Source organism: Aquabacter sp. DMC10 (assembly GCF_056314145.1).
In genome coordinates, this window is the sequence record NZ_JBQUYX010000003.1 from 282631 (window position 1) to 396411 (window position 113781).

Genomic DNA, 113781 nt, shown 5'->3' on the forward strand with positions numbered 1-113781 from the left:
CCTCGGCACCTGGCCCATTCCCAGCGGCATGGGCGGAGCGGTGGGCGATCTCTTTCCGCGCCTGCTGGGCGTGGTGCGCGGCGGCCTGCCGTCCTTGTTCGACATCTTCCTGGTGGGTGTGGCGGGCGGCTCGGCGGCCCTCATGGGCCTTTATCTCGCCTGCGGCCGCTGCACGCCGCGCGCCGAGGACGAGCTTGGCCCCGAGGAGGAGGATGACGGCGAGCCGCCGGACCAGCGGGCCATCTCGCTCGGCGCCTTCACCCACACCCTGCTGTCCTTGCGCGCCCGCCTGTTCGCCCGCCGCAAGGCGCCGCGTGTGGCGGCGTTGGGCGGCTTTGCCCGCGAGGTGTTCGCCTCCGAGACCCGCGCCGTGGAGACGGGCGGGCGGGTGGAGCCCCGCCTCGGCGGCGCCCCCGGTCGCGATGCCGCCCCCCGGGATGCCCATGACGAGGAGGACGCGGCCCCGCCCGCGCCCTCCAGCCGCAAGGCGGTCCCGGCCCGGCGTGAGGCGCCCCCCGTGCCCCGCCGCCCCGGCTTCTACCAGATGCCGGACCTGAAGCTCCTCACCGCGCCGCCGCCCTCCAAGGGCCCGGCCATGAGCCCGGAAGCCCTCCAGGAGACGGCGCGCCTGCTGGAGAGCACGCTGGAGGATTTCGGCGTGCGCGGCGAGATCGTGCAGGTGCGCCCCGGCCCGGTGGTGACGCTCTACGAGTTGGAGCCGGCGCCGGGCATCAAGTCGTCCCGCGTCATCGGCCTTGCCGACGACATCGCCCGCTCCATGAGCGCCATTTCCGCCCGCGTGGCCGTGGTGCCCGGTCGCAATGCCATCGGCATTGAACTGCCCAACGCCAAGCGCGAGAAGGTGCTGCTGCGCGAACTGCTCGCCACCAAGGACTTCTCCGACAGTGGCCATAAGCTTGCCATCGCGCTCGGCAAGACCATCGGCGGCGAGCCGGTGATCGCGGATCTCGCCCGCATGCCCCACCTGCTGGTGGCCGGCACCACCGGCTCGGGCAAGTCGGTGGCCATCAACACCATGATCCTGTCGCTGCTCTACCGGCTGAAGCCGGAGCAGTGCCGCCTCATCATGGTGGACCCCAAGATGCTGGAGCTGTCGGCCTATGACGGCATCCCCCATCTGCTCGCTCCCGTGGTCACCGACCCCAAGAAGGCGGTGGTGGCCCTGCGCTGGGCGGTGCGGGAGATGGAGGACCGCTACAAGAAGATGTCGAAACTGGGCGTGCGCAACATCGACGGCTTCAACGCCCGCGTCGCCGACGCGGAGAAGCGCGGCGAGAGCATCGCTCGCACGGTTCAGACCGGCTTCGATCACGAGACCGGCGAAGCCATCTATGAGCGCGAGGAGATGGAGCTGGGGCCGCTGCCCTATATCGTCGTGATCGTCGACGAGATGGCGGACCTCATGCTGGTGGCTGGCAAGGAGATCGAGGGCGCCATCCAGCGCCTCGCCCAGATGGCCCGCGCCGCCGGCATTCACCTGGTGATGGCCACCCAGCGCCCCTCGGTGGACGTCATCACCGGCACCATCAAGGCCAATTTCCCCACCCGGATTTCCTTCCAGGTGACCTCCAAGATCGACAGCCGCACCATTCTCGGCGAGATGGGCGCCGAGCAGCTGCTCGGCCAGGGCGACATGCTCTATATGGCCGGCGGCGGGCGCATCAATCGCGTGCACGGGCCGTTCGTGTCGGATGAAGAGGTGGAGGACGTGGTCCGCCACCTCCGCGCCCAGGGCGCGCCCTCCTATGTGGACGCCGTCACCGCCGACCCGGACGGGGACGAGGAGGAGGACGGCGCCGTGTTCGACAAGGGCGCCTTCGGGGACGAGGGACAGGACCTTTATTCCCAGGCCGTGGCCGTGGTGCTGCGGGACAAGAAGTGCTCCACCTCCTACATCCAGCGCCGGCTGCAGATCGGCTATAATCGCGCCGCTTCCCTGGTGGAGCGGATGGAGAAGGAAGGCGTCGTCGGGGCGCCCAACCATGCGGGCAAGCGGGAAATCCTGCTGTCGGACGAGGCCGCCGAATAGGCGGCGCACCTGACGCAGGGCCACAGCTTCGCCATGAGGGCGGTTTAGGAGAGGGACGTGAAGTTGACGCAGCCGCACCCGCACGCCCCGTTCCGAAACGCCCTCGGCCCTTCTGCCCTTCAGGTCGCCATGACGCCTCGCCTTGTCCTGCCGGTTCTCTGCGCGCTGCTCCTGGCGGTGGCCGCGCCCGCGCGGGCCCAGGGCGTGCTGCTGCCGCCGGGCGAGGTGCTGCGGCCCACCGGCTCCATTCCCGGCGCCGCCCAGCCCACCCAGTCCCAATTGTTCGGAGCGCAGACGGCGCTGCCGCTGGCGTCCACCACGTCCACTGCGTCCGCCACGCCAGCCGCGCCCACCGCCCCGGCCAATGCCCAGGCGGTGAACCCGGCCTCGGCCAATCCGCCGCCGAACGTGGCCTCCGCGCCGCCGCCCATCCCCGTGCCCCGGCCCGCCAGCGCCAATGAGGCCCCCGCCCAGGCTGCTGCTGCGGGGGCGCCTACCCAGATCGCGCCCACCGCCACCGCATCCAACGTCGCGAGCGGCAAGGTGAGCGGCACCGGCAAGCCCGGCGCGCCGTTCCAGCCGCGCGCGGTGGCGCCCGTGCAGGGCGACCAGGATCGGGCGCCCGACGTCATCATCGACAAGGTGAGCACCTATTGGAACGGCGTGCAGGTGCTCTCCGGCAATTTCGTGCAGGTGGACCCGGACGGCTCGCGCAAGACCGGCGACTTCTACATGCAGAAACCCGGCCGGGTGCGGTTTGAATATGATTCCCCCGCCACCCTGGAGCTGATCTCCAACGGCCAGTCGGTTGCGGTGCGCGACCGGCGGCTGAACACTCAGGACATCACGCCCCTGTCGCAGACCCCGCTGCGCTTCCTGTTGGCGCAGACCATCGACCTGGCGCGCGACCCCCATGTGGTGGGGGTCTACCAGGACAATCTCTACGTGACGGTGGTGATGGAGGAGAAGGTGCCTATGCTCGGCACCTACAAGCTGCTGCTCCTGTTCGACGCCAAGGACTATCAGCTCAAGCAGTGGATCGTGACCGATCCGCAGGGCTACGACACCTCGGTGGCGATCCGGAACCTGGACTACACCCGCCGACCCGATCCCAAGCTGTTTGTCATCAATTTCGATCGGATGCTGCAATAGGTTCGGCAGCGCTATGATCGGAGGTAGTATATAGCCCTCGTTGAGGACCTGTTTAGAAATCTTTCGAATTCTTTCTGCTGCATCGCGAAAGCTTCATTCCCCCTGCGCTAGATGAGCGAACGGCCAAGGCCGCGCTTTGCTCCGCCATTCCGGCGGATCCAGCTGGGGGCTGACATGAAGGGTGCATATCTTCTCGTATCGATGGCGGCGATCTGACTGGCGACGCCGGTTCTGGCCGCAGATCTTGCCCGCTCCTATCCCGTCAAGGCCGTGCCTGTGGTGGAGCCGGTGTTTTCCTGGACCGGATTTTACGCCGGCGTGAACGGCAGCTATGCCGGCGGCACCGCGCAGATCGACCAGTCCGGCGCCAATCCTTACAATTGGGGCATTAATGCCTCCGGCTACGCCCTGGGCGGCCAGGTGGGCTACAATTACCAGTTCGCCAACAATGTGGTTCTCGGCGCCGAGGCGGACCTGCAATGGGCCGACATTACCGGCCAGACCGTCACCACCGCGCTCGGCAGCGTCCAGGGCACGTTCGGCGGCAGCATCGACTATTTCGGCACCCTGCGTGCCCGCGCCGGCTATGCGTTCGGCCGCGTCCTGCCTTATGTCACGGGCGGCGCTGCCTATGGCAAGACCAGCTACACCTTCACCAGCGTGAACCTGGCCACCCCCGCCAATTCCTACGACCTGTCCCAGTCCGGCACTCAGTGGGGCTGGATGCTGGGCGCGGGCCTCGAAGTGGCGCTGACTGACCATTGGACGGTGAAGGCCGAGTATCTCTATGTGGATCTCGGCACGCTGAACGTGAACACCTCGTCCTCCCCGCGCACCCTCGACCTGCCCTTCAACGACCTGAAGGTGGCGGTGAACTACAAGTTCTGATGTCTCAGGCCGGGCGGCCTTGCCGCCCGGCCCTGCGGGGCGCCGTCAGGCGCATAAGTCCCGGGCGGGATGGAAGCGGGACTTGAAGTCCGCATAGGCGGCCTCCAGGCCCTCCGCCAGCGGGGTACGGGCGGTCCAGCCGAGACCGGTGAGGCGGGAGACATCCAGGAGCTTGCGCGGCGTGCCGTCGGGCTTGGAGGTGTCGAAGACAATCTCGCCGCGATAGCCGGTCACCGCCGCGATCTGATGGGCGAATTCGGCGATGGTCATGTCCCGCCCGCAGCCGATGTTCAGCGGCTCCGCATCCGAATAGGTGCGCAGCACGTGCAGGCAGGCATCGGCCAGATCGTCCACGAACAGGAATTCCCGCCGCGGCGTGCCGGTGCCCCACACCGTCACGCTCGGCGCGCCCGCAAGCTTCGCCTCGTGCATGCGGCGGATCAGGGCGGCGGGCACGTGGGAATGCTCGGGGTGGTAATTGTCGCCGGGGCCATAGAGATTGGTCGGCATGACGCTCACATAGTCCGCCCCATACTGGCGGCGGAACGCCTGGGCCAGCTTGATGCCGGCGATCTTGGCGATGGCGTACCACTCGTTGGTGGGCTCCAGCGGCCCGGTCAGCAGGCTGTCCTCATGGATGGGCTGGGGCGCGAGCTTGGGATAGACGCAGGACGAGCCGAGAAACACCAGCTTGCGCACGCCCGACTCATGGGCGGCGCTGACGGTGGCGATCTCCACTTCGAGATTCTCGCGCAGGAAATCCACCGGGAAGGCGTCATTGGCATAGATGCCGCCCACCTTGGCGGCGGCCATGAACACGAAGTCAGGGCGCTCGCGCTTCATATAGGCGGTGACATCGGCCCGGGAGGCCAGATCCAGCTCCGCGCGGGGGGCGGTCAGGATCTCCACCTTCTCGCGGGCGAGACGACGCACCAGGGCGGACCCCACCATGCCCCGATGGCCGGCGACGAAGATGCGGGCGCCTTCGATCTCACACAGATGCGTGCTCATTTCGACCTCGATCGGGGCGGACGGGCCTGCCGGCACGGCCGCATCGGTTCCAGGATGCGCCCCACATCCGTGACCTGCTTTCCAATTCTCTCCCGACCGAGATGTCAACACTGGCGCAGGGGGAGGCGTGATGATTTTACCGTGCGAGCCGGGGCGGGGCGACCTGCCTCTTGACCCGGGACGCCGGAGCGCGGCTCATGCGGCGCACATTCCCGCTTGAGGCGGGTCGCCCTCCTGCCAATCGGAACCTGCCCGTGGCCCGTTCGCTGACCGTCTGCACCTGGAACATCAATTCCGTCCGCATCCGCCTTGATCTGGTGCAGGAGGCGGTCGCCCGCCTGAAGCCGGACGTGCTCTGCCTCCAGGAAACCAAGTGCCAGGACGACAAGTTCCCCTCGAAGGCCATCAAGGACATGGGGTTCGCCCATATCGCCCTGAACGGCCAGAAGGGATGGCATGGGGTCGCCACCTTCTCCAAGCTGCCCTTCGAGGCTGTGGAACGGCAGGAATTCTGCGCCAAGGGCGATGCCCGGCACGTGGCGGTGACGCTGGCGCAGGGTCTCTCCGCGCCGCTCACCATCCACAATTTCTATGTGCCGGCCGGCGGCGACATTCCCGATCCCGACTTGAACCCCAAGTTCGCCCACAAGCTTGCCTTCCTGGACGAGGCCACCGCCTGGCCCCGCCTTGCCGAACAGGCCAATGACCCCGCCGGCCACGCCATGCTGGTGGGCGACCTCAACATCGCGCCGCTGGAAAGCGACGTGTGGGGCCACAAGCAGCTTCTCAACGTGGTCAGCCACACCCCGGTGGAGGTGGAGCGCATGGCCCGCTGGCAGGCCTCCGGCCCTTGGGTGGACGTGATGCGCCAGTTCGTCAGCCCGCCGGAAAAGCTCTTCACCTGGTGGAGCTATCGTTCCCCCGACTGGACCGTCAATGATCGCGGCCGCCGCCTCGACCATGTGTGGACCAGCCGTTCCCTCGCCCCGCTCGCCCGCGACATGACCGTGCTGCGGGACGCGCGGAGCTGGGAAAAGCCCTCCGACCATGTGCCGGTGGCGGTGACGTTCGAGATTTAAGGGGGGAGGGGCGCCGTCTTGCCTCTCGCTCGCGCCCGTGCCACCGTCCGCCTCCCGCATCCTCGCCTCAGGCGCCCCCCATGTCTTCCTCCGACCTTCCCGATCTCGGCCCCTGGCCGGCGCTTGGCTATGTGGACAGCCCGCTCGACCGCGCCGCCCATTTGCGCGGCGAGGCGGACAGCCTGCTCGCCCGGCGCGATGCCCGCATCTATCTGATGGGGGGCGAGCTGGTGGCGGCGCGCAAGCTGGGCGAGTGGCTGGAGCCCTTGTTCGAGCGCGAGCATGCCGAAGGCCTTGGCGGCATCCGCCCCATCTTCCTTGGCCTCAGGGATGGCGCGCCGCGCTTTGCCATGCGCTTTGATCCCGGCCGGCGCGAGGAGATGGAGGGGGGCGGCCTGTTCGTCTCCGACCTCAGGTCCATCGCGGTTGGCGGGCTGTTGCCGCCCGGGGACCTTTCCGCCATCGCCTGCGGCAAGGCCATGCTGGCCTGGCATGGCCGGCACGGCTTCTGCTCCAATTGCGGCTCTGCGTCGCGCATTGTCGAGGGCGGCTGGCGGCGGGACTGCCCGTCCTGCGGCGCCCAGCATTTTCCGCGCACGGACCCGGTGGTCATCATGCTCGCCCATCGCGGCGACCTGTGCCTGATGGGGCGCCAGCCCCATTTCGCGCCGGGCATGTGGAGCTGCCTTGCCGGCTTCGTGGAGCCCGGCGAGACCGCCGAGGAGGCGGTGCGGCGCGAGGTGCTGGAGGAGGCGGGCATCGCGACAGGGCGCGTCACCTATCATTCCTGCCAGCCCTGGCCCTTCCCCATGTCGCTCATGATCGGCTGCCTGGCCGAGGCGACCTCGGACGAGATCGTCATGGATGCCAAGGAGCTGGAGGGCGCCCGCTGGTTCACCCGGCGCGAAACCGCCCTTATGCTCACGCGCACCCATCCCGATGGCCTGTTCGTGCCGCCGCCGGTGGCCATTGCCCATCACCTCATCCGGGCCTTCGTTGAGGGCGCCTAAGGGACGTGCCGGGCCGGCCCCTGCTGCCCGGGAGGGCGGCGAGAGCCGTTAGGTGACGATTGAGTTTGGCGGTCTCCCCGGTCCACCATGGGGCAAGGTGCGGACGCGAGCTGATTCGGGCTGAAGCGGGTGAAGCAGTGGAGCAGCACACCGGGGCGGCCCATGGGGGCCAGGGGTGGCGGATGGTCAAGGCGGTGCGGCATTGGCTGGCGCCGCCGCGCGGTTCGGCGCGTCCCACGCGCCGGCCATCGACCCTGGTCTATGGCCTGGGTGACAAGGTCCCCCTTTCCACCCTGATCCCGCTCTCGGTCCAGCATGCCATGCTGGCCCTCACCTTCCTGATCTATCCCCTGGTGGCCGCCAGCGAAGCGCATCTGGGCGCTCACGAGATGCAGGCTGTGATGACCGCCTGCACCATGTGCATGGGTCTTGCCACCATTCTCCAGAGCGCGCGCACCCGCTTCGGCAGCGGCTATCTGGGCGTGCACATTCCTTCCCCCAGCGGCCTGCCCCTGGCGGTGCAGGCGCTCACCTTGGGCGGGCCGCCCCTGATGGCGGCCACCACCCTCCTGGTGGGCGTGTGCCAGGTGTTCATGGCGCGCCTCGCCCGGCCCATGCGCATTCTCGCCCCGCCGGAGGTCTGCGGCGTGGCGGTGTTGATGCTCGGCATGTCGCTGGCGGGGCCGGCGCTCCGGCGGGCGCTCGGCATCGACGGGGGAAGCGCGCTCGTCCGACCCGGATCGCTCACCGTCTCCATGGCGACGCTCGCCCTTATCGTCGGCATCACCGTGTTTGCGCCCCGCCGCTTCAAGCTGTTCGCCGTGGTCACCGGGGCCGCCCTGGGCTGGGTCCTGGCGGTGCCCTTCGGGGTTCTGCAGCCGGATATGGCCCGGACCCTGGCCGAGGTGGCGTTCGTGGATCTGCCGGCCCTGGCGCTTCCCGGCCTCACCCTGGCGCCCAGCCTGTTCCCGCTTCTGGCGCTGGTGGTGATGATGAGCTTCATGGATGTGCTCTCCACCACCGTCTCGCTGGAAAAGATGAACGACGCCGACTGGCGGCGGGCCGACATGGCGGCCGCCGGGCGTGCCATTTCCACGGTGGGCATCGGCAACATGCTCAACGGCCTGACCACTGGCTTCCAGTGCGGCCTGTCCTCCTCGGCGGTGGGCCTGGCCTTTGCCACCGGCGCCACCGCGCGCATCATCGGCATCTGCGCGGGGGCGGTGATCTTCATCACCGCTTTCTTCCCAAAGGCCATCGTGGCCCTCACCCTCATCCCCTCGCCGGTGATCGGCGGCATCCTGCTTTACACCTCCGCCTATCTGCTGGTGGCGGGCATGGACCTCATCCTGTCCCGCCGCCTGTCGGAGCGTCGGGTGTTTCTGGTGGGGCTCTCCATCCTGGCGGGCATGTCGGTGGCGCTGCTGCCCTTGAAGGAGCAGCTCCACACCGCCATCCAGCCGCTGTTCTCCAACCCGCTGACGGTGGCCATCTGCGCCGCCATGCTGCTCAACCTCATCATGCGCATCGGCATTTCCAAGGAGAGCGCCCAGCCCGTGGAGGCAGGGGCCAATGCCTTCCTGACCGTGCGCGCCTTCCTGGAGCACCAGGGCGACCTGTGGGGCGCGCGGCGGGACGTCATCGCCGCCGCCATTCCGGTGGCCGCCCAGGCGCTGGAGGTGGTGGGGGACACGGGCATTGCCGAGGGGCCGGTGGAACTGCGCGCCCGCTTCGACGAGACCCATCTCGACGTGTTCGTCATCTATGACGGGCAGGTGCTGGAAGTGCCCAAGGAGCGCCCCTCGCCGGAGGCGCTGCTGGGGGATGCCCAGGAGGTGGCGGGCTTTGCCGCCTACCTCCTCCACGGCCTGAGCGACCGGGTCACCTTCGGCCGCGCCGGCGGCAAGGCCCGCATCATCCTGCGCTTCGACCACTGAAGGTCTGCCAACCCACTCACCCGTGCCCGTTCAGGCCCTGGCGGTAGGAATGGGCGGGATAGACGCCCAGGATGCGCAGCTCGCGGGAGAAGAAGGCCAGTTCCTCCAGGGCGAACTTCAGGCCCTGGTCGTCGGGATGGCCGTCCACGTCGGCATAGAACTGGGTGGCCGTGAACTGGCCGTCCATCTGGTAGGATTCCAGCTTGGTCATGTTGACGCCATTGGTGGCAAAGCCGCCCAGCGCCTTGTAGAGCGCGGCGGGCACGTTGCGCACGCGGAAGACGAAGGAGGTCACCACCGGCCCCTCGGCCGGGCTCGCCCAGTCCCCGTCCTTGGACAGGATGACGAAGCGGGTGGTGTTGTGGGCCTCGTCCTCGATGTTTTCCGCAAGAATATCAAGGCCGTAGAGCTCGGCGGCCAGGCGCGAGGCGATGGCGGCGCGGCTGATGTCCTGGGCCTCGGCGATCTCGCGGGCCGAGCCGGCGGTATCGGCGCCGATGATGGGGGTCAGGCTCAAGGTGCGCAGCGCCTTGCGGCATTGGCCGAGGGCCATGACATGGCTCTGCGCGCTCTTCAGGGTGGCAAGGCTGGCACCCTTCACCGCCATGAGCTGGTGGGAGAGGGGCAGGAAATATTCCCCGATGATGTTGAGGCTCGCCCGCGGCAGGAGATGGTGGATGTCCGCCACCCGGCCGGCCACCGAATTCTCGATGGGAATCATGGCAAGGTCGGCCGTGCCGCCTTCCACCGCCGCGAAGGCGTCCTCGAAGGTGGGGCAGGGCACCGCCTCATGGTCGGGATAGGTGTCGCGGCACGCAATGTGCGAGTTCGCGCCCGGCTCTCCCTGGAACACGATGCGGCGGCTCATGGCATTCTCCTCGTCTGGTCCGGCGGCGGTCAGGCCCGGCCGGACGTCTCTTCCATCGCAGGCCAGCCTCGGCGGCCCCGGCCGCGCGTCGTGATGGCGCGGCGGGCGGATATTCACCGCCGCGCGGCCCGTGTCCATCGCCAATTGAAAGCCGCCGGCGGGCGGCGGCAGGACGGGCCGGGGGCGCGGCTGGATGCGACGGGTCGCCGCGTGGCGGCCGCTGCGTCACCGGCGCGCAGCGCCAGCACGCCGCCGCCGGGCCGCGCAGGGCCTTGGAACGCGCGCCGGCACCGGCTTCAAAGGCGCGCCGGGCAAGGCCGAACGTGCCATTTGGGCGCGCCCCCTGCGGGTTGCGCGGCGCGAACCAACATGATTAGTGTCCGAACGGCAGCACCCTTAAGGGCGCGCCGGCTAATTGTGCGCGCGGAACTGGCTAGAATCTTGGGGCTCCGAGGAGCGAAGCGCCGATGGATAGTTTCGAATTAAACAAAATCGCGGGCGCGGTGCTGGGAACTCTGACGCTCACGCTCGGTCTCGGTATCGTCTCGCAGATCATTTTCACGCCCGAGGCCCCGGCCAAGCCCGGCTATGAGATCGCCGTGCCGGAGGGCCCGTCGGAAGCCGTGGCCACCAAGCCCGCGGAAGTGCCGATCGAGCAGCTGTTTGCCACCGCCTCTCCCGAGAAGGGCGCCAACGTCGCCAAGAAGTGCGTGGCCTGCCACAACTTCCAGGAAGGCGCCGGCGCGAAGGTCGGCCCGGACCTCTATGGCATCGTCGGCCGGGCGAAGGGCAGCGTGGCGGGCTTTGCCTATTCCACCGCCATGAAGGACAAGGGCGGCGACTGGACGCCCCAGGACCTCAACGCCTTCCTGACCAATCCGAAGGCCTATGTTCCGGGCACCGCCATGGCCTTCGCCGGCCTTGGCAAGGAGACCGAGCGGGCGGACCTGATCGCCTATCTCAACACGCTCTCCCACGATCCCAAGCCCCTGCCCACCGCCTCCGCCGCGCCGGCCAAGGCGGAACCGGCCAAGGCCGAGACCCCGTCCGCGCCCGCGCCGGCCGGTGCTGCGCCTGGCGGGGCCACCCCGTCTGCGCCTGCGCCGTCCGAGGCCAAGCCCCAGTGATCTGGAGCGCCCGGTAGCACGGGCCTCCGTCCGGCGATGCGAGGGGGGAAGCCCCTCTCGCCCGAGACCCATCCGTCAAGGGCCGCCCCTCGGGGCGGCCTTTTTCGTTCCGGCGGCCGCGCCGGACCGGGCGAGCGGCGACGCGTGCCGGTCACGCTCGCTTGAACGGAACCGGGAGGGCCGGGCGCGCCATCTTTCTGCCGTCGCGCCAGGGGTCATTATCGGCTATGCCTGTGACTTCCCCCGCATCGCAGACCCGGAGTTCCCCATGAAGCTGATGGTCCGCCGCCTCGCCCTTGCCGTGGCGCTCCTCGCCTGTGCCGGGCCGGCGTTGGCGCAGGAGGGCAATCCGCCCTTCCGTGCCGCGACCTCGCTCATGGGGGTTCCCAAATATGCACCGGATTTCAAGCATTTCGACTATGTGAACCCCAATGCCCCCAAGGGCGGGGTGCTCCGCCTGTCCGAAAGCGGCACGTTCGACAGCTTCAATTCGGTGATTCCGCGCGGCGCCGCCGCCGCCGGGCTCGGCCTCATCTATGACACGCTGACCACCCAGTCCTTCGACGAGGTGGCCACGGCCTATGGCCTGCTGGCCGAGGGGCTGCGCTATCCCTCCGACTTTTCCTCGGTGACCTATCGCCTGCGTCCCGAGGCGCGCTGGCACGACGGCACGCCGATCACGCCGGACGACGTGGTGTGGTCGTTTGATGTCATCACCAAGAACAGCCCCGGGCAGGCCTTCTACTACCGCCACGTGAAGTCGGTGGAGAAGACCGGCGAGCGGAACGTGACCTTCACCTTCGACCAGGGCGGCAATCGCGAATTGCCGCAGATCGTCGGCGAAATGCTGATCCTGCCCAAGCATTGGTGGACCGGCACCGACGGCGCCGGCCGGCCGCGCGACATCACCCAGGGCACGCTGGAGCCGCCGCTCGGCTCCGGCGCCTATAAGATCAAGTTCTTCGTTCCCGGCCGCACCATCGTCTATGAGCGGGTGAAGGACTATTGGGGCGCCAAGCTGCCCGTGAACGTCGGCACCAACAATTTCGACGAGATCCGCTACGAATATTACCGCGACGATACGGTGGAGCTGGAAGCCTTCAAGGCCGACCAGTACGATTTCCGCGTGGAGACCTCGGCCAAGAACTGGGCCACCGCCTATGATTTCCCGGCCCGGACCGACGGCAAGGTGGTGCTGGAAATGTTCGAGAACCGGGCCTCGGGCGTCATGCAGGCCTTCGTGCCCAATCTGCGCCGGGCCAAGTTCCAGGACCCGCGGGTGCGCCGGGCGCTCAATTATGCGCTCGACTTCGAGGGCATGAACCACACCCTCTTCTTCGACCAATATACCCGCATCTCCAGCTATTTCGCCGGCACCGAGCTGGCCTCCGGCGGCATCCCGGCGGGCCAGGAGCTGGACATCCTCCAGGGCGTCAAGGACAAGGTGCCGCCGGCCCTGTTCAATACCCCCTACAAGAATCCCGTCGCCGGCTCGGAAGAGGCCCGCCGCGCCAATCTGCGCAAGGCGGCCGATCTCCTGAAGGAGGCCGGCTACCAGGTGAAGGGCCGCCAGCTGGTGGATGCCAAGGGCGAGCCCTTCTCCATCGAGATCCTGGTGGACCGGCCGAGCTTCGAGCGCGTCGCATTGTTCTACAAGCCCGCTTTGGAGCGGCTCGGCATCACCGTCTCGGTGCGGGTGGTGGACAATGCCCAATATATCAACCGCGTCCGCTCCCGCGACTTCGACATGATCATCGCCGCCTGGGGCCAGTCGCTCTCGCCGGGCAATGAGCAGCGCGACTTCTGGGGTTCCGAATCGGCCAAGCGCGACGGCTCGCGCAATTATGCCGGCATCGCGGACCCGGCCGTGGATGCCCTGATCGAGAAGGTCATCTATGCCACCGATCGCGAGGAGCTGGTGGCCGCCGCCCATGCACTCGACCGGGTGCTGCTGTGGAATGACTATGTGATCCCCGCCTGGTCGCTGAAATTCACCCGCACCGCCCGTTGGGACCGGTTCGCCCATCCCGCCGAATTGCCGCGCTATTCCTTCGGCTTCCCGAACATCTGGTGGTGGGACGCCGCCAAGGCCGGCAAGGTGGGGGCGCCCAAGCCATGAGCGGGATGGACCGGCGTTCCGTCCTGAAACTCACCGCGGCCGCCGGCGCCGGCCTCCTGGTCCCGCCGGGCGCGGCGATGCTGGGAGGCGTCGGCGCCGCCCAGGCGGCCGAGGGGGTGGAGCGCCACGGCCTCTCGGCCTTCGGCGACCTGAAATATCCGGCGGACTTTCCCCATTTCGCCTATGTGAATCCGCAGGCCCCCAAGGGCGGCGCCTTCTCGCTGATCGGTCCCACCGCCGCCTATAACCAGTCGTTCCAGACCTTCAATTCGCTCAACGGCTATATTCTGCGTGGCGATGGCGCCCAAGGCCTCGCCTTGGTGTTCGACAGCCTGATGACGCGCGCCGAGGACGAGCCGGACGGCCTGTATGGGCTCGTGGCGTCCAGCGTCTCCATCGCCGAGGAGGGGCGGCTTTATCGCTTCACGCTGCGCCCACAGGCCCGCTTCCACGACGGCACGCCGCTCACCGCCGAGGACGTGGTGTTCTCGCTGGAGACGCTGAAGCGCCAGGGCCATCCGCTCATCCGCCAGGCGCTGCAGGAGTTTTCCGGCGCCGAGGCGGAGGGGCCGGGGGTCGTGCTGCTGCGCTTCAGTGCGCAGCGCGCGCGTGACGTGCCCCTTTACGCCGCCAGCCTGCCCATCTTCTCCAGGGCCTATTACAGCGCGCGCAAGTTCGACGAGACCACGCTCGATCCCCCCCTCGGCTCGGGCCCCTACAAGGTGGGGCGCTTCGAGGTGGGGCGGTTCGTGGAATATGAGCGGGTGCGGGACTATTGGGCCGCCGATCTGCCGGTGAACCGCGGGCGGTTCAACTTCGATACGGTGCGCTACGAATATTTCCGCGACCGGGAGGTGGGCTTCGAGGCCTTCAAGGCCCGCGCCTATCTCTATCGTCAGGAATTCACCTCCCGCGCCTGGGCGACCCAGTATGACTTTCCCGCCGTCAAGGACGGGCGGGTGAAGCGCGAGGTGCTGCCGGACAACACGCCGTCGGGCGCGCAGGGCTGGTTCTTCAACACCCGCCGGCCGAAATTCTACGACCGCACGGTGCGCGAGGCAGTGGCGCTCGCCTTCGATTTCGAGTGGACCAACAAGAATCTCATGTTCGGCCAATATGACCGGACCGTCTCCTTCTTCCAGAATTCCGACCTGATGGCGCAGGGCAAGCCCTCGCCCGCCGAGGAGAAGCTGCTCGCTCCCTATCGCGAGCGGCTGCCGGAGGAAGTGTTCGGCGAGCCCTATGTACCCCCCGTCACGGACGGCTCCGGGCAGGACCGCGCTCAACTGCGCCGCGCCGCCGCGCTGCTCAAGGAGGCGGGCTATGTGGTGCAGCAGGGCCGGCTGGTGGATGGCAAGGGCCAGCCGCTCACCGTCGAGTTCCTGGATGATGACGGCGCCTTCGAGCGCCACACCTCCCGCTTCATCGGCAATCTGAAGGTGCTGGGCATCGAGGCCACGTTCCGCATCGTCGATCCCGCCCAATACCAGGCCCGGCTGAAGGATTTCGACTTCGACATGGTGGTTCGCCGCTATTCGGTGTCGCTCAATCCGGGCGAGGAATTGCGCGCCTATTTCGGCAGCGAGGCGGCCCGCACGCGCGGGTCGAACAATATTTCAGGCATTTCGGACAGCGCGGTGGACGGGCTCATCACGGTGGCGCTCGCCGCCCAGACGCGCCCCGAACTGGTCACCGCCTGCCGCGCCCTCGACCGGGTGCTGCGGGCGGGCCGCTACTGGGTGCCCCAATGGTACAAGCCGTCCCACTGGCTGGCCTATTGGGATGTGTTCGGCCGTCCGCCGACGCCGCCCAAATACGACACCGGGGTGCTCGACACCTGGTGGCACACGCCCGCCTGAGCGGTTGACGCCGCGCCGGCCTGACCGCACGGTGACGCGAAAAGCGGAGACACGATGCTCGCCTATATCGTCCGACGCCTGGCCCTGATGATCCCGACCATCCTCGGCATCATGCTGGTGTCCTTCGTGGTCATCCAGTTCGCCCCCGGCGGGCCGGTGGAGCGGGTGATCGCCCAGCTCACCGGCGACGACGTCTCGGCCACCGCCCGCGTCTCCGGCCAGGGCGGTGACTTCTCCGGCGGCGCGCGGGCGCCCGGCGCGGGCGGGGTCGATGCTTCGTCCAAATACCGCGGCGCCCAGGGGCTCGATCCGAAATTCATCGCCGAGCTGGAAAAGCAGTTCGGCTTCGACAAGCCCGCGCACGAGCGCTTCCTGAAGATGATCTGGAACTATGTGCGCTTCGATTTCGGGCGCTCCTATTTCCGCGACATCGGCGTGCTCGACCTGATCGCGGAGAAGCTGCCGGTCTCCATCTCGCTCGGGCTGTGGATGACCTTGCTGACCTACGCCATCTCCATTCCGCTCGGCATCGCCAAGGCCATGCGGGACGGCTCGCGCTTCGATGTGTGGACCTCGGCCGTCATCATCGTCGGCTATGCCATCCCGTCCTTCCTGTTCGCCATCCTGCTCATCATCCTGTTCGCCGGCGGGTCGTTCCTGGACTGGTTCCCGCTTCGGGGACTGACCTCGGACAATTGGGTGCAGATGTCCTGGCCGGAGCGCATCGCCGACTATGCCTGGCACCTGGTGCTGCCGCTCACCTCCATGGTGCTCGGCGCCTTCGCCACCATGACGCTGCTGACCAAGAACTCGTTCCTGGAAGAGATCCGCAAGCAATATGTCACCACCGCCCGCATGAAGGGCCTGCCCGAGCGGCGGGTGCTTTATGGGCATGTGTTCCGCAATGCCATGCTGATCGTCATTGCCGGCTTCCCGTCCGCCTTCATCTCCGCCTTCTTCACCGGCTCGCTACTGATCGAGACCATCTTCTCGCTGGATGGGCTCGGCCTGTTGGGCTTCGAGAGCGTGCTCAACCGCGACTATCCGGTGGTGTTCGGCACCCTCTACATCTTCTCGCTGGCGGGTTTGCTGGTAGGGCTCCTGTCCGACCTCACCTACATGCTGGTGGACCCGCGCATCGATTTCGAGACCCGGGAGGTGTGAGGCATGGACACGCTCGCTCCCGTCCCCTCCGCCCCGCCGACCGTGGCGCCCAAGCCCCCGGCGCCGCTCGGCCAGAGCCGCTGGCTCTCGCCGCTCAACCAGCGTCGGGTGCGGAACTTCCGCGCCAACCGGCGCGGCTGGTGGTCGTTCGTCCTCTTCACCATCCTGTTCGTGGTCAGCCTGTTCGCCGAGTTCATCGCCAATGACCGGCCGATCCTGGTGCGCTATGACGGCGCCTATTATTTCCCGGTGGTGAAGGCCTATCCCGAGACCACCTTTGGCGGCGACTTCGAGACCACGGCCGATTATCGCGATCCCTATCTGCGAAAGCTGATCGCGGAGAAAGGCGGCTGGATGATCTGGCCGCCCGTGCACTTCTCCTATTCCACCCACAATCTCGATTTGCCCACGCCCGCCCCTTCGCCGCCCACCTGGATGCTCACCGAGGAGCAGTGCAAGGCGGCGGCCGAGCGCAAGGGTGTCGAGGGCTGCGCGGGCCTGGAGATGAACTGGCTCGGCACCGATGACCAGGGCCGCGACGTGCTCGCACGCCTCATCTACGGCTTCCGCATCTCCGTGCTGTTCGGCCTGACCCTGACCATCATCTCCTCCATCATCGGGGTGGCGGCGGGCGCGGTGCAGGGCTATTTCGGCGGCTGGGTGGACCTTCTGTTCCAGCGCTTCATCGAGATCTGGACCGCCATCCCCTCCCTCTATCTGCTGCTCATCATCTCCTCGGTGCTGGTGCCCGGCTTCTGGGTGCTGCTGGGCATTCTGCTGCTCTTTTCCTGGGTGGCGCTGGTGGGGATGGTGCGCGCCGAATTCCTGCGCGCGCGCAATTTTGAATATGTGCAGGCGGCGCGGGCGCTGGGGGTGGGCAATTTCACCCTTATTGTGCGCCACATCCTGCCCAATGCCATGGTGGCCACCCTCACTTTGCTGCCGTTCATCCTGTCCTCCTCGGTGATGACGTTGACCGCCCTGGACTTCCTCGGCTTCGGCCTGCCCCCCGGCTCGCCCTCGCTGGGCGAGCTCCTGTCCCAGGGCAAGGCCAACATCCAGGCCCCCTGGCTGGGCCTGACTGGCTTCTTCACCGTGGGGCTGATGCTGACCTTGCTCATCTTCATCGGCGAAGCCGTCCGCGACGCCTTCGACCCGCGCAAGACCTTCGGGTGAGTGTGGTAGGATGGCGGCGGAGATGACCCCATGACCAGGATCGTGCGCGAACACTACCCGGTGGAGAAGCTGCCGGAGGATTTGCGGCCGTCACTGAATGCCGCTTCGCATGCGCGCGTGGTCGTGGAAAGCGAACCGTCCTCCATTCCGGCGGAGGGGGTGGGGCATTTCTCGCGGTGGCGTCATGTGAAGCGCTCCCGCTTCCGCGATGCCGAGGAGATCGTCGCCCATATTCGCGCCTTGCGCGACGAGTGGGACCGGCGATGACCCCCCGCGTCTATCTGGATTCGAACGTGTTCATCGCCGCCTACGAGACGCACGGTGCCCATAGCGACCATGCCTGGTGGCTGCTGGATGCGATCGAGCAGGGGACTGTCAGCGCGTTTACGAGCGAGCTCACCTTGTCTGAACTCCTGGTGAAACCCATCGAGCGGGACGAGATGGATCTCGCGCATGCCTACGAAGACATGATCTCTGGCGAGGGCCAGTTCGAGGTGCTTGCGGTGAGCCGCGATGTCCTCATCCGGGCGGCGCATCTGCGAGCGTCGCGGCGCGGCCTGCGACTTCCGGATGCGATCCATCTGGCCTCGGCGCAAATTGCCGGCTGCACGCACTTCATCACTGAGGACGAGCGCCTTGCCATGCCCGAGGGCATGGTGCGCGTGGGCGTCACGCCCTTCACGGTCGAAGATATTGGGACGGGATCATGATCGAAGCCGCCGCGCCCCTCCTGTCCGTCGAGAACCTGTCCGTCGCCTTCCGACGGGATGGGACGGACGCCGTGGCGGTGAAGGGGGTGTCCTTCGACGTGACGGCGGGAGAGACCGTGGCGCTGGTGGGGGAATCGGGCTCCGGCAAGTCGGTGACCGCCCTCTCCATCCTCAAGCTCCTGCCCTATCCGGCCGCGAGCCACCCCACGGGCCGCATCCTGTTCAAGGGACATGACCTGCTCACCTTGCCCGAGCGGGAGCTGCGCGGGGTGCGGGGCAATGACGTGACCATGGTGTTCCAGGAGCCCATGAGCTCCTTGAACCCGCTTCACACCATCGAGCGGCAGGTGGGGGAGATGCTTATCCTCCATCGCGGCCTGTCGACGGCGGCAGCCCGCAAGCGGACGCTGGAGCTGCTGCACGAGGTGGGCCTGCCCGATCCCGAGAGCCGGCTGTCCGCCTATCCCCATCAATTGTCCGGCGGCCAGCGCCAGCGCGTCATGATCGCCATGGCGCTCGCCAACGAGCCGGACCTGCTGATCGCCGACGAGCCCACCACCGCGCTCGACGTCACCGTCCAGGCGCAGATCCTCAAGCTCCTGAAGGAGCTGCAAGGTCGCCTGGGCATGGCCATGCTGTTCATCACCCATGATCTGGGCATCGTGCGCAAGATCGCCGACCGGGTCTGCGTCATGCGGCACGGGGAGATCGTGGAGCAGGGCAGCGCGGAAGACACTTTCCAGCGTCCCCGTCACCCCTACACGCAGGCCCTCCTCCATGCCGAGCCCAAGCCCGACCCGGCCCCCGCCGCGCCGGACGCGCCGGTGGTGGTGGCCACCGAGGACCTGAAGGTCCATTTCCCCATCAAGCGCGGCATCCTCCGGCGGACCATCGGCCATGTGAAGGCGGTGGATGGGGTGACGGTGTCCGTCCACCAGGGCGAGACGCTGGGCGTGGTGGGGGAATCCGGCTCCGGCAAGACCACCTTGGGGCTGGCCATGCTGCGCCTCATTTCCTCGGCCGGGCCCATCGCCTATCTCGGCCGCCGCATCGACGGCCTGCGCTTTGCGCAGATGCGGCCGCTGCGCAAGGACATGCAGATCGTCTTCCAGGACCCCTATGGCGCGCTTTCGCCCCGCATGGCGGTGGGCGACATCGTGGGGGAGGGGCTGGAGGTGCACCAGCCCGGCCTGTCGTCGCAAGCCCGGGAGGAGCGGGTGATCGCGGCGCTGGAGGATGTGGGTCTCGATCCCGAGATGCGCCATCGCTATCCGCACGAATTTTCCGGTGGCCAGCGCCAGCGCATTTCCATCGCCCGGGCCATGGCGCTCGAACCCTCCTTCGTGGTGCTGGACGAGCCCACCTCGGCCCTCGACATGCTGGTGCAGGCGCAGATTGTGGACCTGCTGCGCTCCCTCCAGCGTCGGCGCAACCTCACCTACATGTTCATCTCCCACGATCTGCGGGTGGTCTCAGCGCTCGCAAGCCGCATCCTGGTGATGAAGGGCGGCAAGGTGGTGGAGGAGGGCCCGGCGCGGCAGGTGTTCGAGGCGCCGCGTGAGGCCTATACCAAGGCCCTGTTCGCGGCGGCCTTCAATTTGGAGACCGCCCAGGCCGGAGTGGTGGCGCAATGAGTGGAAGCGAGACCGGCGGTCTTCTCGGCGATGCGATTGCGGATATCGACCTGTCCGCACCTGAGACCCTGGCGAAGTCCTATCTCACCTATGAGCAGTATGGCGTCACGCTGCGCCATCCCGACGGCACGGTGGACCAGCTCTCGCGGGACGTGATCCGGGTGGGGCGGGTGGCCGGGGTGCTGTGCGTTGATCCCGCGCGCAATGTCCTGGTGCTGATCCGCCAGTTCCGCCTCTCGGCGCATCTGGCAACGGGCCGGGGCGAACTGGTGGAGATCGTCGCCGGCCGGGTGGAGCGAGGCGAGGATTGCGCCGAGGCGGCGCGGCGGGAATGCCTGGAGGAGATCGGGCTCGAGCCCTATCACCTGGAGCCGCTCTTCACCTTCCTGCCCACGCCGGGCGTGACGGACGAAAGCTGCGACCTGTTCCTCGGCCTCGTGGATGCCTCCCGCGTCCCAGCGCAGGCGGGTGCGGCCGGCGAGCAGGAGGTGACGCGGCCCTTCACCGTGCCGGTGGACGATGCGCTCTCGCTGCTTGAGCCCGGCCGCTCCTGCAACGGCTATTTGCTGCTCGCCCTGCAATGGCTGGCGCTAAATCGCCAGCGCCTGCCCGAACTGATGGCGCGCGGGCAGGCCGGCGCGCCATAGGGTTCTGCCGGCTCAAGCCGGAAGGAAGCCCAGCAGCAGGCGGGCGAGGGCCTCGGGCTGTTCCACGCAGGGAATGTGCGAGGCGTCCGCGATCATCTCCAGCCGCGCGCCGGCGATGCCCTGCGCCAGAGCCTCGGCGGCTGCGGGCGGGGTGGAGGGGTCCTTGTCGCCCACGATGACGAGCACCGGCGCGGTGATCTTGGCGCCTGCGTCCCGCAGGTCCGCATCGCGGACCGCCATGGCGCAGCCGAGATAGCCGTCCAGCGTGGTGCGGGCCACCATGTTCACATAGCCGCGGATGAGATCAGGGCGGGCGGCGCGGAAGCCATCCGTGAACCAGCGGGCCATGACGCCGGGCGCGATGGCGGGCAGGCCGTCGCGGCGGATGCCGACGATGCGGTCGTTCCACACCGAGGCCGGGCCGATGACGGCGGCCGTGTCGCACAGCACCACATGGTCCACGCGCTCCGGCGCATAGGCCGCCAGGTGTTGGGCCACCATTCCTCCGATGGACAGGCCCACCACATGGGCCTTCTCAATGCCCAGCGCATCCAGGAGCGCCAGGGCGTCCCCCGCCAGCTCTGCGATGGAATAGCCCTGCGTCTCGCCCGGCAGCGGGGCGGCATCGGTCAGGCCATGGCCGCGCATGTCATAGCGCAGCACCCGGTAGCGGGTGGTCAGCGCCGGGACGATGGCGTCCCACACGTGGAAGCTGGTGCCCAGCGAATTGGCGAGCAACAAAACGGGCGCGCCCTCCGGGCCGGCGAGGTCGTAATGGGTGACGAGGGGGCCGGTGAGGATGAAGGGCATGTGAGGCTCCGGGAGAGACGACGGACGGATATAGGCCCCTCGCATGACCGATGCGAGAAGCGGACCCTCTTGAAGAGGAGACGTCAGACGGTGGCGATGGGGGTCACCGGCGACCCCACCGCGCCGGGCAGGCGCAAGGGCGGGGCGGTGAGCAGGAAGCGGCTGCGGCCGCTGGCCTTCAGATGGGCGGCCAGCGCCGAGAGCCACCACAATTCGCCGAGCGGCACGCCCAGCTTGAACAGGCAATGATGGTGCAGAGGCATGGAGGCCTGGGAATTGGCGGCGAGCTTGCGGGCTGGCAATTGCTCCACCGCGTAATTGTCGGCCACCAAAGCGGCGATGCGGCTCTGCGCGATCCAGTCGAGAAGCTGGGTGTCGCGCCCATCCAGAACCGCGCAGGCGCGTGCGAGGCGGTCGGGATCGGGGGCGCCGTCCATGGCCATGATGAGGTCGGTGAAGCCGGTATAGAGGCAGAGGATGTCGCCCTCTTCCACCACCACCTTCTGGGCCTCCATGACGCGCATCAGATCGTCATAACCCACCAGGTGGCGGGCTTCGCCGAAGGGCGAGAGCAGGTCCACCAGCACGCCGCGCCCCTGCACGCCATGGGCGGCGGCATTCTGGATGCCCAGGCGCCGCGCGCCAGAGGGGATGCCGCGCTCGGCGGCGTCCTTGGGTCCGACAATGTCGATGCCGGCGCGGAAGCCGTTATAATAAACGGGCTCCGGCCGCCCGGTGCCGCTCACGTCGAACAGGGCGCCCACATGGGCGAAGCTGTCCCACTGGGTGGAATATTGCAGGCAGATTTCCACCTTGTCGTCGCTGACCACGTCCACGAAGCTGGCATCGTCATGGCACAGCAAGGCGTTGTAGCGGGGCGCCTCGGCGGGGCCGGTGGGCACCAGGACCGGGGGAAAGCGGCGGGCGTTCACCACATTGCCACCGGGCCGGTCCAGCGGAAGGGAGAGGCAGAAGGTGCGGCCTTCGCGCACCTCGGCGACGGCGGCGCGCACCTTCTCCGGCGTGATGAGGTTGAGGCGGCCCAGTTCATCGTCCGGCCCGAAATCGCCCCAGGTGGAGCCTTCGGGACGGCGGGTCCAGCGCGGGTTGGACATGTGATGCGTCTTTCTTTCGCGGAGCCTAGTGCGGCGCCTCAGACCACGCCCTTGCCCACCGTCATGCCGCCGCACACCGGAAGCGTCTGGCCGGTCACGAAGCCGGCGGCATCGCCCAGGAAGAAGCAGATGGCATCCGCCACGTCCTCCGGCGTGCCCATGCGGCCGACCGGAATGGCCTCGATGATGGCACGGGTGCGGGGCGCGTCCGGCGGGTTGGCGGCGGTGAAGAGGGGGGTGGCGATGGGGCCGGGGGCCACCGCATTCACGGTGATGCCGTCACGGCCCAGTTCCAGCGCCCAGGTGCGCGTCAGGCCGAGCAGCCCGGCCTTGCTGGCGGCATAGGCGCTGCGCAGGTCCTTGCCGTAGGCGGCCCGGCTCGAGACGTTCACGATGCGCCCGAAGCCCGCCGCCCGCATGCCGGGCAGCAAAGCCTGCGTGCACTGGAGCGTGGCGCCCACATTGAGGCGCATGACCGCTTCGAGGTCGTCGAGCGTGGTGTCGTCGATGGTGGCCGGCCGCACCAGGCCCACATTGTTGACGAGCCGGGTGACCGGGCCATCCGCCAGCACGGCTTTCAGCGCCGCGTCGGTGGCCGCCGCATCCATCATGTCGACGGCGATGAAGCCCGCCGCCACGTCGCCGGGGGGCGGGGCGCGGTCGAGCACCACCACCGCGCGGCCCGCGGCGATCTCCCGCCGGACCACCGCAAGGCCAATGCCGCTGGACCCGCCGGTGACGAGGGTGCGCCCTGCGCCGGCCGGGCTCACTTCTGCGCTCCCGGGAGGTAGGAGACACCGTCCACATAGGCCTTGCGCCAGCGCTGGATCACCACGCGCTCGAACAGGCCGACGGTGGTGAAGGGATCGGCGGCGATGAAGGCTTCCGCCTCCGCCCGCGTCTCCACGTCCACCACATAAAGCCCGCCGCCGGCGGCGTTGCCGTCTTCGTCCAGCTTGGCGCCGCAGGCGAGCAGCAGGTGCTTGTGGGCATCCAGGAAGGCGAGGTGCACATCGCGGGTGGCGGTGCGCAGGTCTGCCGAGCCGGGCTTGTCGAAGGTCTCGATCATGTAGGGCATGGGTGTCTTCCGGCTATGGCACGCCAGCGCTTCCGAAAGACGCCGGCATGCCTCGTCCCGTTTTGTCAGGCCATCTCTACGCGAAACGGTGCCGCTTGGCGCGGAAATGCGTCACGCCGCGCGGATTTCCAGGCCGGTGCGCGCCTTCAACTCGTCGAGGGTCAGGCCCGGCGCCAGTTCGCGCAGGACGAAGCCGTCGGCGTCGATGTCCAGCACCGCATGGTCGGTATAGACCCGGTTGACGCAGCCAAGCCCGGTGAGCGGATAGGTGCAGCGGTGTACCAGCTTGGATTCGCCCTTCTTGGTGAGCAGTTCCATCATGACGAACACGTTGGAGGCGCCCACTGCCAGGTCCATGGCGCCGCCGACGGCGGGGATGGCATTGGCGTCATTGGTGGCCCAATTGGCGAGGTCGCCATTCTCCGCCACCTGGAAGGCGCCGAGGACGGCGATGTCCAAGTGCCCGCCCCGCATCATGGAGAAGGAGATCATGTGATCGAAGAAGGCGCCGCCTTCCAGAAGCGTTACGGGCTCCTTGCCGGCATTGATGAGGTCCATGTCGACCGCATTGTCGCCGGGCTTGGGACCCATGCCGAGAATGCCGTTCTCCGCATGGAGCAGGATTTCCCGGTCGGCGGGCAGGTGGTCGGCCACCAGGCCGGGCATGCCGATGCCGATATTGACCACCGCGCCTTCGGGAATGTCCCGGGCGATGAGCTTGGCCATCTCGACGCGGGTCCAAGGGACGAATGTCGTGCTGACGAAAGTGCTGGTGCTCATGCCGAGGCTCCCGTTCCGACCGCGACCAAACGGTCCACGAATATGCCGGGGGTGACGATGGATTCGGGGTCGAGCGATCCGAGCGGCACGATCTCCTCCACCTGGGCCACCGTCACCTTGGCGGCGGTGGACATGACCGGGCCGAAATTGCGGGCGGTCTTGCGGTAGATGAGGTTGCCCCAGCGATCGCCCTTGAACGCCTTGATGAGCGCGAAGTCCGCCTTGATGGGATATTCGAGCACATAGCCGCGCCCGTCGATGATGCGCGTCTCCTTGCCCTCGGCGAGCGGCGTGCCGTAGCCCGTGGGCGTGAAGAAGGCGCCGATGCCGGCCCCGGCGGCGCGGATGCGCTCCACCAGATTGCCCTGGGGCACCAGTTCCAGCTCCAGCTTGCCTTCGCGGTAGAGCTTGTCGAAGACGAAGGAATCCACCTGCCGGGGGAAGGAGCACACCACCTTGCGCACGAGGCCCGCATTGAGCAGGGCGGCAAGGCCGGTGGTGCCGTTGCCGGCATTGTTGGAGACGATCGTCAGATCCTTGGGCGCGCGGTCAATGAGCGCGTCGATGAGCTGGTGGGGCATGCCCGCCCCGCCGAAGCCACCCACCAGGATGGTCGCGCCGTCCGGGATGTCGGCGACGGTGCTCGCCGTATCGGGTCTCGTCTTGTCGATCATGAGTGGCCGCTTTCTTCTTGTTCAGCCGATCGCCGAGGGATGGCGCGCCAGGGGCGTCACCACGATGTCCATGAAGGGGAAGAGAGGCAAGGAGGACAACAGGGTGTGCAATTCGTCGACGCTCTCCACGTCGAAGATGGAGACGTTGGCATAGCGGCCGGCGATGCGCCACAGATGCACCCACTTGCCCTGGCGCTGGAGGTCCTGCGCATAGGCCTTCTCCGCCGCCTTGATGGCGTCCGCCTTCTCGGCCGGGAAGTCGTGGGGGATGTTCACGTTCATCTGCACATGGAACAGCATCGAACCGGCTCCTCGGCCGCTCGTCCTGCGGCCGCGCGTTGGTGGAAGGGGAGCCGGCGGGGTCTGCACACCCCACCGGCGCGGGCTCACTTCTTGGCGACCAGCGGGCAGGTGCTCTCGGAGAGCGGCTGGAAGGCCTCGTCGCCCGGGATCACGCGGGTGATCTCATAGAAGTCCCATGGGCCCTTGGAATCCTTGGGGGCCTTCACCTTGGCCAGATACATGTCGTGCACCATGCGGCCGTCTTCGCGGATCTTCGCATTGCGGGCGAACATGTCGTCGATGGGCATTTCGCGCATCTTGGCGATGACCTTGACGCCCTCGTCGGTGCCGGCGGCGTCGGCCGCCTTCAGATAGTTGAGGACCGAGGAATAGACGCCCGCATGCACCATGGTGGGCATCTTGCCGCCCATGCGCTCGGCAAAGCGCTTGGACCAGGCGCGGGTCTTGTCGTCATAGTCCCAGTAAAAGCCGGTGGTCAGCACCATGCCCTGGGAGGCGTCGAGGCCCACCGACTTGATGTCGGTGAGGAAGAGCAGCAGCGCGGCGAGCGTCTGGCCGCCCTGGGTGATGCCGAATTCGCGGGCCTGCTTGATGGTGTTGATGGTGTCGGCACCGGCATTGGCCATGCCGATGATCTGCGCGCCCGAGGCCTGGGCCTGGAGCAGGTAGGAGGAGAAGTCCGCATTGTTGAACGGTGCGCGCACCGCGCCCTTCACCGTGCCGCCCTTCTCCTTGACGATCTTGGCCACCTGGTTCTCCAGGTCGTGGCCGAAGGTGTAGTCGGCGGTGATGAAGAACCAGGACTTGCCGCCGCCGCTGGTCACCGCATTGCCGGTGCCGGCCGCCAGCGAATAGACGTCATAGGTCCAGTGCAGGCCGGTGGGCGAGCAGGCCTTGTTGGTCAGCGCCATGGAGGCGGCGCCGGAATTGATGTCGACCTTGCCCTTCTCCTTGGCCACGTCGCGCACCGCGAGCGCCGCCACCGAGCCGTTGATGTCGAAGATGGCGTCCACGTCCTGGGTGTCATACCAGGCGCGGGCGGTGGAGGAGGCGATGTCGGCCTTGTTCTGGTGGTCGGCGGAGACCAGTTCCACCGGCTTGCCGTTGATGGGCTTGCCGAAATCCTCGATGGCGAGGCGCGCGGCCTCCACCGAGCCCTTGCCGGCGAGGTCCGAATAGGCGCCCGACATGTCGGTGAGCACGCCGATCTTGACGCCGCCGCCGGCATATTGGGCCAGCGCCGGGCTCGAAAGGAGCAGACCGGCCATGAGGCCGGCAGAGAGAACCTTGGTCTTCATCTGTCCTCGCAGACTGGGATGGTCAGTGGGGGGCTTCACTGAGAACTCGGGGGACGGGTCGTCGGGAGCGGGGGATCAGATCCGCTCGATCACGGTAGCGATGCCCTGGCCGACGCCGATGCACATGGTGCACAGGCCGTAGCGGCCGCCGGTGCGGGCAAGCTGATACATGGCGGTGCCCACCAGGCGCGCGCCGGACATGCCGAGCGGATGGCCGAGCGCGATGGCGCCGCCATTGGGATTGACGTGGGCGGCATCGTCGGGAAGGCCGAGATCGGTGAGCACCGCGCAGGCCTGGGCGGCAAACGCCTCGTTCAGCTCGATCACATCCATCTGGTCAAGCGTCAGGCCAAGGCGCGCCAGCACCTTCCGGGTGGCCGGGGCGGGACCCATGCCCATGATGCGCGGGGGCACGCCGGCGGTGGCCATGCCGAGCACCCGGGCGCGCGGGGTGAGGCCGTAGCGCTTCACCGCCGCCTCGGACGCGATGAGGAGGGCGGCGGCCCCGTCATTGACGCCCGAGGCATTGCCGGCGGTCACGGTGCCGGTGGGCTTCACCACGCCCTTGAGGCGGGTGAGATCTTCCAGCTTGGTGTCAGGGCGCATGTGCTCGTCACGGTCGAAGAGCTTGGGGTCGCCCTTCTTCTGCGGCACAGGCACGGGGATGATCTCGTCGGCAAAGCGCCCGGCGGCCCAGGCGGCGGCGGCGCGGCGCTGGCTCTCCAAAGCGAAGGCATCCTGCCGCTCGCGGGAGATGGCAAAGTCCTCGGCCACGTTCTCGGCGGTCTCGGGCATGGAATCGGTGCCGTGCAACGCCTTCATCTGCGCATTGACGAACCGCCAGCCGATGGTGGTGTCCTCGATCTTGGCCGTGCGGGAGAAGGCACTGTCGGCCTTGCCCATGACGAAGGGCGCGCGGCTCATGCTTTCCACGCCGCCGGCGATCATCAGCTCGGCTTCGCCGGCCTTGATGGCGCGGGCGGCGGTTCCCACTGCGTCCATGCCCGAGCCGCACAGGCGGTTCAGGGTGGAGCCGGGCACGTCGATGGGCAGGCCGGAGAGCAGGCCGGCCATGCGCGCCACGTTGCGATTGTCCTCGCCGGCCTGGTTGGCGCAGCCCAGAATGATGTCGTCGATGGCCTTGGCGTCGACGCCGGGCACGCGGTCCATGAGCCCCTTGATGGCGAGGGCGGCGAGGTCGTCGGGACGGACGGAGGAGAGCGTGCCGGCATAGCGGCCGATGGGGGTGCGGACGGCGTCGCAGATGAAAGCGTGGGTCATGGGCTCCCCAAATCTCATGTTCGTAATGCGAACAAATTTCGCTCGTGTGTGAGCCGTTGGTCGCAGCGCGTCAATGAGATTCGATGCTGCAACTGCACATGAAATCAGAGCACTCGCGGGAAACGACTGAAATAGAACCCGAATTTTGATGCTTTGGCTTGGCTTCAATGTGCAGCCTTGACAGGCCCCGTGGGATGCTTTTCTGTGCGCATCGCGAACATTTAGTACGGCAGTCGCACAAGGAGGCGCGCATGGCTCATCTGGACGGGCGCTCGGTGGCCCTGGTGGGGGCGGGCAGCATGGGGCTTGGCTGGGCCATCGTCTTTGCCCGCGCGGGGGCGCGCGTGCGGCTCTATGATGTCAGCGCCGAGGTGCTGGCCGCAGCCCCCGCCGGCATCGCCCGCCGCCTGGACGCGCTGCGCGCCCACGGCCTCCTCCACGAGGCGCCCGCCGCCGTGCTGGCGCGCGTCACGGTAACTTCGGACCTCGACGCGGCGCTGGACGACGTCGTCCATGTGCAGGAAAGCGTTCTGGAAAAGCGCGACCTCAAGCGCGACCTGTTCGCCGAGCTCGATCGCCGCGCGCCCGCCGATGCGGTGCTCGCCAGTTCCACCTCCTCCTTCCCCGCCTCCGATTTCACCGACCATCTGCCGGGCCGCCATCGCTGCCTCGTGGCCCATCCGGCCAACCCGGTCTATCTCCTGCCCATCGTCGAGCTGGTGCCCGCCCCCTGGACCGACCCGGCTGCCGTTTCCGCAACCCGGGCGCTCATGGCCGGCGCCGGCCAGCGGCCGGTGGAGCTGAAGCGGGAGGTGAACGGCTTCATCTACAATCGCCTCCAGGGCGCGGTGCTGCGCGAGGCCTATTGGATGGTGAAGGAGGGCATCGCCGACGTGGATGACATCGACCGGGTGATGACCGGTGGCCTCGGCCTGCGCTGGTCGCTCATCGGGCCGTTCGAGACCGCGGACCTCAATTATCGCGGCGGCCTGGCCGAGCACGCCCAGCGCATGGGTGCACGCTACGCGCAGATGGGCGCCGAGCGCGGCCAGCCGGACATCTGGGACGAGGACCTCGTCGCCCGCGCCGCCGCCCAGCGCCGCGCGCTTCTGCCGCTGGAGGACTGGGAGGCCCGCGTCGCCTGGCGCGATGACCGGCTGATGGCGGCGCTCGCCGCTGCACGGACCCTCGAGGATGGCTATGATGACGCAGCGGCCGAGCCGGCCGCTGGCGGCGGGAGTGCGGAATGAGCGGGCGGGCAAGCGGGGAGGGCGCAGGGGAGGACAAGGACTATATCCAGTCCCTGGTGCGCGGCCTCGAGGTGATCCGCACCTTCACCCGCTACAAGCCGCGCATGACCTTGAGCGAGGTTGCCCAGCATACCGGCCTGTCCCGCGCGGCGGCGCGGCGCTTCCTTTTGACCCTGGTGCGGGAAAACTATGCCGAGACCGACGGCAAATATTTCTCGCTGCGCCCCAAGGTGCTGGATCTCGGCTTCTCCTATCTGTCCTCCCTGCCCATGTGGGAGGTGGCCCAGCCCCTCATGCGCGACGTGGTGAACGAGCTTCAGGAATCCTGCTCGCTCTCGGTGCTGGACGGCCTCGACATCGTCTATGTCGCCCGCGTGCCCACCGAGCGGGTGATGACCATCGGCCTGTCCATCGGCAGCCGCCTGCCGGCCTTCTGCACCTCCATGGGCCGGACCTTGCTGGCCGGCCTGCCGCCGGCGGAACTGGCGGTGTTCTACGACCGAGTGAAGCTGGAGCCGCGCACCGAGCGCACCGTGGCCAACATGGTGGCGCTCAAGGACGCGGTGGAGGCCTCCCGCCGCCAGGGCTGGACCCTGGTGGACCAGGAACTGGAGATGGGCCTGCGCTCCATCGCCGTCCCCGTGCGCAACCGGCGTTCGGAGGTGCTGGCGGCGCTGAACGTCTCCACCCATGCGGGCCGCAATTCCGCCGATACGCTGAAGTCGCGCTTCCTGCCCGTCCTGCTGGATGCCGCCCAGAAGATTTCCGCCTCCCTGTCGCAATGAAGCGCCGTGTCGGGGCCACGCCCTGGCCCGCCGCCGGCGAAAAACAGTCCCCGTCACACAAAGCGCAACATTGAGTTGATCCAATCCCTTCGCCGGCCGTAACAAAGGGTTCGAGCCATGCGATGCTGCGGCCAGGGTCTCTTGAATGTTCTCAGCCGTTGATACGGATCGCTCTCTCCTCCACGAGGGAGATCAGATTTCGCGCAGCTTCTTGCGGACGGTGCTCATCCTCTCCCTGTGCTGGAGCCTCTCCTTCATCGTGGGCGGCTTGTCGGGCCTGTTGCCGGTGGAACCGTTGCACCTGGTGAACAGCATGGCCTTTGCCGGCGTCACGGGTGTCCTGCTGGTGGCGCTCTGGCGATCCTGGACGCACCATCGGTGGATTGCGGCCGGCTATTTCATTTCCGTCTATCTCTATGTGGCCGCCGCGCAATTCCTGATGCCCACCGACCAGCTGCGTGCCCTCCTGTTCTTCCCGGCGCTCGGGGCGGTGCTGTTCGTGCTCGGGTATCGGGCCGCATTCTTCGCCCTCCTCCTGTCTTATGCGCTGTTCGGCGCCTCGGTCCTCACCGGACACGCGGTGGCAAGTCCCGTGGCGGTCACGACCTTCGTCGCCACCCTCGGCTTTACCGGGCTGTTCTTCCACATCTTCCACCAGCAGGCGACGCAGGCCCTGCGGCTGGTGGCGCAGCAGAATGCCGTGCTGGACGCGGCCGCCCGCCTTGATCCGCTCACCGGCCTGCTCAATCTGCGCGCCTTCCAGGAGATCATGAGCGGCGAGATGGCCCGCCCCGGCGCCGCGCGGCCGGTGGCGGCGCTGTTCGTGGACGTGGACCATTTCAAGCCGGTCAATGACCGCTTCGGCCATGCGGTGGGCGATGCGGTGCTTAAGGCGCTGGCCACCGTGTTGAAGCGCGCGGTGCGCCAGGACGACCATGTGGCCCGGATCGGAGGGGAGGAGTTCGCCATTTTCCTGCCCGGCGCCGGTGCGGAGGTTGCCGCCCAAGTGGCCGAGCGGGTGCGCGAGGAGGCGGAGCGGATGACCGTGCAGATGGGCGGACACACCATCGCGGTGACGCTCTCCGTGGGCGTTGCGGTCTCCCATCCGCCCCATCCCTCGCCAGACGCGCTGGTGCGGGCCGCGGACCTTGCCATGTACGCGGCCAAGGACCAGGGGCGCAACCGCGTGGTGACGGCCTTGAGCTGAGGCGGGCGGCGGCAGGCTTGGCATTTTCCCTCCGGGGCGACACTGTGCGCCGGTCATCGCGTCGGGTGGGAAGGGGGCCATGAGCGAATTTGAGGTGGTCTCGCGGCTGTTCACGCTGCTTCTGGGGCTGGCCATTGCCGAGGTGCTGAAGGGGTTCGCGCGCGTTGTCCGCATTCGGCTGAAGGCGGAGGATGTGCGTCCCGGCGCGGTGCGGATCGGCTGGCTGGTGCCGCTGCTCGGCACCATGATGGTGCTGGACCAGATGACCTTCTGGATCAATTTCCAGCATTTCGGCCCGCTTCTGCCCGCCACCTATCCCAGCCTCGTCTCCATGATGGTGCTGATCGGCGGCTATTTCGCCCTGTCGACCCTCATCTTTCCCGCCGAGCCCAAGCAGTGGGCCGACTATGATGACTATTACCTGGTGGTGCGCCGCACGGTCCTGGGCGGCATCCTGGGCGTGAACCTTCTCACCATCTGCGCCATCCTGGGCCTGGAATTCTACCGCCAGAGCGGGGTGTTCGACGCCATGGGCGGTGGCGACGACACCTTTGGCAGCCTGCTGGAGCTCCTGACCATTCCCGTCCTGGTGGCGCTGCTGTTCGTGCGGGGGAAGCGGTGGAACCTGGGCATGCTGGCCGCGGTCAATCTGATGATGATGGCCGAGGTGCTGCCTTTCTAGAGCGCGATCCGATCAGATTGAATCCATCCGATCCGTGAACCGCCCTTGCACGCCTTGATCGAGGCTGCGCCGATGGACCACCCTCTGACGTCCTGAAGGGGCGCGACCGATCCCTGATGCTCCCCGTCAAAGAGCGCGGGCCCGGGCCTGGGGATCTGCATCGCCGCCGTGCCGCCCGCCGCGCAGGATTTCCGACACCAGCATCCCCACCCGCGCGCTCCAGGTGAGGCGGCGCGCTTCCGCGCGCTCGAAGCCGGAAAAGGCGGCGTCGAGCTTGCGCATCTCAGCCGTCCGCTCCGGCTCGGGCAGGAAGGCCGAGCGGATGGCAGTACGGGCGAAGGTCTTCAGCGCCCGATAATCAAAGCCATGGTCGCGGGCCGCGCGCACGAATTCCTGGGTCAGGTCGGAGCGGGCGACGCCGGCATCGTCCGTGGCCAACACCACCGGCACGCCTGCCGCCACATAGGTGGTGATGGGCTGGGCGCGGCCGCGCACGCCCAGGATGAGGTCGGAGGAGGTCAGGGCGATCTCCACCGTCACGCCCCGGCGTGCCATTTCCGCCAGGAGGCCGGGCATGTCGCGCTCGAACCCGATGGCGGTGCCGTGGCCGATGCGGCGGGCGCCCGCCACCTCCACCGCCGCGCGGATGTGGAAATCGAGATCGGAGGGCGGCACGAGGCCGAGCCACAGCTCGCCCGCATGCAGCGTCACCGGAACGTCGGGCGGGGCGAGGGCGGCCACATAGGCCATGTGGGTGAGATAGTCCCGCCGCGCGGTGCGCTCATCCTCCGGCCCCACCAGGTTGAGCCCCACCACCGCGCGCGGCGCGGCGCGCACCAGTGCGGCCGCCACCGCGATCTGGGCGAACACCTCGGCGGGCGGGGCATTGCGGTTCACCTGGGCGATGAAGCGATAATTCACGGCGCAGCCCGGCCGGTCCGGTGCGGCGGCACAGCCCAGCAGCCCGGTGATGCGGGTGGTGAGCCCCTCCATCTCCTCGGCCTGCTTGCGCACCATCTCCTTCAGCCCGGCCCCCTGGAGCGCCGCCAGCATGGCCTTGGGATCGCTCTCGCCGCCGATGGCGTCCGCCAGGCGCCGGCGCTCGCCGCTCTCCAGGAAGGTGGCCATGAATTCCACATATTGCACCGAGGCGGCGTCGTAGGCGCGCAACTGGTCCGCCGCCATTTCGGCTAGCCGGTCGAGGCGGGCGGCAGCATCAGCCCCGCGGGTGGCCGCACCGAACTTGCCGAACGTGCTGAAGAACTGGTCGTGGCCCGACGGCACTTGCGGCGTCGGCACGAAGGCGCGCATGGAATAGGCATCCACCAGCAGGTCATACATCCTTTGGCCGCCTGCTCCGCTGATGGCCTCCGCCAAGGGAACCAGCCCGGGATCGGCGCCGCATGGCGCATCCGGCCGCGCATCGGCCGGGCGTGGCACCAGCACCAGCTCCGGCCGGCTCAGGCACAGCCCGTCCTGCATTGCCCAGCCGATGAGGCGTTCCGCATAGACCGCGCCCGACAGATGGGTGTGAAGGTCCGCCCCCTTCGGCATGCGCTGGAGGAAAGCCCGCATCTGCGCCGCGTCGTCGCGGCTCGCCTCGAAGACCCCCGCCGTCACCGCCTCCGACAGATTTACCAAAAGGAAGCCGGCCCGCCCGACCAGCGTGCCGGCGCCCAGCAGAAGCGCAAGAAGGACAAGGGCGGCGACGAGGCGGCGGGACACGCGCGACTCCGAGGCAAGGGAACCTGGGGCAGGCTCCGGGACGGCAGGACTCACCCTAGCCAAAGTCTTACGGGGTGAAAACATACCGCAGGGCGATGCACCTCAGGAATGGTCCCACTCCCCCCGCTTCGAGAAGTCGTCTAGAAGGCGGTCATGGCGCTGCTCGATCTGGCAAATCCCACCCGCTTCCTGGCCCTGTCCGGCCGGCTCCTGCCGTGGACCGCGGGCCTTTCCGTCCTGTTCCTGGCCGCCGGCCTCGCCCTGGCCTTCGCCGCACCGGCGGATTACCAGCAGGGCGAGACGGTGCGGATCATGTACATCCATGTGCCCTTCGCCTGGCTTGCCATGTTCGGCTATTCGCTGATGGCCGCCTCGGCGCTGGGCATCCTGGTCTGGCGGCATCCTCTGGCCGATGTCTCCCACAAGGCGGCGGCGCCCATCGGCGCCACCTTCACCTTCCTGTGCCTTGTCACCGGCGCGCTGTGGGGACGGCCCATGTGGGGCACCTATTGGGTGTGGGATGCGCGCCTGACCTCCGTGCTGGTGCTGTTCCTGCTCTATCTCGGCCTGATGGCCCTGCGCGCCGCCATCGACGATCCGAGCCGCGCCGGGCGCGCGGCGGCGGTGCTGACCCTGGTGGGCTTCGTCAACGTGCCCATTGTCAAGTTCTCGGTGGATTGGTGGAACACCCTCCACCAGCCCGCATCGGTCTTCCGCATGGACGGGCCGACCATTGACGGCTCCCTGCTGCGCCCGCTGCTGGTGTGCGCGCTGGGCTTCACCTTCCTGTTCATCTCGCTCCATCTCCTGGCCATGCGCACGGAAATCCTGCGCCGCCGGGTGCAGGCGCTGGAAGCGCGGGCCGCCGCGGAGGCCGCCGGCGCATGAGCCATGCCTTCTTCATCCTGGCCGCCTATGGCGTGGCGGGGCTGGGCCTCATGGTGCTGACCGTCCTGCTCTGGATCGATTATCGCGGCCAGCAGCGCGCCATGGCGGAGCTTGAGGCGCGGGGGCTGCGCCGCCGGTCCGATCGGAGGGGCGCATGAGCGCGGCCTCGCCCTCCCGCCGCCGGCTCATCATGCTGCTGCCGGTGCTGGTGTTCGCGGCGCTGGCCGGGCTGTTCTTCATCCGCCTTTATGCGGGCGATCCCTCGCGCATTCCCTCCGCCTTGGTGGGGCGTCCCGCGCCGAAGCTGGAGCTGGCCCCGCTGCCGGGTCTCCTGCGGGATGGGCAGCCGGTGCCGGGCCTCAGCCCCGCAGACCTTGCCGGCCGCGTCACGCTCATGAATGTCTGGGCGTCCTGGTGCGCGCCGTGCCGGGAGGAACACCCCATCCTCATGGCCCTGTCGCGCGATCCGCGCCTGCGCCTCGTGGGGCTCAATTACAAGGATGCGCCGGACAATGCTCGTCGCTTCCTTGGCCAATATGGCCTGCCTTATGCGGCTGTTGGCGTCGACCCCAACGGGCGCGCGGCCATCGAATGGGGCGTCTATGGCGTGCCTGAGACCTTCGTGCTTGCCCCAGACGGCACCATCGCCCACAAGTTCGTCGGCCCGCTGAGCGAGGCTGCCGTGCGCGACACGCTGATGCCGCTGGTCGAGCGGCTGTCCTCCACCGTCAGCGCGTCTCCGCCGAAGTAGCGGCCTCCGGCGCCTTCAGCTCATAGCGCGCCATGAGGGGCGCTTGGGCGAAGGCGAAGAGGAAGGTGAGGGGCAGATAGCCGAAGGTCTTGAAGCTGACCCATGTGTCGGTGGAGAACGACCGCCAGACGATCTCGTTCACCACCGCCATGACCAGGAAGAACACGCCCCAGCGGATGGTCAGGATGCGCCAGCCCTCTTCCGTGAGGCGCACCATGCCGTCGAACACATAGGGCAGCAGGGGCTTCTTGAAGACGAGGCCTCCCAGCAGGGCCGCCGCAAATAGGGCATTCACCAAGGTGGGCTTCAGCTTGATGAAGTGGTCGTCCTGCAGGACGATGGTCAGCGTGCCGAAGATCATCACCACGACGGCGGAGATGAGCGGCATCACCGCGATGCGCCGCGCCAGGATCCACATGGCCGCCAGCGCCGCGAGGGTTGCCGCCATGAACAGGCCCGTGGCCACATAGATGCCGCCATAAGCATTGCCGGCGAAGAACAGCACCAGCGGACCCAGCTCCAGCCCGATCTTCAGTCCGGGATTGAGGGTGCGGCGGGGGGCGGCGTCGGAGGTCATGCGGGTCCTTTCCGGTCTTGCCTTCTTGTGACCGGCGCTCGGGGCGGGATCAAGGCGTTTCGAGAGGGCGCTTGGCCTCCTCAAGGGTCAGCGGGCAAGGCCGAGGCAATCCACGATTTCCGGCCCCTCCTGCACGGTGCGGGTCTCCAGCCGCGCCGCAAGCCGGCGCACGCCCGGTCCCGGCCGTCCCGCATCGCGCCGGTGCGGGTTGGGCAGCATGACCGCCAGCAGGGCCGACTGGCGCGCGTCCAGGTCCGCCGGCCCTTCCTTGAAAGCGCGCTGCGAACCCGCCGCCACGCCGAATTCCCCGTCCGGCCCCCATTCGGCGATGTTGAGATAGATCTCCAGCAGCCGGCGCTTGGTGAGCACCAGGTCCAGCCACACGGCCAGCGGCAGTTCCAGGCCCTTGCGGATGAAAGAACGGCCCGGCCACAAAAACAGGTTCTTGGCCACCTGCATGGGAATGGTGGAGGCGCCGCGGGCGTCTTCCACCTCGCCGTCGGCGCGGTCGATGGCGGCGCGGATTTCGGTGGGGTCGACGCCCCAGTGCCGGCAATAGCGGGCATCCTCCGACGCCACCACCGTGCGCACCAGGGTGGGCGACATGTCCGCCATGGGCGTCCAGATCCGCTCCACCCGCTCGCCGGTGAGCCAGCGCCCGAGCATGAGGGTGGAGACCGGATTGATCACCGCATAGGCCAGGGAGAGCAGAAGCGGCACCGCCGCCAGCGCCACCACCACCAGCACGAGGATGCGCAGGAGTTTCATGGCGCCCGTCCCTCTCTCTTTGCGGGTCTAACGGCCGAGCCGAAGCCTCGGTTCCCGCCTTGACCGCGCCGTCTGGTTGGGGCACCCCGGACCGCGCGTCAACCTTGCCCGGTGAGCCCCGTGACTGCTGCTGCCCCCTCTGCACCCGCATCTGCCTTCGCCGCGCACATGGAGGCGGCGGCCGATCGTGTGGAGGCCCGGCTCGTCGCGGCCCTTTCCGATGCGCCCGCCCTGGGCGAGCGCCTGCGGCCGGAGCGGCTGATGGCCGCCATGCGCCATGGCAGCCTTGATGGCGGCAAGCGCCTGCGGCCCTTTCTGGTGATGGAGGCGGCGGCCCTCTTCGGCGTGACGCCAGAGGTCTCCGTCACCGCCGCCACCGCCATCGAGTGCGTGCACTGCTATTCCCTCATCCATGACGACTTGCCCGCCATGGACAATGACCTCCTGCGCCGTGGCCGGCCCACCGTTCACGCGGCGTTCGGCGAGGCGACCGCCATCCTGGCGGGCGATGCCCTTCTCACTCTCGCCTTCGATCTCCTGGCCGGCGCCGATGCGCACCCCGATCCGGCGGTGCGCATCGCCCTCGTCCAGGTGCTGGCCCGCGCCTCGGGCATGGGCGGCATGGTGGGTGGGCAGATGCTGGATCTGGCCGCCGAGGGCCGCTTCGGGGACGGCACGCCGCTTGCCTTGCCGCTCGACGCCATCCGCGACCTCCAGGCCATGAAGACCGGCGCGCTCCTGGCCGCCGCCGTGGAGATGGGCGCGCGGCTCGGCGGCGCCACGGACGTGGAGCGCGAGGCGCTGGCCGATTATGGCCGGGCGCTGGGCGCCGCCTTCCAGATCGCCGATGACATTCTGGACCTGGAAGGTTCTGCCGAGGAAGTGGGCAAGGCGGTCGGCAAGGATGCCGCCGCCGGCAAGGCCACCATCGTTTCCGCCTTGGGGCGGGAAGCGGCGGGCGCGCTGCTGGCGGACCTCGTGGAGAGCGCCAAGGGCGCGTTGGCCCCGTTCGGCGTGCGTGCGGACCTCCTGAAGGCGACCGCCGTTTTCGTCGCCGCGCGGCGCAAGTGAGCCGGTGCCTCTGCCTGGTCGCGCCTCTTCACCTGACATGCTAGCGTGCCGCCCATCGTGATGCGCCGCTTATCCCCCTTCTCTCCCTCCCGCCGCGCGGTGCTTGCCGGCGCAGCGTCCCTTGCGCTTGCCCCCATGGGCGCGGCGCGGGCATTGGGGCAGGTGCCGTCCTCCGGCGCGGTGGATGTGGTGATCGTGGGCGCGGGCGTCGCTGGCATCGCCGCCGCCCGCCGCATCGCCGCCGCCGGTCGCACCTATGCTCTCCTGGAAGCGGGCAAGCGGGTGGGCGGGCGCGCCGTCACCGACACCTCCATCTTTGGCGTGCCCTTCGATCTGGGCGCCCATTGGCTCCATGGCGGCAATGCCAATCCGCTGGTGGAATGGGGCACCGCCCAGAACCTTGACCTCTATCCCGCGCCCCATGGCGCCCGGCTCTATGTGAATGGCCGGGAAGCCCGGGAGGGCGACTACGAGGATTTCGTCGCCGCCGTGCGCCGGGGCGAGCGGGCCATCGTGGCCGCCGGCGATGCCGGGCGCGACCTGCCCGCCGCCCGGGTGCTGCCGGACCTCGGCGAATGGGGGCCGAGCGCTTCCTTCGTCATGGGGCCGTTCACCTGCGCCAAGGATCTCGACCAGGTGTCCACCGTCGATTTCTCCCGCGCCGATGAGCGGGAGGACGATGTCTTCTGCCGCGCCGGTGTCGGCGCATTGGTGGCCGCGCTTGCCCAACCGTTGTCGGTGCGGCTGGAGACGCCCGTCACCGCCATTGATCTGAGCGGACGCCTCGCCCAGGTGAGCACGCCGCGCGGCACCGTCAATGGGCGCGCCGTGATCCTCGCCATCCCGCCGAGCCTCATTGCCGCCGGCAAGGTGCGGATATCGCCGAGCCTCGCCCCGCGCTATCGTTCGGCGGTGGAGCGCATCACGCTCGGCGCCTACGACCACATCGCCTTCATGCTGCCCGGCAATCCCTTGCGGCTCCAGGCGGACGAGACCGTCCATGTGAAGGCGCAGGATGCCAAGACCTTTGCCCTCGTCGGCCGCATGGGCGGCAGCGACCTGCACATGCTGGAGGTGGGCGGCAAGCTCGCCGCCGACTTGGCCGCCGGCCCGCCCCAGGCGGGTGCCAGCTTCCTGAAGGAGGCGCTGACCCGCACTTTCGGGGCGGATGTGGCGGCCAGGGTGGGCAAGGTGCACCACACCCGCTGGACCCGCGACCCCCTGGCGCTGGGTGCCTTTTCCTGCGCCTTGCCGGGCGCCGGGAACCTGCGCCGGGCCTTCACCGAGACCGTCTCCGGCAAGCTTTTGTTTGCCGGGGAGCATGCCAGCGAGACCCAATGGGGCACCGTCCATGGCGCCTATGCCTCGGGCGAGCGGGCGGCGGGGCAGGCGTTGCGGATCCTTGGGGTTCCAGGCGCCGCCAGCCTCTAAAAAGACTCTGCCGCCAGTCTGTAAAAAACGCGCCGCCAGCCGGCGGCGCGCCTGTCCATTCACGCCGCGCCGGTGATGTCCTCGGTGGGCTTGGCGCGGGTGACGGAGACCGGGTCGGAGGCGGGGAAGGTTTCCTCCAGGGCCTCGTCGAGACGGGGGCTCGCGGCCGCCTGGGCGGCGGCGTCCGCGTGGCGGGCGCGCAAGGCGAGGATCTCGCGCAGGAGGGTGTCCCGCTCGGCGGCGAGGTCGGCGAGGGAGCGACCGTCGGCTTCGGCGATGACGCCTTCCACCAGCTTGCGCTGGAGGGCCTCGTCCACCTTGGGCGTGCCCAGGTCATCCCACCAGGTTTCCACCGCCGGCAACAGGTGGTGCATGAAATGGGCAAGGCCGCCCTGGCCGCCGCCCAGATGGAAGATCATGTGCTGGCCCATGAGCGCCCAGCGCAGGCCCGGCCCCTGGCTGACGGCGGCGTCGATGTCCGCCACCGAGGCGACCCCCTGGTCCACCAGATGGATGGCCTCCCGCCACAGCGCGGCCTGCAGGCGGTTGGCCACGTGGCCGGGCACTTCCTTGTTGAGCAGGATCGGGTGCTTGCCGATGGCCTTGTAGAAGGCCATGGCGGCGTCGACCGCCTCAGGGCTGGCGGTGGGGCCGCCGACCACTTCCACCAGGGGGATGAGGTGGGGCGGATTGAAGGGATGGCCGATGACCACGCGCTCGGGATGGCGGCAGCCTTCGGAGAGGCGGCTCACCAGCAGGCCCGAGGTGCTCGACGCGATCACCACCTCCGACGGCAGGACAGCGTCGATCCTGGGCAGGAGGGCGTTCTTGACCTCGTAGCGCTCGGGCGCGTTCTCCTGGACGAACTGCGCCCCTTCCACCGCCTTCACCGGATCGGCCTCGAACCGCCAGCTCTGCGGATCGATGCCCGCCCCGCCGCCCAGCGCCTGGAGGGTCGGCCAGGCGGCTTCGATGAAGCGGCCGGTGGCGGCCTTGGCGTCGGGCGCCGGGTCGGACACCGTCACCTCCAGCCCGCGCGCGAGGAAATAGGCGGCCCAGCTGGCGCCGATGGTGCCGGCGCCGATGACGGCGACGCGGCTTATGGGGGTCGTCATGCTTCGTCCCTCCAAGGACGCACCGTGACGGCGCGTCCGCCCTTCAAATGCGATCGGCCCGTCGACCGTTCAAGCCGGCGGGCCGATCCTCGGTAGGCCGGGGGATACGCCGCCCCGCGCCCGGTTTCAATGCGGGCGAACCCGCATCTGGGGCGCGTCCTGCTTGTCCTGCGGACAACGGCGCGGGAGCCCGCCTGTTCCCTATTCCGGCAGGGGAATGAACTCGTCCTCGCCGGGCACCTGCGGGAAGCGGCCGGCCTTCCAGGCTTCCTTCGCCTCCTCGATGCGCTCGCGGCGGGAGGAGACGAAGTTCCACCACAAATGCCGCGGGCCTTCCAGCGCCGTGCCGCCCAGGAACATCATCCGGCTCGGCCGGCGGGCGGTGACGGTTATGGCATCGCCCGGGCGGAAGATGAGGAGGCTCGGCCCCTCGAACACGTCGCCGGCAATCTCCACCTCGCCTTCCACCACATAGATGGCGCGCTCCTCCGTATCGGGATCGAGCGGGGCACGCGCGCCCGCCGCCAGCATCACCTCCGCATAGAGCCAGTCGGAGAGCATGCCCACCGGGGCGCGGACCCCGAAGGCGGAGCCGGCGATGACGCGGGCGGTGACGCCCTTGTCCGCCACCACCGGCAGATCGGTGGCGGAGAAATGCTGGAAGGAGGGGTCCACCTCCTCCTTGTCGGCGGGCAAGGCGATCCAGCTCTGGATGCCATACATGGTGCCGGCCGTGGCGCGGGCATCGCCCGGCGTGCGCTCGGAATGGGCGATGCCGCGCCCGGCGGTCATGAGGTTCATGGCGCCGGGGGTGATTTCCAGCGCATTGCCCTCGCTGTCCCGGTGCATCACCCGGCCGTCGAACAGATAGGTGACGGTGGCGAGGCCAATATGGGGATGGGGCCGCACATCGAGCCCCTGGCCGGCCACGAACTGCACCGGGCCCATCTGGTCGAAGAAGATGAAGGGGCCGACCATCTGCCTCTTGCCGTGGGGCAAGGCGCGGCGGACGGAGAAGCCGTCGCCCAAATCCCGCACCCGGGGCACGATGACGAGGTCGAGAGCATCGCAGCTTGGGGCATCGCCCGCGATGGGGTCGACGGAAGGCATCCAGCTCATGGGCGTTCCCTTTTCATCTGGGCGTTCCCTTCTCTTGGGTGTTCCCTTCTCTTGGACGCCTCTCTTGGGGGCGGGCCACCCGGCGCCGGCCGGGGCGAGAAGATCAGGCGATGATGCCACGGGCCGGCGGCCGCGTCCCGTGCGGGGATGCAAAAGGCGATTGCGGGGCGGGGAGGGCGCCAGCACCCATAACCCCGCCATGGGGCAGGGGTGGAGGGAGGCGGGAGCGGCCGGCATGCGGCGGCATGCCAGGGTGTTAAGTGTCGTGGGGGAACCGGATGACGTCCGCTCCCGCGCGGGGATTTGTGGCTTGGAGGATGCGCCGCGTGGGTGATCGGTTCTCCCATCAGCACCGGACGAACCAGGCCCGGATCGGTGCGCCTTCCCCTTCGGCCTCCTTTCTCGCGCGGCGGGAGGCGTTAATCCCCGCCGCGTCGGACACCCGCTGCCCCACACCACCCGTCAGGCCGCTCCGGACGCGCCCCTCCTTGGTGCGAGGTGAGAAGGACTATAGCAGGGGTTGGGGTGTATGGGAAGATAGGCCTAGGAAAATTAGTCCTTCCCAGGTGGTGCACCGCTTGGTTGCGTTTGGGCGCGAGCTCGTCGAAAATGATGGGACATAACGTTGGCTCCATCAGGAGTCTAAAACAAAGTGGAGGGCGAATTGAACATAGAGAAGTTGGTTTTCAAGTCTGGTAGTTCGCCCGGTGCTATGCCTTTAGAATTGAAAATAGGTAAAATAACGATATTTGTCGGGCCAAATAATTCGGGTAAGAGCTCAGCTATTACGGAAATCGTGAGGAAGATATCCGATAATTTTGGTCCAGATAATAGAAATGTCATAAATGATATAGTTTTTTCGCCGCTTTCACGTGAGGAGGCGGAGGCGCAGATAGGTATGCTTAGACTATCACCAAACGTAGGTGGTGTTCAGCTTCCTGGAGTAAGGAGCTATATTTATAAAAATACAGAATTTTTTGCGTCAGAGCGCGGCATGCGTGATGCGTTGATGAATCCAAATGCGATGCCGTTTGAATTTTCACAGTATTATGGCCGATTTAAATTTCTGGTCCTAGGTGGGTCGACCAGAATCGGTCATGTAAACGATCAAGAGGCTGGCGACTTTCTCAATGAATCAAACTCAACTTTTCAAGAATTGTTTAAAAAAGACGATGTCAGAGGCAATCTGAGCGAAATAATTTACCGTGCATTCGGTCTATATCTAACTGTTGATCCATCCCGATCGGGCTATTTACGTTTGCGCCTTTCAGTGGAAAGGCCCTCTCCCGAGAAGGAGAGATCCCTAGATGCGTCCGCGCTCGAATTTCACGCTCGTGCTGTCCCAATTCACTTGGCAAGCGACGGGATTAAAGCCTTTGTGGGGATTATGTGTGAGATACTCGCCGGAGATCCGAGTCTACTACTGATTGATGAACCTGAGGCGTTTCTGCATCCTTCTTTAGCATTTCAATTAGGAAATGAGATAGGAAGCGAAATTTCGAAGTCGAACAAACAAATGTTTGTATCAACTCATAGCCCTCAATTTGTGATGGGCTGCCTTCAGTCAGGCGTTGATGTTAATATCGTGAGACTTACCTATTCTAACGGAGCCGCTACGGCACGACTTCTCCCGAGCAATCAGCTTAGAGGTTTGATGAGAAACCCATTGCTGCGCTCGGTGAATGTTGTGAGCGCGCTTTTTCACGAGGCGGTTATTGTTACCGAGGGCGACGCTGATCGAGCATTTTATCAGGAGATAAATGAGCGTCTGTTGCGTGATGGACGTCTTAAGGGCATACCTGGTGCAATCTTCCTAAATGCTCAGAATAAGCAAACGATTCCAACAATAGTCGCGCCGCTACGGGCGTTGGGAATTCCTGCAGCTGCAATTTACGACATTGATGTTGTTAAGGAGGGGGGTAGAGAATTTTCTAACCTACTCACATCTATAGCTGTCCCTAAGGCGATTTTTGATGGCCTTTCAAGTACACGAAAAAATATTCTCAGATCTCTGGAGGAGATCGGAAGAGATTATAAGCGGGAGGGCGGAGTCGATTTGCTACCGAAGCCAGAGAAGGAAGCTGCGCGCGAATTTTTTGACCAATTAGCAAAATACGGAGCGTTTATAATAGAGGGCGGTGAATTGGAGAGCTGGCTTAAGCAGTTTCAAGTGAGCGGGCATGGTCCAAAGTGGCTGATTAATATGTTTGACCGTTTGGGGGAGGATCCCGCGTCTCCCGAATATGTCCGACCATCCGATGGAGATGTATGGAGTTTCCTAAATAAAATCCGCTCATGGATCGCGAATCCCGATAGGCTTGGCATCCCATAGGTGGGGGATCTGACTTGCATTTTAAGCCTGCAGGCGGTGGGCTAGTTTTCGTTCTGGAGCTGCAGCTCAACCCCCCCTCAACTCTTCAACCGATACCCCGTCTTGAACATCCACCGCACCGTGAAGAGGCACACGGCCAGGAACACCAGCGTCATGGCGAGGCTGATCTCCACGCCCACGTCGGAGATGCCGTAGAAGCTCCAGCGGAAGCCGGAGATGAGATAGACCACGGGGTTGAAGAGGCTCACCGTGCGCCAGGCCGGTGGCAGCATGTCGATGGAATAGAAGCTGCCGCCTAGGAACGTCAAAGGCGTGATGATGAGGAGCGGGATCATCTGCAGCTTCTCGAACCCATCCGCCCACAGGCCGATGATGAAGCCGAACAGCGAGAAGGTGATGCCCGTCAGCAGCAGAAAGGCCACCATCCAGACCGGGTGCAGCACCTGCACCGGCACGAACAAGGTGGAGGTGGCGAGGATGATGAGGCCGATCATCACGGATTTGGTCGCCGCCGCGCCCACATAGCCGGTCACGATCTCGAACGGCGAGACCGGGGCCGAGAGCAGTTCGTAGATGGTGCCCGTGAAGCGCGGGAAATAGATGCCGAACGAGGCATTGGCGATGGATTGGGTGAGCAGGGTCAGCATGATCAGCCCCGGCACGATGAAGGCGCCGAAGCTCACCCCATCGATATGGCCCATCTGCGAGCCGATGGCGGTGCCGAACACCACGAAATAGAGCACGGTGGAAATGACGGGCGAGACCACCGATTGCAGCAGCGTGCGCCCGGTGCGGGCCATCTCGTAATGATAGATGGCGCGGATGGCATGAAGGTTCATCGGGCGCCCTCTCGCACCAGGTCCACGAAAATGTCTTCCAGCGAGCTTTGCCGCGTGGCGAGATCCTTGAAGGCGATGCCGGCGGCGGAAAGGTCCCGCAGCAGATCGGCAATGGCCGTGCCCTCGCCCGCCTCCTCATAGGAATAGGTCAGCTGCAGCCCCGAGGGCGCCAGCACCAGCCCGTGATGGGCGAGCGCCGCCGGCAGGGCGGCGAGCGGGGCGGCCAGATCCAGCGTCAATTGCTTGCGGCCGAACCGGCGCATGAGGGCGGCCTTCTCCTCCACCAGGATGAGTTCGCCCTTGCGCATCACGCCCACCCGGTCGGCCATTTCCTCGGCCTCTTCCAGGTAGTGGGTGGTGAGGATGATGGTGGTGCCATTCTCCCGCAGCCGCTGCACCACGCGCCACATGTCCCGGCGCAGTTCCACGTCGACGCCGGCGGTGGGCTCGTCGAGGAACAGAAGGCGCGGCTCGTGGGCCAGCGCCTTGGCGATGAGAAGACGCCGCTTCATGCCGCCCGACAAGGTGCGGATCATGGCGTCCTTCTTGTCCCAGAGCGAGAGGTCGCGCAGGATCTTCTCCACCAGCGCCGGGTTGCGGCCCTTGCCGAACAGCCCGCGGGAGAAGTTCACGGTCGCCACCACGCTCTCGAACGCCTCGGTGGTCAATTCCTGGGGCACCAGGCCGATGATGGAGCGGGCCGCGCGGTAGTCGGCCGCAATGTCGTGCCCGTCCACGGTGATGGTGCCCGACGTGGCGTTCACCAGCCCGCAAATGATGGAGATGAGCGTGGTCTTGCCGGCCCCGTTGGGGCCGAGCAGGGCGAAGATCTCGCCCTTCTTGACCTCCAGCGACACGTCGCGCAACGCCGTGTGGCCGGAAGCATAGGTCTTGGAAAGGGAGTGAACGCGCAGCATGGCCGTCATGGGGGCTCATATAGCGCGAGTCGGGGCTTTCCCCATCCCCCCGCGGATACCCTTTCTCTCCTTACGATGCGTCAGGCGCCGGGGCGGCGGCGATGCGCTCCGCCTCAAGGTTCAGCGCCTTGGCGGCTTTCAGCGGCTTCACGAAGGGCACGGGCTCGGCCTTGGGCGCGTTGAAATGCAGGAGCCCCATGCCCGCATAGGGCCCGCTCGCCAGTTCAAGCGCAAAGCGCTCCGCGTCGCGGCGGCGGATGTCGGCGATGGTCTCGCCGGCTTCCTCCTCCGACAGGCCGAGATATTCCAGCGCCGCCTGGCCGAACACGAAGGCGGATTCGGAGGTCTCGCGCTGCTGGAAGTCCACCCGCGCGTGCACCAATTCCGCCGCATGCTGGCGGTCATAGGCGCGCACCATGAGCCCGGCATGGGGGAAGGTGCTTTTGACCACGGCGACGATGTGGTTGGCGGCGTGGCGGTCGTTCACGCACACCGCGATCAGCCGGGCGGTGTGGGCGCCGGCCGCGTGCAGCACGTCGAGATTGGTGCCGTCGCCATAATAGACGCGGAAGCCGAACTTGGTGGCGTTGCGGATCATCTCCGGGTCGCGGTCGATGATGGTCACGTCGAGCCCCCGCGCCAGCAGCCCTTGCGAGGCCACCTGTCCGAACCGGCCGAACCCCACCAGCAGCACCGAGCCGGTGAGCCCGTCCGGCACCTCCAGCCCGTCCGTGTCCACCGCCTTCGCCGGCACGAGGCGGCGGGCGGCCAGCACGGTGAGCGGGGTCAGAACCATGGAGAGGATGACGGTGGAGGACATGATGGCGTGGGTCATGGGGTCGAACAGCCCCGCGCCCGCCGCCGCCGCATAAAGCACGAAGGCGAACTCCCCGCCTTGCGCGAACAACGCCGCCCGGTTGATGGCTTCGTGCCTGTCGGCGCCGAACAGCAGGGCCACGGCGCAGATGCCGATGGCCTTCACCACCATGAAGGCAATGACCGCCGCCGCCACCAGCATCCACTGGCTGACGACCACGCCCAGATCCAGCGACATGCCCACGGCCATGAAGAACAGGCCCAGCAGCAGCCCCCGGAACGGCTCGATGTCCGCCTCCAATTGATGGCGGAAGGAGGAGCCCGACAACAGCACCCCGGCGAGGAACGCCCCCATGGCCATGGAGAGGCCGGACACCTGCATGAGAAGCGCCGTGCCCAGCACCACCGTGAGGGCGGCCGCTGTCATGATCTCCCGGGCGCGGGCGGCGGCGAGCAAGGCAAAGAGCGGATTGAGCAGCCAGCGCCCCACCGCCACCACGGCGGCCACGCACCCCACCGCAATGCCAAGCGCCATCCAGCCCGATCCCGCCTCATGCGCGCCGGCCGGCGCGAGAAGCGCTACGCAGGCCAGCAGCGGCACGATGGCCAGGTCCTCCAGCAGCAGGATGGAGACGGCCCGCTGGCCTGCGGGCGTGGAGGTCTCCCCGCTCTCGTCGAGGATCTGCATGATGGCGGCGGTGGAAGAGAGCACGAAGCCCATGGCGGCGATGAAGGCCACCGGCGCGGACAGCCCGGCCAGCACCCCGATTCCGGTCAGAAGCGCCCCGCACGCTAGCACCTGCGCGGCGCCCAGGCCGAAAATCTCGCGCCTGAGGCTCCACAGGCGCGCCGGGCGCATTTCCAGGCCGATGATGAAGAGGAACATCACCACGCCCAGCTCGGCGAAATGCAGGATGGCCTCGGGCTCGCTCACCATCCGCACGCCGAACGGGCCGATCACGAGGCCCGCCGCCAGGTAGCCGAGGACCGAGCCGAAGCCCAGCCGCTTGAACAAGGGCGCACCCACCACGCCCGCCCCCAGCACGGCCACCGCCTGCACCAGGTCGAATCCCGACTGCTCCGCCAAAGGGAAGTCCTCGCCGCTGTTAGGGAACCGCAAGCGGCCCCCACCGCCAGCCGGCCCATTGTGGGCCATCATGCCGCAGCGCGCGACCCATTTCTTGACCCAGCGTAAGACCTTACCGCGCCGCCATGAGCGCTGCCGGTCGCGGTGAAGGGGCGGGTCCGCGGGCCAACGCCCGGCGGGCGGCGCGGTGAGGCCGGGATGTCAACGAATGTCCGCGCCTAAAGGTTGCGCGATCCTTGATCGTGCGCCTTATGGGTGTTAAGCCTAGTCATACATTGCATCTGCGCGCATTGCTTCAATATTTCGGGTCATGCGCTCAACGGTGGGGGCTGCAGTGGCATCAACGATCTATTTTCACGAAGACGCACCGCAATATACATTGGCGCATGACGGTAGCTCATTTATTTATTTTGGCTCGATAAGCTTGAATTATCTTCCATATTCCTTTGATAAACGAAAGCAAATATCGTCCCTCGTCGATAACATGGGGTTCGAGTTTGTTCTCTACGCTTCCGATGGCCTGTACAGGGAAGCGGCCGCCAATGGGGCGCCCTGGGTCTCCAAGGGAACGGTCAACGGCGTGACGCTTTGGAGTCCAGACGATAAGCCCATCATCACAGCTCAAAACATCAGCATGAATCTGACCGATCTCCTTCCGTTTTTCCAAGATCCATGGGTGGGGACGACGTGGTCGGAATGGTTTAATTTCACGTCCATCTTTGATGGTGATAATAATATTTATCTGGGCGGAACCCGCAATCAGTTCGTGAACAGTGGCTCTGGGCGGGATGTCATTTATGGCGGGCCGGGCGATGACATCGTCGCCAGCTGGGGCGTGTCGCGCTTTTTCGGCGGGCAAGGCAATGACGCGGCGCAGATCTCCTTGGATTTTTCGACAACGAGCTTCCAAAACGAGATGGCGCAGGGGCGGCTGACTTTGCTGTCGACGGGCACCCTGACAACCGTCCGCTACAAAATGGAAGGCTTTGACCCGGTTCTCTTTTTCATGTCGGGAGTGGAAAACGTCCAATTCACAACGGGCGTGGAGGTGGTGACCGACTGGAAATATAATGACGGCGATATGGCGGTATACACCGTTCAGAATATTCGCCCTCAATTCTTCATTGGTGATTTCAACGGCGACGGGAAGGCTGACATCCCGTTGCAGAATGATGATAAGCTTGCGGTCTGGCTGATGAGCGGCCTGTCCCTTCAGGGGGGAGGCACCATTGCAGCCTTGGGGGCGGGATGGTTCGGTGTCTCCGCGGGCGACTTCGACGGCGACGGCCGCGACGACCTTCTGCTGCAGAACGGCAACAAGATTGCACAATGGCAACTGAATGGGGCGTCCCTCGGCACGAACGGGATGGTCGCCACCATCAATGACGGCTGGATGATCGCGGGCACGGGCGATTTCAACGGCGATAAGAAGAGCGACATTCTCGTCCAGAATGAGCAGAAGCTGGCGTTGTGGCAGATGGATGGCCTGACGCTCGCCAAGGACCTGTTCATCAACACCCTGGGGGAGGGATGGGGCGTCGCCGGGCTGGCCGACTTCAACGGCGATGGCCGCAGCGACATCCTCCTGCAGGCCGGCCAGAATCTCGCTGTCTGGCTGATGAATGGATCCCAGATCGCCGGGGGCGGAAACATCGCGACCCTGGGGGCTGGATGGCGGGTGGTCGGCACCGGCGATTTCACCCATGACGGCAAGGCCGACATTCTGCTTCAGAAGGATCAACTTCTGGCGCTCTGGCAAATGGATGGAAAGTCCCTCGTGGGGGGCGGGAACATCTACGCCATGGGCAATGGCTGGAACGTCGCCAGCAATGGGGATTTCAATGGCGACGGCTACGACGACGTCCTGCTGCAAAATGGCTCGCAGTTCGCGGAATGGCTGATGCACGGCACCACCATCGTCGGCGGGGGAAATGTGGTCGCGCCCCTGGGCGCCGGCTGGGATATTCTCTGAGCCGGGCTCTGCCAGGGCGTGCACGCCTTCCCCTCTCCCCCTGAACGCGCATAGGGCGCGCGCAGGGGGTGAGGTTTGCGGCGGATGGCTGATGGTGCCCCCTACCGCGCCGCCCGCAGCGCCGCTGCGGCCGCCACCGGGCCCAGCACCAGGGCGAACAAGGCAAGGCCCAGCAGGATCTGGAACGGCGTGCCGAAGGGCACGGGGCCGGAGACCGCCGCCGAGGTGGCCGAGACCGCGAAGATGAGGACGGGGATCGCCAAGGGCAGCACCAGCACCGCGATCAAGAGTCCCCCCCGCCGGAAGGCACCTGCGAAGGCCGCGCCGATGAGGCCGAGGGCGGTGACCGCGGGCGTGCCCACCAGGAGGGTGGCCACCACCGCGCCGATGGCGGTGGGGTCCAGGTTCAGCATCAGGGCGAGGACCGGGGCCGCCACCACCAGAGGCAGGCCGGTGGCGAGCCAGTGGGCGAGGCCCTTGGCGGCGGCCACCAGCTCCAAAGGCAGCACCGCGCCGGCCAGCACGTCGAGCGTGCCGTCCTCCACATCCTGGGCAAACAGGCGCTCCAGGCCGATGAGGGAGGCGAGCAGGGCGCCGATCCACAGGATCGCCGGGCCGATGCGGGCGAGCAGGATCATGTCCGGCCCCACCGCGAAGGGCACGATGGTGACCACCGACAGGAAGAAGACGACGCCCAGCCCCGCGCCGCCGCCGGCTTTGAGGGCCAGCGCGAGGTCGCGGCGCACCAGCGCCAGGAAGGCGGCGATCATGCCGGCCTCCCGATGGGGAGTTCGCGGGCGGTGTCGCCAAGGTCGAGCGGCGCATGGGTGGCGGCGAGGATGAGGCCGCCGGCGGCCAGATGAGCGCGGCCCAGCGCCGCGAATCGGGCCTGGGCGGCGACATCGAGAGCGGTCGTGGGCTCGTCCAGGATCCAGGCCGGGCGGCGGGCCACCAGCAGCCGGGCGATGGCGAGGCGCCGCTTCTGGCCGGCGGAAAGCACGGCCGCCGGCAGGCGCCCGAGGCCGCCGAGGCCCACTTCCTCCAGGGCCTCGTCCACGGGAAGGCCGGGGGACCCCAGCACATCACGCCAGAACGAGAGATTGTCGGCCACCGAGAGGGCGCCCTTCACCGCGTCCTGATGGCCGAGATAATGGACATGTTCGCTTTGCGCCGTCTCTCCGGGCAGGCCCTCCAGCCGCACGCGGCCGGAATTGGCCCCCAGGAGCCCGGCCATGACGCGCAGGAGCGAGGATTTTCCCGCCCCGTTGGGGCCGACGACGATGAGCGCCTCCCCGGAGCGCACGGCAAAGCTAAGGCCCGAGAAGAGCAGGCGAAGTCCTCGCTGCAGGGCGAGATCCTCGGCGCGCAGAACCGCGTCCGACCAGGGCATGGCCTCGGGGCATGGCAGATCCCGCTTTAGATGCATTGCACATTCGCTCGTCTTAGCGCATGACCGCGCTTTGAAATGGCTCTATAAAGCGGCTGAACCGCACCGTCCAAGGTGGCCGGGCACCACTCTCCCGGTTTCCGAAGCGGTTTGCGTCGGTCGATCATCGAACCGGAGACTACCCGCCGTGACTTCCCTCGACAGCTTCCAGTGCCGCACCACCCTCAAGGTGGACGATAAGGAATACGTCTATTACAGCCTTGAAGCGGCCGAGAAAAATGGTCTCACGGGGATTTCCCGCTTGCCCTTCTCCATGAAGGTGCTGCTGGAGAACCTGCTGCGCTTCGAGGATGGCCGCTCGGTCACCAAGGACGACGTGCTCTCCGTGGCCGAATGGCTGGTCTCCCGCGGCAAGGCCGAGCGCGAGATCGCCTATCGCCCGGCGCGCGTGCTGATGCAGGACTTCACCGGTGTCCCGGCGGTGGTGGACCTGGCGGCCATGCGCGACGCGATGGTTAATCTCGGCGGTGATCCCGAGCGCATCAACCCGCTGGTGCCCGTGGATCTGGTCATCGACCACTCGGTGATCGTGAATTATTTCGGCGACAATGCCGCGTTCAAGAAGAACGTGGACGAGGAATACAAGCAGAACCAGGAGCGCTACCGCTTCCTGAAGTGGGGCCAGAACGCGTTCGACAATTTCCGCGTCGTGCCCCCCGGCACCGGCATCTGCCACCAGGTGAACCTGGAATATCTCGCCCAGACCGTGTGGACGCGGAAGGAAGAGATCGACGGCCACAAGGTGACGGTGGCCTATCCCGACACGCTGGTGGGCACCGACAGCCACACCACCATGGTGAACGGCCTCGGCGTGCTCGGCTGGGGCGTGGGCGGCATTGAGGCCGAGGCGGCCATGCTGGGCCAGCCCATCTCCATGCTCATCCCCGAGGTGATCGGCTTCAAGCTGTTCGGCAAGCTCAACGAGGGCATCACCGCCACCGATCTGGTGCTCACCGTCACCCAGATGCTGCGCAAGAAGGGCGTGGTGGGCAAGTTCGTGGAATTCTACGGGCCGGGCCTCGAACACCTCTCCCTCGCCGACCGCGCCACCATCGCCAACATGGCCCCCGAATACGGCGCCACCTGCGGCTTCTTCCCGGTGGACCGCGAGACCATCGACTATCTCGACGAGACCGGCCGCAAGGACAGCCGCGTCGCCCTGGTGGAGGCCTATTCCAAGGCCCAGGGCATGTGGCGCAAGAAGGACACCCCCGATCCGGTGTTCACCGACACGCTGGAGCTGGACCTCGACACCGTGCTGCCCTCCATGGCCGGCCCGAAGCGTCCGCAGGACCGCGTGCTGCTCTCCGAGAGCAAGACCGGCTTCCTCGCCGCCCTGGAAGGCGAGTTCAAGAAGCCCGGCGAGGCCGCCAAGCGCGTGCCCGTCACCGGTGAGGACTTCACGCTCGGCCATGGCGACGTGACCATCGCCGCCATCACCTCCTGCACCAACACCTCCAACCCCTCGGTGCTGATCGCGGCCGGCCTGCTCGCCCGCAACGCGGTGAAGAAGGGCCTGACCCGCAAGCCGTGGGTGAAGACCTCGCTGGCGCCCGGATCCCAGGTGGTGGAAGGCTATCTGAACGCCTCCGGCCTGCAGGAAGACCTGGACAAGGTGGGCTTCAACCTGGTGGGCTTCGGCTGCACCACCTGCATCGGCAATTCCGGCCCGCTGCCGGAAGCCATCTCCGAGGCCATCAACAAGAACGATCTGGTGGCCGGCGCCGTGATCTCCGGCAACCGCAACTTCGAGGGCCGCGTGAACCCCGACGTGAAGGCGAACTACCTCGCCTCCCCGCCGCTGGTGGTGGCCTATGCCATCGCCGGTTCGCTCCAGATCGACCTGACCACCGAGCCCCTCGGCACCGGCAAGGATGGCGAGCCCGTCTATCTCAAGGATATCTGGCCCTCCAACAAGGAGATCGCGGCCTATATCCGTGAGAACATCACCAAGAAGATGTTCAAGGAAAAGTATTCCGACGTCTTCAAGGGCGACGAGAACTGGCAGAAGATCGAGGTGCCCACCGGCCAGACCTATGCCTGGCAGGATAGCTCCACCTATGTGCAGAACCCGCCTTACTTCGTCGGCATGACGAAGGAGCCGGTTCCGGTGAAGGACATCCTGGACGCCCGCATCATGGGCCTGTTCCTGGATTCCATCACCACCGACCACATCTCGCCCGCCGGCTCCATCAAGCAGGCCTCGCCTGCCGGCCAGTATCTGATCGAGCACCAGGTTCGCCCGGTGGACTTCAACCAGTACGGCACCCGCCGCGGCAACCACGAAGTCATGATGCGCGGCACCTTCGCCAACATCCGCATCAAGAACCAGATGGTGCCGGGCGTGGAAGGCGGCGTGACCATCCACTATCCCGATGGCGCGCAGATGCCCATCTATGACGCCGCCATGCTCTACAAGTCCGAGGGCGTGCCACTGGTGGTGTTCGCCGGCAAGGAATACGGCACCGGCTCGTCGCGCGACTGGGCGGCCAAGGGCACCAAGCTGCTGGGCGTGCGCGCCGTGGTGGCCCAGTCCTTCGAGCGTATCCATCGGTCGAACCTGGTGGGCATGGGCATCGTCCCGCTGGTCTTCAAGGACGGCGAGAGCTGGCAGACGCTGGGCCTGAAGGGCGACGAGATCGTCACCCTCAAGGGCATCGAGGGCGACCTCAAGCCCCGCCAGATGCTCACCGCCGAGATCAAGTTCGCCGATGGCCGCGTGGAGAATGTGGAGCTGGTCTGCCGCATCGATACGCTCGACGAGCTGGATTACTTCCGCAATGGCGGCATCCTGCCCTACGTGCTGCGCTCGCTGGCGGCGTGAGCCTGACGGCGGCGCCTCCGGGCGCCGCCTCTCTTAGAAAAGTGCGGGCAGTCCGTCGCGACGCGGTTGCGGCCTTACTTTCCTGGTGCCGCCGTCATGGCCGGGCTTGTCCCGGCCATCCACGGGGGCCAGGAACGGCCCTGTTGCCTTGCGTGAGCGGACGGCGCGTGGATGCCCGGGACAAGCCCGGGCATGACGTTTCAAGGGATGGGCTCGCGTCTGTGCCTGCCGCATGTCGGTGTTACCGGCCGCGCCGCTTCGACGCGGCCTTTTTCGCATCTGGCCGCCCGTGGGTGTGGCTCCCTTGCACCCTCCGGTGAGGCATCGCCGTCTCACCGCGAAGTGAGTAGCCTCGCCCCCGGCGGCGGCCTAAGCCTGAACCTCCCGTTCCTGAAAGGTCGAACCGCCGCAGATGAGCCCGTTCCGCGCCCGTTCCCTCCTTCTGGCCCTCTCGCTGGCCACCGCCCTTCCCGGCGGCGTGGCGCGGGCGGCGGATCAGAAGCCCAAGGCGGTGGTCGAGCTTTTCACCAGCCAGGGCTGCGCCTCCTGTCCGCCCGCCGACACGCTGCTCTCGGAGCTGGCCACCGATCCGCAGGTGATCGCGCTCACCCTGGCGGTGGACTATTGGGACTATGTGGGCTGGAAGGACACGCTGGCCAAGCACGGCCATTCCCTGCGCCAGCGCGCCTATGCGGACCTGCGCGGCGACCGCATGATCTATACGCCGCAAATGGTGGTGGATGGGGTCGTCGCCGCCAAGGGCAGCGATCGCCGGTCGGTTGAGAAGGCCATCACCCGCGCCCGTGCCGACGAGGCCATTTTGTCGGTGCCGGTGAAGCTCTCGCGGGAGAAGGATGCGCTGATTATCGAACTGCCGGCGGCCGAAGGGCATGGCGCCGATCCGGCCAAGGCCGTGCCGGCGCCCGCCGCCGCGCCCGCGCCGGGCCAGACCCCCGCCCCGGCGGGGCAGGCGGACCCGGTCAAGGCCGCAGAGGCAACCGTCGCTTCGCCCCCGGCGGCGGCACCCACGGGCGAGATCTCGCCCACCGGGACCGCCCATGTGCCCGTGGTCTCCGACATTTCCGCCGACGTGTGGGTCTGCCCGGTCATCGCCAGCCAGACGGTCTCCATCGGGCGTGGCGAGAACGCCGGCAAGACGGTGACCTATACCAATATCGTGCGCGGCTGGATCCGGCTGGGACCCTGGACCGGCGGCGCCGCCCGCTATGAGCTGGATCTGAGCCGCATCCAGCAAGAGGGCATCGATCAGGTGGTGGTGATGGTGCAGAGCGGCTCGCCTGGCGCGCCCGGCCCCATCCTGGGCGCCGCCAAGCTCGCGCTCCCCTGAAATCCTGATCTGTCCTGAAAGAGGGGGGACGGCGCGTGCCCCGCGCCGGAGGTCGCCTTGCGCCTGGGCGGGCCATGCAGCGGACAAGAAAAAAGGCCGCCGGAGCGACCTTTTCAGGAGGGGTACCATCTTGAAGTGTGTAGCAGTGGCCGGTCCGCTGCACCGCCCCGGGGGGCTGGGGGGCTGGGATAGACCGGAGCGGCGGCGAACCGGCCCTGCTACGGATATGAAGATCGCCCCCGCCGACGGCGAGGGCATGGCCCAATTGGGACAAGACTGTGATTTCCGTTGACGACCCCGTGATCGGGTTTTCAGCCGGCTTTCCATCGCCCTTGCCAGGCGCGCCCATCGGGCCGATCATGCCGCCGGGGCGGATCAAACGGTCCTCGGCGCCGTTGCTGGGTCAGGATCGGATCACACGTTCCGCCCTCGGACCCGAGCACGGGGCGCCCCGGCGCCGCCATGGTCGCAATTCGTGCGATCGCCAGACGAAGGAGGCCCGATGGGAGACGTTGAACCCATACGCACCGCCGCATCTCCGGCCGCCACCCCACATTCCGGCCCCACCCCGCCCGCGCCCGCCCGCGTGACCTTCGACCGGCGGGAACTGGACCGCATTCTCGACCTCTACGGCCGCATGGTGGCCGCCGGCGAGTGGCGGGACTATGCCATCGACTTCCTGAAGGACAAGGCGGTCTTCTCCATCTTCCGGCGCGCCATGGATGTGCCGCTCTACCGCATCGAGAAAGACCCCAAGCTCGCCCGCAAGCAGGGCGCCTATAGCGTCATCTCCCAGACCGGCCTGATTTTGAAGCGCGGGCCGGAACTGCCCCGCGTGCTGGCCGTGCTGGAAAAGCCCCTGCGCACCATCGGCTGACCCCGGCGGGCGCGGGGAGAGGGACAGCAAGGGTTGTTTGCGGCGGGAGGGTCGGGCATCGTGCGCACCGTTTCGCAGGATGCCCCGATGTCTGTTGCCCCCCGCCCGATCAAGCCCGGCGACCATGTGTTCCTGGTCGATGGCTCGTCCTTTGTGTTTCGGGCCTATTTCCAGTCCATCAATCAGGACCGAAAGTACAATTTCCGCTCGGACCGGCTGCCCACCGGGGCGGTGCGCCTGTTCTGCACCAAGCTGCTGCAATTCATCCGCGAAGGCGCCGTGGGCATCCGGCCGACGCACCTCGCCATCATCTTCGACAAGTCGGAAGATTCCTTCCGCAAGGAAATCTATCCCGACTACAAGGCCAACCGCTCCGATCCCCCGGACGAACTGATTCCCCAATTCCCCCTCATGCGCGAGGCGGTCAAAGCCTTCGGCCTGATCCCAGTGGAAATGGCCCGCTTTGAGGCCGACGACCTCATCGCCACCTATGCGGTCCAGGCGGCCAAGGCGGGCGCCGACGTGCTGGTGGTCTCCGCCGACAAGGATCTCATGCAGATCGTGGGCGAGCGGGTCGCCATGTATGACCCGGCCTCGGGCGAGGCGGGCGGGCGCGGCGCGCGGCCGGAGCGGCGCATCGGCTTGCAGGAGGTGGTGGACTATTTCGGCGTGCCGCCGGAAAAGGTCACGGACGTTCAGGCGCTGGCCGGCGACAGCACGGACAATGTGCCCGGCGTGCCCGGCATCGGCATCAAGACCGCCGCCACCCTGATCCAGGATTATGGCGACCTGGAATCGCTGCTCGCCCGCGCCGGCGAGATCAAGCAGCCCAAGCGCCGCGAATCGCTCCTCGACCCCGCCAACCAGGAGAAGGCCCGCATCTCCAAGCGCCTGGTGACGCTGGACTGCGCCGTCCCCGTGGAAGTGCCGCTGGAGGACCTGGTCCTTGAGGAGCCGGACGCGAGGCGCCTCGTGGCCTTCCTGAAGGCCATGGAATTCACCACCATCACCCGGCGCGTGGCCGAGGCCTATGGGGTGGAGGCGGGGGAGATCGACCCCGATCCGCTGCTCGCCCCCGGCGGCGGCGCCGTGCCCGCTCTGCCAGCCGGCCCCGCCGAGCCGGTGGCCCCCGCCGCTGCTGATGCGCGCCCCGCTGGCGCCGCGCCGGCCCCCTCCGGCCGCCCGCAGCTTCTCTCGCCCTCCGACCTCGTCGCCTCCCGCGCCGCCGAGGCCCGCGCCGAGAAGGTGGACCGCTCCCGCTACGCCATGCTCACCAGTGCGGCGGAGCTGGCCGACTGGTGCGCCCGCGCCCGCGACCAGGGCTATGTGGCGTTTGACACGGAGACCACGGGCATCGACAGCCAGCAGGCGGATCTGGTGGGCGTCTCCCTGGCGCTGGCGCCCAATGTGGCCTGCTACATTCCCCTCGCCCATGTGGGGGCGGGCGATGGCCTCTTCAGCGAGGGCCGGCTGCCCAACCAGATCCCGTTCCAGGATGCCCTGGCGCTCCTGAAGCCCCTGTTCGAGGATGTGGGCACCCTGAAGATCGGCCACAACGTCAAGTATGACGCGGCCATCCTCGCCCGCTATGGCATTGAGGTGGCGCCCATCGACTGCACCATGTGCATGTCCTATGCGCTCGATGCCGGCCGCACCAATCACGGCATGGACGACCTATCGGTGCGCCATCTCGGCCACCAGCCCATCGCCTTCACCGAGGTGGCCGGCAAGGGCAAGGGGCAGATCACCTTCGACAAGGTGCCGCTGGACGCCGCCACCGCCTATGCGGCCGAGGATGCGGACGTGACCTTGCGCCTGTGGCGGGTGTTGAAGCCGCGCCTGCCGGCGGACGGCATGACCACGGTCTATGAGACCCTGGAACGCCCGCTCATCCCGGTGCTCGGCCGCATGGAGGCGCGGGGCGTCTCCATCGACAGGTCTTTGCTCTCGCGCCTCTCCGGCGAGTTCGCCCAGGGCGCGGCGCGCATTGAGGACGAGATCGCCGAGATTGCCGGCGAGCGGCTGAATGTGGGCTCGCCCAAGCAGATCGGCGACATATTGTTCGGCCGCATGGGCCTGCCGGGCGCCACCAAGACCCCCACGGGCGCCTGGTCCACCAAGGCCAATGTGCTGGAGGAACTGGCCGAGGCCGGCCATCCCCTGCCGAAGAAGATCCTGGACTGGCGCCAGCTGGCCAAGCTACGCTCCACCTATACGGATGCGCTGCCCGGCTATGTGAACCCGCGCACGGGGCGGGTGCACACCTCCTATGCGCTTGCGGCCACCACGACGGGGCGCCTGTCCTCCTCCGAGCCCAACCTCCAGAACATCCCCATCCGCACCGAGGAAGGCCGCCGCATCCGCCGCGCCTTCGTGGCGGAGAAGGGCTACAAGCTGGTCTCGGCGGATTATTCGCAGATCGAATTGCGGCTGCTCGCCGAGATCGCCGAGATCCCCTCCTTGCGGCAGGCGTTCAAGGACGGGCTCGACATCCACGCCTTGACCGCCTCGGAGATGTTCGGCGTGCCGGTGGAGGGCATGCCGAGCGAGGTGCGCCGCCGGGCCAAAGCCATCAATTTCGGCATCATCTACGGCATCTCGGCCTTCGGCTTGGCCAACCAGCTGGGCATTCCGCGCGAAGAGGCCGGGCTCTATATCCGCCGCTATTTCGAGCGCTTCCCCGGCATCCGCGCCTATATGGACGAGACCAAGGCCTATTGCCGCGAGCATGGCTATGTGACGACCCTGTTCGGCCGCCGCTGCCATTATCCCGACATCGCCGCCTCGAACCCCTCCGTGCGTGCCTTCAACGAACGCGCCGCCATCAATGCCCGCCTCCAGGGCACCGCCGCCGACATCATCCGCCGCGCCATGATCCGCATGGAAGGGGCGCTGGACGAGGCCGGCCTCTCCGCCCGCATGCTCCTGCAAGTGCATGACGAACTGGTGTTCGAGGTGCCCGAGGCGGAAGTTGAGGCCACGCTGCCTCTGGTGCGCCACGTGATGGAAACCGCCGCGCTGCCGGCCGTGTCGCTGGCCGTGCCGTTGAAGGTGGAGGCGAGCGCGGCGGATAATTGGGACGAGGCGCACTGAGGGCGTCAGGCACTCTGTTTAGAGGCTCGTCGATCCCTCGAAATGTCATGCCCGGGCTTGTCCCGGGCATCCACGCCCATCCTCTCGCGCAAGGCCATAGGCCCGTTCCCGGCCCGACCCGTGGATGGCCGGGACAAGCCCGGCCATGACGGTTCTCTTGATGAGACGCGTTCAGGCTCGTGGGAACGGCGACGGGTCCCCGGCGCAGCGCGGCAAGTGGAACTTGCGAGGCGCCATCAAAACACCCGAACCGCCCCACGTTCCACTTCGCTCTTGAGCGCCGGGTGGAGGCTGTCGCGGGTGGCGAGGTCCACAGGCACGCCCAGCCGATCCTCGATCAAGAGCTTGATTTCAGCCAGGTCCACCAGGCTGAAGCCTGCGGCGCTGTCAAAATCCAGGAACAGGTCGAGATCGCTGTCCGCCCGAGCCTCGCCGCGCGCCGTGGAGCCGAAGAGATAGAGCCCCGTCGCCCCGCTGGCGCGGACGTCATCGGCGCAGGCGCGCAGGTGGGTGAGGGCGAGGGTGCGATCCATTGCGCAATGATAGCGCAGCGATGGGCGGGAGAGAACGCTCCCCACCGCCCCCGCTTGCCGCGCGCGTCATCCCGTCCCACATTGGAGGGGAAGCGCTCCTGACATTCTCTTCGCCACCTTCGGGCTTGCTCCCGGCGCGTGCGCGGTTCATGTGGGGCCGCAACGGAAATGGCCGCCGGGGCACGGGCTCTTGGGCGGCGCAGCGTGCATGGACGACAAGATGGCCCCACCGGCCGACAAGATCCTTCCCCCCCGCGCCCCGCGCCCCACGGCGAGCGGGCGCATGGAGACGCTGGCGCGGCTGCCGGTCTTCTTTGCGCTGGCCGGCAAGCCGGTGGTGGTGGCCGGCGGCGGGCCGCCCGCCGTGTGGAAGGCCGAGCTATTATGTGCCGCCGGCGCGGTGGTGAAGGTCTATGCGGCTCATGCCTGCGACGAGATGGTGACGCTGGCCGCCGAGATGGCGCAGCCGGACGAGGGGCGCGAGGGCGTCATCCACCTCATCGAACGGGCCTGGACAGGGCACGACCTTGAAGGCGCGGCCCTTGCCATTGCCGATGCCGAGGATGACGGGGAGGCGGAGGCCTTCCGCGCCGCCGCTAAAGGAGCAGGCGTCCCGGTCAATGTGATCGACAAGCCGGCCTTCTGCGACTTCGCCTTCGGGGCCATCGTCAACCGTTCGCCCCTCGTGGTGGGCATCTCCACCGATGGCGCCGCCCCGGTCTTCGGGCAGGCGGTGCGGGCGAAGATCGAGGCCATTCTGCCGCTGGGGTTTCGCCGGTGGGCGCAGGCGGCGCAGCGCTGGCGGGGGGCGGTGTCCCAGCTGGGCCTCTCCTTCCATGGCCGCCGGCATTTCTGGGAAGCCTTCACCGCCCGCGCGCTGGCCACCCCCGAGCGGGCGCCCGACGAGCGGGACCGGGCCGAACTGATCGCGCTGGCCGAAACCGAGCGCACCGCGCCCGAGACCGGCTCCGTGGTGCTGGTGGGCGCCGGGCCGGGCGATCCCGAGCTCCTGACGCTGAAGGCCGTGCGGGCGCTGCAATCGGCCGAGGTGGTGCTTTATGACGACCTCGTCTCCGGCGAGGTGCTGGATTTCGCCCGCCGCGAGGCCAAGAAGATGCTGGTGGGCAAGACCGGCTATGGCCCCTCCTGCAAGCAGAGCGACATCAACACGCTGATGGTGTCGCTGGCCAAGGAGGGCCGCCGTGTGGTGCGCCTGAAGGGCGGCGACCCCATGATCTTCGGCCGGGCCGGGGAGGAGATCACCGCCTGCCGTCGCGCCGGCATTCCGGTGGAAGTGGTGCCCGGCATTTCCTCGCCCCAGGGCGCGGCGAGCCGGCTGGTGACTTCGCTGACCCATCGCGACCATGCGAGGCGGCTGCAATTGGTCACCGCCCATGCCCGCAACGGCAAGCTGCCGGAGGATCTGGACTTCAAGGCCCTGTCCGACCCGGCCGCCACCACCGTCGTCTATATGCCCCGCCGCACTCTGGCGGAGCTGGTGAGCCGGCTCACGGACGCCGGCATCGACCCTCAAGTCCCGGCGCTGGCGGTCTTCTCCGTCAGCCGCCCGCAGGAGGTGGTGGTGAGCGCCCCGTTGGGCGGTCTTGCGGAGGCGGTGGACAAGGCGGTGGCGGAGGGGGCGGAAGGCCCGTGCCTCGTGCTCTACGGCTTCGCCCTCGCCGAGGGCCTCGCCGCGCAGGAGAGCGAACGGCGCGCGGCGCCCTGATCCGGCCTTCAAGGCGGGGCTTGTGATGGAGAAGCCCGCGCGCGGCGCGGTGGCTTCAAGAAGGTTTTGGGAACCATGGCGTTTTCACCGGAGGAGATCGAGCGCTACGCCCGGCACATCGTGCTGCGCGACGTGGGCGGGCCGGGCCAGCAGAAGCTGAAGGCGGCGCGCGTGCTGGTGGTGGGCGCCGGCGGGCTCGGCGCGCCCGCTCTGCTCTATCTTGCCGCCGCTGGCGTGGGGCACATCGCGCTGGTGGATGATGACGAGGTGTCCCTCTCCAATCTCCAGCGGCAGGTGATCCACGGTACGCCCGACATCGGCCGGCCCAAGGTGGAGAGCGCCCGCGACCGCGTGGCCGCGCTCAACCCCCATGTGGAGATGACGCTCCACGCCACCCGCCTCACCCCCGCCAATGCCATGGAGCTGATCGCATCTGTGGACGTGGTGCTGGACGGCTCGGACAATTTCGCCACCCGCTATCTGGTGTCGGATGCCTGCGCGCTGGCCGGCCGCACTTTGGTGACCGCCGCGCTCGGCACCTTCGATGCCACCGTCACCACCCTGAAGCCCCATGAGAGGGGGCCGGACGGCACGCTTTATCCCACCTATCGCTGCCTCTTCCCCGAGCCGCCGCCGCCCGGCACGGTGGCGCCCTGCGCGGAAGCGGGGGTGCTGGGGGCTTTGGCGGGGATTGCCGGGTCGCTGGCGGCGCTGGAAGTCATCCGCGCCATTGTCGGCTTCGGCGAGGGGCTGGTGGGCAAGCTCCTGATGATCGACGCGCTCTCCATGCGCTTCGAGACGCTCGAATACGCCTATGACCCCGACAACCCGCTCACCGGCACCGGCGCGCGCATCACCGATCTGTCGGAGCACGCGCTGCGGGCGCACGGCCTTGAGGAGGAGCCGACGGCCTGAGCTTCGGCCTTAAGCGCGCGTTTCCAGCAGCGCTTGGGCGGAGCGGTGCTTTCCCACCACCGCGCCGAGCCAGTTCACCGAGGCCAGCGCCGCCAGCAGCGCGTCGCGGCGGGAGGGCAGGGCGCGCCCCGAGAAATAGCTCACCGGCGTCCAGGCTCCGCCATCCTCGGTGTCGCGGCGGAATTCCTCGAAGCCGCAGGTGCCGTCCGGCCGCTCGAACAGGTCGACGCAGCGGTCATGGTGCTCGTTCTCGAGGCTGATGAAGACCAGCCAGCTCTTGTCGATGCGCCGCGACATGCCTGCCTCTCCCCTTCCGGCCCGCAGGGCGCGGCGGTCCCGCCTCAGGCCGCGCGCATCTCGTCCAGGAAGGCGCGGATGGAGGCGCCGTCCACATCCTTGGCGATGAAGGCGGCGCCGATGCCGCGCACCAGGATGAAGGTCAGCGCCCCCCGGCTCACCTTCTTGTCCTGGGCGATGAGGGCCATGAGGCCGTCCGTGTCCGGCAAGTCGCCCGGCACGTCGGCGATGCGGGTGGGCAGACCCACGGCTTCCAGGTGTCGGGTGGCGCGCACCGCATCCTGGCCGGAGCACAGGCCCATCTTGGCGGAATAGGAGAAAGCCAGCGCCATGCCGATGGCCACCGCCTCGCCATGGAGCAGCCGCTGGGAGAAGCCGGCGCCCGCCTCCAGCGCATGGCCGAAGGTGTGGCCGAGATTGAGGAGGGCGCGGTCGCCGGTCTCCTTCTCGTCGCGGGCGACGATGGCGGCCTTGGCGGCGCAGGAGGCGGCCACCGCCTCCACCCGCGCCGGGCCGCCGGAAATCACGTCGCGGCCATTCTGTTCCAGCCACTCGAAGAAGGGCGCATCGCCAAGCAGGCCGTATTTGGTCACTTCCGCATAGCCGGCGCGCACCTCGCGGGCGGGGAGCGTGTCGAGGGCCGCGGTGTCGGCGATCACCAGCACCGGCTGGTGGAAGGCGCCGATGAGATTCTTGCCCTGGGGGGAATTGATGCCGGTCTTGCCGCCCACGGAGGAATCCACCTGGGAGAGCAAGGTGGTCGGCGCCTGCACCACGTCCACGCCCCGGCGCACCACGGCGGCGGCGAAGCCGGCGAGATCCCCCACCACGCCCCCGCCCAGCGCCAGCACCAGGTCGCGCCGCTCGATGCGGGCGGCGATCAGGCCCTCGGTGACCTGTTCGAGGCCCGCATAGCCCTTGGTCTTCTCGCCCGGCGCCACAAGGATGACGGAGGAGGGGATGCCGGCGGCGGCGAGCGAGGCCTCCACCGTCTTGAGATGATGGTTCGCCACGTTGGTGTCGGTGACGATGGCCACCCGCGCGCCCGGCCGAAGGGCGGCGATGCGCGCGCCGATCTCGGTCAGCAGGCCTGGGCCAATGGCGATCTCATAGGGCCGCCCGGCCAGGTCCACGCGCACCAGGCGCGGTTCGGCGGGCGAGGGGGCGGCGGCGGGCTCAGACATGGGACTTCCTTGAACGAAGGACGGCGTCAGGAGGCGCTGGAATCACCGGTCGGGGCCGTGCTCTGGGTGTGGCGCAGAAGGGCGGTAATCACGTCCTCCACCACGGCTTCATGCACCACGTCGCGGGATTCCACGGTGACATCCGCCAGCGCATAGACCGGCTCGCGCTCGGCCTGGAGGGCGGCGAGGCGCTCACCAGCATCGCCCTGGGCGAGCAAGGGGCGGTCGGTGCGCTTCTTCACCCGGCGCAGCAGCGTGGCATGGTCCGCATGGAGCCACACCGCGATGCCGTAGCGGGAGATGTTGGCGCGGGTGTCGGCATTCATATAGGCCCCGCCGCCAGTGGCCACCACGGTCGGCCCCGCCTGGAGCAGGCGGGAGAGCACGCGCTTCTCGCCCTCGCGGAATTCGGCCTCGCCGCGCTGGGCGAAGATTTCGGGAATGCTCATGCCGGCGGCGCGCACGATTTCCTCGTCCGCGTCCAGGAACGGCAGGTTGAGGCGCTTGCCCAGGCGGCGGCCCACGGAGGACTTGCCGGCGCCCGGCATGCCCACCAGCACGATGCAGCGTCGCCCGAGCCGCGCGAGAAGCGCCTCGGCCGCCGCATCCGGCTTTTCCGTCGCTGTGGGACCCGTCACCACCTGCCTCCTGCTGCGCCGGCTCAGCGGCGCTTCTGGGGCATGGCCGATAGCACCCCCCTTTCGGCGCGGCAATGGCGGTTGAAAGCCACGCCCCACCATGTCACCTGTGAAGCACGCGCTATGTGCGCGATTCGCGGGAAGCAAAGAGGCCGCCTTGCCCAGCCTGATCCGGCTCCTTGTGGTGATCCTGGTCCTCGCCGGAGGCATCTATGGCGGGGCCTATTGGCTCGCCAACAAGGTCCAGCCCATTTCCCGCGACGTGACCTTCACGGTGCCCAACGACCGCTACAGCAAATGAGCGCGGCCGGGCCGCTGGCCCTGTTCCTGGACATGCAGGCCGTGGAACGGGCGGCGAGCCCCCATACGCTGGATGCCTATCGCCGCGACCTCGCCGATCTCGGCCAGTTCCTCGCCACCCGGGGCGTGGCGCTGGATAAAGCCGAAACGGCCGATCTGCGGGCCTATCTGGCCGATCTCTCCCAGCGCGGCATGAAGGCAACCACGGTCGCCCGCCGCCTCTCGGCGGTCCGGCAGTTCCACCGCTTCCTTTATGCGGAAGGCCATCGCGGGGATGATCCGGCGGCGGTGCTGGAAGGCCCCAAGCGCGGCCGCCCGCTGCCCAAGGTGCTCACCGAGGAGGAGGTGACGCGCCTCATCTCCACGGCACATGCCCGCGCGCAGGAGCCCGCGACCCCCGCCGAGCGGCTGCGGCGCCTGCGCACGCTCACCGTGGTGGAACTGCTTTATGCCACGGGCCTGCGCGTTTCCGAGCTGGTGGCCCTGCCGGCCAGCGCCGCCCGCAGCCGGGCCGATGCCATCGTGGTCACTGGCAAGGGCGGCAAGGACCGCCTGGTGCCGCTGGGCGGCGCCGCCAAGGTGGCCATGGCGGAATATCTGGCCGCGCGGGCGGCGGCGGGGCTGGCCGCCACCAAATGGCTGTTTCCCTCCGGCGCGGCCAGCGGCCATGTGACCCGCCAGCAGGCGGGGCGCGAATTGAAGGACCTGGCGGTGGCGGCGGAGGTGGACCCCGCCAAGCTCTCGCCCCATGTGCTGCGCCACGCCTTCGCCAGCCATCTGCTCGCCCATGGGGCGGACCTGCGCATCGTGCAGACGCTGCTGGGGCACGCGGATATTTCCACCACCCAGATCTACACCCATGTGCTCGACGAGCGCCTGAAAGCCATGGTGCGTGACCTGCACCCGCTCTCCGACGGCTCGTCGTCCTAAGGTTTTTCGATACCGCCGGCACAAGCGTCGCGGGGAAAAGCGGGCGCGCCCCTTTCATCAAGAGCCGGCCCCGCCTATATTCATGGGGCCGGCGCAAGCCGGCTATGGCGATAAACGGTTGTCGTAATAAGCCTTTCGGACCCGGGGGCAGTACCCGGCGCCTCCACCAGAGCCCGTGAAGCGCAAGCGCGCGGGCTCCGGCGGGGGCGAACCAGGATCGACGAGGGTGTAAAGGGCTTTCTTTCGCTCGGCATGGTTCCGCCGATATCGGGCCGACCTATAGTTGCGAATGACAACTATGCTCCGGTTGCCGTTGCCGCGTGAGCGGTAAAGGTACCGAAATAAAAGTCCTACCGGGTAGCACTGGCTAGGCGGGGTTCGGAGGCACCTGGCAACAGAAGCCTCCACTTCCTTCCGGGCCCGGCCGGACCTGAAGGAGGGGAATGGGCCGTTCGCCCATTCGCCGGAGGGGCGGAACCACCGGTCCTGCGGGGAATGCGCGGGGGCATCCGGCCGAAGCCCGCGCCCGGAAAGTTCAAACGTCCCCATGTCGTCGGTCGATCATATCCGCTACGATCTCCTTGCCCAGGAAGCCTTGCGCGGCGTTGTCCGCCGGGTGCTCGTGGATGCTGCGCGCGACGGCCTGCCGGGCGACCATCATTTCTATATCTCCTTCGACACCCGCGCCCCCGGCGTGCGGCTCTCCCAGCGCATGCGGGAGAAGTATCCGGAAGAGATGACCATCGTCCTCCAGCACCAGTTCTGGGACCTGAACGTGACCGAGCACGCCTTCGAGGTGGGCCTGTCCTTCGGTGGCGTGCCCGAGCGGCTGCTGGTGCCCTTTTCCGCCCTGAAGGGCTTCTTCGACCCCTCCGTGAAGTTCGGCCTCCAGTTCGAGATCGCCGAGGCCGAGGCCACCGAGGAGCCGGCGCCGGAAGAGGACAATTCCGCCACCGCCCCCACGCCCCTGCCGGGCCCGGCGGCCGTGCGCGCCCTGCGCGGCGCCGCCTCCGAGCCGGCGCTGGCCAGCGCCCGCAAAGCCGATGGCGAGACCGACAAGGCGCCCGCCGCCAAATCCCCGGCCACCAAGGACGAGAGCGCCGAGGACAAGCCCCAGGCCGGGGCCGAGGTGGTGCGGCTCGACGTCTTCCGCAAGAAGTGAGCGCCTGACCGGCCGGCCCGTCCAACCCCTCAGGTGATGCCGTGCAAGACCTTGATGTGGCCGTCATTGGCGCGGGCGCGGCGGGACTTGCCGCCGGCACCGTGCTCCAGGCCTCCGGCGCGCGCTTCGCCGTGTTCGAGGCCGCCGGCCGCATCGGCGGGCGGGCCTTTACCGACGCCACCAGCTTCGGCCAGCCCTGGGACCTGGGCTGCCACTGGCTGCATTCCGCCGAGCGCAATCCCTTCACCGCCATCGCCGATCGGCTGGGCTTCTCCTATCTGAAGCGCGACCGGCCCCTGCTGCGCCATGTGCAAACGGGGACCCATTGGGCGAATGGCGAGGAGGTGGCGCAGGCCGCCTCCCTGCTCGATGGCGCCTTCGACGCCATGATCGCCGCCGGCAAGGCCGGGCGGGACGTGGCGGCCACCGCTGTCATCCCCGAGGCGGGTCCGTGGGCGCCACTGGTGCAGCACTGGCTCTCCCTCATCACGGCGGCTTTTCCCGAGGACATTTCCACCGCCGACTATGCGGCCTATTCGGACTCGGGACACAATTGGCCGGTGCTGGAAGGCTATGGCGCCCTGGTGGCGGCCCATGGCGCCGGCGTGCCGGTGGCGCTGAACTGCCCGGTCACCGCCATCGACCGCTCCGGTCGCGACCTGGTGCTGACCACCGCGCAGGGCACGGTGCGGGCGCGGGCGGTGATCCTCGCCGTGCCCACCAGCGTGCTGGCGCGGGGCGCCATTGCGGTGCGGCCGGGCCTTCCCGCCGAACTGGAGGAAGCGTTCGCCGCCTTGCCGCTCGGCGTGGTGGAAAAGGTGGCTGTTGGCTTCGATCGTGACCTGTTCGGCTTCAACGAGCGCACGGGGGTGAGCACCTTCGACAGCACCACTTCCGAGCGCGCGCCGGTGAATTTCCAGATCCTGCCCGGTGCGGAGCCCGTTGTGGTGGCGCATCTGGCCGGCCCCTCCGCTGCGCGCCTGGTGGCCGAGGGCGAGGCGGCGCTCACGGTGGAGGCGGTGGAGGCGCTGGTGCGGGCTTTCGGTGCCGATGTGCGCCGGCACGTGGTGACCACCCGCGCCACCTCCTGGACCGCCGATCCCCTCATTGGCGGCGGCTATTCCTGCGCGCTGCCGGGCAAGGCCCATCTGCGGGCGCGCTTGTCGGAGCCCTTCGACGCGCGCATCCATTTCGCCGGGGAGGCCGTGTCCCTGCACGATTTCTCCACCTGCCACGGCGCCCATCTCACCGGCCTTGCCGCCGCCAAGGCCGCCCTGGCCGGCCTGGAGACTTCTGCTCATGGCTGAACAGGATCTGCCGCTCGTCCATGTGGTGGCGGTGGGCGAGAATGGCGTGATCGGGCGCGGGCAGGACTTGCCCTGGCGCCTGCCCTCCGACCTCAAGCGCTTCCGCGCCCTCACCTGGGGCAAGCCGCTGCTCATGGGGCGGCGGACCTTCCAGTCCATCGGCCGGCCCTTGCCAGGACGCATCTCCGTGGTGGTGAGCGCCGACCCCGCCTTCACGGCGCCCGAGGGCGTGCGGGTAGGGCGCACGCTGGAGGATGCGCTGGCCTTGGCGCGGGCGGCGGCGGGCGAGATGGGGGCGGACGCCATCATGGTCATTGGCGGCCGGCAGGTCTTCGCCGACACGCTGCCCGGGGCGCGGCGGGTGGAGCTGACCCGCGTGCATCTTTCCCCCGAGGGCGACGTGCATTTGCCGCCCTATGATCCGGCGGTGTGGCGCGAAGTGGCCGTGGAGGGCCCCGTCCAGGCGCCCGGCGACGAGGCGCCGGTGACCTATGTGAGGCTGGAGCGGCGCGACCCCGCTTAAGCCCGTCTTTCCAAGCCCGTCTTTCCAAGCCCGGCGCCCCGTGCAAAGCAAAGGGCATGCGGATCGATTTCCTCGGCCTCCAGGCCTTCCTCGCCATCGCCGAGCGCGGCTCGTTCCTGCGGGCGGCGGCCCATCTCAACCTGTCCCAGACCGCGCTCTCCCACCGCCTGCGCAAGCTGGAGGATGATTTGGGCGTGCGCCTGCTCATCCGCACCACCCGGCAGGTCACGCTCACCCCGGACGGCGAGGCACTCCTTCCCAAGGCCCGCACCGCGCTCTCCGCGCTGCAAGGGGAGATCGAGAGCCTGCGCGAGAAAGCGCGGGGGCATGAGGCGCGCATCGCCATCGGCTGCCTGCCCACCATCGCGGCGAGCCACCTGCCGCATGCGCTCAAGACCTTCGCCGAGCTTCATCCCGGCGTGGCGGTGAAGGTCTATGACAATTCCGCTTCCGAGATTGCCGGCCTGGTGCGGGCGGGGGCGGCGGAATTCGGCATCGGCATCGTCACCGCCGCCGTCTGGGACCTGGACATGACGCCGCTGCGCAAAGAGCAGTTCGTGCTCCTGTGCCCGAAAAGCCATCCCCTGGTGGCGGAGGGCAGCGCCAGCTGGAGCGCGCTCGAAGGCGTGCCGCTCATCCGCATCAGCCCCCAGGCGGGCAACCGCGCTTTGATCGACGATGCCTTGGGCAGCCGGCGGGAGGCGCTGAACTGGCGCTATGAGGTGCAGCACATCCAGACGGCGGTGAGCATGGTGCAGGCGGGCATCGGGCTCACCGTCGTCCCCGATCTGGCGCTGGACCGCAATCGGCTCTCCGGCCTGACCTTGCTGCCCCTGCGCAACCCCTCCATCACCCGCACCTTGGTTGTTTTCACCAAGCGCGGCACGCCCTTGTCCCCCGCCGCCAGCGCCCTTTTGGACCTGGTGCGCGCGCGGCTGAAGGCGCGGCGCAAGGGCAAGGCGGGGGAGGATCGCGATCCGCCAGATGCATGAATTTCATGAATGGCGAAAAAACTGTCATTTGATTCATCTGTGCCGAACCGTCACCTTCCGCCCAACGCGCCTGAGACGCGACGATGGGAGAGGACGGAAAGATGGCCCTGCGGCTGGCGATCATCGGTTATGGCGAAGTGGGCACCCTGTTCGCCCATGACCTCCTGAAGAACGGCCTCGACGCGGTCGCCGTCTATGACATCAAGTTCGCCAACCCCGCCCTCGCGGCCCCCCTCCTGGCGCGGGCGCAGGCCGATGGCGTGCGCGTGGCGCAAAGTGCCGCCGAGGCGGCCGAGGGCGCCGACATCGTCATTTCCGCCGTGACCGCCGACCAGGCGCTCACCGTGGCCCAGGAGGCGGTGGGCTATCTCAAGCCCGGCCAGATCCTCTTCGACATCAATTCCGCCGCCCCCCACACCAAGGTCGCCGCCGCCCGCGCGGTGGAAGCGGTGGGCGCGGACTATGTGGAAGGCGCCGTCATGGCGCCCGTGGGTGCGCCGCGCATCGCCGTACCGATCCTGGGTGGCGGGCCGAAGGCGGAGGCGGTTGCCGCCGCTTTGGTGCCGCTGGGCATGAACATCCGGCCGGTGTCGGACGTGCATGGCCGGGCCTCGGCCATGAAGCTCTGCCGCTCCATCATGGTGAAGGGCATCGAGGCGCTGATCGTGGATTGCGCCCGCGCCGCCAAGGCCTTCGACGTGGAGACCGAGGTCTTCTCCTCCCTCGACGCCAGCTTCCCCGGCATGAACTTCGCAAAGCTCGCGCCCAACATGGCCGAGCGGGTGGCCACCCACGGCGTGCGCCGCGCCGCCGAGATGCGGGAAGCCGCCGACATGCTGGCGGCGCTCAACCTGGTGCCGGATCTCGCCCGCGCGGTGGCCGATGCCCAGCAGCGGGGCGCGGTCAAGAAAGCCTGAAATCTCGCCGCCGGAAGAGCGGACATCTGGGGAGACGAACCATGCCGCATATTTCGCGCCGGACTTGCCTTGCCGGCCTTGCCGCCACCTTGGGCGGGGCGCCCCTTGCGGCCGTGGCGCAGACGGGAGCGAACGCACCGATGATTATGGGCCCTGATCCCAATGTGAAGACCCCCACCTTCAAGGCCCCGGCCGGATCGGTGGACAGCCACACCCATATTTTCGGCCCCAATTCCAAATATCCCTATTGGGCCAAGCGCAGCTACACGCCCCCGGACGCGCCGCTGGAGCTGTTCGAGGAGGTGCATGCCAAGATCGGCGTGGAGCGTGCCGTCCTCGTGAACGCCACCGTCCACGGCCCCGACAACCGGCCCGTCACCGACGCCATCGCGGCCAGCAAGGGCCGCTACAAGGGCGTCGCCAATGTGGACGACACCATCACCGACAAGGAGTTGCAGGCGCTCACCGATGCCGGCGTCGTCGGGTGCCGCTTCACCTTCCTCGCCCGGCTCGGCGGGCGGCCGGACATGACCGGCTTCAACAAGATCGTCGACAAGGTGAAGGCCTATGGCTGGCACGTGGATCTTTATCTCGAGCCGGCCATGATCCCCGAATTCGTGCCGCTCCTGCGCGCCTTGCCGCTCCCCTATGTGATCGACCACATGGGCGCGGTGAAGGCCGCCGGCGGGCTGGAGCAGCCGCCCTTCCAGGCGCTGGTGGAGCTGATGCGCACGGACGAGAAGGGCTGGATCAAGATCACCGGCCCGGAGCGCATGTCCGCCACCGGCGCGCCCTTCACCGACACCGTGCCCTTCGCCCAGGCGCTCATTGCCGCCGCGCCCGACCGCTGTGTCTGGGGCACGGACTGGCCCCATCCCAATGTCCCGGTCATGCCCAATGACGGCGACCTCGTGGACCTCGTTCCCCTCTATGCCCCCGATGCCGGCCAGCGCCACAAGCTCCTGGTGGACAATCCGGTCCGCCTCTTCGGCTTCCCGAGCTGACCTTTCTTTTGCGAGCAGAGCCAGAGACATGACCGCCGCCATCCGCTCCATTCCCGGCCCCGATCCGCACACGCGCACCCCGGCCTTCAAGCTGCCGCCGCTCTCCTGCGACACCCATTGCCACATCTTCGGCCCGGGCAATGTCTACCCTTACGATCCCAAGCGCTCCTACACGCCGCCGGACGCGCCGCTGGAGGCGTTCAAGGCGCTGCACGCCAAGATCGGCGTCGAGCGGGCGGTGATCGTCAACGCCTCCGTCCACGGCACCGACAACCGGGTGGCGCTGGACGCCATCGCCCAGAGCAAGGGGCGCTACCGGGGCGTCGCCAATATCGATGGCAGCATCGACGAGAAGGGCATCGAGGCGCTGCACGCGGGCGGCTTCCGGGGCTGCCGGTTCAATTTCGTGCGCCACCTGGGCGGGGTGCCGGACATGGCGGTGTTCGATCGCATCGTCGCCATGGTCGCCCCCTTCGGCTGGCACATCGACCTGCATTTCGACGCCATCGACCTGCCCACCTATGCGGACATGCTGGCCCGCCTGCCGGTGCCCTACACCATCGACCATATGGGCCGCGTCCAGGCCAATGAGGGCCTCGACCAATTGCCCTTCCGCACCCTCATCGAGCTGATGAAGCGCGACGAGAAGTGCTGGGTGAAGATCTGCGGCGCCGAGCGCGTCTCGACTGCCGGCCCGCCCTTCCATGATGCCGTGCCCTTCGCCCGCACCATCCTGGAGACCGCGCCCGACCGGGTGATCTGGGGCACGGACTGGCCGCATCCCAATGTGAAGGTCATGCCCAATGACGGAGACCTCGTCGACCTCGTGCCCCTGTTCGCGCCGGAGCCCGACTTGCAGCGCAAGGTGCTGGTGGACAATCCCGCCCGCCTCTTCGACTTCCCCGCCGAATGAAAGCCGCCCCGAGCGGCGCGAGGTGATGTCATGAGCGATCAAGTCTCCCTTCCCTGCATGCTGATCCGGGGCGGCACCTCCAAGGGCGCCTATTTCCTCGCCTCGGACCTGCCGGCGGATCAGGCCCGGCGGGATGCCATTCTCCTCGCCGTCATGGGCTCGCCCGATCCGCGCCAGGTGGACGGGGTGGGCGGCGCCCATCCGCTCACCAGCAAGGTGGCGCTCATCTCGCGGTCCGACCTGCCGGATTGCGACATCGACTTCCTGTTCGCCCAGGTGGGGGTGGACAAGGCGATGGTGGATACCACCCCCAATTGCGGCAACATCCTCGCCGGCGTCGCCCCCTTCGCCATCGAGCGCGGGTTGGTGCAGGCCACCGCGCCCCGCACCCGGGTGAAGGTGCGTACGATCAATACCGGCACCATCGCCGAGCTCACGGTGGAAACGCCGGACGGCACGCCCGTCTATGGTGGCGACGCCCGCATTGACGGCGTGCCGGGCACGGCGAGCCCCATCGCGGTGGACTTCCTCGATGCCGCCGGCTCGGTCTGTGGCACGCTGCTGCCCACAGGCCGGGTGGTGGACGAGGTGGCCGGCGTGCGCGCCACCCTCATCGACAATGGCATGCCTTGCGTGGTGCTCACCGCCGCCAGCGTCGGGCGCACCGGCTATGAGCCGCGCGACGTGCTGGACAAGGACACCGCGCTGAAGGCCCGCCTGGAGGAAATCCGCCTCGCCGCCGGTCCCCTGATGAATCTGGGCGATGTGGGTCCCAAGGTGGTGCCCAAGATGATCCTGGTGGCGCCGCCCCGCGCGGGCGGCACCGTCTCCACCCGCAGCTTCATCCCCCATGAATGCCACGCCTCCATCGGCGTGTTCGCGGCGGTGACGGTGGCCACCGCCTGCGCCCTGCCGGGCTCGCCCGCCGCCGAGGTGGCCCAGATGCCCGGCGGGACCGTGCGCACGGTAAGCGTGGAGCATCCCACCGGCGAATTTTCCGTGCGCCTGGAAATGGGCGGCACGGACGCAGCACCCGAAGTGCTGCGCGCCGGCCTCTTGCGCACCGCCCGCCCCCTCTTCGACGGCCGCGTCTTCGTGCGCCCCGGCGTCATCTGAACATCCAAGCTCATCCAGAGGTCATCATGGCTGAAGCCAAATCCGCCCTTGTCATCACCGCCCATCCCGGCGACTTTGTCTGGCGCGCCGGTGGGGCCATCGCGCTCCATGCCCGCAAGGGCTACCGGGTCAAGATCGCCTGCCTCTCCTATGGCGAGCGCGGCGAGAGCCAATGGGCCTGGAAGAAGGCCGGCGTCTCGCTGGAAGAGGTGAAGGCCCAACGCAAGGTGGAGGCCGCCGAGGCCGCCCGGGTCCTCGGCGCCGAGATCGAATTCTTCGATGCCGGCGACTATCCGCTGCGCGCCACGGACGCCATCCTGGACCGGCTGATCGACATCTATCACGAGGTGAAGCCGGCCTTCGTGCTGACCCACTCCCTCAACGATCCCTATAATGTGGACCACCCGGAAGCGACGCGCCTCGCCCAGGAGGCCCGCATCATCGCCCAGGCGGCGGGCCACAAGCCGGACCCCACCCGCGCCTATGCCGCCCCGCCGGTCTTCCTGTTCGAGCCCCATCAGCCCGAGCAGTGCGACTTCAAGCCCAATGTCATCCTCAATATCGACGATGTGTGGGAGACCAAGCGCGCCGCCTTCGAGGTCTTGGCCGCCCAGAAGCACCTCTGGGACTATTACACCCGCGTGGCGCTCAATCGCGGCATGCAGGGCGGGCGCAATTCCGGCCGCGCCATGACCTATGGCGAAGCCTATCAGCGCCTCTTCCCCATGGTGCTGGAGGAACTGGCATGATCGGCGTCGTCGTTCGCAAGGTCGCCCGCGCCGATCAGGTCGTCATCGACCAGCTCGCCGGCTTTGGCTCGGCCACCGTGCACGAGGCCATGGGGCGCATCGGCCTCATGAAGCCCTATCTGCGGCCCATCTATGCCGGCGCCCAGGTGGCGGGGAGTGCCATCACCGTGCTCGCCCAGCCCGGCGACAATTGGATGCTGCATGTGGCCGCCGAGCAGATCCGCCCCGGCGACATCGTCGTGGTGGCCTGCACCACCGACAATACGGACGGCATGTTCGGTGACCTGCTCGCCACTTCCTTCAAGGCGCAGGGCGCGGTGGGCCTCGTCATCGATGCCGGCTGCCGCGACATCCGCACGCTCACGGAAATGGGCTTCCCGGTCTGGCCACGTGCCATCTCGGCCAAGGGCACGGTGAAGGCGACGCTCGGCTCGGTGAACGTGCCCGTGGTGTGCGCCGGCGCCCTGGTCCATCCGGGCGACGTGGTGGTGGCCGATGATGACGGCGTGGTCGTCGTCCCCCGCGCCCGCGCCGCCGAGGTGGCGGAAAAGGCCGCCGCCCGCGAGGCCAATGAAGGCTCAAAGCGCGCCCGCCTCGCCTCCGGCGTGCTGGGCCTCGACATGTATGCCATGCGCGAGCCGCTGGCCGCCGCCGGCCTCGTCTATGTGGACGAACTGCCCCAGGACTGACCCAATCCACGGCGGACCCCGGACTGGAACCGGCGCCGCCCCGCTCTACGGGAGGATGACATGACCCTGTTCGCCAGGATCGCCGCGGGCTGCGCGGTGGTGGCCGCTCTGTGTGCGGGCCTTTCCCCAGCGTCCGCCGACACCGCCTATCCCACCCGCCCGGTGCGGGTGATCGTGCCCTTCGGGCCGGGCGGCATCGCCGACATCACCGCGCGCGTGGTGGCTGAGAAGCTGAGCGAGAAGCTCGGCCAGCAATTCATCATCGACAACCAGCCGGGCGCCGGGGGCATCACCGCCGCCCGCGCCGCGCTCGGCGGTGGCAAGGATGGCTATACTCTGATCCTGCTCACCAATGGTACGGCCATCTCGGTGCCGCTGTTCAAGAAGCTGCCCTTCGACCCGGTGAAGGACTTCGCCCCGGTCTCCATGCTCGGCCAGTTCGACTTCCTGTTCGTCACCGGCGGGGCCTCCAAGCACAAGAGCGTGCAGGAGCTGATCGCCTTCGCCAGGGCCAACAAGGGCGCCATCAATCTGGGCACGGTGAATGTGGGCTCCAGCCAGAACCTCTCGGCGGAGCTGTTCAAGTCCATGGCGGGCGTGGACCTGACCATCGTGCCCTACAAGACCACGCCCGATTTGATGATCGCGGCCACCCGCGGCGACGTGGACGTGGCCATCGACAGCCTGGCCGCCGCCAAAGCCATGATGGCCGACGGCAAGCTGCGCGCCATGGCCACTTCAGGCCTCACCCGCTCCCCCGCGACGCCCGACATCGTCACCGTGGACGAAAGTGGCCTGAAGGGCTTCGAGGTCACCTCCTGGAACGCCATTTTCGCCCCGGCCGGCACGCCGCCGGAGGTGATCGCCACCCTCAACAAGGCGATCGTGGCGGCGGTGGCCAATCCCGATGTGCAGAAGAAGCTGCTGGACCTCGGCATCGAGGCCAAGGCCAGCACGCCCGATGAGCTGGAAGACCGGCTGAAGGCCGACATCGCCAAATGGACGGCGGTCATCGACACCGCCGGCATTCCCAAGCAGTGAGGCGGGGCTCCGGCGCCTGGTCTTGTCAGGCGCCGGGCTCGCGCTCCAGCAGCTCGATGGACATGCCGTCCGGTCCGGCCAGGAAGGAAATCTTCAGACCGGGCCGGGGGGATGTCACGTCCATGGTGAAGATGCCGCCCTTGGCCTTCAGGCCGGCGACCAGCTCTTCGAGGTCGGTCACGCGGAACGCGATGTGATCGAGGCCGCCATGGGGATGGGCCGGCTCGGGGCTGAGGCCGTCGCCCGCCTGCTCGATGAAGATGCGCAGGCCGCCGACGCGCGCCTCATGGCGCACCGGCCCGCGAATGACCTCGGCGCCCAGCATGTCCGCGAACCATTGGGCGGATGTCGCCGCATCCTTCGCCTGGATGTGCACGTGCTCGAAAACAAGGGGGCTGGACGCATCCGACATGGGCGATGATCTCCGGGATAGCGGACGCCGGGACCGGCGCGCGCAGACAGCCATAGACCCGACCGGCGGCGCTGACAAACGGCAGACCGCCTATTCCGGCTCCGCGAGCCGATAGCCGACGCCCGTCTCGGTGCGAATGTAGAGCGGCTTTTCCGGGTTGTCCTCCAGCTTCTGGCGCAGCTGGCGCACATAGACGCGCAGATATTGCAAGTCGTGCACCTCGCCCCACACCTGGGAGAGGAGGTAGTGGTGGGTCAGAACCTTGCCCGCATGCTGCACCAGGATGCGCAATATGTCGTATTCCTTGGGCGAGAGCTTCACTTCCTCGCCCTTGACCTTCACCACCCGCCGCACCAGATCCACCGTGAGGTCGCCCAGCTGGAACAGCGGCTTCTCCCCCTGCTGCTGGAGGCGGTGGCGCAAGGCGAGGCGGATGCGGGCGATCAATTCGTTCATGCCGAAGGGCTTGGTGATGTAGTCGTCCGCCCCCGCATCCAGCGCCTCCACGATGCCCGGCTCGTCGGTGCGGCTGGACAGGATGACCACCGGGCAGGCAAGCCCTTCCGCCCGCCAGCGCTGGAGCAGGTCGCGGCCGGCAATATCGGGCAGACCGAGGTCGAGGATGATGAGGTCCGGCGCCTGCCCTGCCGCGATCCGCAGGGCCTCCGCGCCGGTGGCGGCGCTCAGCACCTCATAGCCCTGGGTGGAGAGGCCCGTGACCAGCAGGCGCCGGATGGCCGGCTCGTCATCCACCACCAGCAGCTTCACCGGCGCGCTCATGGGACCCTTCCTTCCCCTTCCCGCCGCCGCAGCGGCAGGTCGATGGTGAAGACGGCACCGGAGCGGTCGATGCGGTTCGCCGCGGCGATGCTGCCACCCATGGCCTCCACGAAACCGCGGCAAATGGCAAGGCCGAGGCCGGTGCCGGCTCGCACCTGGTCCTCCTTGCGCACCCGATAGAATTTGTCGAACACCCGCTCCAGGTCGCCCGGCGGGATGCCTGGCCCCTCGTCCACCACCTGCACCACCACATGGTCGCCATCCCGCCAGGCCTGGAGGCGCACCGTGGTGCCGGCGGGGGCATATTTGGCTGCATTGTCCAGGAGGTTGAACAGGACCTGCTCGAACAGCACCGGGTCGAGCGGCAGCATGGGCAAATCGGCGGGCAGCTCCACCTCGGTCTGGTGGGCCTTCAGGATGGGCCCGGCCCGCCGAAGCGCGCTGCCCACCACCTCCGCCACATCGTGGGGCGCGGCATTGGGCATGATGGCCCCCGATTCCAGGCGGGTCATGTCCAGGAGGTTGGCGATGAAGCGGTTGAGGCGCTGGGCCTCCTCCTCAATGGTGGCGAGCATCTCGCCGCGCTGGTCGGCAGTGAGGGCGTCCGCATAGCCGCGCAGCATGCCCGCCGCCCCGAGAATGGAGGCGAGCGGGGTCTTCAGGTCGTGGGAAATGGAGGTGAGCAGCGCCGAGCGCAGCCGGTCCGTCTCCGCATCAAGCCGCGCCGCCTCCACGTCCGCCACCAGATGCACCCGCTCCACCGCAAGGGCGGTCTGGTCCGCCAGCGCATCCAAGAGCCGCCTCTGCTCGGGGGAGAGCAGGGCGCCGGGCTTGTCCCGGTCGATGCCGATGACCCCCACCGCGCCCCGTCCCGTCCGCATGGGCAGGAAGAAGCGCTTGGCGCCGGGCAAGGTGTCGGCGCCGCGCCCGGTGGCGCGGTCATTCTCGAACGCCCAGCGAGCGGCCGCGATGTCGGCGGCGTCCATCTGGTCCTCGGGCGGATAGCCGGCCTTCACCGCCAGGCCATCGGCGCCCGGCAGCAGCATCACCACGCGCACCTTCAGCATGGAGGCGATCTGGAAGGCACTGGCCCACAGGAGGTCGTCCAGCGTGCCCGCGCCCGCGAGCTTGCGGGAGAAGAGATAGAGGTCCTCGGTGGTCTTGGCGCGGGCGCGGGCGGCGAGCGCCTGGCCGCGCACCCGGGCCGTCAGATTGCTGGCAATGGCCGCCACCACCAGGAAGAAGAACAGCGCCACCACGTTTTCCGGGTCGGCGATGGTGAAGGTGTAGAGCGGCGGGATGAAGAAGAAATTGAACGCCAGCACGCCCAGCAGCGAAGTGGCGAGCGCCGGCCAGAGGCCGAAGCGCACCGCGCTCACCAGGACTGCCGTGAGATAGACCAGCGCGATGTTCTGGAGCCCCATCACCTGCCGCAGGCCCATCCCGATGAGCGTCGCCGCCGCCACGGCACCGGCGCTCACCGCGTAGGCCGCCACGTCCATGCGCGCCCGCAGCGCCTCGGGCGAGGGCGCTGTCTCCGCCTTGGCGCCCGCCGCCTCGCCGGCGATCACATGCACGGAAATGTTGCCCGCCCGGCGCACCAGGTCATGGACCACCGAGCCGTGCAGGATCTCGAACCAGCGCGAGCGGTCCGACTTGCCGATGACGATATGGGTGGCATTGGCGGCGCGGGCAAAGCCGAGCACATCGTCGGCGATGCGGGTGCTGCCGGGCAGGGTGGTGGCCTCCCCGCCCAGATGCTCCGCGAGGCGCAGGAAATCGGACACCCGGTCCCGCTCCGCCTCGCTCAGTTGGAAGCTGCGCTGGCCTTCCACATAAAGCGCGGTGAAGGGCGCCCGCAGCCGGTCGGCGAGGCGCTTGGCATAGCGGATGAGGCTGGCGCCCCGCTTGTCCTCGGAGATGCAGACGATGACCCGCTCGCCCGCCGCCCACGGACCGGAAATGGCGTGGGCGCGCATATGGCTGACCAGTTGCTCGTCCACCCGCTGGGCGGTGCGGCGCAGGGCCAGTTCCCGCAGGGCGGTCAGGTTGCCGGGCGAGAAGTAATTGTCCACCGCCCGCCGCGCCGTGTCGGGCACATAGACCTTGCCCTCCCGCAGCCGCTGGATGAGATCGGCCGGGGTGAGGTCGATGACCTCCATTTCGTCGGCCCGGTCGATGATGGCGTCCGGCACCGTCTCGCGCACCCGGATGCGGGTGATCTGCGCCACCACGTCATTCAGGCTCTCCACGTGCTGGATGTTGAGCGTGGTGTAGACGTCGATGCCGGCGGCGAGCAGTTCCTCCACATCCATGTAGCGCTTGGCGTGGCGGCTGTCGGGGGCGTTGGTGTGGGCCAGCTCATCCACCAGCACGAGGCCGGGGCGCCGCTTGAGCACGGCGTCCAGGTCCATCTCGTCGAGCGTGCGGCCGCGATAGGAGACGGTGCGCCGGGGGATGGCCTCGAAGCCTTCCACCATGGCCTGGGTCTCCCGCCGGCCATGGGTCTCCACCACGCCGATGACCACGTCCACCCCCTCGCGCAGGCGGGCGCGGCCGGCGGCGAGCATCTCATAGGTCTTGCCGACGCCGGGGGCGGCGCCGAGGAAGATCTTCAATTGCCCGCGGCTTTCCTTCTCCGCCTCCTTCAGGAGGGCGTCGGGGGAGGGCCTGGTGTCGGCATCCCGCTCATCGGGCATGGGCGTCTCGTTTCGCCGTGCGGCGCAGGTTGGATCAGGTTAGGACTGACCGCCGATGCGATCGAGCGCAAGATTGAGCTGAAGCACATTCACGCGCGGTTCGCCGATCACGCCGAAGGCGCGGTCGTCCAGGGTCCGCTCCACCACCTGGCGCACCATGTCCGGGGACAGTCCGCGCGCCTTGGCGATGCGGGGCACCTGGAACAGGGCGGCCTCCGGGCTGATGTCCGGGTCGAGCCCGCTGCCGGAGGTGGTGACCAGATCCACCGGCACCGCCGCGCCGGGATTTTCCGCCTTCAGCACGGCAAGGTCGGCCTTCACCCGGTCCGTCAGGGCCGGATTGGTGGGGCCGAGATTGGAGCCCATGGAGTTGGAGGCATTGTAGGGCGCGGCCACCGTCTTGGTGGCATCCGCCGGGTCCGCCGCCGTGGTGGCGGAGGGCCGGCCGTGGAAATAGCGCTCCGAGGTGAAGGCCTGGCCGATGAGGGCCGAGCCGATCACCGTGCCGTTGCGGGTGACGAGGCTGCCATTGGCCTTGTCCGGGAAGAGCACCTGCGCCACGCCGGTCATGGCCAGCGGGTAGGCAAGGCCGGTGAGGGCTGCAAGCAGCACCACCAGCACCAAAGCGGGACGGATTTCCTTCAACATGATCGTCTCCTGCGACGAAACCGGGATCAGACGAGGTGCAGGGCGGCGACGGCGAGGTCGATGACCTTGATGCCGACGAAGGGCACCACGATGCCGCCGAGGCCGTAGATGAGGACGTTGCGCCGCAACAGCGCGGCCGCCCCGATGGGCCGGAAGCGCACGCCCTTCAGCGCCAGCGGGATCAACGCGATGATGATGAGCGCGTTGAAGATGATGGCCGAGAGGATGGCGCTCTGCGGCGAGGCCAGCCCCATCACGTTCAGCGCCGAGAGCTGCGGGTAGAAGGCCACGAACATGGCGGGGATGATGGCGAAATACTTCGCCACGTCATTGGCGATGGAGAAGGTGGTCAGCGAGCCGCGGGTCATGAGCAGCGCCTTGCCGATCTCCACGATCTCGATGAGCTTGGTGGGGTCGGAATCCAGGTCCACCATGTTGCCGGCCTCGCGGGCGGCCACCGTGCCGGTGTTCATGGCGACTCCCACATCCGCCTGGGCAAGGGCCGGGGCATCATTGGTGCCGTCGCCGCACATGGCCACCAGCTTGCCCTTGGCCTGCTCCTCGCGGATCAGCCGCAGCTTGGCCTCCGGGGTGGCCTGGGCGAGGAAGTCGTCGACGCCGGCTTCGGCGGCGATGGCGGCGGCGGTCAGCGGATTGTCGCCGGTAATCATCACCGTGCGGATGCCCATGCGCCGCAGTTCGGCAAAGCGCTCGCGGATGCCGCCCTTCACGATGTCCTTCAGGTGGATGACGCCGAGGATGCGGCCGTCCTTGACCACGGCGAGGGGCGTGCCGCCGGCCTTGGCGATTTCCTCGGCGATGGCGGTCACGTCCCGCACGCTCTCCGCGCTCGCCTGGGGCCGGGTGGCGGGGGAGGCCTGCACATAGGCCAGGATGGCATCCACCGCGCCCTTGCGCACGCTGGCGCCGTCCACGTCCACGCCGCTCATGCGGGTCTGGGCGGTGAAGGGCACGAACTGGGCGCCCAGCGCCGCCATGTCGCGGCCGCGAATGCCATACTTCTCCTTGGCCAGCACCACGATGGAGCGGCCTTCCGGGGTCTCGTCGGCCAACGAGGCGAGCTGGGCGGCATCCGCCAGATCCTGCTCGCTCACGCCCTTCACCGGCCGGAAGGCGGACGCCTGCCGGTTGCCCAGCGTGATGGTGCCGGTCTTGTCCAGCAGCAGCGTGTCCACGTCTCCCGCCGCTTCCACCGCGCGGCCGGACATGGCCAGCACATTGAAGCGCACCAGGCGGTCCATGCCGGCAATGCCGATGGCCGAAAGCAGGGCGCCGATGGTGGTGGGGATGAGGGTGACGAACAGGGCCACCAGGACCACCACCGAAATGGTGCCCCCCGCATAGGCGGCGAAGCTGGGAATGCTCGCGGTGGCGAAGACGAAGATGAGCGTCATGCCCGCCAGGAGAATGTTGAGGGCGATCTCATTGGGCGTCTTCTGCCGCTCGGCGCCTTCCACCAAAGCGATCATGCGGTCGAGGAAGGTGGAGCCCGCAGCAGCGGTGATGCGCACCTTGATCTGGTCGGAAATGACCGTGGTGCCGCCGGTGACCGCCGAGCGGTCGCCGCCGGATTCGCGGATGACCGGGGCGCTCTCGCCGGTGATGGCGGCCTCGTTCACCGAGGCGACGCCCTCGATCACCTCGCCGTCGGAGGGGATCACGTCGCCCGCCTCCACCAGCACCACGTCGCCCACCTTCAGGGAGGTGCCGGGCACTTCGCGGGTTTCGCTGCCCGTGCCGGTGAGGAGCTTGGCCATGGTCTCGGTGCGGGTGCGCCGCAGGGAATCGGCCTGCGCCTTGCCGCGCCCTTCCGCCACCGCCTCGGCGAAATTGGCGAACAGCACCGTGAACCACAGCCACAGGATGATCTGGAAGGAGAAGCCGAGATCGGCGCCGCCGGTGGCGAGGTCGCGGGCGAACAGCACGGTGGTGAGCGCCGCCACCACCTCCACCACGAACATGACGGGGTTCTTCACCATCAGCCGCGGGTCGAGCTTGCGGAAGGAGGCGCCGATGGCGGGCACGAGGATGGCGGGGTCGAGAAGGCTGGTACGGGGTCGGGTCATGGGAGAGGCTCCCGGATGGGGTCTAGCGGGCCGTCAGGTGCGCCACGAGGGCGACGACGGACTGGATGGCGACCGCCGCCATGAGGCAGGCGATCGCGGCGATGAGGATGAGCTCGGAGGCGAGCGGCCCCCGGCGGCGCGGGTGCGGCCGCCGGGCAGGGGGGTGAGCGTCCATGGCGCGCCTCAGCTTCCCGCCCCGAAGCTCTGGCCGGCGATGGCGGCCAGGTGCTCCACGATGGGGCCGAGCGAGAGGGCCGGGAAGAAGGTGAGCCCGCCCACGATCAGGATCACCGCCACCAGGAGGCCCACGAACAGGCCGCCATGGGTGGGGAAGGTGCCCGCCGAGGCCGGCACGGTCTTCTTGGCCGCCAGCGAACCGGCGATGGCCATGGCCGGCACGATCATGAAGAAGCGTCCCGCGAACATGCCGATGGCCAGCGTCACATTGTAGAACAGCGTGTTCCCCGAAAGCCCGCCGAAGGCCGAGCCGTTATTGGCGGCGGCGGAGGTGAAGGCGTAGAGGATCTCGCTGAAGCCGTGGGGGCCGGGATTGGCGATGGCCGCCACCGCCGAGGGCAGGACCGTGGCGAGCGCCGTGAAGCCCAGCATCATCAGCGGCAGGACGAGAATGGCCAGCATGGCCATCTTGACCTCCTTCGCCTCGATCTTCTTCCCCACATATTCCGGCGTGCGGCCCACCATGAGGCCGGCGACGAACATGGCGATCACCACGAACACCAGCATGCCGTAGAGCCCCGCGCCCACGCCGCCGATGATGATCTCGCCCAGCTCCATATTGATGAGGGGGATCATGCCGCCGAGCGCGGTGAAGCTGTCATGCATGGCATTCACCGCCCCGCACGAGGCGGCGGTGGTGATGACCGCGAACAGGGCCGAGCCGAGGATGCCGAACCGCACCTCCTTGCCCTCCATGTTGCCGCCGTCGAGCCCGAGGGCATGGAGCGCCGGGGTGCCGGCCGCTTCCGCGCCATAGGTGATGGCAACGCCCGCCAGGAAGATGAGGCCCATGGCGGCCAGAATCGCCCAGCCCTGCCGCTCGTCGCCCACCATGCGGCCGAACACATTGGTGAGGGCGGCGCCCAGCGCGAAGATGGCGACCATCTGCACGAAATTGGACAAGGCGGTGGGATTCTCGAACGGATGGGCGGCATTGGCGTTGAAGAAGCCGCCGCCATTGGTGCCGAGCATCTTGATGGCCACCTGCGAGGCCACCGGGCCAACCGCGATGGTCTGCTGCGCGCCTTCCAGCGTGGTGGCATCCACATAGGCACCAAGCGTCTGCGGGATGCCCTGCCACACCAGGAACAGGGTGAAGACGATGCAGGCCGGCAGCAGCACGTAGAGGGTGCAGCGGGTCACATCCACCCAGAAATTGCCCACCGTCTGCGCCGAGGCGCGCGAAAAGCCGCGCACCAGCGCCAGCGACAAGGCGATGCCGGTGGCCGCCGACAGGAAGTTCTGGTGGGTGAGCCCCAGCATCTGGCTGAGATAGGACAGGGTGCTCTCGCCCCCGTAATTCTGCCAGTTGGTGTTGGTGAGGAAGCTCACCGTCGTGTTCAGCGACAGGTCGGCCGGCATGGCGGCCATGGCCTGCGGGTTGAAGGGCAGCACGTCCTGGAGGCGCAGCACCGCATAAAGCAGCGCGAAGCCGCCCACATGGAAGAGCAGCATGGCCAGCGTATAACCAAGCCAGCTCTGCTCGCGCCGGGGATCGACGCCGGCCAGGGCATAAAGGGCGCCTTCCACCGGCTTCAGCACCGGGGAAAGCAAGGTGCGCTCGCCCGCGAACACGCGGGTCATATAGCCGCCGAGCGGCCGGACAAGCGCCAGCACGATCGCGCAGAACAGCGCGATCTGGATCCAGCCATTGAGGGTCAAGGGTGCCTCCCGAAAGCATGTCCGCGCGACGCCGCGTGCGGCTCGCGCCCGGAACATGCCGTGGACAGAGAGTTAGAAACGCTCGGGCTGAACCAGCGCGAACGTGAGGTAGAAGAGGAGGCCCGCGGTGACGAGGCCTCCCAGGACGAAGTCGAAGGTCATGGGGCGCTCCTGCGCGCCGTCCCAAGCTTAGGGCGGCTCGCGCTGCGGTTTAGAGCCGGTTGCAGGCGTAGCTGTAGCCGATGGCCAAGGCAAAGAGCGCCGAGGCCAGGAGGATCATCAGAATGTCGAGCATCGGATCTGGCTCATGAGAAGATGACGCGACGGCGAACACATGTTCCGATCGCGTACAGCGGCGCGTTTTTCTATGGCGGCGCTGTCCTCATAAGGTGTCACTGAGCGCATAAAAAATCGAGACGGCGGACGCAGCGTAAAAATAAAAATCCCATAAAGGTTTTCAGGCCGGCGGCGGGCACAAAAAAACCCCCGGCCTGACGGCCGGGGGTTTGGTTGCGCGCAGAAGTGGGGCTCAGGCTTCGCAGGAGGCCAGGGCCCGCGCCTTGTGGCGTCCGCCCGCCACCACCAGGAGAAGGCCGATCGCGGCCAACAGACCACCGGAAAAGGACACCGCCGCATAGCCAAGGCCGAGGCTGATGACGCCCGCCCCCACCGCCGCGCCCAGCGCATTGCCCAGGTTGAAGGCGCCGATATTGATGGCGGAGGCCAGCCCCGGCGCCTCGGCGGCGGCTTCCATCACCCGCATCTGCACCGGCGGCACCAGGGCGAAGGTGGCCGCGCCCCAGACGAGCAGGCCGATGGCGGCGCCCGCATGGCTTTGCAGCGCGAAGGGCAGCACCAGCATGATGACCACCACCGAGGCCAGAAAGAGACGGGTCGCGCCTTCCAGCGACCAGTCGGCGAGCCGCCCCCCCAGCCAGTTGCCGATGGTAAATCCAAGGCCGATGAGCACGAGGCCCAAAGTCACGAAGTTGCCCGAAGCACCCGTAATGGTGGTCAGGGCCGGCGCCACATAGGTGTAGAGCGCGAACATGGCGGCCGAGCCCATCACCGTGGTGGCCAGCGCCATGAGCACGGCGGGGCGGGTGAGCACCGAGAGTTCCCGCCGCACGTCCGGCGTGCGCCCGGCGGCCCCGCGCGGCAAGGCGAGCCAGAGCGCGGCGATGGCCACAAGGCCGAGCACGGCCGTGCCGGCGAATGCCATCCGCCAGCCCACCTCCTGGCCGATCCAGGTGGCGGCGGGCACGCCGCCGATATTGGCGATGGTGAGCCCCATGAACATGGCCGCCACCGCGCTCGCCTGCCGTTCCTTGGGCACCACGCTCGCCGCCACCACCGCGCCGAGCCCGAAGAAGGCGCCGTGATTGAGGCTGGTGACCACGCGGGACGCAAGCAGGGTGAAATAGCCGGGCGCCAGGGCCGACATGATGTTGCCCACCGTGAAGATGGCCATCAGCAGCATCAGCGCCGTGCGCTTGCCGAAGCGGGAGAAGGCCAAGGTCATGATGGGCGCGCCCACCATGACGCCGATGGCATAGGCGGAAATGAGCAGGCCGGCGGTGGGGATGGAGACATCCACCCCCTGCGCGATCACGGGCAGCAGGCCCATGGGCGAAAACTCGGTGGTGCCGATGCCGAAGGCGCCAATGGCGAGGGCGAAGAGCGCCCAGCCCGCATGGGGGGTCTCGTGGGCCGTCTCGCGCGTGGCCTGCGGGGCGGTGGTGGTCTGGTCCATGAAAGAATCCTCACGCGTCCCAGGCCGGCGCGAGGCCGCGGGGATTGACGAGACGGCCATCGGGCCGGGCGAGCGTGGCGATGGCGGCCATGTCGGCGTCATCCAGCGCGAAGTCGAAAATGGCGATGTTCTCCTTCACCCGCTCCGGGCGGGCGGTCTTGGAGAGGGCCACATGGCCCTGCTGCACCAGCCAGCGCAGCGCCACCTGCGCGGCGCTCTTGCCATGGCGGGCGCCGATGGCCTGGAGCACCGGGTCCTTGGGCACCGCGCCATCGGCCATGCCGTAATAGGCGGTGAGCGCGATGCCCGCCTCCCGCGCGGCGGCGGCGAGCGCCAGCTGGGGCAGGTAGGGATGCAGCTCCACCTGGTTGGTGACGATGGGCGCCTTGGAGAGTTCAGCCGACTGGCGCATCTGCGCGATATTCTGGTTGCTGACCCCGACGAAGCGCGTCTTGCCGGCGGCCTGCACCGCGTTGAGGAGCGCGATCTGCTCGGCGATGGGCACGGCCTCGCCCGGCCAGTGGAGGAGGAGCAGGTCGACCCGGTCGGTCTTCAGGCGCTCCAGGCTTTCCTCCACGGAGGCGGCGAAGGGGCCGGGGACATATTTGTCCACCCACACCTTGGTGGTCAGGAACAGGTCCTCCCGGCGGGCACCGGCCTTTTCCAGGGCGCGGCCGAGGGCCGCCTCGTTGGCATAGATCTGGGCGGTATCGAAATGGCGGAAGCCAGCTTCAAGGGCGGCGGGCACCACCCGCTCCACCTCGGCATCCGACATGCGGAAGACGCCGAAGCCGAGGGCGGGGATGGTCGCGCCGTGCGCGGTGACGGTCTGCATGGAGCCTCTTTCGGGCCGGCGCCCGGCCGGGATCACCGGCGGGGCGCGTGAAGGGATCATGGACGCCAGATAGGCCAGGGGAGGGGGCTTGATAATGCACCGCCATGTCCCATGATCTGTGAACCAGGATCACAGGTGGCGGGGCGCATGGACAATCGCGCGGGCGAGATGCAGGTCTTCCTGCGGGTGGTGGAGGCGGGCAGCTTCTCCGAGGCGGCGCGACTTCTGCGCATGACGCCCTCCACGGTGAGCAAGCTGGTGGCGCGCATCGAGGCGCGGCTCGGCGTGCGGCTGGTGGAGCGCTCCACCCGCCGCCTCTCGCTCACCGCCGAGGGCCAGCTTTATTATGAGCGCAGCCAGGCCCTGCTCCAGGAATTGGACGAGGTGGAGCGGGACCTTGCCCGCGACGGCGCCTGCCCGGAAGGCACGGTGCGGGTGAACATCTCCGTGGCGCTGGGCATCCATGGCCTGGAACCGCTGCTGCCCGCCTTCTGGCAGGCCTTTCCCCACATCGTGCTGGACCTGTCCTTGTCCGACGAACTGGTGGACCTTTATCTGGATCGCACCGACGTGGCCTTCCGGGTCGGCCCGCTGCCGGATTCCGGCGTCACCGCCCGGCGGCTCGGCACCGCCCGCCGCAAGATCGTGGCCGCGCCCGCCTATCTGGAGCGCCACGGCATTCCCCGCACGGTGGAAGACCTCGCGCAGCACCAGTGCCTGGGCTTCAACTTCCGCCGCGCCGTCCCGGTCTGGCCGCTGCGCGAGGGCGGGCGCGTGGCGGAGCGGGCGGTGCGCGGGCCGCTTCTGTCCAACAATGGCGAGACGCTGCGCCAGATGGCGCTGGCCGGCGTGGGGCTCGCGCGCCTTGCCGACTTCCACATGCGGGCGGACGTGGCGGCCGGCCGCCTCGTGGAGGTGCTCACCGACGTGATCGCCCCCGACGAGGAGGGCGTCCACGCGGTCTTCCTCGGCGGCCCCCGCATGCCCCGGCGCGTGCGCGCCTTCCTGGATTTCATGGTGCCCCGCCTCCAGCATTTCCTGGAGGGCAGTGGCACGGCGTGCGCCCGGGCAGAGCTCCCGGCAATGCAGACAATTTGACTTTGTCTGCGGCACGGTCTCTTAGTCTTTCTTCGTTTCCCTCAGGCAGGAGAGGCCCGTGATTGCCGGCCGCACCCCCAGCGAGATTGCCCAGTCCATCCGCGCGGCGGTGGAAGGGGGGCGGCTGGCGCGTGGCGAGGCGTTGCCCACGGTGCGGGGCCTCGCGGAACAGCTGGGCGTCAACCGCAATACGGTGGCGGCCGCCTATCGGCATTTGTCCGACACGGGGCTGGTGGAGGGGCGGGGGCGGCAGGGCAGCCGCATCGCGCCGGCCCTCGGTGCGCCCCTGGCGCGGCGCCCGGCTTCGCGCGACCTGTCCGGCGGCAATCCCGACCCGGCCCTGCTGCCGGACATCAACGCCGCGCTGAAGACGCTGGCCTGGCAGCCGCGCGCCTATGAGGATGCCCCCGACGATCCCCAATTGATGGCCCTGTTCGCCGCCGCCTTCGCCCGCGATCGCCTGCCCGTCGCCGACCTGTGGCTCGCGTCCGGAACCTTCGATGCGGTGGGGCTGATCCTGCGCAAGCTGGTGCCGCCCGGTGCGGCACTGGGGGTGGAGGACCCCTGCTTCATGACCACGCTGGGCTTCGCCCGGCACGCGGGATACCCCCTGCTTCCCATGGCGGTGGACGATGAGGGCGTGACGCCGGACGGCCTTGCGGCCGCGCTCGCGGCCGGCGCGCGGGCGGTGATCCTCACGCCCCGGGCGCAAAATCCCGTGGGCGGCTTCTGGAGCCCGGCGCGCCGGGCGGCCTTGAGCGATGTCCTGCGCGCTTATCCCGACGTGCTGCTGCTGGAGGACGACCATTTCGCCCCCCTTTCTGTGGCCCCTGCCTGCACGCTGGCGGAGGCCGACCGGCCCCATTGGGCCATCATTCGCTCGGTGTCGAAATTCGTGGGGCCGGACCTGCGGCTGGCGGTGGTCAATTCCAGCCGCGAGGTGACCCGCGCCTGCCTGCCCCTTGCCGCCTGTTCCGCCCGCTGGGTCAGTTCCCTCCTCCAGAGCTGCGTGAAGGCGGTGCTCACCGCGCCCGATCATGAGCGGCGGGTGGCGGAGGCGCGGGCGGCCTATGCCCGCCGCCGGGTGGCCGCGCGGGCGGCGCTCGCCGCCGAGGGCATCGCCGCATGGGGCCGCGACGGCATGAATCTGTGGCTCCCCGTGGCCGATGAGGCCCATGTTCTGCGCCGGCTGGCGGAGGCGGGCTGGACCGTGCGGCCGGGGTCCGCCTTCCGCCTCGCCGCCCCGCCGGGGATCCGCATCACCGTGAGCGCGCTGGCCGAACAGGAAGCGGTGGCCTTCGCCCGCACCCTTGCCGCCATCCTGCGGGACGAGGTGGTGGAGCGGGGGGCCTGAGCGGCCCCCCGCGCGCTCACGCCGTGAGGCCCAGCCGATCCGCCACGCGCCGGGCGGTGTCCATGCGCCGCGCGGTGAGGGCCGCGAAGGTCTCCCGCGCGGCCGCCACCACCGCCTGCGGCGCGCGCTCGGGCGTGCCGGCATCGAAGGGCGGCTCGGGCTGGTATTGCATATAGAGCTGGATCTGCTGGGCCGCCGCCTCGCCCCGCAGCAGGGCCGCCAGCTGCAAGGCCCCGTCAATGCCGGAGGTGACGCCGCCGGCGAAGATGGCATTGCCGTCGATCACCACCCGGTCATGCACGGGAATGGCGCCGAGCAAGGGCAGCACGTCCATGGCCGCCCAATGGGTGGTGGCCCGCCGCCCCTTCAGCAGGCCGGCCGCCCCGCACACCAAGGCGCCCGTGCACACGGAGAGCACGAACAGCGCGCCGTCCGCCTGCTTGCGGATGAAGGCCAGCGTCTCGTCGTCCTCCATCAGCGCCTCCTGCCCCGGCCCGCCCGGCACATGCAGCACGTCGAGCTTGGGCACCTCGGCGAAGGTCACGTCCGGCACAAGGGTGAGGCCCCGCGTGTCCTTCACCGGCGCCGTGGTCTTGCCGGCCACATGCAGGGTGGAATTGGGGATGCGGGAGAGCACCTCGAAGGGGCCGGTGAAGTCGATCTGGTCCAGTCCGTCGAACAGGATGGAGCCGATGTGAAGGTGCCGGTCTGCGGGGATCATGGCTGTCGCTCCTTCGGCCCGCCCGGGCGGGCGCGGCGTCGGCATGAGGTGTGCGACGTCGGCGGCGGATGGTCAAGACAAAATGTGACAAAACGTATTTGTCTTATTTTGTCTTATGCGCCTTCGCCCTGATTCATGTCCGCCCCCCGTGGGGCTGCCTCTTCCCCTGCACCCTCTCCGGCCTGAACCAGGGCGTGGAAGCCGGCGCTTACGAAGCGGACGAAGGGCTCGAACATGGCGGGGTCGCCGGCCGTGGCGGTGCCGCCCGACAGGCGCTCGATGCGTTTGTCGGCCACATACATGAGCAGCGCGCCCACCGCATATTCATAGGCCCAGAGCAGGCGCCCGCGCGGTGCGCCGGGCACGGCCATCCCCATGGCATCCAGGAAGGCGTCCACGAGGGGGTCGTAAAAGCGCTCGATGATGGCGGTGGCCTCCGGCCCGGGGTCCCAGGCGGTGCGGGCCACCAGGAGCGAGAAGGAATCCCCGCTCGCCGTGCCATGCAGGCGCACCACGGGCTCGGCCCAGGCGCGCACGATCTCTTCCACTCGCCCCGCTCCCGGCCCCTTGGCCCCCACCGCCCGGATGCGGGCGATGCGCTCGTCCAGATTGACCTTGCGGTGCTCGAAGACGGTGGCGAACAACTCCGGCTTGCGGCCGAAATAATAGCCCACCAGCGCCAGCGGCACGCCCGCGCGGGCGGCGATGTCGCGCACCGAGACCGCCGCATAGCCGCGCTCGGCGAACAGGATTTCCGCGCTTTCCAATATGTCCGCCCGCCGGTCGGGCCGCTGGGCTTCGGCGGGCGGCACGGCCGAGCGCGGGCGCGCCCGTGGCGGCCGGGGTGCGCCCGATGTGGCGGCAGCTTTGGCGGCGGCTTTGCGCGTGGCGCGCGCAGGCGTCCGCTGGCGGCCCGTCTCGGCGGGGGCGGCTGGGGCGTTGTCCTCGGGCGGCGGGGCCTTGGTCTCTGTGGGGTCCATTTTGTCTTTTGGGCCTGGTCCGGTCGCTATATGCGCACTATGGCGGGCCGCGCTGCCGGGCGCAAAATCTCCCCCGCCGATGCCGGGCCGCCGTCGTGCCGGATTGTATGTTGCACAACCGTACAAAAAAATATACGCATGTATAAAAGAAGGCGCCGAAAGCGCGCCGCGCGAAACAAGACGGAAGCGCCCTTGCCACGTTTCATCGATATCTCCATCCCCCTGGAGAATGACGTTCCCGCAGACCCGCCCTTCCAGCGGGTGCGCATCGACTATTCCGCCCATGCGGAGACCGCCGGCGTGCTGGCGGCGGCCTTTCCAGGTTTGAAGCCCGAGCAGCTTCCCGATGGCATGGGCTGGGCGGTGGAGACGGCGCACATCTCCACCCATAACGGCACCCATGTGGATGCCCCCTGGCATTATCACCCCACCATGGATGGCGGCGCCCGGGCCAGCACCATCGACGAGATCCCCCTCGACTGGTGCTTCCGCCCCGGCGTGAAGCTGGACTTCCGCCACCTGCCCGACGGCCATGTGGTGACCCCCGACGAGATCGACGCGGAATTGGCCCGCATCGGCCATCGCCTCCAGCCCCTCGACATCGTCATCGCCAACACCGCCGCCGGCGCTCGCTATGGCCAAGCGGACTATGTGGACAAAGGCTGCGGCTTCGGCCGGGCCGCCACACTTCATCTGGTGGACCAGGGCATTCGCGTGGTGGGTACGGACGGCTGGAGCTGGGATGCGCCCTTCTCCTTCACCGCCCGGCGCTTTGCCGAGACGGGGGACGCCTCCCTCATCTGGGAAGGCCACAAGGCCGGGCGCGAGAAGGGCTATTGCCAGATCGAGAAGCTGCACAATCTGGAGGCGCTGCCGGCCACCGGCTTCACGGTCTCCTGTTTTCCGGTGAAGATCCGCGCGGCCTCCGCCGGCTGGACCCGGGCGGTCGCCATCCTGCCCGACTGATCGGCCGGCGCGGGATTCCCGCGCGGCCCCCTGACATCGAACACGCCTCGGAGACACAACCTTGAGCAAGGTCATCATCACCTGCGCGGTGACGGGCGGCATCCACACGCCCACCATGTCCGACGCATTGCCCATCACGCCCGACCAGATCGCCGAGCAGGCCATCGCGGCGGCGGAAGCCGGCGCGGCCATCCTGCATCTGCATGCCCGCGACCCCAAGGACGGCCGCCCGACCCCCGACCCGGCGGTGTTCATGGAATTCCTGCCGCGCATCAAGCAGGCCACCGATGCGGTCATCAACATCACCACCGGCGGCGGCCTCAACATGACCGTGGAGCAGCGCCTCGCCGCCCCGCTTCAGGCGGCGCCGGAAATGTGCTCGCTGAACATGGGCTCCATGAACTTCGCGCTGCACCCCCTGGCCAAGCGCTATTCCAACTGGAAGCACGACTGGGAGGAGCCCTACCTCACCGGCACCAAGGACTTCATCTTCCGCAACACGTTCGGCGACATCGAGCGGATCTACAAGATGCTGGGCGAGGAGCACGGCACCAAGTTCGAGCATGAATGCTACGATGTGGGCCACCTCTATAACCTCGCCCACTGCCTGGACCAGGGCTGGTTCCGCCCGCCGGTCTTCCTTCAGCTCATCTTCGGCATCTTGGGCGGCATCGGCGCCGACATGGACAACCTCATGTTCATGAAGCGCACGGCCGACAAGCTGTTCGGCAAGGACTATCAATGGTCCGTGCTGGCGGCGGGCCGCCACCAGATGCCGTTCGCCACCCAGGCCGCCATGATGGGCGGGAACGTGCGGGTGGGGCTGGAGGACAGCCTGTTCATCGGCCGCGGGCAGCTTGCCTCCTCCAATGCCGAGCAGGTGGCGAAGATCCGCCGCATCCTGGAGGAACTGGGCCACGAGATCGCCACCCCCGACGAGGCCCGCGCCACGCTCGGCCTCAAGGGCGCCGATCGCGTGAGCTTCTGATGACCGCGCCCAACCCCCTCGACGGCTTCACGGTTGATCCGGCCACCCTCTCCTATGTGGGGGAGGGCCTCCAGCGGCCGGAATGCATCCTGGCCGAGCGGGACGGCTCGCTCTGGAGCGCCGATGCCAGGGGCGGGGTGGTCCATATCCGCCCCGACGGGACGCAGCGTCTGGTCACCCAGACCGAGGCGACGGCCTTTTCCGCCGCCACCGACGAGGAGACGCGTTTTGTCTCCGGCACCTTGCCCAACGGCCTCGCGTTTGCCCGCAACGGCGACATCCTGATCTCCAATTTCGGCACCGACCGGCTGGAGATCATGACCCGGGACGGGACGAGCCGGGTGCTGGCCGACAGCATCGACGGCGCGCCCATCGGCAAGGTGAACTTCGTGCTGCGCGACAGCCGCGACCGCATCTGGCTGACCATTTCCACCCGCATCAAGAATTGGATGCGGGCCATGAGCCCCAATGTGGCGGACGGCTATATCGCCCTCTACGACCAGGGCCGTCTGCGCATCGTCGCCGACGGCTTTCGCTTCACCAACGAGATCCGGCTCGATGCCAGGGAGGAATGGCTCTATGTGGCGGAGACCTGCGGGCGCCACGTCACGCGCCTGCGCGTCCAGCCCGACGGGAGTCTCACCGACCGCGAGGTGTTCGGCCCCTCCGATCATGGCGCCTTCATCGACGGCATCGCCTTCGACACCCACGGCAATCTGTGGGGCACCCATGTGATGACCGACCGCATTTTCGCACTCACCCCCGAGGGCGACCTGCGCATCCTGCTGGACGACGACAAGGACAGCGCCGCCGGCCGCACGCTCATGGACGCCTTCGCGGTGGACGCGGCGACGCCCGAGCTGATGCTGGCCTGCGGCGGCACCATTGCCCCCTGGTTTGCCAGCGTGACCTTTGGTGGGCCGGACCTGCGCACCGTCTATGTGGGCAGCCTCCGGGGCACCCGCATTCCCGCATTCCGTTCGCCGGTGGCGGGCTTGCCCATGGCCCATTGGTGAGCGCGTTCAAGACAAAGAGACATCTGGGAGGATGACCATGTTGAAGACAGTCCGCGCCGCCGCCTTGTCCGGCTGCGCCCTGGCGCTCGCCGGCCTCGCCGCCGGCCCCGCGTTCGCCGAGAATTCCAACGGCACGGTGAAGATCGGCGTGCTCACCGACATGTCGGGCGTCTATTCGGACATCACCGGCAAGGGCTCGCTGATTGCCGCGCAGATGGCCATTGACGACTGCCTGAAGGCCGAGTGCAAGGGCATGAAGATCGAGATGATCTCGGCCGACCACCAGAACAAGGCCGACATCGCCTCCGCCACGGCGCGCAAGTGGATCGACGAGGAAAATGTCGACGTGCTCGCCGACATGTCCAACGCCTCCATTCAGCTGGCCATCGCGCCGCTGGTGAAGGAGAAGAACCGCGTCGCCCTGTTCCCCGGTGGCACGGCGCGCCTCACCGGCGATGCCTGCCAGCCCGGCCATGTGGTGCAGTGGATGTGGGACACCTATGTGCAGGTGGCCGGCATCGCCAACCGCCTCACCCAGCCCGGCACCTCCTGGTATCTGGTGACGGCGGACTATGCGCTCGGCCATCAGCTGGAGGCCGACACCAAGACGGTGGTGAGCGCCAAGGGCGGCAAGTTCCTCGGCTCCGTGCGCCATCCCTTCCCGGCGGTGGACCTGTCCTCGCCGCTCCTGGCCGCGCAAGGATCGGGCGCCGACATCATCGCGCTGGCCAATGCCGGCAATGACACCGTCTCCGGCATCAAGACCGCCCGCGAGTTCGGCATCATGGGCTCCAAGCAGAAGCTGGTGGCCTTCTTCCTGACCGCCCTCGACGTGAAGAGCGTCGGCCTGCCCACCGCCCAGGGCACGCTGCTGTCCGAAGGCTTCTACTGGGACCTGGACGACGGCACCCGCGCCTTCTCCGAGCGCTTCAAGGCCCAGAACGGCAAGATCCCCTCCGCCATCCATGCGGGCGTCTATTCCTCCGTCCTGCACTATCTGAAGGCGGTGGCGGCGGCCAAGACCGACGATGCCGAGACCGTCGTGGCCAAGATGCAGGAACTGCCCATCAAGGACGACGTGGTGCGCAACGCCAAGCTGCGGGAAGACGGCCGCATGGTGCACGATTTCTACGTGTTCCAGGTGAAGTCGCCGGCCGCCTCCAAGGGCGAGTGGGACCTCTATGACCTGGTGGCGACGCTGCCCGGCGACGAGGCCTTCCGCCCGCTCTCCCAGAGCGCCTGCCCGGCCGTCATCGCCAAGCGCGACGGGTCGGCCAAGGCCAAGTAGAACTCAGGTCTCTTGAATGAAGTAAGGCCCGGTGGACTCCTCCGGGCCTTTTTCGTTCAGAAGCGATAGGTGGCGCCGATGACCGGCCCCTGGAGCTGTACGTCATACAGGAACTTGCCGGAGCTATAGTCCACCGACAGATAGCGATAGCCGGCGCGCAGGGCCAATTGCTTGGTCCACTGGTAGTTCACCGTGCCGATGGCCTGGTAGGTCAGGCGCGAGCCCACGTCGAAGCCGCCGATATCGCCGACGACGGTGAGGCTCCAGTCCCCGCCCAGCGGCGTGGTGAAGCGGCCGACGATGAGCGGGTCCACCCAGCCCTCGGTCTCGCTATAGCTGAAGCCGGGCAAGGGCGAGGCAGTGTCGAAGCTCAGGCGGTTGCCGAGCAGCCAATAGCGCAGGCCCGCGCCCACATCGACGCTGGTCCCCGCCGCCTCATAGAGGCGATAGAGCACATCGCCCTGGAGGGTCAGGCTGCGGGAGCGGATCTCCAGATTGCCGGCATAGGGGCCGGGCAGGCTGGCGGAGGGCGACACCTGGAGGAACATGACATCCGCCAGGAAGCCCCAGCGGCCCACCCGCATCTCGCCGGCGCCCATGATGCCGCCGTCGAACTGCTTGAGGATGTCGCCGAAGCTCATGTCCACATTCACCGGCGGCAGAGGCGGCAGCGTGCCGGTCTGCCCGCTCATGGCGCTCGCCCACAGATAGCCGGTGAACAGGAAGGTGGGCGTGTCGGCCGTGGCCACCGGGATCGGGGGCGGGGCCACCTGCGCCTTGGTGGCAAGGTCGGCGGCGCCGGCCGGCGCCGTGGCGGCAAGCGCCAGGGCGGCGCCGAGCGCCGCCTTTCGGGAGAAGGGCGTGGGGCGCATCAATCGTCCTTCAGGCCGAGGTCGTAGAGCGCATCCGTCGGGGTGGACGGCGCATCGGAGAGGGTCGCGCTGAGGGCCGCCTGGTAGAAGAGCGGCGGGGCCATGGTGCGGGCGAGCGCCACCACATGGTCCTGGAGGGCGGCCACCTTGTCCGGGTGCTGGGCCGACAGATCGGTCTTCTCGCCGGGGTCCTGGTCCAGGTTGAAGAGCTCCACCTTGGGCGGCAGGACCGCGTGCCAATAGAGCTTCCAGGCGCCCTCGCGCACGGCGCCCTGGGTGGGCTCCACATTGTAGACGACGCCCGGACGCGGCGAGCCCTTGCCGCTGGCGAGCGAGGTCCAAACATCCATGCCGTCGAGCGGCTTGGAGCGGGCAAGGTCGGCGCCGGCGAGCTTGGCGAGGGTGGGCAGCATGTCCACCACGTGCATCACCCCATCCAGGGTGCCGGGCGCAATGCGGCCGGGCCAGTTGGCCACCGCGGCCACCCGCGTGCCGCCCTCATAGAGCGAGCCCTTGCCATCCCGCAGCGGGGCATTGCTGGCGGGCAGTTCTCCGGCGACCGCCCCTTCGCCCACGAACATCTTGTTGCGGGTGCCGCCATTGTCGGAGTGGAACACGATGAGCGTGTTCTCGCGCATGCCGCGCTTTTCCAGCGCCTCCACCACCTTGCCGATCTGGTCGTCCATGGCGGTGATCATGGCCGCATAGACCCGCCGGGACGGATCCTGGATGTGGGCATAGCGGTCGATATAGGCCTGCGGCGCCTGGAAGGGCGTGTGGGGCGCGGTGAAGGCCAGATAGAGGAAGAGCGGGGTCTTGGGGTCCTGCGCTCCGATGAGGCGCACCGCATCGGCGCCGAACAGCTCGGTGTCGTAGCCCTCTTCATGGACCACGGTGTTGTCGCGATACCAGTCCTCCACCCCATGGGCATCGTGCTTGAAGTGATCGATCTCGCCCACCAGCGCGCCGTAGAAATAATCAAAGCCCCGCTGGCGTGGCCAGTAGTCCCGCTTGCCATGGCCCAGATGCCACTTGCCCACCAGGGCGGTGGAATAGCCCACGCTTTTGAGCGCCTGGGGCAGCAGGAACTCGTCGGTGGCCAGGCCGTAGGTGGCCCCGGAGGGGATGACGCCGGTCTGGAGCCCGTAGCGCAGGGGGTAGCGCCCGGTCATCAGCGCCGCGCGGGTGGGGGTGCACATGGGCTGGGTATAGAACTGGCCGAGCTTGGCGCCGGTGGCCGCCAGCTTGTCGATGTTCGGCGTCTTGATGTCCGAGCCCTGGAAGCCCACGTCGGCAAAGCCGAGATCGTCAGCCAGGATATAGACGATGTGGGGCCGGGGGGCGCCGCCGGCGCCCGACTGGGCGCGGGCGGGCGCGGCGAGGGCGGAAAGGCCCGCAATGGCCGCCATGAAGCCCGCCGTGCCCGCGAGCACGTCGCGCCGGTTGGGTCCCGTGGAGCCGCTTTCAAGGGCGGGAAGCGCCGTGTCAGTCATGGTCAGTCCTGGGTGGTGACGCGCCGGACGCAGCGGAAGCCGATATGTCCGGTCGCGGAATCGATGGTCTGGCCCTGCCGGGCGGCGGGGCGGTAGCGCGCGCAATAGGACGGCGCGCACAGGTGGGAGCCCCCCTTCAGCACCTTGCGGGGCAGGGGTAGGCCGGGATCGTATGGATCGCGGCTGCCCGCCTCCGTCCCGCCCTTGGGATTGCGGGGCAGGCAGCAGGACGGCACGTGCTGGTTCCGGTACCAGTCGCTGGTCCATTCCCACACATTGCCGATCATGTCGTGGAGGCCGAAGCCGTTGGGCGGGAAGGCGTCCACCGGCGAGGTGCCGGCATGGCCGTCCAGGGCCAGGTTCTCCACCGGGAAGCGGCCCTGCCAGGTGTTGGCGCGATGGATGCCGCCCGGCGCCAGGTCCTCGCCCCAGGCATAGGGGGCACCATCGAGCCCGCCACGGGCGGCATATTCCCATTCCGCCTCGGTGGGCAGGTCCTTGCCGGCCCAGCGGGCATAGGCCAGGGCATCCGCATAGGCCACATGCACCACCGGATGGTTCTCGCGGCCGGCGATGTCGCTGCCGGGACCCTCCGGGTGCCGCCAGCTGGCGCCATCCACGAAACGCCACCACTGCGTCCAATCCTCAAGCGTGAGGCAGGCCTCCGGCGCGGTGAAGACCAGGGAGCCCGGCACCAGCAAGGCGGGGTCGGCGGCAGGATATTGGCGGGCGTCGGGCACCTGCTCGGCGAGGGTGACGCGGCCGGTGGCGGTCACGAAGCGGGCGAAATCGGCATTGGTGACGGGGAAGCGGTCGATCCAGAAGCCGTCCAGCGCCACCTCATGGACGGGCGCCTCCTCGGGATAATGGTCGTTCGAGCCCATGCGGAAGGTGCCGCCCGCGAGCCACACCATCTCGGTGCCCGCCGGCGCTGCGTCGTGGGGGAGGGGTGTTGCCCGCCCGGACATCCTGTTGTCCCACATGCCTGTCCTGTACCCAGCCTCCACGCGTGTCGCCCCCCCGGGGCGCGTGAGGGGCTGCTGTAGAGAAGGCGCGGGCCGGTCTCAATTGCCATTTGGCGCCACCCCTGGAGCTGACGCAGCGTTTCGGCGGTTCAGGGCAATTCGCGGCCCGCGCTCCGGCGAAAAGCGAGGGGCGTTGCCCGTTCCCAGCGCCGGAAGGCGCGGATGAAATGGGCGGGGTGGGAATAGCCGAGGGTGGCGGCGATGCCCGCCACCGGCAGGCCGGTCTCGGCCAGATAGCGCTGCGCCTCCACCCGGCGCCAGGCATCCACCAGGCGCTCGAAGGTCAGTCCGAGCGCCGAAAGGCGACGCTGGAGGCTGCGCGGGGAGAAGCCCAGCGTGCGGGCGGCGTCGGCCAGCGACAGGGTGCCGGCGAGCGCGGCGCTCTCGAAGATCAGCGGCAGGCATTGGAGCAGCCGGCCGTCGTCCAGCTCCTCCGAGGCTCCCGCCATCAGGTCCGCCGCCGGCAGGAGGCCGGACAGGGGCGTGGGCATGACGGTCGGGCGGTCGAGCAGCGCGGCGTCGAAGCTGACCGACAGCGTCCCGCCCGCAAAGGTCACGGGCGCCTGCAGGGCGTCCTCATAGTGATGGGGCGCCACGTGCGCCCGATGGGGCAGGCCGACGTGCAGCGCCGCATCGGCGCCGAGGAGCGCGCGGAAGACGCCGGTCATGAAGCCGGCGATCCCCTCATTGAGCACGCGGGCATGGGCGGGGTCGCTGTCCTCCATATGGTGGCGCCAGACCGCCCGGTCGCCCACCCGCTCCAGGCTCAGCTGCACGCCCGCCTGGATGGCGGGCATGGCGCGGGCTTGGCCGGCAAGGCTCTCCCGAACGGTTCGGCCGGAAAACAGGGCGCGCCCCATGGGCCCCAGCGCATCGGGCCGCGCCGCACCCGCCAGGGCGAAGCCGAACAGCGGCACGTCCGCCTGCCGCGCCGCCGACTGCAGCAAGGTGCACATCTGCGCCCGGGCCACAACGGCGCCAGCGTGAATCTCCTGCGCGTCCGCGATGCCGGCGCGGGAGAGGGCCGGTGCCAGGGCGAAGCCCTGTTGCGCGGCAAGATCCGGCAGCATGTGAACGATGGCGAGGCTGACCGGATGCCGATCTCCCATCGCACCGCCTCCTTCTCCCCCGCTTCCTTATGCCTTGTGTGTGCCCGCCTGTCACGCCGGGGCGGGGTGGACCGGGGTGCCCGAGGGTCGTTGGTGTATAATAATACCTTAACTGAAATAGTTCCAGATGACGACGTGTCGCCATCGATAAGGTGTGAAGTTGAGTCGAGAAAGAAAAAGTAACACGATCGCCATTCAGTTGTCATTGTGCCATTAGGACTTGGCCTATATTCGTGGTTCCTTGAGCCGATTGGGGGCGCCCGAGGGCGCGGAGCGGGGATGGCCATGATGGATGCAGTCACGAGCACCGTTCAACCGGGGGTTCTGATCGGGCACAAGGACGCCTCCCTCCTGCGGGATGAGCTGCTGCCGGAGATCTTCGCCGACACGGTCGCCCGCACACCGGACCAGACCGCCATCGTCTTCGGCGCGGAACGCGTGACCTATGCGGAGCTGGACGCGCGGGCGAACCGGGTGGCCCATGCCCTGCGGGCGCGGGGCGCGGGGCCGGGGCAGTTCGTGGGCATCTGGATGTCCCGCTCGCTGGACCTGCATGTGGCCCTGCTCGGCATCCTCAAGAGCGGCGCCGCCTATATCCCCTTCGACATGGACGCCCCACCGGACCGCATCGGCGAATGCCTGGAGGATTGCGCCGCCCGCATCGTCATCATCGACGCGGTGACCGCCGGCAAGCTCAACCGCGACCTGCCCGCCACCCCCGCCCCGCTCCCGGACCTGCTGGCGGAGAGCACGGATGCAAGCCCCCTTGATCTTCGCGCCGATGGGGTGACGCGGAACGATCCGGCCTATGCCATCTACACGTCCGGCTCCACGGGCAAGCCCAAGGGCATCGTCATCGAGCACCGGAACATCTGCCATTATCTGCGCTCGGCGAACCTGGTCTATGGCATGACCGAGGCCGATGTCTCCTTCCAGGGCGCTTCCATCGCTTTCGACCTGTCGCTGGAAGAGATCTTCATTCCCTATCTGGTGGGCGCGACGCTGTGGGTGGCCTCTTCCCGCGTGCTGGGCGAGGTGGAAAAGCTGCCCGCCCTCATGGCCGAAGCCAAGGTCTCCGTGCTGGACACGGTGCCCACTCTGCTCGCCATGATGCCCCAGGACGTGCCCTCGCTGCGCATCATCATCCTCGGCGGCGAGGCCTGCCCGCCCTCGGTGAAGCAGCGCTGGTGCAAGCCCGGCCGCAAGGTGTTCAATTCCTACGGCCCCACCGAGGCCACCGTGGTGGCGACCGTGGACGAGGTGACGGTGGACGGGCCGGTCACCATTGGCGGCCCTATCCCCAACTACACCTGCTATGTGGTGGACGAGCAGCTCCAGCTGGTCGGGCCGGGCATCGAGGGCGAGCTGCTCATCGGCGGTCCCGGCGTGGCGCGGGGCTATCTGAAGCGGCCGGAACTCTCCGCCGAAAAGTTCATCGCCAATCCCTTTGGCGGCGACGGCTCCGACCCCGTGCTCTATCGTTCGGGCGATGCGGTGAGCCTCACCGAGGATGGACGCCTCCTGTTCCACGGCCGCATCGACGACCAGGTGAAGCTGCGCGGCTTCCGCCTGGAGCTGGGCGAGATCGAGGCGCGCATGTCCGGCTTGGCCGGCGTGGCGCAATCCACCGTCGTGCTGCGGCGGGATGACGGCATCGACCGGCTGGTGGCCTTCGTGGTGCCCGAAGCCGGCGTGCCGCTCGACCGGGCCGCGCTCCGGGCGGCGCTGAAGGCGACGCTGCCGCCTTACATGGTGCCGTCCCATTTCGAGGAAATGGCCGTCCTGCCGCGCCTCACCTCCGGCAAGGCGGACCGCAAGGCGCTGAAAGCCGCGCCCCTTTCCGCCCCGGCCGAGGCCGAGCAGCAGGAGGAGCCGGAGACCGAGACCGAAGCCGCCCTGCTCGCCGCCGCCAAGCCGCTTTTCCCCGGCCAGTCCATCGGCTTCGAGGCGGACTTCTTCGCCGATCTCGGCGGCCATTCCTTGCTGGCGGCCACCTTCCTCGCCGCCGTGCGCGACAATCCGGCCTTGCCCGCCATCACGCTGGAAGACCTCTACAGCCTGCGCACCCTGCGGGCGATCGCGGCGCGGCTCGACGAGCGGGCGCTCGCCAATCCCCGCCGCATCCTGGATCTCAGCTTCGAGCCGCCGCCCGTGATGCGCCGCATCCTGTGCGGTCTCGCCCAGGCCTGCTGCGTCCCGCTTCTCTTGTTCGCGCTCACCGGGCCGTGGCTGACCATCTTCGTCATGTATGCGCTCATCATGAGCGACGACGTGATCCATTGGTACGAAGTGCTGGAGCTGATGGGCGTCTATGCGCTGGTCACGCTGGGCATCGCGCTGGTGGGCGTGGTGGGCAAGCGCATCGTCCTGTGGCGGGCGACGCCGGGGCGCTATCCCTTGTGGGGCGTCTATTTCTTCCGCTGGTGGCTGTCCCGCCAATTGGTTGAGTTCACCCATCTGGGGCTCATGCAGGGTTCCCCGCTCGCCGCCGCCACCATGCGCCTGCTGGGCGCCAAGATCGGCAAGCGCGTCACCATTTCCGGCCTGCATGCGGGCGCCATCGACCTCCTGGAGGTCGGAGACGACGTGACCTTGGGCGCCAAGATTTCCATCGGCAATGCGGAGGTGATCGGCAACGAGCTGGTCATCGGCAGCGTGGTGATCGGCAAGGATGCCTATATCGGCACCTCCTGCGCGCTGGCCCATGACACGGTGGTGGAGGAAGGCGCCGAGCTTGCCGACCTCACCGCCCTCCTGCCCGGCACCCACGTGCCCGCCTTCGAGCATTGGGATGGCTCGCCCGGCCGCAAGATCGGCAGGGTGGACCCCTCGACCTGGCCGGCGCCCGCCCCCGAGCCGACGCCCGGCATGCAGAAGCTCATGAACACCTATTACGGCCTCATGGTCCTGTTCATGCCCGCCATCAGCCTCCTGCCCATTTTCCCGGCCTTCTATGTGTTCGAGCATTATGACGACCAGCTCAAAGCCATATTGGGCTTCGAGTGGTATCTGCCGCTCATCACCTGGCCGACCGCCATGCTGCTGATGCTCGGCACCGTGGTGCTGGTGACGGCCATCCGCTGGATCGTCCTGCCCTCGGCGCCGGCGGGCACCTTCTCCATCCATTCCGCCTTCTATGTGCGCAAATGGACGGTGGGACTGGCCGCCGAGGTGATGCTGGAGAGCCTCTCCTCGCTCTTCTCCACCATCTATATGCGCAGCTGGTATCGCCTGATGGGCGCCAAGATCGGCAAGGACACGGAGATCGCCACCAATTTCGCCGGCCGCTACGACACCATCGAGATCGGCGAGAAGTGCTTCGTGGCCGACGAGGTGACCTTGGGCGACGAGGACGTGCGGCGCGGCTGGATGACGCTGAAGAATGTGCGCACCGGCGACAAGGTCTTCATCGGCAACGATTCCGTGCTGCCGCCGGGGGCTGATATTCCCGAGGGCGCGCTCATCGGCATCAAGTCCAAGCCCCCCACCGGCGAGCGCATGCTGCCGGGCGAGACGCGCTTTGGCAGCCCGCCCATCCGCCTGCCGGTGCGCCAGCGCTTCGACAATGCGGATGTCAGCCACACCTTCCGCCCGCCGCTCTGGCGGCGTGTGCTGCGGGCGGTGTTCGAATTGTTCAGCGCCTCCATGCCCACCATGATGTTCATCACGCTGGGCACCCTGGCGGCGGACTATGTGCTGTTCCCGGCGCTGGAGGATGCGGAGGAATGGGCCGAGTTCCTGCCCATCTTCTTCGCCACCTGCATCGCCTGCTCCTTCATCCTGGCCGGCGTGGTGCTGGCGGTGAAATGGGCGGTCATGGGCACCTACCGGCCGGGCAATCACGGCCTGTGGTCCTGGTGGGCGCTGCGCACCGAGGCCATGACCACCCTTTACTGGGGCACGGCCGGCAAGATCCTGCTGGACGCCTTCCGTGGCACGCCCATGCTGCCCTGGGCGCTGCGCCTGTTCGGGGCGAAGATCGGCAAGGGGGTGTTTATGGACACCACCGACATCACCGAGTTCGACTGCGTCACCATCGGCGACTATGCCGCCATCAATGCCACCTCGAACATCCAGACCCATCTGTTCGAGGACCGGGTGATGAAGATCGGCAAGGTGGACATCGGCAAGGGCGCCTCCATCGGCGCCCTCACCACCGTGCTCTACGACACCCGCATCGGCGACTATGCGGAGCTGGGCGTTTTGACCATCGTCATGAAGGGCGAGGCCATTCCCGCCAATACCCGCTGGGCCGGCGCCCCGGCCCAGCCGCTTGCCTGACGGGGGCGGGATTTCCTGACGCCAATGGGAGCGATAGAGTGTGAGCCCGCCGCAGCGCCATGGCCGGCGCCGCGGGGGGCCCCGCATCGCTCCGGGCGGCCGGCCCCTTGCTTGCCGCGTCCACACCGTCCGGCCCGGCCTGTCCCCCTCTCCCGGCTCCCTCGCCATCGCCCCGGAACCCCACGATGACGATGCCTTCCTCCGCCAGCCACAGCGCGACCACCTCCGGTGCCGCCGATGCCGGCCGCGCGCGGGCGGCCGGGGCGCGCCCGGCGGGCCTGTCCCTGGCGGCGCTGGCCTGCCTGGTGGTGGGTTCCATGGTGGGCGGCGGCATCTTCTCCCTGCCCGCCGCCTTCGGCGCCACCACCGGCATTCTCGGCGCGCTGGTGGCCTGGACCATCGCCGGCACGGGCATGCTGATGCTGGCCTTTGTGTTCCAGAGCCTCGCCGAGCGCCGGCCGGACATCGATGCCGGCATCTATGCCTATGCGCTGGAAGGCTTCGGCCCCTATGCCGGCTTCATCGCGGCCCTGAGCTATTGGGCCAGTGCCTTCCTGGGGAACGTGGCCTTCCTGGTCCTGGTCATGTCGACGCTCGGCGCCTTCTTTCCCATCTTTGGCGCGGGGGATACGCCGGCGGCGCTGGCGGGCGCCTCAGCCATCCTTTGGGCCTTCCATGTGATGCTGCTGCGCGGGGTGAAGGAAGCCGCCTCCATCAACACCGTGGTGACCGTGGCCAAGCTTCTGCCGCTGGCCGCCTTCCTGGTGATCGTGGCCGCCGCGGTGCGGTGGGACATGTTCGAGGCCAATTTCATCGGCCTGCAGGCGGTGAGCCTCGAAGGGGTGCTGGAGCAGGTGCGCCAGACCATGCTCATCGTGGTCTTCGTGTTCCTGGGCATCGAGGGCGCCAGCGTCTATTCGCGGCTTGCCCGCCGGCGCGAGGATGTGGGCAAGGCGACGGTGATCGGCTTCCTGGGCGTGCTCGCCCTGTTCGTGCTGGTGACCCTCCTGCCCTATGGCCTCATGCCGAAGGCGCGGCTGGGGGAGTTGCACAATCCCTCGGTGGCAGGGGTGCTGGCGGATGTGATCGGTGAGCCGGGCCTCGCGCTGGTGAGCCTCGGCGTCCTGGTCTCGGTGCTCGGCGCCTTCCTCGCTTGGTCGCTGCTGGCGGCCGAAGTGCTCTCCGCCGCCGCCAAGGGGGGCGTCATGCCCGCCTTTCTCGCCCGCGAGAATGCCCGCGGCGCACCGGCCGCCGCCATCTGGCTGACCACCGGGGCGGCGCAGCTGTTCCTGCTCGTGACGCTCACCGCCGAATCCGCCTTCAATTTCTTCGTCGACCTGACCAGCGTCACCGCGCTGATCCCCTATGTGTTCGTGGGCGCCTTCGGCCTTCAACAGGCCCTGGGCGCGCGGGTCTCGTCGGGCGTGCGGCGGCGGGAACTGGTGTACAGCGCCCTGGCCACGGTGTGTGCCCTCGGCATGCTGGTGACGGCGGGCATGAAGATGCTGCTCCTGTCCGCCATCCTGTTCGCGCCGGGCACCTGGCTCTTCATGCGGGTGCGCAGGGAGCAGGGCGGGCGCATCTTCGCGCGGCCGGAAGCGGCGGTGGCCCTTGCGATCCTGCTCCTGGCGGTGGGCGCGGGCATCGGCCTTGCGGCCGGGCTCATCAGCCTGTGAGCGGGCCGCTCGATCTTTACCTGGCGCCCACCGGAGCGCTGGATGCCGCGCAGCTCGCCGTCCTCGCCGATCTCCTGGAGAGGCGGGAGCGCGCCCGTGCCGCCCGCCTGCCCGAGGGACCCGTGCGGCGGGACTTCATCGCCGCCCATGCCCTGGTGCGCCTGGTCTTGTCCCGTCACCGGCCGGCGCGGTCACCGCGGGCCTGGCGGTTTGAAATCGCCCCCCACGGCAAGCCCTCGCCCGTCGACGCGGCTGGCCTTGCCTTCAACCTCAGCCATGCCGAGGGGCTGGTGGCGGTGGGCGTGGGGGAGGACATGGAGGTGGGGGTGGATGTGGAGCCCCTCGCCGCCGCCGGGAAGATGGAGCGCGCCGCCCCGGTCTTCTGCGCGCCGCAGGAGCGCGTGGCCCTGTCCGGCATGGAGGCGGGGGAGCGGAGCGCGGTCCTGCTGGCGCTTTGGACGATCAAGGAAAGCCTGCTGAAGGCCATGGGGTCGGGCTTCACCCTCTCGCCCCAATCCATCTCCTGCGCCCTCGCGCCGCTCCAGCTGGTCGACGGCCCGTGGGGGGCACCTGCGCCCCACGCCTTCGTGGCGCGCCTCGCGCCCGAGGGCGTTGCCCCGGAGGGGTTTCAGGTGGCGGCGTGCGGCCTTTGCCCCGTCCCGCCGATGCTGCGGGTGCACCTTGCGGAGCGGCTCGGCGGGGAGCTCGGGGTCTCCTGCGCCCCGGCCCTGACCGCCGCCTTCGCTCCGGTGGCACTGGCGCGACCCGGCGAATGAAGGATCAGGGCACAAAGCCCTCGCGGATCTGACGCACCATGTCCGCCGCCAGCGCCCGCCGGTCCGCCTCGGTCTCCCCCTCGCGCGGGCGGTACCAGATGGACATCCAGTTGATGGCGCCGAGCATGGCCTTCACCGCCACGGATGGGGTGCAGGGCCGCGCGCTGCCATCCGCGATGGCAGCTTCCAGCGTTTCCCGGAACAGGCCCTCGAAGCGGCGGCGCATGTCCATGAGGGCATCCAGGGTGCGCCGCTGGCCGGGCGTGGTGGGCGCCATGCGGTGCATGTGCACGCCCTGCACCACCACCGCCATGAAGGCGTGATTGTCCATCATGGCCACCGCATGGGCCTCCAGCATGGTGGCGAGGCGCGCGCCCGCGGGGCCGGAGACCGTGTCCGCCGCCCGCAGCACCGCCACGAACAGACGATCCATGCCTTCCCGGTGCACGTCGAAGAACAGGTCCGTCTTGGAGGCGTAATAGTGGTAGATGCGCCCCTTGGTGGCATTGAGGCGGCGCGCCACGTCGTCGATAGAGGTGGCGGCGAAGCCCTGTTCCATGAAGCAGGCGGCGGCGGCGTCCAATATGTCCACGGGGCCGGCGCCCTCGCTCCGCATCTCCCGCGCCTTGCCGTCCGCCATGAGCCGCACCTGCCACTTGCTTGCCACCGCCCATCGGGGCTCTGGACAAAGGGTTTCCTCCTGCATACTACTGAGTATGTTGTCACCGCAAGCGGCCGCGCGCCTCCCGGCGCAGAGGGCGTCCAACCCTTTCAAGAGCCCGCCGGAACGTCCCGAGACCCCTTCATGCTTCCTCCCATTCCCGATACGGGCGCCCCGCCCCTGGTCAGTCCCTGGATGGATGTGACCCAGTCGCTGGTGGACCTGTTCGCCGACGCCATTTCCGACCACCAATTCATCCATGTGGACCCCGCGCGCGCGGCGAGCGAGGGTCCGTTCGGCGGCACCATCGCCCACGGCTTCTTGGTGCTCTCGCTCTTGTCCAAGTTCGCGGCGTCGGTGATGCAACTGCCCGGCGACGACGAGGTGGGCATCAACTACGGCTTCGACAAGGTGCGCTTCCTTGCCCCCGTGCCCGTGGGCCGGCGCATTCGCGGCCGCTTCGTCGTGGCCGAGCGCACCCCCCGCAATGGCGGCACCCTGGTGCGCTTCGAGGCGACGGTGGAGCTGGAGGGCCATGACCGTCCGGCCGTGTCGGCGGAATGGCTGGTCCTGATTTTCAAGGGAAAGACGCAATGAGCATGTCCTTCGACGGCCGCGTGGCCATCGTCACCGGCGCCGGCGGCGGGCTCGGCCGCGCCCATGCGCTGGAGCTCGCCCGGCGCGGCGCCAAGGTGGTGGTGAATGATTTCGGCGGTGCCCGCGATGGCACCGGCGGCTCCACCGCCGCCGCCAATGCGGTGGTGGAGGAGATCCGCGCGGCCGGCGGCACCGCCCTTGCCGATGGCGGCAACGTCACCCTTCTGGCGGACATGGAGGCCATGGCCGCCCGCGCCCTGGAGGCGTTCGGGCGCATCGACATCCTCATCAACAATGCCGGCATCCTGCGCGACCGCACCTTCGCCAAGATGGACATGGCGGATTTCGCGGCGGTGATCGCGGTCCATCTTCAGGGCTCGGCCAATGCCACCAAGGCGGTGTGGGAGACCATGCGCCAGCAGGGCTATGGCCGGGTGCTGATGACCTCCTCCACCTCCGGCAGCTACGGCAATTTCGGCCAGGCCAATTATGCGGCGGCCAAGGCCGGCCTGCTCGGCCTCATGAACACCCTGCATTTCGAGGGCGAGAAATACGGCATCCGCGTCAATGCCATCGTGCCGACGGCGGCGACCCGCATGACCGGCGACATGATGGACGAAGAGATGCTGGCCCTGCTGGCGCCCGAGCATGTCACCCCCGCCGCGCTCTATCTCGTCAGCGATGACGCGCCCAGCCGCACGGCGCTGCTGGCCGGTGCGGGCACCGTGGCGCGCATGGCCATCGTGGAGACCGAGGGCGTCTATCTGCCGGAGGGCGAACGCACCCCCGAGGCGGTGGCGGCGGCCTTCGAGACCCTCGCCCGCCTTGATGCGCCCATCGAGACGGCGGCCGGCCTTGCCCATGTGGACCGCATCATCGCCCGCGCCAAGGCGGCGAAGGGCTGAGGAGCGGCCCTGCCCGTGCCGTCACGCCCCCCGGGCCAGCCCCATGGGGCGCGAGAGCCAGGCGGGGCGCGGCAGGGGCGCGTGGGCGGCGGCATCGGCGTCCACGCGGGCCTGGATTTCCGGCGGAAACAGCGCCGCGCGCGGCGTGCCCGAGGCGCGGGAGACGTGCATGAGCACCTGCTCGCACAACGCCAGCTCCACCCCCTCCGTGGTGAGGAGGCGCATGAAGGTGTGGATGCGCTTGCGGTCGGCGGCGAGCACCAGCAGGTCCACGGTGAGCAGCGCCCCCTCGTGGCACTCCTTGAGATAGCCGATGCGGCTTTCCAGCGTGTAGATCGTCGCCGCGCTGGCTGCCCGGTAGGCCGCGTCGACGCCGATGCGGTCCATATAAGCAGTCACCCCATCGGAAAAGACGATGCCATAGGCGTAGTCGCCCATATGGCCGTTATAATCCACCCAGGCGACAGGCACACGCACGGCATGGATGGCCAGGCCCTGAAGGCCCGGCGGTGCAGTACGCGCGGTCTCGGCGATGGCGGTCATGGCGCCTCCTTGCGGTTCGCCCCGTGGAAGGGCCAGGAGATCAGCGTCCGGTCTCGTTCACAAGTCGGGCGAGCAGGAACTGGTCGGCCTCGTAGGGCGCGGCCCAATTGGCGTTGAGCTCGGCGTCGATGGCGCGCTTGGTCATGGCCACCGCCAGCGGCGCGCTGCCGGCCATTTCGGCGGCGAAGGCACGGGCGACGGAAAGCGCCTCTCCGCGCGGGGCGGTCTGATCGGCCAGGCCCAGCGCCAAAGCGGCGGCGGGGTCGATGGTCTCGTCCCGGAACAGGATGCGCTTGGCGCGGGCCGGACCCACCAGGGCGCACAGCAGCGACAGGCCGCCCCAGCCCAGCGTCATGCCGAGCCGCACCTCGGGAAAGCGCAGCATGGCACCCTCGCCCATCACCCGGAAATCCGCCGCCAGCGCGAGGATCGCGCCGCCGCCAATGGCCGGCCCCTCCACCGCCGCGATGACGATCTGCGGCAGGCGCCGCCACGCCTCCACCATGCGCCCGCCCGCGCCGAGGATGTGATGGCGCATGGGGAGCGAGGCGTCCGCCGCCCAGAGGCTGGCATCGCCCAGGTCCACGCCGGCGCTGAAGCGGGTGGGCGTGCCGGTGAGGAGAATGGCGGAGAGGTCGCGCTCGCTTTCCAGCGCCTGCGCCGCGCGGGTGAGCTCCGCGATGGCCTCGGCATTGAGCGCATTGGCCTTGGCGCCCCGGTCATAGCGCACCACGGCAAGGGTGCCCTCCCGTTCGATCTCCACCATGGCCATGGGCATCCTCCGCACCTGTTGTGTTTTACATACTACCGGGTATGTTGCATGGCGAAGCGGCCTTGGCAACGGCCGGCACAAGGCGCTGAAGCGCCGACAAGAACGGGACGGAGGAGCGCCATGAGCCAGCGGGAAGCCGCCTTGTCACGGCAGCATGCGGTGCTGCGCGACCTTCTGGAGCGATATGCGGCCGAGCGCCCGGACGCGCCCTTCGTGCAATTCTGGCCGGGTCCCGCCGACGCCTCCAGCTGGACCTATGCGCAGACCCTCGCCCAGGTGCGCCGCCGGGCGGCGACGCTGGCCCGCCATGGCGTGGTGCGCGGCCAGCATGTGCTGTGCTTCATGGGCAATGGGCCGGACCTGCTGGCCACATGGTTCGCCATCAATTATCTCGGCGCGGTCTATGTGCCGCTGAACACCGCTGCCCGTGGCAAGCCGCTGGAGCACATCCTCAACGATGCCGACGCCCCGCTCATGGTGGCCGAGGCTGCGCTGGTGGAGCGGCTGGAGGGCCTCTCCCCCGGCAAGCTGAAGACGGTCCTCACCGTCGACGGCACGGCTGCTCCCTTGCCGGGCCTCGACGTCCAGCCGCTTGCGGACGACCCGGCGGCGCCCGTTCCGTCTGCGCCGGTGCCGCCCATCGAGCCCTGGGACACGCAGGCCATCATGTACACCTCGGGCACCACGGGGAACCCGAAGGGGGTGATGTCCTCCTACACCCAGCTTTATTCCATGGGGCCGGATGCCTTCGCTGTGGCGCCCGATGATCGTTGCCTGATCTGCGGCCCGATCTTCCATTGCGGCTCCACGCTCTATGTCTATGCCCAGCTCGCCCGTGGCCTTTCCATCGGCATGATGCGGGAATTCCGCACCCAGGACTTCTGGCCGGCGGTGCGCGAGACGGGCTCCACTTATGTGCTGCTCCTGGGCGTGATGGCGAGCTTCCTCCTGAAGGCGCCGCCCGCCCCGGGCGAGCGCGAGCACCCCTTGCGCCGCGCCTTCATCACGCCCTTCGGGGAGGACGGCCCGGCCTTTGCCGAGCGCTTCGGCGTTGAGGCCTGGACCATCTACAATATGACGGAGATTTCGAGCCCGCTCCATGCCGGGCCGGGCATCACCGCCAAGGGCATTGCCGGCACGCCGCGCCCCTGGATCGACCTGAAGATCGTCGACGCCAACGATTTGGAGGTGCCGGACGGGGAGACCGGGGAACTGGTCATCCATTCCCGCCGGCCCTGGGCGCTGATGAAGGGCTATTACAACAATCCGGCCGCCACCGCCGAGGCCATGCGCAATGGCTGGTTCCACACCGGCGACGGCTTCCGGCGGGCACCGGACGGCACCTTTTTCTTCGTGGATCGCCTGAAGGATGTCATCCGCCGGCGCGGCGAGAACATCTCCTCCTTCGCCCTGGAGGCGGAGGTGCGCACCCATCCGGCCGTGAAGGAATGCGCGGCGGTGGCGGTGCCCAGCGAATTTTCCGAGGATGAGGTGCTGGTCGTGGTCACCCCCGTCGAGGGCGAGGCTCTTGATCCGGCTGCGCTCATCCGCTTCCTGGCGGACAATGTGCCCCACTACATGGTGCCGCGCTATGTGCGCCAGTTGGAGGCGCTGCCCAAGACCTCCAGCGGCAAGATCCAGAAGCACGAACTGCGCGCGGCGGGCGTCACACCGGACACCTTCGATCGCGAGGCGGCGGGCTTGCGCATCGGCCGGAGCGGGGCCAAGGCCGGCGGCTGAGGCGCGGCCTCCCGGGATGGCTCAGGCGATGGCGGCGGTGGCGACGCGCACCTTGTGCGTGGCGTCTTCCATGCGCCCGGTGGCACTGGCGATTTCCTGCATGTTGAGGCGCACCGTCTCCACTCCCTGGGCGGCCACGTGCATATTCCCGGACACCTCGCGGGTGACGGAGGTCTGCTCCTCCACCGCCGCGGCGATCTGGGCGCTCACCGCATTCAGGTCACCGATGGTCTGCGTGATGGAGGAGAGCGCCTTGGCGGCATCCTCGCTCGCCTTTTGAACCGCGTCCACCTGCGCCGCGATCTCGCTGGTGGCCTTCGAGGTCTGGCCGGCCAGCGTCTTTACCTCGGAGGCGACCACCGAGAAACCCTTGCCGGCATCGCCCGCGCGCGCCGCCTCGATGGTGGCGTTGAGGGCCAGCAGATTGGTCTGGTCTGCGATGGAATTGATGAGGGCCACCACGTCGCCGATCTTCTGCGCCGCGCCGGTGAGGCCCGAGACGATGGCATTGGTGCGCGATCCCTCCACCTCGGCGTGCTTGGCCAAGGCGCTGGACTGGTGGACCTGGCGGCGCAGCTCCTCCGCCGAGGCGGCCAGTTCCTCGGCGCCCGCGGCCACCGACTGCACATTGCTGGCGGCCTGCTCGGTGGCGGCGGCAGCGGAGGTGGCCTGCATGTTGGTCTTGGCCACGTCGCCGGAAATGAGGGTGAGGTCGCCGGCGATCTCCGCCTGGGCCTTGGCCCGACGCATGCGGGCTTGCACCGCCTCGGTGACGTCGGTGGCGAACTTCACCACCTTGAAGGGGGTGCCGGTGTCGTCGACGATGGGCGTGTAGGTGGCCTGGATCCAGACCTCCCGTCCGCCCTTGCCGATACGGCGGAACTCGGCCTGCTGGAAGGTGCCGCGCCGGAGCGCATCCCAGAAGGCCGCATAAGCGGGCGTGCCGCGCTCCTCCGGCGCGACGAACATGGAATGATGGCGGCCCTTGATCTCATTGAGGCCGTAACCCACCGTCTTCAGGAAGGCCTCGTTGGCATCGAGGATGGTTCCGTCCAGCTGGAAATGGATGACCGCCTGCGAGCGCCCGATGGCCTCCACCTGGCACTTGTCCTCCAGGCTGCGCAGCTTGCGTTCGGTGATGTCGGCGGCGAACTTCACCACCTTGAGCACGCGGCCGGAACTGTCGATCACCGGGTAATAATTGGCCTCCAGCCAGATGGCTCTGCCGTCCTTGGCGATGCGCTTGAATTCGCCGGCCTGGAACTGGCCCTTGGCCAGGGTCTGCCAGAAGGTTCGGTAGGCGGGGCTTTCGGCATAGGCGGCGGGCACGAAGATGCGGTGGTGTCTCCCCCGGATCTCGGCGAGGCTGTAGCCCATCACCTTCAGGAAATTCTCGTTGGCCGCAAGGATCTCGCCCTCCGGCGTGAACTCGATCACCGCCATGGCCCGGTGGAGGGCCTTGAGGGCCAGTGCCGCCTCTGAACTCTTGCCAAACATGGGGCGCCTCGCGGGTGGGGTAATGCCGGCCGACCGTGCCGCGCCGGCCTTGCCTTGGGCTTGCATCCCATCCGGGGGGCATGCCGGCCGGATGGGACGCCCTCAGGCGAATGAAGGGGAGAAGAGCGGGTGCGCGCCCGCCGTGTGGCTCAGGCGATGGCCGCCGAGGCGGTGCGCACCTTGCGGGTGGCTTCCTCCACGCGCCCGGTGGCGCCGGCGATTTCCTGCATGTTGAGGCGCACGGTCTCCACCCCCTGGGCGGCCACATGCATGTTGCTGGACACTTCGCGGGTCACTGCGGTCTGTTCCTCCACCGCGGCGGCGATCACCGCGCCCACCGCATTCAGATCGGCAATGGTCTTGGTGATGGAGGACAGGGCCTTGGCGGCGTCCTCGCTGGCCTTCTGCACGGCATCGATCTGGGCCGCGATCTCGCTGGTGGCCTTGGAGGTCTGGCCGGCCAGCGTCTTCACCTCGGAGGCGACCACCGAGAAGCCCTTGCCGGCATCTCCGGCGCGGGCGGCCTCGATGGTGGCGTTGAGGGCCAGCAGATTGGTCTGGTCGGCGATGGAATTGATGAGGGCCACCACGTCGCCGATCTTCTGCGCCGCGCCGGTGAGGCCGGAGACGATGGCATTGGTGCGCGTGCCCTCCACCTCGGCGATCTTGGCGAGCTCACTGGA

General features: G+C 68.2%; 103 protein-coding genes and 1 other RNA gene (2 of these 104 cut by a window edge). 58 read left to right on the forward strand and 46 right to left on the reverse strand.

Features of this window, described 5'->3' with window-relative positions; translation table 11 throughout:
* The 3 genes from ACT54L_RS10020 to ACT54L_RS10030 all read left to right on the forward strand — a co-directional run.
* Positions 1-2050, forward strand: the 3' portion of a protein-coding gene (locus ACT54L_RS10020) for a DNA translocase FtsK (RefSeq protein ID WP_476085435.1). 428 nt of this gene lie to the left of the window's left edge; the window shows 2050 of its 2478 coding nt (coding positions 429-2478); its start codon lies off the left edge, out of view; its stop codon occupies positions 2048-2050.
* A 57-nt stretch (positions 2051-2107) separates the two neighbouring features.
* On the forward strand, positions 2108-3202 hold the full coding sequence (locus ACT54L_RS10025) for an outer-membrane lipoprotein carrier protein LolA (protein ID WP_476085436.1): 1095 nt from the start codon (positions 2108-2110) through the stop codon (positions 3200-3202).
* A gap of 288 nt (positions 3203-3490) precedes the next feature.
* Positions 3491-4090: an outer membrane protein gene (locus ACT54L_RS10030; protein WP_476085437.1), complete on the forward strand. Its 600-nt coding sequence runs from the start codon at positions 3491-3493 to the stop codon at positions 4088-4090.
* A 45-nt stretch (positions 4091-4135) separates the two neighbouring features.
* On the opposite strand, the gene ACT54L_RS10035 is transcribed toward ACT54L_RS10030, so the two are convergent.
* Entirely contained in the window at positions 4136-5101 is a 966-nt protein-coding gene (locus ACT54L_RS10035; protein WP_476085438.1) for a GDP-L-fucose synthase family protein, read from the reverse strand.
* Between the two features lie 254 nt (positions 5102-5355).
* On the opposite strand from ACT54L_RS10035, the gene ACT54L_RS10040 reads away from it, so the two are divergent.
* From ACT54L_RS10040 to ACT54L_RS10050, 3 genes are all read left to right on the forward strand, one after another.
* Positions 5356-6180: an exodeoxyribonuclease III gene (locus ACT54L_RS10040; RefSeq protein WP_476085439.1), complete on the forward strand. Its 825-nt coding sequence runs from the start codon at positions 5356-5358 to the stop codon at positions 6178-6180.
* An 80-nt stretch (positions 6181-6260) separates the two neighbouring features.
* On the forward strand, positions 6261-7190 hold the full coding sequence (gene nudC, locus ACT54L_RS10045; RefSeq protein ID WP_476085440.1) for an NAD(+) diphosphatase: 930 nt from the start codon (positions 6261-6263) through the stop codon (positions 7188-7190).
* A 137-nt stretch (positions 7191-7327) separates the two neighbouring features.
* On the forward strand, positions 7328-9127 hold the full coding sequence (locus tag ACT54L_RS10050; RefSeq protein ID WP_476085441.1) for a uracil-xanthine permease family protein: 1800 nt from the start codon (positions 7328-7330) through the stop codon (positions 9125-9127).
* A 16-nt stretch (positions 9128-9143) separates the two neighbouring features.
* On the opposite strand, the gene ACT54L_RS10055 is transcribed toward ACT54L_RS10050, so the two are convergent.
* Positions 9144-9995: a prephenate dehydratase gene (locus tag ACT54L_RS10055; RefSeq protein WP_476085442.1), complete on the reverse strand. Its 852-nt coding sequence runs from the start codon at positions 9993-9995 to the stop codon at positions 9144-9146.
* A gap of 467 nt (positions 9996-10462) precedes the next feature.
* Between ACT54L_RS10055 and ACT54L_RS10060 the strand changes: the two genes are divergently transcribed.
* From ACT54L_RS10060 to ACT54L_RS10100, 9 genes are all read left to right on the forward strand, one after another.
* Entirely contained in the window at positions 10463-11122 is a 660-nt protein-coding gene (locus tag ACT54L_RS10060; protein WP_476085443.1) for a c-type cytochrome, read from the forward strand.
* Positions 11123-11399: 277 nt separating this feature from the next.
* Positions 11400-13241, forward strand: coding sequence for an extracellular solute-binding protein (locus ACT54L_RS10065; RefSeq protein ID WP_476085768.1), 1842 nt, complete (start codon positions 11400-11402; stop codon positions 13239-13241).
* Positions 13238-15100, forward strand: coding sequence for an extracellular solute-binding protein (locus ACT54L_RS10070; protein WP_476085444.1), 1863 nt, complete (start codon positions 13238-13240; stop codon positions 15098-15100). Before ACT54L_RS10065 ends, ACT54L_RS10070 begins: the two co-directional genes overlap by 4 nt.
* A 54-nt stretch (positions 15101-15154) precedes the next feature.
* On the forward strand, positions 15155-16264 hold the full coding sequence (locus tag ACT54L_RS10075) for a microcin C ABC transporter permease YejB (RefSeq protein ID WP_476085445.1): 1110 nt from the start codon (positions 15155-15157) through the stop codon (positions 16262-16264).
* A 3-nt stretch (positions 16265-16267) separates the two neighbouring features.
* Positions 16268-17440: an ABC transporter permease gene (locus tag ACT54L_RS10080; RefSeq protein WP_476085446.1), complete on the forward strand. Its 1173-nt coding sequence runs from the start codon at positions 16268-16270 to the stop codon at positions 17438-17440.
* 30 nt (positions 17441-17470) lie between these two features.
* Positions 17471-17707, forward strand: coding sequence for a hypothetical protein (locus tag ACT54L_RS10085; RefSeq protein WP_476085447.1), 237 nt, complete (start codon positions 17471-17473; stop codon positions 17705-17707).
* Positions 17704-18150: a type II toxin-antitoxin system VapC family toxin gene (locus ACT54L_RS10090; protein WP_476085448.1), complete on the forward strand. Its 447-nt coding sequence runs from the start codon at positions 17704-17706 to the stop codon at positions 18148-18150. The genes ACT54L_RS10085 and ACT54L_RS10090 overlap by 4 nt, the downstream gene beginning before the upstream one ends.
* Entirely contained in the window at positions 18147-19784 is a 1638-nt protein-coding gene (locus tag ACT54L_RS10095; protein ID WP_476085449.1) for an ABC transporter ATP-binding protein, read from the forward strand. Before ACT54L_RS10090 ends, ACT54L_RS10095 begins: the two co-directional genes overlap by 4 nt.
* Positions 19781-20431, forward strand: a complete 651-nt coding sequence (locus tag ACT54L_RS10100) for an NUDIX domain-containing protein (RefSeq protein ID WP_476085450.1) — start codon at positions 19781-19783, stop codon at positions 20429-20431. Before ACT54L_RS10095 ends, ACT54L_RS10100 begins: the two co-directional genes overlap by 4 nt.
* Before the next feature lie 12 nt (positions 20432-20443).
* Here the strand turns inward: ACT54L_RS10100 and pcaD are convergent, their stop codons facing one another.
* The 9 genes from pcaD to pcaF all read right to left on the reverse strand — a co-directional run bounded on the left by pcaD (position 20444) and on the right by pcaF (position 27770).
* Complete coding sequence (gene pcaD / locus ACT54L_RS10105; protein WP_476085451.1) at positions 20444-21241, reverse strand: 3-oxoadipate enol-lactonase; 798 nt, start codon at positions 21239-21241, stop codon at positions 20444-20446.
* Between the two features lie 83 nt (positions 21242-21324).
* The gene (locus tag ACT54L_RS10110; protein ID WP_476085452.1) at positions 21325-22356 is read right to left on the reverse strand and encodes a cyclase family protein; all 1032 of its coding nucleotides are present in this window, start codon (positions 22354-22356) and stop codon (positions 21325-21327) included.
* 38 nt (positions 22357-22394) lie between these two features.
* Positions 22395-23126, reverse strand: a complete 732-nt coding sequence (locus ACT54L_RS10115) for an SDR family NAD(P)-dependent oxidoreductase (protein ID WP_476085453.1) — start codon at positions 23124-23126, stop codon at positions 22395-22397.
* Positions 23123-23434 carry a YciI family protein gene (locus ACT54L_RS10120; RefSeq protein WP_476085454.1) on the reverse strand — a complete coding sequence of 104 codons (312 nt, stop codon included), beginning with the start codon at positions 23432-23434 and terminating at the stop codon, positions 23123-23125. The genes ACT54L_RS10115 and ACT54L_RS10120 overlap by 4 nt, the downstream gene beginning before the upstream one ends.
* Before the next feature lie 111 nt (positions 23435-23545).
* Positions 23546-24214: a 3-oxoacid CoA-transferase subunit B gene (locus ACT54L_RS10125; RefSeq protein WP_476085455.1), complete on the reverse strand. Its 669-nt coding sequence runs from the start codon at positions 24212-24214 to the stop codon at positions 23546-23548.
* A complete protein-coding gene (locus tag ACT54L_RS10130) occupies positions 24211-24885 on the reverse strand; it encodes a 3-oxoacid CoA-transferase subunit A (protein WP_476085769.1) in 675 nt (224 codons plus the stop codon). Before ACT54L_RS10130 ends, ACT54L_RS10125 begins: the two co-directional genes overlap by 4 nt.
* 24 nt (positions 24886-24909) lie before the next feature.
* Positions 24910-25188 (reverse strand): muconolactone Delta-isomerase, encoded by a 279-nt coding sequence (gene catC / locus ACT54L_RS10135; RefSeq protein WP_209104216.1) that lies wholly within the window; start codon positions 25186-25188, stop codon positions 24910-24912.
* 86 nt (positions 25189-25274) lie between these two features.
* Complete coding sequence (locus tag ACT54L_RS10140; protein WP_476085456.1) at positions 25275-26489, reverse strand: ABC transporter substrate-binding protein; 1215 nt, start codon at positions 26487-26489, stop codon at positions 25275-25277.
* A gap of 75 nt (positions 26490-26564) precedes the next feature.
* Positions 26565-27770: a 3-oxoadipyl-CoA thiolase gene (gene pcaF / locus ACT54L_RS10145; RefSeq protein ID WP_476085457.1), complete on the reverse strand. Its 1206-nt coding sequence runs from the start codon at positions 27768-27770 to the stop codon at positions 26565-26567.
* Between the two features lie 251 nt (positions 27771-28021).
* On the opposite strand from pcaF, the gene ACT54L_RS10150 reads away from it, so the two are divergent.
* The 4 genes from ACT54L_RS10150 to ACT54L_RS10165 all read left to right on the forward strand — a co-directional run bounded on the left by ACT54L_RS10150 (position 28022) and on the right by ACT54L_RS10165 (position 31694).
* Complete coding sequence (locus ACT54L_RS10150; RefSeq protein ID WP_476085458.1) at positions 28022-29020, forward strand: 3-hydroxyacyl-CoA dehydrogenase; 999 nt, start codon at positions 28022-28024, stop codon at positions 29018-29020.
* A complete protein-coding gene (locus ACT54L_RS10155; protein ID WP_476085459.1) occupies positions 29017-29805 on the forward strand; it encodes an IclR family transcriptional regulator domain-containing protein in 789 nt (262 codons plus the stop codon). The genes ACT54L_RS10150 and ACT54L_RS10155 overlap by 4 nt, the downstream gene beginning before the upstream one ends.
* Positions 29806-29950: 145 nt before the next feature.
* Positions 29951-31012, forward strand: coding sequence for a GGDEF domain-containing protein (locus tag ACT54L_RS10160; RefSeq protein WP_476085460.1), 1062 nt, complete (start codon positions 29951-29953; stop codon positions 31010-31012).
* A 79-nt stretch (positions 31013-31091) separates the two neighbouring features.
* Complete coding sequence (locus ACT54L_RS10165) at positions 31092-31694, forward strand: hypothetical protein (RefSeq protein WP_476085461.1); 603 nt, start codon at positions 31092-31094, stop codon at positions 31692-31694.
* 126 nt (positions 31695-31820) lie between these two features.
* On the opposite strand, the gene ACT54L_RS10170 is transcribed toward ACT54L_RS10165, so the two are convergent.
* Positions 31821-33419, reverse strand: a complete 1599-nt coding sequence (locus ACT54L_RS10170) for an adenosine deaminase (RefSeq protein ID WP_476085462.1) — start codon at positions 33417-33419, stop codon at positions 31821-31823.
* Positions 33420-33572: 153 nt separating this feature from the next.
* On the opposite strand from ACT54L_RS10170, the gene ACT54L_RS10175 reads away from it, so the two are divergent.
* Genes ACT54L_RS10175 through ACT54L_RS10185 form a run of 3 tightly spaced genes read left to right on the forward strand, consistent with a single transcriptional unit; the run spans position 33573 to position 35058 of the window.
* Positions 33573-34307 carry a heme ABC transporter permease gene (locus ACT54L_RS10175; RefSeq protein WP_476085463.1) on the forward strand — a complete coding sequence of 245 codons (735 nt, stop codon included), beginning with the start codon at positions 33573-33575 and terminating at the stop codon, positions 34305-34307.
* Positions 34304-34465, forward strand: coding sequence for a heme exporter protein CcmD (gene ccmD / locus ACT54L_RS10180; protein ID WP_476085464.1), 162 nt, complete (start codon positions 34304-34306; stop codon positions 34463-34465). Before ACT54L_RS10175 ends, ccmD begins: the two co-directional genes overlap by 4 nt.
* Entirely contained in the window at positions 34462-35058 is a 597-nt protein-coding gene (locus tag ACT54L_RS10185; protein ID WP_476085465.1) for a DsbE family thiol:disulfide interchange protein, read from the forward strand. The genes ccmD and ACT54L_RS10185 overlap by 4 nt, the downstream gene beginning before the upstream one ends.
* Here the strand turns inward: ACT54L_RS10185 and ACT54L_RS10190 are convergent.
* Both ACT54L_RS10190 and ACT54L_RS10195 read right to left on the reverse strand, forming a co-directional pair.
* On the reverse strand, positions 35036-35635 hold the full coding sequence (locus tag ACT54L_RS10190) for a septation protein A (RefSeq protein WP_476085466.1): 600 nt from the start codon (positions 35633-35635) through the stop codon (positions 35036-35038). The two genes, ACT54L_RS10185 and ACT54L_RS10190, sit on opposite strands and share 23 nt — an antisense overlap.
* A gap of 87 nt (positions 35636-35722) precedes the next feature.
* Positions 35723-36403, reverse strand: coding sequence for a transglycosylase domain-containing protein (locus tag ACT54L_RS10195; RefSeq protein WP_476085467.1), 681 nt, complete (start codon positions 36401-36403; stop codon positions 35723-35725).
* A 168-nt stretch (positions 36404-36571) separates the two neighbouring features.
* Here ACT54L_RS10195 and ACT54L_RS10200 point away from each other — a divergent pair, with 168 nt between their 5' ends.
* Together ACT54L_RS10200 and ACT54L_RS10205 are read left to right on the forward strand one after the other, a co-directional pair.
* Entirely contained in the window at positions 36572-37474 is a 903-nt protein-coding gene (locus tag ACT54L_RS10200; RefSeq protein WP_476085770.1) for a polyprenyl synthetase family protein, read from the forward strand.
* Between the two features lie 45 nt (positions 37475-37519).
* Positions 37520-38905, forward strand: a complete 1386-nt coding sequence (locus ACT54L_RS10205; RefSeq protein WP_476085468.1) for a flavin monoamine oxidase family protein — start codon at positions 37520-37522, stop codon at positions 38903-38905.
* A 59-nt stretch (positions 38906-38964) separates the two neighbouring features.
* Here ACT54L_RS10205 and ACT54L_RS10210 read toward each other — a convergent pair whose 3' ends face one another.
* A complete protein-coding gene (locus ACT54L_RS10210) occupies positions 38965-40020 on the reverse strand; it encodes a 3-hydroxyacyl-CoA dehydrogenase NAD-binding domain-containing protein (protein WP_476085469.1) in 1056 nt (351 codons plus the stop codon).
* Between the two features lie 201 nt (positions 40021-40221).
* Positions 40222-41139 (reverse strand): pirin family protein, encoded by a 918-nt coding sequence (locus tag ACT54L_RS10215; protein WP_476085470.1) that lies wholly within the window; start codon positions 41137-41139, stop codon positions 40222-40224.
* A gap of 652 nt (positions 41140-41791) precedes the next feature.
* Here ACT54L_RS10215 and ACT54L_RS10220 point away from each other — a divergent pair.
* Positions 41792-43471 carry an ATP-dependent nuclease gene (locus ACT54L_RS10220; RefSeq protein WP_476085471.1) on the forward strand — a complete coding sequence of 560 codons (1680 nt, stop codon included), beginning with the start codon at positions 41792-41794 and terminating at the stop codon, positions 43469-43471.
* 77 nt (positions 43472-43548) lie between these two features.
* Here the strand turns inward: ACT54L_RS10220 and ACT54L_RS10225 are convergent, their stop codons facing one another.
* The 3 genes from ACT54L_RS10225 to ACT54L_RS10235 form a co-directional block, all read right to left on the reverse strand.
* The gene (locus ACT54L_RS10225) at positions 43549-44310 is read right to left on the reverse strand and encodes an ABC transporter permease (RefSeq protein WP_476085472.1); all 762 of its coding nucleotides are present in this window, start codon (positions 44308-44310) and stop codon (positions 43549-43551) included.
* Positions 44307-45236 carry an ABC transporter ATP-binding protein gene (locus ACT54L_RS10230; RefSeq protein ID WP_476085473.1) on the reverse strand — a complete coding sequence of 310 codons (930 nt, stop codon included), beginning with the start codon at positions 45234-45236 and terminating at the stop codon, positions 44307-44309. Before ACT54L_RS10230 ends, ACT54L_RS10225 begins: the two co-directional genes overlap by 4 nt.
* A gap of 61 nt (positions 45237-45297) precedes the next feature.
* Positions 45298-47163, reverse strand: a complete 1866-nt coding sequence (locus ACT54L_RS10235) for a monovalent cation:proton antiporter-2 (CPA2) family protein (RefSeq protein WP_476085474.1) — start codon at positions 47161-47163, stop codon at positions 45298-45300.
* 301 nt (positions 47164-47464) lie between these two features.
* Here ACT54L_RS10235 and ACT54L_RS10240 point away from each other — a divergent pair, with 301 nt between their 5' ends.
* The gene (locus ACT54L_RS10240; RefSeq protein WP_476085475.1) at positions 47465-49102 is read left to right on the forward strand and encodes an FG-GAP repeat domain-containing protein; all 1638 of its coding nucleotides are present in this window, start codon (positions 47465-47467) and stop codon (positions 49100-49102) included.
* 101 nt (positions 49103-49203) lie between these two features.
* Here ACT54L_RS10240 and ccmB read toward each other — a convergent pair whose 3' ends face one another.
* Positions 49204-49872, reverse strand: a complete 669-nt coding sequence (gene ccmB / locus ACT54L_RS10245) for a heme exporter protein CcmB (protein WP_476085476.1) — start codon at positions 49870-49872, stop codon at positions 49204-49206.
* Positions 49869-50492 (reverse strand): heme ABC exporter ATP-binding protein CcmA, encoded by a 624-nt coding sequence (ccmA, locus tag ACT54L_RS10250; protein ID WP_476085477.1) that lies wholly within the window; start codon positions 50490-50492, stop codon positions 49869-49871. The genes ccmB and ccmA overlap by 4 nt, the downstream gene beginning before the upstream one ends.
* Before the next feature lie 184 nt (positions 50493-50676).
* On the opposite strand from ccmA, the gene acnA reads away from it, so the two are divergent.
* The 4 genes from acnA (at position 50677) to polA (ending at position 58691) form a co-directional block, all read left to right on the forward strand.
* Entirely contained in the window at positions 50677-53373 is a 2697-nt protein-coding gene (acnA, locus tag ACT54L_RS10255) for an aconitate hydratase AcnA (protein ID WP_476085478.1), read from the forward strand.
* A gap of 412 nt (positions 53374-53785) precedes the next feature.
* Positions 53786-54721, forward strand: coding sequence for a DUF1223 domain-containing protein (locus tag ACT54L_RS10260; RefSeq protein WP_476085479.1), 936 nt, complete (start codon positions 53786-53788; stop codon positions 54719-54721).
* A 502-nt stretch (positions 54722-55223) separates the two neighbouring features.
* Positions 55224-55598, forward strand: coding sequence for a DUF2794 domain-containing protein (locus ACT54L_RS10265; protein ID WP_476085480.1), 375 nt, complete (start codon positions 55224-55226; stop codon positions 55596-55598).
* Between the two features lie 87 nt (positions 55599-55685).
* The gene (polA, locus tag ACT54L_RS10270) at positions 55686-58691 is read left to right on the forward strand and encodes a DNA polymerase I (RefSeq protein WP_476085481.1); all 3006 of its coding nucleotides are present in this window, start codon (positions 55686-55688) and stop codon (positions 58689-58691) included.
* Positions 58692-58927: 236 nt separating this feature from the next.
* Here polA and ACT54L_RS10275 read toward each other — a convergent pair whose 3' ends face one another.
* Complete coding sequence (locus tag ACT54L_RS10275; RefSeq protein ID WP_476085482.1) at positions 58928-59224, reverse strand: nucleotidyltransferase family protein; 297 nt, start codon at positions 59222-59224, stop codon at positions 58928-58930.
* Between the two features lie 220 nt (positions 59225-59444).
* On the opposite strand from ACT54L_RS10275, the gene cysG reads away from it, so the two are divergent.
* On the forward strand, positions 59445-60950 hold the full coding sequence (gene cysG / locus ACT54L_RS10280; RefSeq protein WP_476085483.1) for a siroheme synthase CysG: 1506 nt from the start codon (positions 59445-59447) through the stop codon (positions 60948-60950).
* A 75-nt stretch (positions 60951-61025) separates the two neighbouring features.
* Positions 61026-61865, forward strand: a complete 840-nt coding sequence (locus ACT54L_RS10285) for a HesA/MoeB/ThiF family protein (protein WP_476085484.1) — start codon at positions 61026-61028, stop codon at positions 61863-61865.
* A 9-nt stretch (positions 61866-61874) separates the two neighbouring features.
* Here ACT54L_RS10285 and ACT54L_RS10290 read toward each other — a convergent pair whose 3' ends face one another.
* Genes ACT54L_RS10290 through ACT54L_RS10300 form a run of 3 tightly spaced genes read right to left on the reverse strand, consistent with a single transcriptional unit; the run spans position 61875 to position 63984 of the window.
* Positions 61875-62162: a hypothetical protein gene (locus ACT54L_RS10290; RefSeq protein WP_476085485.1), complete on the reverse strand. Its 288-nt coding sequence runs from the start codon at positions 62160-62162 to the stop codon at positions 61875-61877.
* A 44-nt stretch (positions 62163-62206) separates the two neighbouring features.
* Positions 62207-63346, reverse strand: coding sequence for a 3-dehydroquinate synthase (aroB, locus tag ACT54L_RS10295; protein ID WP_476085486.1), 1140 nt, complete (start codon positions 63344-63346; stop codon positions 62207-62209).
* A 26-nt stretch (positions 63347-63372) separates the two neighbouring features.
* Positions 63373-63984, reverse strand: a complete 612-nt coding sequence (locus ACT54L_RS10300; RefSeq protein WP_476085487.1) for a shikimate kinase — start codon at positions 63982-63984, stop codon at positions 63373-63375.
* A 157-nt stretch (positions 63985-64141) separates the two neighbouring features.
* On the opposite strand from ACT54L_RS10300, the gene ACT54L_RS10305 reads away from it, so the two are divergent.
* From ACT54L_RS10305 to ACT54L_RS10370, 14 genes are all read left to right on the forward strand, one after another.
* Positions 64142-64285: a histidine kinase gene (locus ACT54L_RS10305; RefSeq protein WP_209104164.1), complete on the forward strand. Its 144-nt coding sequence runs from the start codon at positions 64142-64144 to the stop codon at positions 64283-64285.
* Positions 64282-65214, forward strand: a complete 933-nt coding sequence (locus ACT54L_RS10310; protein ID WP_476085488.1) for a site-specific tyrosine recombinase XerD — start codon at positions 64282-64284, stop codon at positions 65212-65214. The genes ACT54L_RS10305 and ACT54L_RS10310 overlap by 4 nt, the downstream gene beginning before the upstream one ends.
* Before the next feature lie 48 nt (positions 65215-65262).
* Positions 65263-65623: a transfer-messenger RNA gene (gene ssrA, locus ACT54L_RS10315) on the forward strand.
* Positions 65624-65761: 138 nt separating this feature from the next.
* Complete coding sequence (locus tag ACT54L_RS10320; protein WP_476085489.1) at positions 65762-66376, forward strand: SspB family protein; 615 nt, start codon at positions 65762-65764, stop codon at positions 66374-66376.
* A gap of 41 nt (positions 66377-66417) precedes the next feature.
* Positions 66418-67683, forward strand: coding sequence for a flavin monoamine oxidase family protein (locus tag ACT54L_RS10325; protein WP_476085490.1), 1266 nt, complete (start codon positions 66418-66420; stop codon positions 67681-67683).
* Positions 67676-68206: a dihydrofolate reductase gene (locus tag ACT54L_RS10330; RefSeq protein ID WP_476085491.1), complete on the forward strand. Its 531-nt coding sequence runs from the start codon at positions 67676-67678 to the stop codon at positions 68204-68206. The genes ACT54L_RS10325 and ACT54L_RS10330 overlap by 8 nt, the downstream gene beginning before the upstream one ends.
* A 56-nt stretch (positions 68207-68262) precedes the next feature.
* Entirely contained in the window at positions 68263-69198 is a 936-nt protein-coding gene (locus ACT54L_RS10335; protein ID WP_476085492.1) for a LysR family transcriptional regulator, read from the forward strand.
* A gap of 101 nt (positions 69199-69299) precedes the next feature.
* Positions 69300-70115: an NAD(P)-dependent oxidoreductase gene (locus ACT54L_RS10340; RefSeq protein ID WP_476085493.1), complete on the forward strand. Its 816-nt coding sequence runs from the start codon at positions 69300-69302 to the stop codon at positions 70113-70115.
* A 41-nt stretch (positions 70116-70156) separates the two neighbouring features.
* Positions 70157-71119, forward strand: coding sequence for an amidohydrolase family protein (locus ACT54L_RS10345; RefSeq protein WP_476085494.1), 963 nt, complete (start codon positions 70157-70159; stop codon positions 71117-71119).
* 28 nt (positions 71120-71147) lie between these two features.
* Positions 71148-72032 carry an amidohydrolase family protein gene (locus ACT54L_RS10350; protein ID WP_476085495.1) on the forward strand — a complete coding sequence of 295 codons (885 nt, stop codon included), beginning with the start codon at positions 71148-71150 and terminating at the stop codon, positions 72030-72032.
* Between the two features lie 30 nt (positions 72033-72062).
* Positions 72063-73148 carry a 4-oxalomesaconate tautomerase gene (locus ACT54L_RS10355; RefSeq protein WP_476085496.1) on the forward strand — a complete coding sequence of 362 codons (1086 nt, stop codon included), beginning with the start codon at positions 72063-72065 and terminating at the stop codon, positions 73146-73148.
* A gap of 26 nt (positions 73149-73174) precedes the next feature.
* The gene (locus ACT54L_RS10360) at positions 73175-73897 is read left to right on the forward strand and encodes a PIG-L deacetylase family protein (RefSeq protein WP_476085497.1); all 723 of its coding nucleotides are present in this window, start codon (positions 73175-73177) and stop codon (positions 73895-73897) included.
* Positions 73894-74586 carry a 4-carboxy-4-hydroxy-2-oxoadipate aldolase/oxaloacetate decarboxylase gene (locus tag ACT54L_RS10365; RefSeq protein ID WP_476085498.1) on the forward strand — a complete coding sequence of 231 codons (693 nt, stop codon included), beginning with the start codon at positions 73894-73896 and terminating at the stop codon, positions 74584-74586. The genes ACT54L_RS10360 and ACT54L_RS10365 overlap by 4 nt, the downstream gene beginning before the upstream one ends.
* A 60-nt stretch (positions 74587-74646) precedes the next feature.
* Positions 74647-75627: a Bug family tripartite tricarboxylate transporter substrate binding protein gene (locus ACT54L_RS10370; protein ID WP_476085499.1), complete on the forward strand. Its 981-nt coding sequence runs from the start codon at positions 74647-74649 to the stop codon at positions 75625-75627.
* A gap of 25 nt (positions 75628-75652) precedes the next feature.
* Here the strand turns inward: ACT54L_RS10370 and ACT54L_RS10375 are convergent, their stop codons facing one another.
* From ACT54L_RS10375 to ACT54L_RS10420, 10 genes are all read right to left on the reverse strand, one after another.
* Entirely contained in the window at positions 75653-76039 is a 387-nt protein-coding gene (locus ACT54L_RS10375) for a VOC family protein (protein ID WP_476085500.1), read from the reverse strand.
* A 90-nt stretch (positions 76040-76129) separates the two neighbouring features.
* Complete coding sequence (locus ACT54L_RS10380; protein WP_476085501.1) at positions 76130-76819, reverse strand: response regulator transcription factor; 690 nt, start codon at positions 76817-76819, stop codon at positions 76130-76132.
* Positions 76816-79518, reverse strand: coding sequence for a DUF4118 domain-containing protein (locus ACT54L_RS10385; RefSeq protein ID WP_476085502.1), 2703 nt, complete (start codon positions 79516-79518; stop codon positions 76816-76818). Before ACT54L_RS10385 ends, ACT54L_RS10380 begins: the two co-directional genes overlap by 4 nt.
* Positions 79519-79557: 39 nt before the next feature.
* Entirely contained in the window at positions 79558-80166 is a 609-nt protein-coding gene (locus ACT54L_RS10390; RefSeq protein ID WP_476085503.1) for a K(+)-transporting ATPase subunit C, read from the reverse strand.
* 26 nt (positions 80167-80192) lie between these two features.
* Positions 80193-82253, reverse strand: a complete 2061-nt coding sequence (gene kdpB, locus ACT54L_RS10395) for a potassium-transporting ATPase subunit KdpB (RefSeq protein ID WP_476085504.1) — start codon at positions 82251-82253, stop codon at positions 80193-80195.
* A 22-nt stretch (positions 82254-82275) separates the two neighbouring features.
* Complete coding sequence (locus ACT54L_RS10400; protein ID WP_476085505.1) at positions 82276-82428, reverse strand: hypothetical protein; 153 nt, start codon at positions 82426-82428, stop codon at positions 82276-82278.
* A gap of 8 nt (positions 82429-82436) precedes the next feature.
* Positions 82437-84152: a potassium-transporting ATPase subunit KdpA gene (gene kdpA / locus ACT54L_RS10405; protein WP_476085506.1), complete on the reverse strand. Its 1716-nt coding sequence runs from the start codon at positions 84150-84152 to the stop codon at positions 82437-82439.
* 72 nt (positions 84153-84224) lie between these two features.
* Positions 84225-84314, reverse strand: coding sequence for a K(+)-transporting ATPase subunit F (locus ACT54L_RS10410; RefSeq protein WP_209104131.1), 90 nt, complete (start codon positions 84312-84314; stop codon positions 84225-84227).
* A 367-nt stretch (positions 84315-84681) separates the two neighbouring features.
* Complete coding sequence (locus ACT54L_RS10415; protein ID WP_476085507.1) at positions 84682-85905, reverse strand: MFS transporter; 1224 nt, start codon at positions 85903-85905, stop codon at positions 84682-84684.
* Positions 85906-85915: 10 nt separating this feature from the next.
* Positions 85916-86740, reverse strand: coding sequence for an aldo/keto reductase (locus ACT54L_RS10420; protein WP_476085508.1), 825 nt, complete (start codon positions 86738-86740; stop codon positions 85916-85918).
* A 147-nt stretch (positions 86741-86887) separates the two neighbouring features.
* Here ACT54L_RS10420 and ACT54L_RS10425 point away from each other — a divergent pair, with 147 nt between their 5' ends.
* Positions 86888-87838, forward strand: coding sequence for a LysR family transcriptional regulator (locus tag ACT54L_RS10425; protein ID WP_476085509.1), 951 nt, complete (start codon positions 86888-86890; stop codon positions 87836-87838).
* A gap of 58 nt (positions 87839-87896) precedes the next feature.
* Positions 87897-89192 (forward strand): aminotransferase class I/II-fold pyridoxal phosphate-dependent enzyme, encoded by a 1296-nt coding sequence (locus ACT54L_RS10430; protein ID WP_476085510.1) that lies wholly within the window; start codon positions 87897-87899, stop codon positions 89190-89192.
* A 16-nt stretch (positions 89193-89208) separates the two neighbouring features.
* Here ACT54L_RS10430 and ACT54L_RS10435 read toward each other — a convergent pair whose 3' ends face one another.
* Positions 89209-89913: a DJ-1/PfpI family protein gene (locus ACT54L_RS10435; protein ID WP_476085511.1), complete on the reverse strand. Its 705-nt coding sequence runs from the start codon at positions 89911-89913 to the stop codon at positions 89209-89211.
* A gap of 113 nt (positions 89914-90026) precedes the next feature.
* Complete coding sequence (locus ACT54L_RS10440; protein WP_476085512.1) at positions 90027-90893, reverse strand: TetR/AcrR family transcriptional regulator; 867 nt, start codon at positions 90891-90893, stop codon at positions 90027-90029.
* 138 nt (positions 90894-91031) lie between these two features.
* Here ACT54L_RS10440 and ACT54L_RS10445 point away from each other — a divergent pair, with 138 nt between their 5' ends.
* The 4 genes from ACT54L_RS10445 to ACT54L_RS10460 all read left to right on the forward strand — a co-directional run bounded on the left by ACT54L_RS10445 (position 91032) and on the right by ACT54L_RS10460 (position 95151).
* A complete protein-coding gene (locus ACT54L_RS10445) occupies positions 91032-91859 on the forward strand; it encodes a cyclase family protein (protein WP_476085513.1) in 828 nt (275 codons plus the stop codon).
* A 61-nt stretch (positions 91860-91920) separates the two neighbouring features.
* A complete protein-coding gene (kce, locus tag ACT54L_RS10450) occupies positions 91921-92847 on the forward strand; it encodes a 3,5-dioxohexanoate:acetyl-CoA acetone transferase (protein WP_476085514.1) in 927 nt (308 codons plus the stop codon).
* Entirely contained in the window at positions 92847-93863 is a 1017-nt protein-coding gene (locus ACT54L_RS10455) for an SMP-30/gluconolactonase/LRE family protein (protein ID WP_476085515.1), read from the forward strand. The genes kce and ACT54L_RS10455 overlap by 1 nt, the downstream gene beginning before the upstream one ends.
* A 37-nt stretch (positions 93864-93900) precedes the next feature.
* Entirely contained in the window at positions 93901-95151 is a 1251-nt protein-coding gene (locus tag ACT54L_RS10460) for an ABC transporter substrate-binding protein (protein WP_476085516.1), read from the forward strand.
* Between the two features lie 56 nt (positions 95152-95207).
* On the opposite strand, the gene ACT54L_RS10465 is transcribed toward ACT54L_RS10460, so the two are convergent.
* The 4 genes from ACT54L_RS10465 to ACT54L_RS10480 form a co-directional block, all read right to left on the reverse strand.
* Positions 95208-96023: a hypothetical protein gene (locus ACT54L_RS10465; RefSeq protein WP_476085517.1), complete on the reverse strand. Its 816-nt coding sequence runs from the start codon at positions 96021-96023 to the stop codon at positions 95208-95210.
* Positions 96023-97516, reverse strand: coding sequence for an arylsulfatase B (locus ACT54L_RS10470; RefSeq protein WP_476085518.1), 1494 nt, complete (start codon positions 97514-97516; stop codon positions 96023-96025). The genes ACT54L_RS10465 and ACT54L_RS10470 overlap by 1 nt, the downstream gene beginning before the upstream one ends.
* A 2-nt stretch (positions 97517-97518) precedes the next feature.
* Positions 97519-98484 carry a formylglycine-generating enzyme family protein gene (locus tag ACT54L_RS10475; RefSeq protein ID WP_476085519.1) on the reverse strand — a complete coding sequence of 322 codons (966 nt, stop codon included), beginning with the start codon at positions 98482-98484 and terminating at the stop codon, positions 97519-97521.
* A 146-nt stretch (positions 98485-98630) separates the two neighbouring features.
* Complete coding sequence (locus tag ACT54L_RS10480; RefSeq protein ID WP_476085520.1) at positions 98631-99650, reverse strand: AraC family transcriptional regulator ligand-binding domain-containing protein; 1020 nt, start codon at positions 99648-99650, stop codon at positions 98631-98633.
* A gap of 285 nt (positions 99651-99935) precedes the next feature.
* Between ACT54L_RS10480 and ACT54L_RS10485 the strand changes: the two genes are divergently transcribed.
* The 3 genes from ACT54L_RS10485 to ACT54L_RS10495 all read left to right on the forward strand — a co-directional run bounded on the left by ACT54L_RS10485 (position 99936) and on the right by ACT54L_RS10495 (position 106383).
* On the forward strand, positions 99936-103931 hold the full coding sequence (locus ACT54L_RS10485; protein WP_476085521.1) for a Pls/PosA family non-ribosomal peptide synthetase: 3996 nt from the start codon (positions 99936-99938) through the stop codon (positions 103929-103931).
* Between the two features lie 185 nt (positions 103932-104116).
* Complete coding sequence (locus ACT54L_RS10490) at positions 104117-105607, forward strand: basic amino acid/polyamine antiporter (RefSeq protein WP_476085522.1); 1491 nt, start codon at positions 104117-104119, stop codon at positions 105605-105607.
* Positions 105604-106383, forward strand: a complete 780-nt coding sequence (locus ACT54L_RS10495) for a 4'-phosphopantetheinyl transferase family protein (protein ID WP_476085523.1) — start codon at positions 105604-105606, stop codon at positions 106381-106383. Before ACT54L_RS10490 ends, ACT54L_RS10495 begins: the two co-directional genes overlap by 4 nt.
* A 4-nt stretch (positions 106384-106387) precedes the next feature.
* On the opposite strand, the gene ACT54L_RS10500 is transcribed toward ACT54L_RS10495, so the two are convergent.
* Positions 106388-107023, reverse strand: a complete 636-nt coding sequence (locus ACT54L_RS10500; protein WP_476085524.1) for a TetR/AcrR family transcriptional regulator — start codon at positions 107021-107023, stop codon at positions 106388-106390.
* A 165-nt stretch (positions 107024-107188) separates the two neighbouring features.
* Here ACT54L_RS10500 and ACT54L_RS10505 point away from each other — a divergent pair, with 165 nt between their 5' ends.
* Complete coding sequence (locus tag ACT54L_RS10505) at positions 107189-107641, forward strand: MaoC family dehydratase (protein WP_476085525.1); 453 nt, start codon at positions 107189-107191, stop codon at positions 107639-107641.
* Positions 107638-108546 carry an SDR family NAD(P)-dependent oxidoreductase gene (locus ACT54L_RS10510; RefSeq protein ID WP_476085526.1) on the forward strand — a complete coding sequence of 303 codons (909 nt, stop codon included), beginning with the start codon at positions 107638-107640 and terminating at the stop codon, positions 108544-108546. Before ACT54L_RS10505 ends, ACT54L_RS10510 begins: the two co-directional genes overlap by 4 nt.
* 21 nt (positions 108547-108567) lie before the next feature.
* Here the strand turns inward: ACT54L_RS10510 and ACT54L_RS10515 are convergent, their stop codons facing one another.
* Both ACT54L_RS10515 and ACT54L_RS10520 read right to left on the reverse strand, forming a co-directional pair.
* Positions 108568-109089 (reverse strand): thioesterase family protein, encoded by a 522-nt coding sequence (locus tag ACT54L_RS10515; protein WP_476085527.1) that lies wholly within the window; start codon positions 109087-109089, stop codon positions 108568-108570.
* Positions 109090-109129: 40 nt separating this feature from the next.
* Positions 109130-109861 (reverse strand): enoyl-CoA hydratase/isomerase family protein, encoded by a 732-nt coding sequence (locus tag ACT54L_RS10520; protein WP_476085528.1) that lies wholly within the window; start codon positions 109859-109861, stop codon positions 109130-109132.
* A gap of 120 nt (positions 109862-109981) precedes the next feature.
* Between ACT54L_RS10520 and ACT54L_RS10525 the strand changes: the two genes are divergently transcribed.
* Positions 109982-111601, forward strand: coding sequence for an AMP-binding protein (locus tag ACT54L_RS10525; RefSeq protein WP_476085529.1), 1620 nt, complete (start codon positions 109982-109984; stop codon positions 111599-111601).
* Positions 111602-111622: 21 nt separating this feature from the next.
* On the opposite strand, the gene ACT54L_RS10530 is transcribed toward ACT54L_RS10525, so the two are convergent.
* Both ACT54L_RS10530 and ACT54L_RS10535 read right to left on the reverse strand, forming a co-directional pair.
* Complete coding sequence (locus ACT54L_RS10530) at positions 111623-113098, reverse strand: methyl-accepting chemotaxis protein (protein ID WP_476085530.1); 1476 nt, start codon at positions 113096-113098, stop codon at positions 111623-111625.
* A 149-nt stretch (positions 113099-113247) separates the two neighbouring features.
* Positions 113248-113781, reverse strand: partial view of a methyl-accepting chemotaxis protein gene (locus ACT54L_RS10535; protein ID WP_476085531.1) — the 3' end only. The gene runs 942 nt beyond the window's last position; 534 of the gene's 1476 nt are visible here — the last part of the coding sequence; its start codon lies off the right edge, out of view; its stop codon occupies positions 113248-113250.

Bases quoted from the DNA above. Each gene is read 5' to 3' on its own strand.
- ACT54L_RS10035 (WP_476085438.1), bottom strand. From the start codon at position 5,101: ATGAGCACGCATCTGTGTGAGATCGAAGGCGCCCGCATCTTCGTCGCC.
- nudC (WP_476085440.1), top strand. From the start codon at position 6,261: ATGTCTTCCTCCGACCTTCCCGATCTCGGCCCCTGGCCGGCGCTTGGC.
- ACT54L_RS10055 (WP_476085442.1), bottom strand. From the start codon at position 9,995: ATGAGCCGCCGCATCGTGTTCCAGGGAGAGCCGGGCGCGAACTCGCAC.
- ACT54L_RS10060 (WP_476085443.1), top strand. From the start codon at position 10,463: ATGGATAGTTTCGAATTAAACAAAATCGCGGGCGCGGTGCTGGGAACT.
- ACT54L_RS10065 (WP_476085768.1), top strand. From the start codon at position 11,400: ATGGTCCGCCGCCTCGCCCTTGCCGTGGCGCTCCTCGCCTGTGCCGGG.
- ACT54L_RS10070 (WP_476085444.1), top strand. From the start codon at position 13,238: ATGAGCGGGATGGACCGGCGTTCCGTCCTGAAACTCACCGCGGCCGCC.
- ACT54L_RS10075 (WP_476085445.1), top strand. From the start codon at position 15,155: ATGCTCGCCTATATCGTCCGACGCCTGGCCCTGATGATCCCGACCATC.
- ACT54L_RS10080 (WP_476085446.1), top strand. From the start codon at position 16,268: ATGGACACGCTCGCTCCCGTCCCCTCCGCCCCGCCGACCGTGGCGCCC.
- ACT54L_RS10085 (WP_476085447.1), top strand. From the start codon at position 17,471: ATGACCAGGATCGTGCGCGAACACTACCCGGTGGAGAAGCTGCCGGAG.
- ACT54L_RS10090 (WP_476085448.1), top strand. From the start codon at position 17,704: ATGACCCCCCGCGTCTATCTGGATTCGAACGTGTTCATCGCCGCCTAC.
- ACT54L_RS10095 (WP_476085449.1), top strand. From the start codon at position 18,147: ATGATCGAAGCCGCCGCGCCCCTCCTGTCCGTCGAGAACCTGTCCGTC.
- ACT54L_RS10100 (WP_476085450.1), top strand. From the start codon at position 19,781: ATGAGTGGAAGCGAGACCGGCGGTCTTCTCGGCGATGCGATTGCGGAT.
- pcaD (WP_476085451.1), bottom strand. From the start codon at position 21,241: ATGCCCTTCATCCTCACCGGCCCCCTCGTCACCCATTACGACCTCGCC.
- ACT54L_RS10110 (WP_476085452.1), bottom strand. From the start codon at position 22,356: ATGTCCAACCCGCGCTGGACCCGCCGTCCCGAAGGCTCCACCTGGGGC.
- ACT54L_RS10120 (WP_476085454.1), bottom strand. From the start codon at position 23,434: ATGCCCTACATGATCGAGACCTTCGACAAGCCCGGCTCGGCAGACCTG.
- ACT54L_RS10125 (WP_476085455.1), bottom strand. From the start codon at position 24,214: ATGAGCACCAGCACTTTCGTCAGCACGACATTCGTCCCTTGGACCCGC.
- catC (WP_209104216.1), bottom strand. From the start codon at position 25,188: ATGCTGTTCCATGTGCAGATGAACGTGAACATCCCCCACGACTTCCCG.
- ACT54L_RS10140 (WP_476085456.1), bottom strand. From the start codon at position 26,489: ATGAAGACCAAGGTTCTCTCTGCCGGCCTCATGGCCGGTCTGCTCCTT.
- pcaF (WP_476085457.1), bottom strand. From the start codon at position 27,770: ATGACCCACGCTTTCATCTGCGACGCCGTCCGCACCCCCATCGGCCGC.
- ACT54L_RS10150 (WP_476085458.1), top strand. From the start codon at position 28,022: ATGGCTCATCTGGACGGGCGCTCGGTGGCCCTGGTGGGGGCGGGCAGC.
- ACT54L_RS10155 (WP_476085459.1), top strand. From the start codon at position 29,017: ATGAGCGGGCGGGCAAGCGGGGAGGGCGCAGGGGAGGACAAGGACTAT.
- ACT54L_RS10160 (WP_476085460.1), top strand. From the start codon at position 29,951: ATGTTCTCAGCCGTTGATACGGATCGCTCTCTCCTCCACGAGGGAGAT.
- ACT54L_RS10165 (WP_476085461.1), top strand. From the start codon at position 31,092: ATGAGCGAATTTGAGGTGGTCTCGCGGCTGTTCACGCTGCTTCTGGGG.
- ACT54L_RS10175 (WP_476085463.1), top strand. From the start codon at position 33,573: ATGGCGCTGCTCGATCTGGCAAATCCCACCCGCTTCCTGGCCCTGTCC.
- ccmD (WP_476085464.1), top strand. From the start codon at position 34,304: ATGAGCCATGCCTTCTTCATCCTGGCCGCCTATGGCGTGGCGGGGCTG.
- ACT54L_RS10185 (WP_476085465.1), top strand. From the start codon at position 34,462: ATGAGCGCGGCCTCGCCCTCCCGCCGCCGGCTCATCATGCTGCTGCCG.
- ACT54L_RS10190 (WP_476085466.1), bottom strand. From the start codon at position 35,635: ATGACCTCCGACGCCGCCCCCCGCCGCACCCTCAATCCCGGACTGAAG.
- ACT54L_RS10195 (WP_476085467.1), bottom strand. From the start codon at position 36,403: ATGAAACTCCTGCGCATCCTCGTGCTGGTGGTGGTGGCGCTGGCGGCG.
- ACT54L_RS10200 (WP_476085770.1), top strand. From the start codon at position 36,572: ATGGAGGCGGCGGCCGATCGTGTGGAGGCCCGGCTCGTCGCGGCCCTT.
- ACT54L_RS10210 (WP_476085469.1), bottom strand. From the start codon at position 40,020: ATGACGACCCCCATAAGCCGCGTCGCCGTCATCGGCGCCGGCACCATC.
- ACT54L_RS10215 (WP_476085470.1), bottom strand. From the start codon at position 41,139: ATGAGCTGGATGCCTTCCGTCGACCCCATCGCGGGCGATGCCCCAAGC.
- ACT54L_RS10225 (WP_476085472.1), bottom strand. From the start codon at position 44,310: ATGAACCTTCATGCCATCCGCGCCATCTATCATTACGAGATGGCCCGC.
- ACT54L_RS10230 (WP_476085473.1), bottom strand. From the start codon at position 45,236: ATGACGGCCATGCTGCGCGTTCACTCCCTTTCCAAGACCTATGCTTCC.
- ccmB (WP_476085476.1), bottom strand. From the start codon at position 49,872: ATGATCGCCGCCTTCCTGGCGCTGGTGCGCCGCGACCTCGCGCTGGCC.
- ccmA (WP_476085477.1), bottom strand. From the start codon at position 50,492: ATGCCCTGGTCGGACGCGGTTCTGCGCGCCGAGGATCTCGCCCTGCAG.
- ACT54L_RS10260 (WP_476085479.1), top strand. From the start codon at position 53,786: ATGAGCCCGTTCCGCGCCCGTTCCCTCCTTCTGGCCCTCTCGCTGGCC.
- ACT54L_RS10265 (WP_476085480.1), top strand. From the start codon at position 55,224: ATGGGAGACGTTGAACCCATACGCACCGCCGCATCTCCGGCCGCCACC.
- polA (WP_476085481.1), top strand. From the start codon at position 55,686: ATGTCTGTTGCCCCCCGCCCGATCAAGCCCGGCGACCATGTGTTCCTG.
- ACT54L_RS10275 (WP_476085482.1), bottom strand. From the start codon at position 59,224: ATGGATCGCACCCTCGCCCTCACCCACCTGCGCGCCTGCGCCGATGAC.
- cysG (WP_476085483.1), top strand. From the start codon at position 59,445: ATGGCCCCACCGGCCGACAAGATCCTTCCCCCCCGCGCCCCGCGCCCC.
- ACT54L_RS10285 (WP_476085484.1), top strand. From the start codon at position 61,026: ATGGCGTTTTCACCGGAGGAGATCGAGCGCTACGCCCGGCACATCGTG.
- ACT54L_RS10290 (WP_476085485.1), bottom strand. From the start codon at position 62,162: ATGTCGCGGCGCATCGACAAGAGCTGGCTGGTCTTCATCAGCCTCGAG.
- aroB (WP_476085486.1), bottom strand. From the start codon at position 63,346: ATGTCTGAGCCCGCCGCCGCCCCCTCGCCCGCCGAACCGCGCCTGGTG.
- ACT54L_RS10310 (WP_476085488.1), top strand. From the start codon at position 64,282: ATGAGCGCGGCCGGGCCGCTGGCCCTGTTCCTGGACATGCAGGCCGTG.
- ACT54L_RS10320 (WP_476085489.1), top strand. From the start codon at position 65,762: ATGTCGTCGGTCGATCATATCCGCTACGATCTCCTTGCCCAGGAAGCC.
- ACT54L_RS10330 (WP_476085491.1), top strand. From the start codon at position 67,676: ATGGCTGAACAGGATCTGCCGCTCGTCCATGTGGTGGCGGTGGGCGAG.
- ACT54L_RS10335 (WP_476085492.1), top strand. From the start codon at position 68,263: ATGCGGATCGATTTCCTCGGCCTCCAGGCCTTCCTCGCCATCGCCGAG.
- ACT54L_RS10340 (WP_476085493.1), top strand. From the start codon at position 69,300: ATGGCCCTGCGGCTGGCGATCATCGGTTATGGCGAAGTGGGCACCCTG.
- ACT54L_RS10345 (WP_476085494.1), top strand. From the start codon at position 70,157: ATGCCGCATATTTCGCGCCGGACTTGCCTTGCCGGCCTTGCCGCCACC.
- ACT54L_RS10350 (WP_476085495.1), top strand. From the start codon at position 71,148: ATGACCGCCGCCATCCGCTCCATTCCCGGCCCCGATCCGCACACGCGC.
- ACT54L_RS10355 (WP_476085496.1), top strand. From the start codon at position 72,063: ATGAGCGATCAAGTCTCCCTTCCCTGCATGCTGATCCGGGGCGGCACC.
- ACT54L_RS10360 (WP_476085497.1), top strand. From the start codon at position 73,175: ATGGCTGAAGCCAAATCCGCCCTTGTCATCACCGCCCATCCCGGCGAC.
- ACT54L_RS10365 (WP_476085498.1), top strand. From the start codon at position 73,894: ATGATCGGCGTCGTCGTTCGCAAGGTCGCCCGCGCCGATCAGGTCGTC.
- ACT54L_RS10370 (WP_476085499.1), top strand. From the start codon at position 74,647: ATGACCCTGTTCGCCAGGATCGCCGCGGGCTGCGCGGTGGTGGCCGCT.
- ACT54L_RS10375 (WP_476085500.1), bottom strand. From the start codon at position 76,039: ATGTCGGATGCGTCCAGCCCCCTTGTTTTCGAGCACGTGCACATCCAG.
- ACT54L_RS10380 (WP_476085501.1), bottom strand. From the start codon at position 76,819: ATGAGCGCGCCGGTGAAGCTGCTGGTGGTGGATGACGAGCCGGCCATC.
- ACT54L_RS10385 (WP_476085502.1), bottom strand. From the start codon at position 79,518: ATGCCCGATGAGCGGGATGCCGACACCAGGCCCTCCCCCGACGCCCTC.
- ACT54L_RS10390 (WP_476085503.1), bottom strand. From the start codon at position 80,166: ATGTTGAAGGAAATCCGTCCCGCTTTGGTGCTGGTGGTGCTGCTTGCA.
- kdpB (WP_476085504.1), bottom strand. From the start codon at position 82,253: ATGACCCGACCCCGTACCAGCCTTCTCGACCCCGCCATCCTCGTGCCC.
- ACT54L_RS10400 (WP_476085505.1), bottom strand. From the start codon at position 82,428: ATGGACGCTCACCCCCCTGCCCGGCGGCCGCACCCGCGCCGCCGGGGG.
- ACT54L_RS10410 (WP_209104131.1), bottom strand. From the start codon at position 84,314: ATGACCTTCGACTTCGTCCTGGGAGGCCTCGTCACCGCGGGCCTCCTC.
- ACT54L_RS10415 (WP_476085507.1), bottom strand. From the start codon at position 85,905: ATGGACCAGACCACCACCGCCCCGCAGGCCACGCGCGAGACGGCCCAC.
- ACT54L_RS10420 (WP_476085508.1), bottom strand. From the start codon at position 86,740: ATGCAGACCGTCACCGCGCACGGCGCGACCATCCCCGCCCTCGGCTTC.
- ACT54L_RS10425 (WP_476085509.1), top strand. From the start codon at position 86,888: ATGGACAATCGCGCGGGCGAGATGCAGGTCTTCCTGCGGGTGGTGGAG.
- ACT54L_RS10435 (WP_476085511.1), bottom strand. From the start codon at position 89,913: ATGATCCCCGCAGACCGGCACCTTCACATCGGCTCCATCCTGTTCGAC.
- ACT54L_RS10440 (WP_476085512.1), bottom strand. From the start codon at position 90,893: ATGGACCCCACAGAGACCAAGGCCCCGCCGCCCGAGGACAACGCCCCA.
- ACT54L_RS10445 (WP_476085513.1), top strand. From the start codon at position 91,032: ATGTATAAAAGAAGGCGCCGAAAGCGCGCCGCGCGAAACAAGACGGAA.
- ACT54L_RS10455 (WP_476085515.1), top strand. From the start codon at position 92,847: ATGACCGCGCCCAACCCCCTCGACGGCTTCACGGTTGATCCGGCCACC.
- ACT54L_RS10460 (WP_476085516.1), top strand. From the start codon at position 93,901: ATGTTGAAGACAGTCCGCGCCGCCGCCTTGTCCGGCTGCGCCCTGGCG.
- ACT54L_RS10465 (WP_476085517.1), bottom strand. From the start codon at position 96,023: ATGCGCCCCACGCCCTTCTCCCGAAAGGCGGCGCTCGGCGCCGCCCTG.
- ACT54L_RS10470 (WP_476085518.1), bottom strand. From the start codon at position 97,516: ATGACTGACACGGCGCTTCCCGCCCTTGAAAGCGGCTCCACGGGACCC.
- ACT54L_RS10475 (WP_476085519.1), bottom strand. From the start codon at position 98,484: ATGTCCGGGCGGGCAACACCCCTCCCCCACGACGCAGCGCCGGCGGGC.
- ACT54L_RS10480 (WP_476085520.1), bottom strand. From the start codon at position 99,650: ATGGGAGATCGGCATCCGGTCAGCCTCGCCATCGTTCACATGCTGCCG.
- ACT54L_RS10485 (WP_476085521.1), top strand. From the start codon at position 99,936: ATGATGGATGCAGTCACGAGCACCGTTCAACCGGGGGTTCTGATCGGG.
- ACT54L_RS10490 (WP_476085522.1), top strand. From the start codon at position 104,117: ATGACGATGCCTTCCTCCGCCAGCCACAGCGCGACCACCTCCGGTGCC.
- ACT54L_RS10500 (WP_476085524.1), bottom strand. From the start codon at position 107,023: ATGGCGGACGGCAAGGCGCGGGAGATGCGGAGCGAGGGCGCCGGCCCC.
- ACT54L_RS10505 (WP_476085525.1), top strand. From the start codon at position 107,189: ATGCTTCCTCCCATTCCCGATACGGGCGCCCCGCCCCTGGTCAGTCCC.
- ACT54L_RS10510 (WP_476085526.1), top strand. From the start codon at position 107,638: ATGAGCATGTCCTTCGACGGCCGCGTGGCCATCGTCACCGGCGCCGGC.
- ACT54L_RS10515 (WP_476085527.1), bottom strand. From the start codon at position 109,089: ATGACCGCCATCGCCGAGACCGCGCGTACTGCACCGCCGGGCCTTCAG.
- ACT54L_RS10520 (WP_476085528.1), bottom strand. From the start codon at position 109,861: ATGGCCATGGTGGAGATCGAACGGGAGGGCACCCTTGCCGTGGTGCGC.
- ACT54L_RS10525 (WP_476085529.1), top strand. From the start codon at position 109,982: ATGAGCCAGCGGGAAGCCGCCTTGTCACGGCAGCATGCGGTGCTGCGC.
- ACT54L_RS10530 (WP_476085530.1), bottom strand. From the start codon at position 113,098: ATGTTTGGCAAGAGTTCAGAGGCGGCACTGGCCCTCAAGGCCCTCCAC.